Here is a 99,473-nt window from a genome sequence, read left to right on the forward strand (position 1 = left end):
ACGGTGGGTGTTGACTGTGGGCACCCATGGGGACGCCTCCTCTCCGCTTGTGTGGGGGGGGGGGGGGGGGGGCCGCCCCCCCCCCCACCACGGAGTGAGAGGGAGAAACCGGACGAAGACTCGCGGCGACGTCGCGGGTCACGCGCCCTGGGGAGTCTTCTCGGACCCGACGTCCTCGACGTCCTCGACGTCCTTGACGGTCTCGGCCGTCCCGGCGGACGCGTCGTAGGCCATGTCGCCGCCGGTGAGGTCGGCGCCGGCCTTCAGCCGGATCGCGGTGCGGGCCAGCCGCCACCCCTGGTACCGCGCCGCGTCGAGCACCGCGGGCTGGAGGTCGTCCCCGGACGGGCCGGTCACCGCGGACGCGCCGTAGGGGTTGCCGCCGGCGGCGTAGACGATCTGGTCGGTGTAGCCGGGCGGGACGATCAGCGCGCCCCAGTGGTAGAAGACGTTGGCGAGTGAGAGGAGCGTGGCCTCGCTGCCGCCGTGCCGGTTGTAGGCGGAGGTGAACGCCGTCACCGGCTTGTCGGCCAGGCCGCCCTCGTGCCACAGGCCGCCCGCCTGGTCGATGAACTGCTTGAGCTGCGCGGCGGGGGTGCCGAAGCGGGTCGGCGTTCCGAACGCCATGGCGTCCGCCCAGGCCAGGTCGTCCACCGTGGCCACCTCGACGTCCGAGGTGGCGTCGGCGTGCCGCCGCCAGTGCGGGTTCTGGTCGATGGCGGTGTCGGGGGCCAGCTCGGCGGCGCGGCGCAGCCGCACCTCGGCGCCGGCGGCGCGGGCTCCTTCGGCCAGCGCCTCGGCGAGGGCGTGCACCGCTCCGGTCGCGCTGTAGTAGACGACGGCGATCTTGACGCTCATGGGGGCTCCTCGTTGGTCACGTAGTATTGCTTAGGCGCATAACGTTAGCCGCATAATAGTTATGCCCGTAACCATCTTGTCAAGGAGACGCTCATGGACTTCGATCAGGCGGACGGCATCAACCAGGCCATCCGGCGGCTGAGCCTGCGGCACCGGGCCAGGACCGCGACGCTGCTCACCCCCCTCGGCCTGCACCCGGGCCAGGAGGCGCTCCTGCTCGAGCTCGACCGGACGGGCCCGATGATCCAGGCCAAGCTCAGCGACGCGCTCGGCGTCGAGCCCCCCAGCGTCACGCTCATGACCCGCAAGCTGGAGGCGGCCGGGCACGTCCGCCGCGCGCCGTCCCCCGACGACAAGCGCGCCAGCGTCGTCGAGCTCACCGACAGCGGCCGCGCGCTCGCCGACCAGGTCAAGGCGCTCTGGTGCGACCTGGCCGAGGAGAGCGTGGCCGGGATGCCGGCCGAGACCGTGGCCGGGCTCCCCGGCATCCTCAACACGATCACCGGCAACGTCGACGCCAGGCGCAGCACCGCCTGAGGCGGTCACCGGGACGGTGGGATCCGGGTGTCAAGCCCCTCCCGCCCGCCGTCCCGGGCGGGCCGTCCCGGGTCAGAGGCCCGAGAAGAAGGGACGGTCGGGGGCGGGCATCCACTGGTCGCACGTGGACAGGGCCCGCTGGTTCTCCCGCACGTGGGCGACGAGCCGCGGCAGCTCCGGGTGGCGGTTCGTCCGGTGCCACATGAGCGACCAGGGATAGACCGGCGTGGGATCGGTGATCGGGATGTGGACGATGTCCGGGTGGCCGGTCAGCTGCGTCTCGCTGGCGAACGTGACCAGCTCCGCCGAGGCGGCGATCCTCTCCATGATGTGGGCGGCGCCGAAGGCCGGCCCGGACGTGTCGATCCGGACGCCGAACTCCGCGCTGAGCAGGTCGTAGTAGTCGGCCCACTCGCTGTCGCGCGTGTTCCCGGGCATCCACGCCGTCAGGCCCGCGAGTTCCCTCATCGGCACGCGCCTGCGCCGGGCCAGCGGATGGCGGCGGCCGACCAGGACGGGGATCGGCTCCAGGCAGGCCGGGACGCGCTCGATCCCCGGCGGGAGCGACCCGGTGACGCGGCCGAACGCCGCGTCGATCGAACCGTCGGAGAGCGCCGTCCACCGCGGGACGGTGCTGCGGGACACGACCATGTCGACGTCGGCGTCCCCGGCGTCGTAGAAGTCGCGGACGATGTCGACCGGCGCGGCCGCGCGGGCCAGCACGTCGACGCGCAGGGCGCGGCGGCGGACGCGGAACATCGCGGTCGCCTGGTCGGCGAGCCCGATCAGCGCCCTGGCCTGCGGAAGGAACGCGGCGCCGTCCTCGGTCGGCCTGGCGCCGCCGCGGGAGCGGGTCAGCAACGGAACGCCCAGGTCCGCCTCCAGCCGGGCGATCCGCTTGGACACGGCCTGCTGGGTCATCTCCAGGTCGTCGGCGGCCCCGGTGAAGTGCCCGACGTCGACGACGGCGAGGAAGGCCCGGACGGCACCGAGGTCGAGCTCCATCCACAACTCCTGGTTGTCACCTGTAGGCGTGTTGGCGTTGGACACCCCGCAGAAGGCTCCCGTCCGATGAGCGCCACAGACTTCACGACAACCGCGAGGCGTACCAAGTGTCCCAGCCGACGCCACCCGCCGCCGCCTTCGAGCGCACTGGGTCCTTCGTTTCGTGGTCGGCGGAACGCCCGCTGTTAGGGTTCCGGCATGGTTGAGGCGCGGGGCGACGTGGTGGACCGGCAGGTCGAGCCGGTACCGGAGGACGAGGAGGCCCCGCACGGGCGCTGCAAGGTGTGCCGGCGGGCGCTGCCCACACCCGCCCGCCGCAGCGACGGCAAGGGCAAGGGCGGGCGGCGACGCCTGTACTGTCCGCCGCCCGCCACCTGCAAGGAGCAGGCCGCCGCCGAACGGGACACGCGCCTGGCCTCGGCCATCGCCGACCCGCTGGCCCTGGTCGTCGCGGTCGCCGAGGAGTCGGCGCCGGTGATGACCGAGCTGGCCGCCAGCCTGAACGGTGTCCTCGCGGCGTTGGGCGGCATCGAGCAGAACGCGCGGCAGGAGGTGCTCGCCGCCCGCGAGGACGTGGCCGAGGCCGGGCAGCGGGTCGCCGCCGCCGAGGAACAGGTCACGGAGGCCGAGGAGCGTGCCGTCCAGGCGGCGGCCCAGGTCAAGCGGGCTGAGGAGGCGCGGCGAGCCGCCGAGGACGAGACCCGGGCCGTCCGGGAGCAGGCCGCGCAGACGCAGCGGCAGGCGGCCGAGACCGTCGCGGCGCATCAGCAGGCGCGGGACGCTGCCGAGCGGACGGCGCAGCTGGCCAAGCAGGCCGAGGCCTCCCTCGCCGAACGACTCGATCAGACCGCCGCGCAGTTGACCGAGGAGCGCACGGCCCGCCACGTCCTGCAGGAGGAGCTCACCGGCTGCCGGGCCGAGCTGGCGGAATCCCGCGCCGAAGTACGCGCCGCCGTCGACAGCGTGGAGAGGATCAGCCGAGAGGCCGCCCAGCGCATCGCCGCCGCCGAGCATCAGTCCGGCCAGCTGGTCGCGGCGGCCGAGCGCGCGACGACCGCCGAGTCCGCCCGCGCCGACCGGGCCGAACAGGCCGCCGACCAGCTGCGCGGCCAGCTCACCGTCCAGCAGCAGGCCGCCGGCGAGACCCGGCAGGAGCTGCTCCAACTGCAGGCGCGCATGCAGGCCCTCATCGCCGAACGCGACACCGCCCGCGCGGACGCCGACCGTCTCCGCGAACGCGCCGTGACCGCCGAGGTCCGCGCCCAGAACCTTCAGGAGCAGCTGACCGCGCGCGAGGCCGCCCCACCGCCCCAGCCGAACTGACCCGGCCGACCACACAACTCGACCACCTGCATGCTTCGACAGCCGTCGAAGCATGCGGCTTCTAGGCTCCCGCCATGACCCCAGCGCGGAGGCCTACGACCGCTCACGGGACGAGCCTACGTTCGTGCCGTCTTCACGGACCTGGCCGGTTTCGGCTGCCGGACGCGCACCGCCCGGCCTGCTCGCCTGAGATCTCGTCCGGCTTGACCTTCACGCCAGGGTGAAGGTCGAGGGTGGGCGGCATGGGAAGTAGGAGTCACTCCCGGGCCCTCGCGGTGCTGACGCTGTGCGCGTTCACCTTCGGGACCGGGGAGATCATGATTGCCGGGCTGCTGCCGGAGATCGCCCGGTCGGTGGGCGTGTCGCTGGCCACCGCGGGCCTGCTGATGAGCGTGTTCGCCGCGACCGTGGTGGTGGGTGGTCCGCTGCTCTCGCTGATGGCGGGGCGGGTGCGGCGCAGGCGGATGCTCGTCGCGCTGATGCTGGTGTTCGTCGCGGGGAACGCGGTGGCCGCGGTGGCCTCGTCGTTCGCCCTGCTGGCGGCCGGACGGATCGCGGCGGCGCTCGCGCACGCGGCGCTGATGCCGTTGTTCTTCGGGGTGGCGGCCGACGTCGCGCCGCCGGGACGGCAGGGCTCGGCGGTGGCGCGGGTGTCGTTGGGGCTCAGTCTCGCGATGATCGCCGGGCTGCCGCTCGGCACGGCGCTCGGGCACTGGCTGGGCTGGCGGGCGACGTTCTGGGCGGTGGCGGCGCTCGCGGCGGTGGCGCTGGCCTTGGTCGCACCGATCGTCCCGGACACGGCGCCGGACGGATCCGAGGGGCGTGCGGCCGAACTGCGGGTGCTGGCCGACCGGCGCGTCCAGGCGGTCATCGCGGTGACGGCGCTGGGCGCGGCCGGAGCGTTCACCGCCTACACGTTCGTGACGCCGTTGTTGAGCGAGGTCTCCGGTTTCGGCTCCACGGCGGTGACCGTCCTGCTGCTGCTGTTCGGGGTCGGCGGGACCGTGGGCGGCCTGGCCGGAGGACGGCTCGCCGACCGGTCGGTGACCGGTTCCATCGTCGCGGGCATGGCCGCCCTGGCGGTGTCGCTGCTGGGACTCGGCCTGCTGGCCGGGCAACGGGCCGGGGCGACGGCGTTCCTGCTGCTGTTCGGCGCGGCGTACAACGCGGTGATCCCGGCGGTGAACACCCGCATGATCGAGGTGGCGTCCAGCCGGGCGCGGACGCTGGCGCTCACGTTGCAGAGCTCGGCGTTCAACCTGGGCATCGCGCTCGGCGGCTGGCTCGGCGGACGCGTCATCGACGCCGGTCCGGGCCTGCGCTGGACGCCGGTGGCGGGCGCGGTCGTGGCCGCGCTGGGTCTGGGCGTCGCGGTGGCGGGGCATCGCCGATCCGCTGCCGTCCTGCCGACCTGGGATGATGAACGCGTCGCACGACGTTGATCTCGTGGCACGACGTTGATCTCGTGTGGCGGGGAGGGAGGCGGCGGCATGCGGATCGGGGAGCTGGCGCGCGCGACGGGCACGACGACGCGGGCGCTGCGCTACTACGAGGAACAGTGCCTGCTGCGTTCGCGGCGGTCGGCGAACGGGTACCGCGAGTACGGCCCCGAGGCCGAGCGCGTGGTGGACAACATCCGGTTGCTGATGGCGTCCGGGCTGACCAGTGAGGACCTGCGGTCGCTCGGGGAGTGTCTCGGCGACGACCTGCTCGGTGAGCACGTCTGCGCCGAGTCCGGCCCGAAGGCCGAGGTCTTCGAGCAGCGACTCGCCCTGCTGCGGCGGCGCATCAACGAGCTGGCCGTGGTGCACGACCGGCTCGCCGCGCGCCTGGACGACCTGCGGCGCGACGCTCCCCGATCCGGACGGGCCGTCGCCTGAGCCCACCGGACGCAGGCGGCGGGGACGGCCCGAAGCCGCCGTCCCCGGTCCGGAGTCAGAGGCGTCCGAAGGCTCCGGTGTGGGCGGACGCCCATTGGGTGAAGGTGCGGGCAGGGCGGCCGGTGACGTCTTCGACGGTCGTGTTGACCTCGGATTCGTCCAGCGATCCCTTGACGTAGAAGTCGAAGAAGGCGTCGACGTACTCGGACGGCATGGACGCGGACATCTCGGTGTGGGCTTCGTCGTCCGGCTGCGCCTCGAAGCGCAGGTCGCGGCCGAGGGCTTCGGCCAGGATGCGGAGCCGGTCGGCGGGGAGCAGCGGCTCGGGCCCGGTCAGGCGGTGGAGGCGTTCCCGGTGGCCGTCCTCGAGGAAGGCCGCCGCAGCGACGGCTCCGATGTCGGCCGGGTCGATGTTCGCGACCGGGACGCCGGCGAACGGCGCACGGACGACGTCCCCGCTGGACAGCTGCGGGACCCACTGCAGGGTGTTCGACATGAAGGCGCTCGGGCGCAGGATCGTCCAGGCCAGTCCGCACGCGCGCACGAGGTGCTCCGACTCGGACATGTAGCGGGTGACGGCGTTCGTCAGGTCGCCCAGCCCGGCCGACGAGCCCGAGAGAAGGACCACGTGTTCGACACCGGCGGCCTTGGCCTCGGCCAGCAGTTCCGGGGTGTGGTCGTACCCCGGCAGAAGGAACAGGCCCTTCGCCTGGTCGACCGCCCGGCCGAACGTGGTGGGATCGTTCAGGTCGGCTTTCACCTGCTGGACGTCCGCCGGGAGGTCGGCGGGAGCGCGGTCGCGGACCATCGCACGGACGCCCGCGCCCGCGGCCGCCAGGGCGCGGACGACTTCGCGGCCCACATTTCCGGTCGCGCCGGTCACCAGGATCATGCTGCCCCTTCGGTTGTGTTTCGGCTCGATCAGCACTTCTACCTGGGCAAGGCTCTCTTGATCAACAGTTCTCGGCGTCCGATCCTGGAACGGTCGGGGTCGCGGCGTCGAGGACGGCGTTGAGGGCGGCGGCTCCGTCCAGCAGGGCCCTGGAGCGGGACGTGACGTCGGCGTCCCGGGCGTTCAGCGCGGACGCGACGTCCTCCAGGCGGCGGCCGCCGCGCAGGGCGGGCATGAGCTCGCGGAGCGGGCCGACGCGGTATCCGGCCGCGCGGAGCTGCTGGACGATCCGCGCGTCCCTGACCTGGGACGGGCTGTACCGCCGGGCCCCGGCGACGCGGTCGGGGACGACGAGGCCCTCCGCGTCCCAGTGCCGCAGCGTCGAGGGCCGGACGCCCAGGGCGGCGGCCAGTCCGGAGACGGTCATCGCGTCCGAGGCCCGGACGTCCGCGATCGGCTCGCCGGAGATCGCCTGGACGGCGTCCCGGGCGGCCCGCAGGGCGGTGCGTTCGGTGTCGAGGCGGGCGTGCGCGGCGTCCAGCAGCGCGAGCATGTGCGAGAGCGGAGCCCGGTGGACGGCCCGGACGATCTCCTTCGCGTCGACCGGCCCCACCGCGGCGGCGAGCGCACGGTAGGCCAGCGCCGACCGCACGTGGACCTCTCCGTGGCAGCGGTAGCCGGAGGCCGTGCGCGCCGCGGGCGGCAGGACGCCGTCGCGCTCCAGGTTGCGGATCTGCTGCACGGAGTAGCCCGCGAGCTCCGCGACGGCGCCGGTCCGCAGCGTCCATGAGTTGAGACCTGCCATGCCCCGAGCTCCCGTTTTCCAGGTCAAGCCTCCACAAGCACTTCAATGTAACGCTTGAAGGCATGACCAAGGATGAGATCATCGCCTTCGTGGACGGCCTCGACGGCGTCCTGACGCTCCGCCCGGCGCCCGGGGACGGCACGCCGGAGATCGCGTGGGGCGACGCGTTCTTCTACCACTCCCCCGACGGGACCGTCCCGACGACGACCCAGCCGTTCGCGACGATCGTGACCAAGGACTACCCGGAGGACCAGACGTCCCGCCTGAACCGTCCCGACACCTTCCGTGTGAACATCGCCGTGGGCCGGGACGAGTTCGTCCGCCGAACCGGGCACGCACCACGCGACACCGGGGACGCACCCCGCGACGCCGCGCCCGACGACGTCGATCCCGGCACGCCCGACACCCTGATCGTCCATCCCGTCTACGGCTCGCTCGGCTGGCTGGCCGTGGTGAACCCCGGGCCGAACACCGGCGCGACGGTGCTCGATCTGCTGCGCCTCGCACACGCTCTCGCCCGAAAGCGTTACGAGCGCCGCGACGCAGCGACGCGGTAGCCCATGACAAATGTCATGGACGGGTGATGGGCGAACTCACTGGGCCGGCCGGGGCCGCCGGAAGCACCATGAAGCCATGACGAACAAGGCAGCGGGAACCGCGAAAGAAATGGCGGACGGCTCGAACCACGCGGCGACATTCCGTCGGATCAAGGCCCTCGTCGGCGTTTACGCCGTCATCAGTGTCCTCACCCTCGCGGGTCTGGTCGCCTACCGGAACTCCTCCTCGGTGACGACGCCGGTGTGGGTCCGCATCAGCATCGTCGCGGCCAGCTCGCTGGTCCTGTTCGCGCTGACGCTGCGCGCCGCGCGCGGCTCGCGGGGAGCGTTCCGGCGGCTGCGGATCCTGTCGGCGGTCATGCTGGTCGCGATCGTCGTGATCGTTTCCCTGCCGGGCATGTTCCCGGTCTGGATGCGGATCGAGCAGGGCGTCTGCGGGCTGCTCCTGCTGGGCGTGGTCGTGATCTCGAGCGGCCGGGCCCTGCGGGCCGGCTTCTCCCGATGACCGGCGGGCGCGGTGAGGGACGACGGTGGTGTTAGCGTGCGGGCCATGGAAAAGGCCGTGAACGCGCCAGTGCAGGGCGGGTCGCCGGGAGGCGACCCGCTTCGCTGGGCCGGCGGCTGGCGGCGGGCGATGCTCGCCGCCGGAATGTTCGTTTACCCGTTCGTTTCGATGATCGGCGTGACGCAGTTCTCGGAAGGCGCCGCCGCGTTCGCCGGATACACGATCGCGCTCGCTTTCTGCGGCCTTTACGCGATGGCGGCCGTGGCGTTCGCGCGGCGTTTCCGCCGCCGTTTGTGGTTCCTGCTGGCGGGGATGTTCGTCCTCTTCGTGGCGCAGCTGCCGTTCGCCCGGACCCTGGGCTTCTACCTCCTCGCGGTGATCGTGTCGTTCGTGGCGCTGACGCTGCCGCGCCGCCTGCCTCCCGTCCTGGTCGCGGCGGCCGCGATGACGCTGCTGGTGCCGTGGGCGGTGCGGCCCTGGCACACCGGACCCGGCTGGCTGGAGGCGGTGATGGTGGTGTTCACGGCGCTGGTCGTGCGCGGGTACGCCGAGCTCGCGGACGCGAACGTGGCGCTGGTGGAGGCGCGTGCCGAGGTGGCCCGGCTGGCGTCCGAGGCCGAGCGGAACCGCATCGCGCGCGACCTGCACGACCTGCTCGGGCACTCGCTCACCGCGATCACGGTGAAGAGCAACCTGGCGCGGCGGCTGGCCGAGGGCGGCGCGGAACGCGCGGCCGCGGAGATCCACGAGGTGGAGCTGCTGTCCCGGCAGGCGCTCGGCGAGGTCCGCGCCGCGGTGTCGGGCTACCGCGAGGTGACGCTGCCGGGTGAGCTGGCGCGCGGCCGGGAGATGCTGCGCGCCGTCGGTGTCACCGCCGATCTGCCGTCCGCCGTGGACGTCGTGGACGCCGCGCACCGGGAGCTGTTCGGCTGGGTCGTCCGGGAAGGGCTCACCAACGTGGTGCGGCACGCGCGCGCGACCCGCTGTACGGTCACCCTGTCGGCGGCGGAGGTGGAGATCGTGGACGACGGTGCGGGCGGCGCGGCGGTCCCGGGCAACGGCCTGACCGGGCTGCGCGAACGGGTCGCGGCCGCGGGCGGCGTGGTGGAGTCCGGACCGGTGACCCCGCGCGGCTGGCGCCTGCGCGTCACGGTCGGCGCGTCCCCCGCCCCGGACACGACCCCCGCCCCGGACGTCGCGTCATGACGATCCGGCTGCTGCTCGCCGACGACCAGGCGCTGATCCGCTCGGCCCTCGCGGCGCTGCTGGATCTGGAGGACGACTTCGAGGTCGTCGCGCAGGTCGGGCGCGGGGACGAGGTCGTCGCGGCGGCGGAGTTGGAGCGTCCGGACGTGGCGCTCCTGGACGTCGAGATGCCCGGTCTGGACGGCCTCGCGGCGGCGGCGGTGCTGGCCGGACGCGTCCCGGACTGCCGGGTCGTCATCCTCACCACGTTCGGACGGGCCGGGTACCTGCGCCGGGCGATGGAGGCGGGCGCGGTCGGGTTCGTGGTGAAGGACGCCCCGGCCGAGGCGCTCGCGGACGCGATCCGCCGGGTGGTGCGGGGCGAGCGGGTGGTGGATCCGGCGCTGGCGGCCGCGACGCTCGCGGCGGGCGCGTCCCCGCTGACCGCGCGGGAGCGGGACGTGCTGAACGCGTCCCGCTCGGGCGCGAGCGTCGCCGAGATCGCGGGCAAGCTGTTCCTGTCGGAGGGAACGGTCCGCAACTACCTGTCCGCGGCGATCGCCAAGACCGGCGCCCAGAACCGCATGGAGGCCCTGCGCGTCGCCGACGACCGCGGCTGGCTCTGACCGTCCCCCGGACGGCCCTCCCCGTGCCCGACGCCTGCGGACGTGACGCCGATGACGTCCCGTCGACGTCATCGGCGTCACGGTGATCAGAGGATGACGACCAGGCCCGCGGCGAACACGAGGTAGAGGACGCCGGTCCAGGCGAGGCGGACGGGGGTCAGCTTGTGGGCGCGCATGGTCGCGAGCAGGTAGACGATCGCGACCATGGTCATCGCGCCCGACCAGATCAGGGCGGTGTCGAACTTCCACGGGGTGAACAGCAGGCCGAGCCCGGACGGGACGGTCGCCTGGATCATCATCGCGCCGGAGATGTTGGCCAGGGCGAGGCTGGTCTTGCCCTGCCGGACCCAGATCACCGCGTTCATGATCTCGGGGAGTTCGGTGGCGACCGGGGACAGCAGCAGCGCGGTGACCGCGGCGGGCAGCCCCAGCGTCGGGCCGATCGCGTCGAGCTGGTGCACGAACAGCTGGGACGCGAAGAAGATCACGGTGAGGGTGGCGAGGGTCTGCACCGCGACCGCCCAGCCCGCCGGGACCTCCCGGCGCGGCTGCAGCTTCAGCGGCTCGAGATCGATCTCGGCGACGGCGCCCGCGTCATCGTCGCCGCCGCTCATCTCGCGCCAGAAGTAGACGGCGTACACGGCGAAGAACACCACGCCGAGCCAGGGCTTGAAGGCGAAGGCGACCAGGCCCAGGCCGACCTTGAACACGAACACCGCGAGGAACCAGCGCTGGTCCTTGGCCAGGCGCGCGGCCTCGGCGGGGTCGGTGAGGACCTCCGAGGCGTCGCCCGCCGGACGTCCCGGCGCGCCGTCCGCGCCGGTGGCCGCGGTCCCCGGCGGGACCGCCGAGGCCAGCTGCGCGCGGGCGCGGGAGCGGCGCGTCCACAGCAGGGCGACGCCGGTGACGGCGTAGGCGACGGTCGCCAGGGCCAGGGGCCCGCCCATGGCGGCGCCGACGCCGATGTCCTTGGACTCGCCCTCCCCGGTGGTCACGGCGACGAGGGTCACCACCGACTCGGGGAGCGCGGTGCCGAAGGCGGCCAGGACGGTGCCGACCGCCATCTTGCCCACGTTCAGGCGGTGGCCCAGCCATTCGACGGCGTTGACGAACCACTCACACGACAGATAGATCGCCACAGCACAGGCGATCAGAAGGACGAAATGCCACACGTCCGGTACCCGCTCCTCCCGCGTCGCCGGGGGCCGAGGCCGGGGGGCCGCTCTGGGGCGTCCACGGAGACCTCGATCCCGGCCGACGACGCGTCTGGTCATCAACAAAAAGGGATCGAAGGTCTCGCCCGTCCGCCTGAGGCGGACCCGGCCACCGGGAGCGTGAGGCTCCAGTGTGTCGACGACCGGTTCGCAGGGCTACTCCCCTTCGCGGCAGCGACTCTACCGCATCGGCGGGCGCAGACCGCCGATGCGGCGTCCGGGCGGCCTCCACAAGGCCTCGGGGCGGCACCAGACCGTCCCAAAGCGGCCCGGACCGCCGCCCGCGCCCACCTCCTTGATCGGGACGTCCGCGGAGCCCCTTCCAGGCGGGCGGAAGGACGGGCGGCGGGGTTGGTGACGGAGCCGGAATCGGGACGGCAAATCCCAGTCAAACCGCATGTCCCGCGGGCTTCGGATCGGCAGGATCGGAACACGATGCGTGCGGGCCCGGTGCCGAGGCCACCGGGACTCCGCGCCGCTGCACGGCCCGGCAGGGCGCACCGCGACGCGCGGGCCCGCCGGGCCGCGGCGTGGACACGACCCAGAGGGCGATTGGACGGGGACGCGGATGACGGTGGAGACGGCGGCGGGCACTGCGGCGGGCGGCGCGGGGGGCGCGGTGACCGGGTTCCGGATCCCGGAGATCTCCCTGCCCTTCCCCGGTCCGGTGCGGCGGGCCGACGCCGACCGGTTGCGGGCCGGGGTGTGCGGGTGGGCGGAGGAGCGGGGGCTCGTCGGGCCGCGCGGGCGGGCGCGGCTGGAGTCGTCCCGGCTGCTGGACCTCGGCATCGCGCTGACGGGACGGGCGGAGGGCGAGCGGGCCGAGGTGCTGCTGGCGTGGTTCCTGTGGGTGCTGCTGCTGGACGACCGGGTGGACGACGGCCCGTGGGCGCGCGACGGGGTGCTGGTGGACTTCGCCGCGTCGGCGTTGTCGGTCCTGCGGGCCGAGGCGGACTCGGGGCGTCCGTCCGATCCGATGCTGGTGGCGCTGGCCGAGGACCTGTGGCCGCGGACGTCGGTGCTGGCGGGTCCGGCGTGGCAGGCCAGGTTCGCCGGGCACCTGTCGCGGCACCTGTCCGCACAGTGCGCGATGGTGGAGCACCGCGCGACGGAGTGGTCGATGCGGCTGCCTGCGTACGTCGGGCTGCGCCGGGACCTGTTCGGCGCGGACGTGTTCTTCGACCTGTTCGAGGCGGTGGACGGGATCGCGCCGCCGGACGACCGGGTGACGGCGGGGCTGCGCGCGGCCGCCGCCGACGTCATCTCCTGGACGAACGACCTGTTCTCGGTGGAGAAGGACCTGGCGTTCGGGGAACCCGCCAACCTGGTGTTGCTGCTGCTCAGCGAGGGAAGGGCTGGAACGCTCCAGGAGGCGGTGGACCAGGCCCGGACGCTGATCGCGGACCGCGCCGCCGACTTCCAGATCCTCCGGCGCGGGCTGCCGCGCGGCGCGCGCGACGCGGGACGCCTCGCCGACCGGCTGCGCCGCGCGATGCGGGCGTCGCTGGACTGGCATCGGTCGGTGCCACGCTACCGTCCGCGCACCGCCGCGTCCGCCGCCGCCGCGGCGGTGTCGGGTCCGGGCGCCGCGCGCGACGCGGAGGCGTTGGGGCAGGCGGGCCTGGCGCGCGGGGGCGGGTCGTCCGGCTCGGAGATCGTCGATCCGTCGCGGACGCCGCCGAGCCTGCTGTGGCCGGAGTTCGAGCGCGACCCGTACCCGCTGTACCGGCGGCTGCGCGAGGAGTTCCCGGTCGTCCGGGACGAGCCGCTCGACGCCTGGCTGATCAGCCGGTACGCCGATGTGCGGGTCGGGTTGTCGGACCCCCGGTTCACCTCCCGGAACTACGGCTGGCAGCTCGCGCCGATGTTCGGCCGGACGGTCCTGCAGATGGAGGGCCGTGAGCACGCGGCGCACCGGTCGTTCCTGACCCCGGCGTTCCGGGGGCGGGCGCTGACGTGGCTCCGAGCGGCGGTCGAGCGCACGACCAACGACCTGGTGGACGACCTGACCGCGCGCGTCCAGCGCGGCGAGCGCGCGGTGGACCTGGTCGGCGGGTTCTGCCACCGCCTGCCGATCACCGTGGTGGTGACGGCGCTCGGGCTGCCGGTGGCGGACGCGCCGCTGTTCCAGGACTGGTACCAGGCGGGCTTCTCCTACCTGAGCAACTACCGGCAGGACCCGGCGACGCTGGAGCGCGGCATGTCCGCCCGGGACGAGCTGTACGCCTACCTGGCCCCGTACGTGGCGCGGCGGCGGATCGCGCCCGGGCGGGACCTGCTGTCGGTGCTGTGCACGGCGGAGGTGGAGGGATCCCCGCTGCCGGACGACATGGTGCTGGGCTTCTGCGGGATGCTGCTGGGCGCGGGGGGCGAGAGCACCGACAAGGGGATGCGGTCGCTGCTGGCGAACCTCCTGGACCATCCGGAGCGGCTGGCCGAGCTGCGGGCCGCGCCGGACGGGCTGGCGGCTGCGTGGGTGGAGACGCTGCGCCGGGATCCGCCGGTGCAGGTGGTGCTGCGGCAGACCGAGGAGGCGGTGGACCTGCCGTCCGGGGGGCGGGTGCCGGGCGGCGCGACGGTCGCGTGCCTGGTCGGAGCGGCGGGCCGCGACCCCGAGCGGTTCCCCGACCCGGACCGGTTCGATCCGTCCCGGCTGGCCGACGATCCGGACCGGCAGTTCACGGCGGCGGCCGGGCACCTGGCGTTCGGCGCGGGCCGGCACTTCTGTCTCGGTTCGCAGCTGGCGCGCGCCGAGGCGGAGGTCGGGATCCGGGCGCTGCTGACGGCGTTCCCGCGCATGCGCTGGGCGGACGGTTTCCGTCCGCGGTACGGCGGCCTGCTCACCCGCGCCCCGGAGAAGCTGATGGTCGAACTCCGCTGACCCGAGCCCACCGACCCGGCCCGCTGCCCCGGCCCCACCGACCCGGCCCGCTGGCCCGGTTCGTCCGGGAAGCGGGACGTGAGTCGCGGGCCGTAGGCGCAGGTGGGGAGTCTTGCGCCCCGGGTGGACGGGACGTTTCGAAGTTCGGCGAAACGTCCGTGGGTGACCCTGGGCGCATGAGCTCCCCTACTGATATCCGTCCTGCGACCGGGGCGGTCGCCGGGGCCGCGCGGCGGCGGGCCGCGCTGGCCGTGGTGTGCGCCGGGATGTTCCTGGTGCTGCTGGACGTCACGATCGTCAACGTCACGCTGCCCGGGATCGGCCGGGCGCTCGGCACGGGCCTGTCCGGGATGCAGGGCGTGGTCGACGGGTACGCGGTGGCGATCGCGGGCCTGCTGCTGGGCGGCGGCGCGCTCGGCGACCGGTTCGGGCACCGGCGGATGCTGGTGGCGGGGCTGGTGCTGTTCGGTGTGGCGTCGCTGGCGTGCGGGCTGGCGTCCGGGCCGGGCGCGTTGATCGCCGCGCGGGCGTTGCAGGGCGCGGGCGCGGCGATGCTGCTGCCGGGCAGCCTGGCGGCGGTGACCCGGATGTTCCCGGACCCGGCGGAGCAGGCGCGTGCGCTGGGGATGTGGGCGGCGGTGTCGTCGACGGCGCTGCCCGCGGGTCCGCTGCTCGGCGGCGTGCTGGTGGACGGCCCCGGCTGGCGGTGGATCTTCCTGCTGAACGTGCCGATCGTCGTGGCGGGGGTCGTGGGCGTCCTGCTGCTGGTCGCCCCGGACCCGCCCTCCGCGGCGGAGCGGAAGCGGCTGGACGCGGCGGGGCTGGCGCTCGCGCCGGTGACGCTCGGCGCGCTGGTGTGGGCGGTGATCCGGCTCGGGCACGGTGATCGTTCCGGTGCGCTGCTGGTGGCGGGCTTGGCGGTCGCCGGGGCGGTGGTGCTGGTCCTGGTGGAGCGGCGTGCGGCGCGTCCGCTGTTCCCGTCCGGGCTGGTGCGGGTGCCGGCGTTCCTCGGCGCGAACGGGGCGTCGCTGGTGATGAACCTGGTCACGAACGGGACGCTTTTCGTGGTGACGTTGCAGCTCCAGCAGGTGCAGGGCCGGTCGGCGCTGACGGCCGGGGTGATGCTGCTTCCGATGGCGGTCCCGCTGGTGCTGATGGCGCCGTTGAGCGGCGCGCTCAACGCGCGGTTCGGGCCGCGGCTTCCGGTCCGGGCGGGCATCGTGGTCGCGCTGCTGGGCGCTCCGGGGCTGTTGTTCGCCGGTCCGCACGCCTCGTACGCGGTGCTGGTCCCGACGCTGCTGACGATCGGGATCGGGGACGGGCTGATCGTGGCGGCGGCGGTGTCGGCGGCGATGCGGACCGCGCCGTCCGGGCTGGCGGGGTTGGCGGGCGGGTTCAACAACACCGCGCGGCAGGTCGGGACGGCGCTCGGCGCGGCGGTGTTCGGCTCGGTCGCGGGGTCGCCGCTGCACGGGGCGGCGTTCGCGAGCGGGCTGCACGTGCTGGCCTGGGTGAGCGCGGCGCTGTGGCTGGCCGCGCTCGCCGGTACCGCCCTCATCCGCCTCTGACGGGCTCCGGCCGGCACCGGCGGGGAACGAAAACCGATTGGCCGGGATGCGAACACACCGGTACAAAGATTTCCATGTTGCGCAAGTATCCGCGGACCAGGCACCTTCAGGGGTCCCGGCTGCAGCCGGGTGACCATGACCTGTCGGCCGCGCCGTTCGACGAGGTGGCGGGCCGGTACCTGGTGGTGGAGGAGAAGCTGGACGGCGCGAACGCCGGGATCAGCTTCTCCTCTTCCGGTGAGCTGCTGTTGCAGAGCCGCGGGCACTACCTGACCGGCGGGCCGCGTGAACGCCAGTTCGCGCCGTTGAAGGCGTGGGCCGCGTCCGTCCAGCACGCGTTGTGGCCGCGGTTGCAGGACCGGTACGTGATGTACGGGGAGTGGATGTACGCCAAGCACACCGTCTTCTACGACGCGCTCCCCCACTACTTCTGCGAGTTCGACGTCCTCGACCAGCGGGACGGGACGTTCCTGTCGACCGACAAACGCCGTGAGCTGCTGGACGGGACGCCGGTCGTGTCGGTGCCGGTGCTGCGGACGGGCCCGGTGTCGGACCTGAAGGAGCTGACGGCGCTGGTCGGTCCGTCCACCTGCCGGACGCCGCACTGGCGGAAGGCCCTGCGGGACGCGGCGGCGGCGACCGGCGCGGATCCGGATCGGGTCGTCGCCGAGACCGACTCCGCCGACGAGATGGAGGGCCTCTACCTGAAGGTGGAGGAGGACGGCCGGACGGTCGGCCGCTACAAGTGGGTGCGGGCGAGTTTCCTCACGGCGATCCTGGACGCGGGGACGCACTGGCAGGACCGTCCGATCGTCGCCAACGGCCTGGAGGACCCGGAGGTGCTGTATGCCGGTATGGGCTGAGCTGTGCCCGGCGCCGCCGACCTGGACGGTGCCGTGGGACGAGATCGTCGAGGCGTTCGCGTGGGTGCGGCGGCTGGAGGGGGTGCCGCAGGACGCGGTCCACCACGCCGAGGGCGACGTCGCGACGCACACGCGGATGGCGTGCGAGGCGCTCGCCGCGTCGCAGGAGTGGCGGGCGCGTCCGGAGGACGAGCGGCAGCGGTTGTTCGCGACCGTCCTCATGCACGACATCGCCAAGCCGGACTGCACGCGGCACGAGGACGACGGGTCGATCACCGCGCACGGGCATTCGCGGCGGGGCGACCTGATGGTGCGGCGGATCCTGTGGGAGTTGGGCGCGCCGGTCGCGTGGCGCGAGCACGTGGCGGCGCTGGTGCGGCACCACCAGGTGCCGTTCTGGGCGATGGAGCGTCCCGACCTGCGGCAGATCGCGTTCCGGGTGAGCCTGTTGGCGCGCAACGACGACCTGGTGCTGCTGGCGACCGCCGACATCCTCGGCCGGATCTGCGGCGACACCGATGAGGTGCTGGAGAACATCGCGCTGTACCGGGAGTACTGCGCCGAGCAGCGCTGCCTGGACGGGCCGCGCGAGTTCCCGTCCGATCACGCGCGGTTCTGGTTCTTCCGCCGTCCGGACCGGGATCCGGACTGGGCGGCCTTCGACGACACGCGCGGCACCGTGACGATCATGTCGGGGCTGCCGGGGGTCGGGAAGGACCACTGGATCGCGGCGAACCGTCCGGGTCTGCCGGTGGTCAGCCTGGACGCGCTGCGGGCGGAGATGGGTGTTGCGCCGACCGGCGACCAGCGTCCGGTGGCGGCGGCCGCGCAGGAGCGGGCGCGCGTGCACCTGCGGGCGGGCGAGTCGTTCGTGTGGAACGCGACGAACGTGTCGAGGCAGCTGCGCGGGCAGGCGATCGGCCTGGTCGCGGACTACCGGGGACGGGTGGAGGTCGCGGCGCTGGAGGCCGCGCCGGAGGTGTTGCGCGCCCGCAACCGGGCCCGTTCCGCGCCGGTCCCGGACGCGGTGATCGACCGGCTCGTCCGGCGGTGGGAGACGCCGGACCCGACCGAGGGGCACCGCGTGGACTGGATCGCCACGGGCTGACGCCCGGGCCCTCGGCCGCCGCTTCCCGGGCCTTGGAAGCGGCGGCCGAGGGTAGGGAGCATGATCGGGAAATCCCTGTCGCGCCGCCGAAACGGCGACCATAGGATCGGCGGATGTTGAAGCCCGTTTACCCGATCCGGACCGAGCGCCTGGACCTGCGGCCGTTCCGCGACGAGGACCTCGACGCGCTGTACGCCTACCAGTCGCTTCCGGAGGTGGCCCGGTTCCTGTACTGGGAGCCGCGGACGGTGGAGGAGTCGCGGTCGTTCCTGCGGGACAAGCAGGCGGCGGACGGTTGGGACCGGGAGGGCGACTGGCTGGCGCTGGCCGTGGAGTGGCGGGAGCGCGGCGAGGTGATCGGCGAGGTCAACCTGCAGTGGAGCAGCCGCCGGGACCACAGCGGCGAGATCGGCTACATCTTCAACCCGGCCTACCACGGCAAGGGGTTCGCGACGGAGGCGGCGCGGGCGGTGCTGCGGCTGGCGTTCGAGGACGCGGGGCTGCACCGGGTGGTCGGGCGGCTGGACGCGCGCAACGACGCGTCCGCGCGGGTGCTGGAACGGCTGGGGATGCGGCGCGAGGCGCTGCTGGCGGAGAACGAGTTCGTCAAGGGCGAGTGGGCGAGCGAGCTCGTCTACGCGATGCTGCGCCGCGAGTGGGACGGGCAGGCCGCCGCCCTCCCCTGACTTCTGCCCGGCACTCGTCACCACTGTCGGCCGATGTCCACATTTGCCTGACACAAGGTGTCAGTCTTTGGGGTGAGCATGGGTTTCGCCGGTCCGCGCCGATGGGAGGACGCGGACCGAACCCTACGGATGGACGAGAAACTCACATGCGCGAAACCCCGGAAGAGCTCGAAGAGCTGCAGGCCCTCCTGGACGCCTCGCTCTCCCGTTCCAGCTCGCATCTCCGCTCGATCATCACCGCGGAGCGCACGCTGACCGCCGAGCAGCTCACCGGCATCCTGACCGGGATGTGCACCCTGGCGCTCTCGACCGTGACGGCCAAGGGAGAGCCGCGGATCTCCGGGGCGGACGGGCATTTCCTGCACGGCAAGTGGCATTTCGGGACGGCCCGTGATGCCGCCAAGGCCCGTCATCTGGCGGCCCGCCCGGCCGCCAGCGTCGCGCACATGCGCGGTGAGGACCTGGGCGTGTTCACGCACGGCACGGTGGAGATCCTCAACCCGGCGGGCGGCGAGCCCGCCGCGGACTGGCCGTCCCTGCTCGCCTACTTCAAGGACTTCTACGGCGAGGACGCCTTCGACTGGGAGAACGACGTGGTCTACTACCGGCTGCGTCCGCACTGGATGGGCGTCTTCGCCCCCGACCCGGCGAAGCTGACGGGCTAGAAGAACAGCAGGACGGCGCCCGCGGCGTGGCCGACCACGACCAGGACGAGCCCGGCGAAGAAGATGTACTTGGCGGTCGGGTGGTCGAACTGTCCCTTGGGTGTGGCGCCCTCGACGGAGCGGCGCTGGGCCTGGTCTTCCAGTTCGTCCAGGCTGGGCAGGAACGCCGGGCGTTTGAAGGCCATGCGGTCAGCCACTCCTCGCTGTGTCCCGGGGGCTCGGGCCCTCTGTCGTGGGGCCCTCGCGTCGCATGGGCCACTCCCCTGTATACCCGAGGTAGGGGAAGGCCGATGCGGCGGCCTGGCCTGAGGGATTCCCAGGCCGGAGGCGCTTGAGGGCGACTTTTCGTCCTGGCCCAGGGCGTCGGTCACGGGACAGGTGGCCCGGCGGCTACTGGGCCGCGCCGTTCGCTGACCGCTCCTGGAGCCCGTCCTTCGAGCCTGGGGCCGGCCCCTGTGCGGGGTGTTCGCGTGGGGCGGGGACGAAGGGGCGGAAGCCGCGCCCGATGAAAGCGCGGCCGATCGAGCCGAGGACGATGCCGAGGCCCCATCCGGCGAGGGCGTCGGTGGGCCAGTGGTAGCCGAGGGTGACGACGGCGACGGCCACGGCGGCGATCAGGGTGTGCACGGCGATCCACCAGCGGCGGGAGGCGTGCAGGAGCGCGGCGGCGACGGTGAGGCAGGCGGCGGAGTTGGCGGCGTGCCCGGACGGGAAGGACAGGTAGCCGTCGGTGTACAGCTGGTCGACGCCGGTGCGGGGCGGGGTGCGGGCGAAGGCGAGCTGGGCGGCGCGGATGGCGGCCTCGGTGCCGATCAGCCAGATCCCGGCGCGGACGGCCGTCCAGAGGCTGCGGCGGCGCCAGGCGGCGAGCAGCGCGGCGAGGCCGACGATCGTCCCGACCAGCCAGTATTGGCCGCCGTTGACGAGGGTCCGCCAGAACCAGTACTCGGCTCCGGTGGGGGTCGGCGGGCCGTCCTCGAACAGCCGGGTGTCGGCATGGCGGAGCAGACCGCCCGCCATCACGTCGAGTGTGGTGGCGACGGCGACGAGCATCGCCAGGAGCGGCAGCGCCAGGTTCCGCGTCGCGCGGCCCTGAAGGTGCCCGCCCCCCGATCGGAGCACCTGCATGTTCCGAGCATGCCTCATCGGCCGAGGTGGGAGGGCCTGACAGGCCGGGGCGGCACGGTTTCGGCACAACCTCCGCACATGATTCTCGTCACCGTGTGTGACGGGCGGGGCCCGGCGTGGACGTCCGCGCCGGGCCCCTGGTGGTGGTGTGCGTCACTTGTCCGGGGTCATTTGCGGGGGTATTCCAGGCCGTGTCCGAAGGGGTAGAGGGTCTGGTCGGGGCTTCCGGCGACGGGGATCGCGACGGGCAGGCGTCCCTGGGGCCGGTTCGCGCCGAACAGGGTCGCGGCGGCCGCGTGCAGGGCGTCGGCGGTGTAGGAGAAGGTGGCCAGGTAGGCGGGCGCCGTGGGGAAGGCGTTGATGTCGTAGGCGTCGCGGACGGCCAGGACCACGACGGGCTTGCCGGTGGCGATCAGCGCCTTGACCAGGTCGGCCTGGCCGGGGCCGTTGTGGCCTTTCTCGGTGGAGGTGTCCCAGGCCTTGTTGGTGACGACGACGGTGAGGTCGTGGCCTCGGGCCGCGTCGACGGCCGCGGCGATGGTCGCGGGGGTCGGGCTGAGACCGGTGTCGTGGGCGTCGGCGGTCGCGCCGTACTTGCCGATCTCGGTGGCGAGGGTCGCCGTGCTACTCGTCCCCCAGCCGGTCACGTAGACGCTGCGCGGTCCCGGAGCCAGCGGCAGGGTGGTGCCGCCGGGCTGCGGGTCGTTCTTGACCAGGGTGGTGGTGCGGTCGGTGGCGCGGCGCGCGGCCGCCAGGTGGCCGGGTGTCCCGACGACCTTCCCGACGCGGGACTCGTCGATGTAGGGGTCGGTGAACAGGCCGCGGCGCTGCTTGAGGGCGAGGACGCGGTAAACGGACCGGTCGATGCGGTCCTCGGTCAGTTCGCCGCTCCTCACCGCGTTCACGACGGCGTCGAGCTGGGTGGCGAACTGCCCGGCGGGCGGCTTGAGCAGGACGTCCACCCCGGCCTTGAGGGCGAGGACGGGCACCCGGTCGTCGCCGTACTTGTCCCGCACGCCCTGCATGTCGAGCGCGTCGGTGATCACCAGGCCCTGGTAGTGCAGCTGGTCGCGCAGGATGCCGGTGACGATCGGGTGGGACAGGGTGGCGGGGTCGCCGGAGGGGTCCAGGGCGGGCACGACCAGGTGCCCGGTCATGATCGAGTCGGCTCCGGCGGCGATCGCGGCCTTGAACGGAGGCAGGTCGATGCTCTCCCACTGGGCGCGGGTGTGCCGGATGATCGGGACGCCGGTGTGGCTGTCGGTGTCGGCGTTGCCGTGGCCGGGGAAGTGCTTGGCGGTGGCGGTGATGTTCGCCGAGCGGTAGCCGCCGAGCTGCGCGGTGACCATCTGGGAGACCAGGGCGGGGTCGGAGCCGAAGGACCGGACGCCGATCACCGGGTTGGCGGGGTTGACGTTGACGTCGGAGTCGGGCGCGTAGTCGGTGTCGACGCCGATGGCGCGCAGTTCGGCGCCGGTGATGCGGGCGAGCGCGCGGGCGTCGGCGGGGCGCCGTCCGGCGGCCAGGGCCATCGCGCCGGGCTGCTGGGTGGCGGGCGCTCCGACGCGGGCGACGATGCCGCCCTCCTGGTCGATCGCGACGGTCGCGGGGATCGCGTGCCCGGCGGCGTGCGCGGCGCGCTGGATGCCGTTGGAGAACCCGGCGAGCTGCTGGGGGCCGGTGACGTTGTTGCCGTAGTAGATGATGCCGCCGGGCTGGTCGCGGGCGATGAGCTGGGCGGCGTTGTCGAGCCCGTAGAGGGCGCGGTTGGCGGTGACGTCGGCGGGGTCGGTGGTGTCGGCGGACATGCCGTAGATCTGCACGACGAACAGCTGGGCGACCTTCTGCCGCAGCGTCATGGAGTCGAGGAGTCTCATCAGGTGCGGGTCGCGTCCCTGGGCGGGGCTCGTGCGCGCGGGGGTGGCGGCGCGGGTGGAGGCGGTGGCCGCGGCGAGCGGCGTCGCGGCGAGCAGGGCGGCGGTCAGCGCGGCCGTGATCGGCGCGGCGCGCCGGATCCGGGTGCGTGGCCGGCCTGCCGTCGCTCGGGTTCGCGAGGTTCGACGCGTGGGCGTTCTGCGCATGGACGTTCCCTTTCCGCCCCCGAGAACGATCTTGTGTGGTCGTCCGCACGCTAGCCGGGAGAGCCGCGGCGCGTCCATGGCAGAACTCGACGAGGGGAACACACGGAGCGGAAGCGCGAGGTGGGAGGCGCGCGGGCGAAGGTGCGCGGGCGAAAGTGCGGGCGGGAGGCGCTCGGCGGGCGGAGTGGTGAGGGGGCGGCCGTGGGGCGACTGTGGGGCGGCGCGTCCGGTGGTCAGCCGGGCTTCTGTTCGTGTTTGACGGAGGGGGCGGTGGTGAGGGGGTGTTCCTCGACGTCGTAGCGGCGGACGTAGGCGTTCAGGAACGCCTGGAGGCTGGCGACCAGCGGCAGGCTGAGGACGGCGCCGATGGGGCCGATGACCGCCGCGCCGCCGATGACGACGCCGAACGCGACGGCGGGGTGCATGTCCAGGGTGCGGGCGGTGATGCGCGGTTGCAGGAGGTAGTTCTCGAACTGCTGGTAGGCGATGACGAACAGCAGCGTCCACAGCGCGGTCGAGGGCGCCCTGGTGAGCGCGATCAGGACGGGGGCGGCCCCGGCGAGGTAGGTCCCGATGGTGGGGATGAACTGGGACACCGCGCCGACCCAGATCGCGAGCGTCAGCGCGTAGGGGACGCCGAGCAGGGTGAAGGCGGTGTAGTGGAACACCGCGGAGATCGCGGCGAGCAGGGCGCGGGAGTAGATGTAGCCGCCGGTCTTGTCGACGGCGATCGTCCAGGCGCGCAGCACCTGCCGCTGGCGCTGCGGGGGCAGCAGGGAGCAGACCGTCCGGCGGAACCTCGGGCCCTGCGCGGACAGGTAGAAGGTGAACAGCAGCACGCCGAGGCCCTGGAACAGGACGCCGAGCGTGGTCACGCCGATCCCCCAGACGTTCCCGGCCAGCCCCGACAGGTGCTTGGACAGTTCGCCGCCGATCGCGGGGATCTTGCTGACCAGGGTGTGCTTGGACAGCCGCGCGCCGAACGCCCGGTTGGCCCATTCGATGATCTGGTCGGCGTATCGGGGGGCGCTGTCGACCAGGGTGTTGGTCTGCTTGATGATCACCGAGCCGAGGGCGACGGCGAACCCGAGGCCGAGGACGGCCAGGATCAGGAACATCAGGCCGGTGGCGAGGCCGCGCCGCCAGCCGCGGGCGGCGAGCCAGTTCACTCCCGGTTCGATCGCGAACGCCAGGAACAGCGAGATCACCAGGAGCAGGATCAGGCCGCGCAGCCGGCCCAGCAGCCACACGCCGCCGCGGAACGCGACCACGGTCGCGGCGGCGAGGACGAACGCGCGCGGCAGCCACGGCGGCATCCGCCGCGGGTCCCGGGGTGCAGTGCCCGAGGCGTCCGAGGCGCTTGGAGCGCCTGGAGTGTCCGAGGCGCCTGGGGTTTCTGAGGTGTCGTCGTCCGGTGCGGGCGGAGGGGTGTTCGGGGTGGAGGCGTCGTCGGCGCCCTTGGCCGGTTCGGCGCTTTCGGCGGGAGTGTCGTCGTCCGCGCCGGAGGCGGGGGTCTGCGCCATGGCAGGACGCTAACGGCGGGGTGCGGGCCGTCCGCCGTGATGCCGCGCGGGCGGGACGAGCCTTTGCCCTCGTTTCGCGCAGCCCTTGCGGATGCGGGGCGTGGCCGCCGGAGTGCGGCCGCCGGGGCGGGGCCGGTCAGGTGCCGGACGAGCCGGAGGGGCGGCCGGAGGCGACGTCGCTGATGCGGTCGCCGAACGTCCGGCGGGGTTCGTCGAGGGCCTCGGCGGCGCGGCCGCCTGCGGGCAGGGCGGCGTCCCGCGGTTTGACGGCGTAGTCGCCGATGCCGTGTTCGAGCAGGTCGAAGGTGCGGGTGGCGGCGGCCTCGACGCCGTCGCGCATCTCCTCGAGGGTCTCGCCGGCGAGCTTGCGCTCGGTGATCTCGTTCACCAGGGTCCACTGCGCGGTCATGATCATCGCGGCGACGACGCGGGGGGTGATGTCGTCGGGGTCGGCGCCGGTCTCGTCGGCCAGGACGCGGGCGAGCATGTCCTGGGCGGTCTGGCCGATCTCGCGCTGGCGGGCCATGAGCGCGGTGCTGTCGCGGACGGTGCGGACCCAGACCTCGGCGCCCTCGTGGAAGCCGGTCTGGAAGGAGCCCTGGTCGAGGCCCTCGAAGAACACCCGCCGGTAGAACGCGACGACCGACTCGCCCGGACGCCGCCCGTGGAAGGCCTCGGCGACCTGAACGATGATCTCGTCCTGCCGGTCGAAGAACAGGTCCTCCTTGGTGTGGAAGTAGTTGAAGACCGTGTTCACCGACACGTCGGCCTTGCGGGCGACGTCGGCGATGGTGACGTTGTCGAAGCCGCGCATCATGAACAGCCCGGTGGCGATGTCGGCGAGCCGCCGCCGGGTCTCGCGCTTCTTGCGCTCGCGCAGGCCGAGCTGGGGTTGTGCGGTGTGCTGCGGGCCGTCCGGCGCGGTCTGGTCACCCATGGGGAGATTCTAGGCGCCCTGGTGTCGATGAAAACTTGGTGTGACTGCAAAATTGGGGTTACTCTATCGGCGTCGTGGTGACCGCCACGGCATCGGGCTTCGCTTTCGTCGGAGGTTTTCGTGATCGAGGCGCGCGGGCTCGCCCGCACCTTCACCGGTAAACGGGGCACCGTGGAGGCGGTGCGCGGGGTGGACCTGTCGGTCGCGTCCGGGGAGATCGTGGGGTTCCTCGGGCCGAACGGCGCGGGGAAGACCACCACGCTGCGGATGCTGACCACGCTGCTGGCGCCGACCGCCGGGACGGCGACGGTCGCGGGCCGCGACCTGCGGTCCGATCCGGCGGGGGTGCGGAGGCGCATCGGGTACGTGGCGCAGGGCGGCGGCACCGACCCGTCCGTCCCGGCGGCCGAGGAACTGGAGCTGCAGGCCCGGCTCTACCGGGTCCCGGGCGCGGCGGAGCGGATCGGCGAGCTCGCGCGCCGGCTCGACCTGGACGGCGAGGGGCTGCTCGCGCGCCCGTCGTCGGCGATGTCGGGCGGGCAGCGCCGGCGGCTGGACATCGCGCTCGGCCTGGTGCACCGGCCGCCGCTGGTGTTCCTGGACGAGCCGACCACGGGTCTGGATCCGCAGAGCCGCGGCAACCTGTGGGAGCACATCCGGCGGCTGCGCGACCACGACGGCACGACGGTGTTCCTGACGACGCACTACCTGGACGAGGCCGACGCGCTGTGCGACCGCATCCTCATCATCGACCAGGGCCGGATCGTCGCCGAGGGCTCCCCCGCCGAGCTGAAGCGGCGGGTCTCGGGCGATGTGGTGACGGTGGAGCTGGCCGCGTCCGGCGCGCCGCTGGATCAGGTCGCCGCCCGGGCGCGCACGGCACTGGCGGACCATCCCGCGGTGCGTGAGGCGGCGGTGCTGGACGGTTCGCTGCGGCTGACCGTCGAGGACGGCGAGCGGTCGCTGATGAGCCTGCTCCGCGCCCTGGACGAGGCGGGCGTGGAGCTGGCCGCGCTGCGGATGGCGCGGCCGACGCTGGACGACGTGTTCCTGACAGTGACCGGCCGTTCCCTGCGGGACGCGGCCTGATCCCGGAGTTCTCCGAGGAGAGGAAGAATGATGGCGACGACGACGACCGGAACGCTCACCGGTCCGGGCGATGAGGACGGCCCGGGGGGCGGCCCGGCTTCCGGGCCTCCCGACGGCGCGGTAGCGGCGACGTCCGGGCGCGCCGGGTTGGCTCGGACGGCACGGGACACCTGGCTGATCTTTCTGCGGTACGCGCGGCAGATGCTGCGGAACAAGGTCGGGGTGGCGTTCGGGTTGACGCAGCCGCTGCTGTACCTGGTGTTGTTCGGTCCGCTGCTGAGCAGGGTCGGCGGGGTGCAGGGCGCGGGTGGCGGCAACACCTGGCGGGCGTTCGTGCCGGGGATCCTGGTGCAGCTGGCGCTGTTCGGTGCGGGCTTCGTCGGGTTCGGCCTGATCGCGGACCTGCGGTCGGGTGTGGTGGAGCGGCTGCGGGTCACGCCGGTGTCGCGGCTGGCGCTGCTGCTGGGCCGGGTGCTGCGTGACACGCTGCTGCTGGTCGTCCAGGCGGTGATGCTGCTGGCGGTGAGCGTCGTCCTGGGGTTGCGGGCGCCGCTGTGGGGCATCGCGGTGGGTCTGGTGTTCGTGGCGCTGCTGGCGCTCAGTATCGCGTCGCTGTCCTATGTGCTGGCGATGGCGACCCGCGTCGAGGACGCCTTCGCGCCGCTGCTGTCGACGGTGACCCTGCCGTTGATGCTGCTGTCGGGGATCATCCTGCCGATGAGCATGGCCCCCGGCTGGCTCGACACGGTGTCCCGCTTCACGCCGTTCCGGTACGTGGTGGACGCGGCGCGGGCGGCGTTCCGCGGTGACTTCTCCTCGCCGTCGGTCCTGGAGGGTGCGGCGGTGACCGTGGCGCTGGTGGTCGTGTCGGTGACGCTCGGCACGCGCCGCTTCCTGCGGGAGAACGCCTGACGGTCCGGGTCAGGTGGTCGTGTCCGAGGAGCCGACGGGAGCCGGTGCCGGGATCGGGATCGGGGGTGGTGGGGAGGTGGCGGGGTGGACGGGGTCGGAGGTGGTGGGGGTGGTGGTGACGGAGCGTTGCGCGAGGTAGGCCCCGGTGAGCACGACGGCGCCGCCGACGAGCTGGACGGGGGTGAGGTGTTCGTCGAGGACGATCCAGGCGATGAGGGTGGCGGCGACGGCCTCGGTGTAGGAGAGGGCTCCGGCGACCTGGGCGGAGAGGCGGTGGACGGCGGCGTTGCCGGTGACGTAGGCCAGGACGGTGCTGATGCCGATGATCCAGGCGGCGAGGGTCCAGCCGGGGGCGGTGTGCCCGGCGATGGGGACGGGGCCCGCGAGGACGTGCCACGGGACCGCCCAGGGCAGGGCGAGGGGGGTGAGCAGGGCGGTGGCGACGATGCTGCCGGCGGCGTTGGTGACCAGGGGGTCGACGCCTTCTCCCATGCGGTCCAGCAGGAGGAAGTAGGCGGCCTGGCAGGCGGCGGCGCCGAGGCCGGCGGCGAGGCCGAGCGCGTCCAGGCGCAGGCCGTCCCAGACCTGGACGACCAGGACGAGGCCGATCATCGCGACGGCGACGCCGCGGGCGGCGGTGGCGCGGACGGGTGCGCGGCGGACCACTCTCATCCAGAGCAGGACGAGCACGGGCCCGCAGAACTCCAGCAGGATCGCGACGCCGACGGGCAGGCGTGAGGCGGCGACGAAGTAGAGGCCCTGGCATCCGGCGATGGCGGCGACGCCGTAGGCGACGAGCGGGGCGAGGTTGGCGCGGACGGTCGCCCACGCGCGGCGTCCGCGCACGGCGGCGGCCAGGACGGTGAGGACGAGCGCGGCCCCGGCGATCCGCACCCACACGGCCTGCAGGGGGCTGAGCCCGGCCTCGATGAGGGCCTTGCCGAACGGTCCCGATCCACCGAAACAGACCGACGAAAGGATGATCAGTGCCAGTCCGCCCGCGCGGTTGCGTCCCGCGCCGGTTCCCGGGTTCCCCAATTCGGTGTCCTCCCACCCTCGGTTTCAGGAGCATCGTGGCATAACGCTACTTACGTGTCGATGGTGATGTTCCTCCCGTTCGGTCGCCGGAGGGCTACTATTCGCGGGGTGAATGTGCAGGCATCGGGGACCGGATCGGGTGGACACGGCGGGGGCGCACAGACGGGCGCGCAGACGGGCGAGCAGCGCGATCTGTTCACCGCCGTGGAGGAGAACGTCCGGGAGCTGGTCGTCTCGCCGTGGTGGGCGTCGGCGCCGCCGCAGCAGCGCGCCGAGCAGATCGTCGCGCGAATGCTGTGGGGCGCGGGCGAGTGGTGGCTCTACGGGGCGTGGGGGCGCTGGTACCGGTGCGGCCTGGACGGCAGCTGGCATCCGTGCCCGCCGCCGTCCGACCCGGCCTCGCGGAACGCGGCGATGCCCGCGCCGCGCGGCGCGGGCAACCCGCCCGTCCCGCCGCAGCTGTTCCCGACCGGACCGGACCTGTCGGCCGGGCGGATGGTGTCGGCGGGGTTCCTCGGGCCCGTCCCCGACACCGCGGTGGTCGCGCGGATCTCGCAGGCGCTGACGACGGCCCTGGCGGTGGACCCGGCGCAGTTCCAGCAGCACGACCCGATGTTCCAGCCGGGCACGCCGTCCACGGTCGCGGCGGCGTGGGGCGCGCTGCTGTGGTGCGCGGGCGCGCCGGTCGCGCTGACCGAGCACCCGCTGATCGAGTCGTTCGTGCCGTTCCTGACCACGCCCGCCGACCGGCTGCACTGGATGATGCCGCCGGACTTCTCGACGCTGGCCGGGTACTACGCGTCCCGGCTGGTGATGGGGGACGGCGCGGGCGCGGCGCACGTCGTGCGGGTGATGTACGAGGTCGCGGCCGGCCTGACGGGCGACGAGCGGTTCCGTCCGGGCGCGGACGCGCTCGCGGCGGTCACGGCGGCGTCGCTGCGCCTGGTCCCGCAGGATCTGGCGACCGCCCGGTACGGGCAGCAGGCGGTGCTGGCCGAGTGGCGGCGGCGCTGCCCGGCCGAGCACGCGATCCCGATGATGCGCGACGCCGCGCCCGGTGAGCACCTGCGGCTGGCGCTGTACGACCTGCAGCGGACCGTGTCGGACCTGGCCGGCGACGGACTGCCCGGCATGGGCGGGATGCCCGGCGCGCCGGGCACGATGCCGGGCATGGCCGTGCCCGGCATGACGGCCGGGACGTCCGCGGCCGGGCGCCGCCACGACGCGGTGCGCCGCGCGGGCGTCGCGGTGCTGGCCGCCGACCTGCAGGCCGCGCCGAACGTGCTGCCCGCGCTGCACCGCTGGCTCGACCCCGACAGCATGCGCACGCTGCAGGCGCTGCTGACCGATCCGGGGCATCCGCTGCGGGCGCTGTGGCCGCGGGAGGGCCGCCTGCCGGACGTCCTGCGCGGTGACTCCGAGGCGCTGTCGTCGCTGCTGGTCACCACCTACAGCCTGGGCCTGACCTGGTGCCGCCTGGCGCAGGTCACCCCGCCCCCGACGGGGTTCGCGATGCCGCAGGCGATCGCGGCGGAACTGATGTCACCCGCGCTGCACACCCCGCCGTCCACCGACGAGCTGAGCGCGTGGGACATCATCAAGGCGGCGCGCGCGCATCTGGCCGCGCAGCGTGAACCGTCCCAGTCTCCCGAGGGGACGCCTGATCCCCCGGCGGGCCCGGTCGCGGGCGGCACGCCGCCGGGTCCTCCCGGCTCCGCGCCCGGATCGGTTCCGCCGGGCGCCGGACCGGATGGGGGCGCTCCCCCGCCGCCTCCGCCCGGGCCGGGTGGCGCGTCCCCTGCTTCCGCGGGCGGCGCACCGGTGAGCGATCCGAGTGGCGCGGCCTTCGGGTCGGTCGGCGTGCCTCCCGCGTCCGGAGGCCCGTCCGCCGGCCCGGGCGCCGCACCGTTCGGGTCGGCCGGGGCGTCGCCGTCGGGCGATCCGAGCGGTGCGGCGGGCGCGGCGGCTCACGGTTCGCTCGGCGCGCCTCCCCGGATTCCCCCGCCGCCGGCGCCGCTCGCCGATCCGGCCGCCGCCCCGGGTGGGGCCGCTTTCGGCTCGCCCGGCGCATCTGCCGGGGCGAGCGCCCCGGCCTACGCCGCTCCCGTCCCCCCGCCTGGGGTGGGGGCCGGTCCGGGCGTGCCCGGGCAGGGACTTCCTCAGGCGGCTCCCGTCCCGGGGGCTGCGGGTCCTGACAATGCCGGGGCTCCGGGTGCCGCTCCCCCGACCGTGTTGAGCCCGGGGGCGGCTCCCGCGACGGCGTTGAGCCCTGGTCTGGGCGTGGCTCCTGGCACGCCGGGGGCCGACCCTCAGGCGGGTGGTTGGGCTTCGCCGAGTGCGGGGCCCGCGCCCGCCGCGCCCGCCGGTGGTGCGCCCGGCGGTGGGTTTCAGCAGGGTGTGACGACGGCGGATCCGGCGTACCGGATGCCGCCCGCCGGGCCTGCGGCCCCGCCTCCGGGGCCACCGCCGGGGCCGCCGGGAGGCGGGGTTCCGGGATGGTCGGCCGACCCCGAGGCGACGCAGCTGGATCCGGGTGGCGGACGTTCCGCCACGCCGGGTCCGGGGCGCCCGTCGGGCGCGGCGACGCCGGACGCGTCGCGTCCGGCTGTGCACACAGGTGGGGCGTTCTCGGGGCCCGCGCCGTCCGGTGGCGCGTGGGCGGCGGACGCGACCACGGCGTACGCGCCGCCGCCCGCGGGTGGTTCGGCCCCGGCCACGGCGCTGTCCGCGGGCGCGGGCGGGTCGTGGGGGGTGGACGCGACGACGGCGGACGCCGGGGCGCAGGCGGTGTTGCCGCCGCCTCCGGCGCCGGTGTCGGAGCCGCCTCCCCCGGTGCCGCAGGCTCCGGCTTTGCCGCAGGGTCCGCAGATCGCCGAGGCGTACGGGATCCGGTTCCTGTGCGGGGCGGACGACATCGAGCGTGTGGTGACCGAGGTGCGGCGGCGCGGGAAGTGGGCGCGGCGGTTGCGCGGTCAGGAGGTGTCGAGCGCGTCGGCGCCGGGGCTGCTGCTGATCGGGGAGCCGTCGAGCGGGCAGCGGCGGCTGGCGCGGATGGCGGCGCGGGCGCTGGCGGAGGTCGAGGCGGGCAGCGGCGAGGTCCGCACGGTGCATGTCGAGGAGGTCGCGGCGAAGGGCCCGGAGGGGCTGGCGGAGTTGCTGGCCTCGCACGCCGGGCACGTCCTGCTGCTGGACGGCCTGGACAGGCTGGTCCTGGACGAGCCGCGCGGCCCGGGGTTCTCGGCGGCGCTGGCGCGCGCCCGGCTCGAGGGCGTGAGCGACACGGCGCTGGTCGGGACGTGCGCTCCCGCGCGGGTGGGCGAGTTGTCCGCTGCCGCGCCGGAGCTGGTGACCGACCTGCGCGCGGTGCGGCTGCCGGATCTGTCGCAGCCGCGTGAGCGGGAGGCGCTGCTGCGCCTGCTGGCGGAGGAGCGCCGGCTGCGGGTGGGCGAGGACGCCTGGACGGTGGTGCGGCGTGATCTGGCGGCGCTGCGCGGCCGGGGCCGGGTGGCCGGGGCGCGGCTGGTGGAGGCCTACCTGGACCGTGCGGCGACGAACCATCTCGCGGGGGCCGCAGCGACGCAGGCGATCAGCGGCTCGGGTGCGCTGACGCTCACGGCGTCCGACTTCGAGGGCGTCGCCGACACCCTCACCAATCCCTGACCCCGTGCCCCGGGCCGTCCGGCCCGGGGCACGCGCGGATCGCTTCCGGTCGGGCCCGTCCTTCGAGTGAAGGACGGGCCCGACTTGTGTCGCCCTCGCGTCCGGCGCACGGGTGAACCTGCCCGCTCAGGAGCCACGACGAGGTCAGCGGACGCACCGAAGCCTTGCCGGTGCCGCGTGGTCACCTGCACACCCCTGCTCGCCGTGGAAGCCGGGCCCGGTCCTTCGCGGGGGCGGACGGTTCAGAAGCCGGTCTGGTCGGGGTCGTCGAGGGTGCGGCGGAGTTCCTCGAGGCGTTCGTCCGTCCAGTCGACGGCGGGGTCGGCTTCGAGGAAGGTCATGACGATGCCGGCGATGCCGAGCGCGGGCTGTGACCATTCAGCGGCCTCGGGGGCGCCGAAGGGGTTGGCCTGGAAGCGGCGGGTGGCGATGGACGGGTTGGCGGGGGCCATGACGACCAGGCCGCGGATGGTGGCGCTGGCGAGGTTGGCGACGGTGTCGAAGCCGGCGTCCAGGTCGGGGCGCAGGCGGAGCCCGATGAGCTCGGTGACGTGCGCGTAGGTGCCGGCGACGCGCTGGATGAGGGCGCGCTCCGACGCGGTCAGCGCGTCCTGGACCTCGGTGCGCAGGTCGCCGTCGGGGAGGCTGAGGAAGGTGGCGTGCAGGGCGAGGTAGGTGCGCCACTCCGATGATCCGAGGAAGGTCTCGAACTCGCGGAGCGCGCCCTGCCGGAGGACCTCGGCGGCCAGGGCGCGGCGGTGCCCGGGTGTGCGGACCCAGTCGAGGTGGTCGAGCAGGACGCGCCGGACGGGGTCGGTCGCGGCGATGTCGCCGGCGCCGGCGGCGGGGCCGGTCCCGCGGGCGAGTTCGCGCAGCAGGTCGCTGAAGAACAGGTCCTTGTAGGGCCAGCGCCGGTAGACGGCGCTGCGGGCGACGCCCGCGTCGCGGATGACGTCCTCGAAGCTGATGTGGTCCAGGCTCACGGTCAGTCCTGCCTGGTGGACCATCGCGAGCGCGGCCTTCAGCATCCGCTGTTCGGTCTCCTCGTCGGAGAGCCGGCGGCGCCGCCGGGTCAGGCCGCTGGGGGCCGAGGCGTCCTGGGTCACTTGTCACCCTTCCGCGTTTGAAATACGATGTCTCAAGTTTCAAATTCCAAGTACCAAGTCTGTTTGAAGTCTACCTCACACCCGGCCACGGGGGCCGGGGACGGGAGAGCGGTTGTCATGACCGGTAAGAACCAGCACGGCAAGAACCAGCACGGCACGGACCAGAACAGCACCGACGGACCGAAGCGGCGCGGACGCGCCCTGCCCGTCACCGGCGCCGTGGTGCTCGGCGTGGCCTCCCTGACCACCCTCGCGGCGGGCGGGCTCGGCCTCGCCAAGGCGCGCGGCGACGGCGGCTACGTCGGCCTCGGGAACGCCGACTACCGCACGGACCACCCCGTGGTGATCAGCGACGCCTACGACTGGAGCAAGGCCAGGCCGTTCCTGTTCGGCGGCGCGAAGGAGGTCAGGATCCGCGTCGTCCCGGGGTCCGGCGGCGGGCCGGCGTTCGTCGGCCTGGCCCGTCCGGACGACCTGCGGACCTACCTGTCCGGCGCCGGCTACACGACCGGCCACAGGAGCACCGGCAAGGGCGTCACCTACACCCCGCACCCGGGCAGGCCGTCCGCCGCGCCGCCGTCCGCCGCGTCCGTCTGGACCGCGAAGGCCACCGGCACCGGCACGCTCACCCTGCGGTTCGACGCGGCGGGGCAGCAGGGCGACCGGGTCCTGGTCGCGATGAACGCCGACGGGTCGCCGAACGTCGGCGGCCGGGTGGAGACCGCCGCGACCGAGCCGTCCCTCCCCTGGATCGGCGCGGGCCTGCTCGCGGCCGGGGTCGTCCTGCTCGGCGGAACGGCCGCCGCCGTCACCGCGGCGCGCCGCCGCGGCGGAGCCCGTCCCTCCACCGGGGCGGCGTGACCCGATGGGCCGACTCCCCCTGTACCTGGCGACGGTCGCGGTCGGCCTGTTCGCCGGATTCTGCTTCTGCTACGCCGTCGCGATCACGCGGGGCCTGGCACGCCTGGACGACCAGGCGTACGTGACGGCGATGCGGAAGCTGAACGAGGCGGTGCCGAGCGTCCCGTTCCTCCTGGTGTTCGGCGGTTCGCTGGTGCTGCCGCTGGTGGCGCTCGCGTTCTCCTCGCCGCGGCATCCCACCCTGGTCACCTGGCTGATCGCCGCGGCCGCCGTGTGCAGTGTCGCCGCGTTCGCCGTCTCCGTCGCGGGGAACATCCCGCTCAACGGACGCCTCGCCGACGCCGTCACCCGCGACGCGGCGGACTTCCACCGCGCCCGGCACGCCTTCGAGCACACGTGGAACGTCCTGCACCTGCTCCGCACCCTGTCCTCCGGGCTGGCGCTCGTCCTGCTGGTCGGCGCGTGCATGACGCACCCCCGCCATCACGCCTCGACGAACACCTCGGCGCCCTCCCCCGCGTCCGTCGACGCCCCTTCTTCGGCCCCGTCCGCCTGACCCCGCGTCCCGTCCCCTGGTCAAGCGGACGAGACGCGGCCCAGCTGCCTCCCGGACGGCCTGCGCGGCTCCGCCATCACCTGCTGGCACGCGAGGTCGGTGGCGGTGCTGGCAGGGGCAGGACGCCGAGGTAGGCGCCGATGAAGGCGGTGAAGCGGAACTGCGCGCCGAAGGCGAGGCGCCGCACGTTGGAGTGCAGGCCGTCCGCGCCGACGACGAGGGCGAAGTCGCGCGGCGCGGCCCTTGGCATCGGCCCGCAGCACCCGCGGCCCCGTTCGTAGCGAGGCTCGCCGCGCACCGGCGGGACGTTCCGTCTTGAGGCGGGGCGGTGGTGTGGGTGACGCGTTGGGTGGCCGGGGCGGGACATGGGTGTCACCGGGCGGCATAGTGCCGCGTCCGGCGGTCACGATGAGTGCGTGGGAGACGACCGAGGAGTTCGCGAGGACCTTCCCCGCCACGCGGGCCGGGCGGCCGGCGCAACCGATGCGACCGGCGCTGCCGATGCGGCCGATGTCGACCGGGTCGACCGGTTGCTGCTGCTGGTGGCGGAGTTGCGGCGGGCGTCGCCGGAGGCGGTGGAGGCCGGTGACCTGGCGGGGCGGCTCGGCGTCAGCGCGCGGACCGTCCGGCGGGACATGGAGCTGCTGACGGGCGGCGGCCTGCCGGTGCGGCGGGAACGCGGCCGCGGCTACGCGCTCGCCCAGGACCCGGCCCGGGAGCCGCTCGGTGAGGCGGCGTCGCTGGTGGGTCCGGTCCGCGACACGCTCGCCGAGGCCGTCCGGACGCGGCGGGTGGCGCGGCTGGTGTACACCGACCGGCAGGGGACGCGGACCGTCCGGGACGTGGAGGCGCACGGCCTGGTGACGGCCCCCGACGCCGACTACCTGGTGGGGTGGTGCCGGTTGCGGGAGGGCCCGCGGATGTTCCGGCTGGAGCGGATCGGCGCGGCGTTCCTGTCGGGCCGGGGCGTGGGGGTGCGGGATCTGGACGCGCTGCTGGCGGCGTTGCGGGTGCCGGTTCCGCGTCCGCCGGCCGAGCCGGTCACGCGGGGTCCGCTGGGGCGGGACGCGGCGGGCGCGGCGCGGGCCCGCGCGTGGACGCTGGACCGGGTGGAGTTCGCGCGGATGCGGCTGCGGGAGGAGGTCGCGTCCGCGCGCGATCTCGAGGGAGCGGGCCGGGGCCGGGCGCGGCGCGGCAGGGACGAGGTGTCCGGCGGTGTGGTGGCGTTGCGCGGGGTGCTGGGGCATCTGGCGGAGTGGACGCGCTGGCAGGTCGCGGCGGTGCGGTCGGCGGTGACGGGTGAGCCGCCGGCGCCGGGCGGGCGTCCGCCGGACTATCCGGAGGGGTTCGCGCGGGTCGCGTCGTTCGACGTGTGGGAGTCGATGGTCCAGGACGCGATGGCGGTGCGGTCGCTGGGCGAGCTCGCGCGGGATCTGACGCAGGTCCTGGACGATCTGGCGCGCTGGGTCGCAGGCAGCGACGACGCGGTGTGGGGGCGGCAGGTGCCCGAGCCCCGCCGGTTCGGGCGTCCGGGTCCGGCGCGTCCGGTCGCGGATCTGCTGGCGGGGTGGCGTGGGCCGCTCGCGCACGTGGAGTGGCATCTGGACCGGCTGACCGGTGAGCCTCCCCCGCCGCGCGGCGGTCTGGACGCCGAGGAGGAGGTGTGGGTGGTGGACCGCTGCCCGCTGCACCCGTGACCGGCCCGGGCGGGGGGATGTGGGCCGGGCGCCGGCCGGGTGCCGTTCAGCGGTGCGTGCGGGGACCGGGCTCGCCGGGATCGAGGTTGAGGCTGAGGTCGCAGGGGTTGAGGTCGCGGGTGAACCACACGGTCTTGCCGGGTGGACGGGGCCGGGTGCCGAAGTCGGTGGCGAGGGCGGTGACCAGGAGCAGTCCCCGGCCGTCCTCGGACCAGTCCGGTCCGCGCGGCGCGGACACGGCGCGGGGCGGGGCGGGCCGGGCGGGGTCGTCGTCGGTGATCTCGCCGAGCAGGACGGGAGCGGCGGGCGCGCCGTCGAGGGTGAGGCGGAGCAGGACGGTGCCGTGGCCGTGGACGACGGCGTTGGTGATGAGTTCGTCCACGATGAGGACGATGTCGTCGATCTCGGCGGGGTCGGCGGCGATGCGGCCGAGCCGGGCCCAGTCGCGCAGCCGGCCGGTGGTGAGGGTGCGGGCGCGGGCGGCGGTGCGGGGGTCGGCGGCGAGCGTCCATGCCGCGTCCGGCGCGGGCTCGAGCGGGGCGCCCGCCGCGGCGCCGTCCGCCGTGACCGGCGCGACCGCCGTCCCCGCGACGCCTGCGATGCCCGCGACGCCTGCGATGCCCACCGTGCCTGCGCTGGCCGCGCTGGCTGTGGTGTCGGTGGTGTTCAGGGGTTCCGTCGTGGCCGCGGTGTCGGTCGCGTCCGGTGCGGGGGTGACGGGGGGTGACGGCCGGGGGCCCGGCCGTGGCGGGTCCCCGTCGGTGTCGAGGTCCCCGGTGAGGTCGTCGTCGATTCCGAGCCATCTGGTGCCCACTGCCCCGACTCCTTCGTGCTGGTGGACGCGGTCGGCGCCGTCGTGACGCGCCGGTCGTGCGGTGTTGTCCGACCTGTTCCCCGGGTGGGCCGGGGCGATGGCGGCCGGTGGCCGGTTTGTGGCCGCGGCGGGAGGTCGCCGTGGCACGGTGGATGTCGCGTTGCCGTCGCGATGGATGTCGCGGTGGGTGGCGCGGCCGACCGTGCGGGGTGGGCGTTCGCCGCGCTCTGGGAGTCCTTTCACTGTGATGGACGCGGCGGGCGGCGCGCCGGTGCACGGGCGCACGGAACCCTCACTTCGGGGTGAGGTGATCAGGGACACGCGGGGTGGACGTCGGTGGCATGGCCCGGTTGCCGTTAGAGTGGTGAACGTCGGTGTGGCTTGTGTCCCCCGGGCTCTAAATATCGCCTTCGTGGAATACCGTTCGGCTGGAGCCGCGTTGTGCATTTCGCCGTGAGGCGACCACCACACCGACCTAAACGTCACGCGACGCCGTGGCTCCGACGGGAACTCGTCGGAGCCACGGCGTTCGTCGTTTCTCGGGCCCCGCACGGGTGGGCCTGCGGGGCGCGGGGTGAGGTGGGGGTGGGCGGGTCGTTGCGCGGGGAACGGTTCCGGGGGTGCGCGCGGGGCTGCGGGCGCTCCCCCGGCGGGGGTGTCAGGAGAAGGCGGTGAGGATCGCCGCGGCGAGCGCCGAGATCACGACGAGCGCGACGATCACCAGGGCGATGATCAGCCGGGTGCGGCGGCGGGGCGTCCCGCCGTGCGCGATCAGGCGGCGGGCCAGCCGCGGGTCGTCCTCGGCCAGGCGGGTCTCGATCTCGGCGAGGATCCGCTGCTCCTCCGTCGACAGCGCCATGCTCATACCTCCGGGGGCGTTCAGGGTGCTGTGTTTGTCCCCCGTAGGACGCTGGTTTATCCCCGGTTCACGGTCACCGTTGCGGCACGGGCGGGCGGGCTTTCGCGGTGGACGCGGTCCAGGGCGGTGACGGTGTAGGTGTAGTCGTGACCGGCGCGGGCGGAGGTGTCGGTGAGGGTGAGGCGCGCGCCGGCGGGGGTGCCGGGGTCGCGGACGGTGCCGATCAGCGCGGTGGGGTCGACGGCGGCGCAGCCCGCGCCGCGCCCGTCGCGCCGGTAGATCGCGTACGCGACGGTCCGTCCGGCGTCGTCGGGTCCCGTCCCGGCGGGGGCCCAGGAGATCTGCACGCCCTTGCCGGTGGTGGCGGTGGCGGCGCGGACGTCGTGGACGGGCGCGGGTGCCTGCGGCTTGTGCCCGGCGGGCGGCGCGGCGGGCGGGATCGCGGGCCGCTGGTAGTGGTCGGCGCGGACGCGGGCGGCGAAGCCGCGCTGGTTGCGGGCGATGTCGCTGGCGGAGAAGAAGATGTCGCCGCGGACCTCGGGGTGGCGGGCGTTCAGGGTGAGGTGGCGGGACAGTTCGTCGGTCTTGCGCCAGGAGCCGGACTCCCCGACGCGGTAGCCGGCCTGGCCGATGCTGAGCTGGACGCCGGTGCCGGCGACCTGGCGGCTCCACCAGCCGACCAGGGTGCGGTAGTCGGCGGCGTGGTCGCCGATCGGCCAGTACAGCTGCGGGGTGACGTAGTCGATCCAGCGGTTGCGGATCCAGCCGCGGGTGTCGGCGTAGATGTCGTCGTAGGACTGCAGGGCGTGGGTGTCGGAGCCGCCGGGGTCGGTGGACTTGTTGCGCCAGACGCCGAACGGGCTGATCCCGAACCGGACCCACGGCTTGGCCTGGTGGATCCTCCCGGAGAGGGTCCGGACAAGGGTGTCGACGTTGCGGCGCCGCCAGTCGGCCTTGGCGACGCCGTGGCCGTGGGCGCGGTAGGTGGCGGCGTCGGGGAAGTCCCCGGACTCGGGGTAGGGGTAGAAGTAGTCGTCGAAGTGGACGGCGTCGATGTCGTACTTGTGCACGACGTCCATGACGGCGTTGGTGGCCAGGTCGCGGACCTGCGGCAGGCCCGGGTCGTACCAGAGCTGGTCGCCGTAGGCGCGGACCCAGTCGGGATGCTTGCGGGCGGGGCTGCCCGCGGCGAGCTTGGACCGGTCGGGGTCCTGCGCGACGCGGTAGGGGTTGAACCAGGCGTGGAACTCCAGGTTCCGCGCGTGCGCCTCCTTGACCATGAAGGCGAGGACGTCGTAGCCGGGGTCCTTGCCGGGGGTGCCGGTGAGGACGGCCGACCACGGCTCGTACGGGGAGCGGTAGAACGCGTCGGCGTCGGGGCGGATCTGCACGACGACGGCGTTGAGGTTCATCGCGCGGGCGGTGTCGAGCAGGCGGGTGAAGCGGGTGCGCTGCTGGGCGGCGGGTTTGGACGGGTCGGTGGGCCAGTCGGTGCCGCCGACGGTCGCGATCCACATGGCGCGCAGCTGCCGGGTGCGGGAGTCGCCGGGCGCGGAGGTCGCGGCGCATTCGGCGCGGACGGCGGCGGGGGTGTCCTTGCGGGTGCCGCCGAACGCGGACATGCATCCGGTCGCGGTGGCGAGGGCGAGGACGGCGCCGGTGATCGACGTCACCGTCCGGCGCGTCCGGGCGCTGCCCGCACGCCCGCCCGTCTCGTCCGTCCCGCCGGTCCCGCCGCTTCCGCGTCCGCCGCCCGGCCGGGGCGCGGGGCGCGGGCCGGGGTGGGCGCCGGTGGCGGGAGAGGTGGGACGGGCTGCCTGCTGTTTCCGCGATCGCGATGCCATAGCCGAGCCATTGTTACGTACTCGTTGCCGTGGTTCCGCCGGAACACGCGTGTCCGCGTGGACGAGCCCCCGGGACCCGCGGTTCGCCGCCGTTCCGCGGCCGTCACCTTCGTTTCGGGCGGTTCAGCGCAGTCCGGGCAGGAAGTGCGATTCGGATATGCGGCGGGTTCGGGCGTGTGCGGTGGTTCGGGGGGTCAGGCGTTCTCCGCGGTGAGTTCGACGGGCTGGACGATGACGTCGACCATCGCGCCGTTGCGCAGGACGGTGATCGGGAGGGGCCGTCCGATGGCTTCGGCGAACATCAGCCGCTGCAGGGACTGGGCGTGCGACACCGGCGCCCCGGCGGCGGCCAGGACCAGGTCACCGCGGCGCAGCCCGGCCTGGTCGGCGGGGCTCCCGGGGACGACCTCGGCGACCCGCAGCGCGTCCTGCCGCCCGAGGCGTTCGCGCAGCTGGACGGGGACGGGCACGGGCGCGGCGACGACGCCCAGGTAGGCGCGTCGGACGCGGCCGTCGCGCATGAGCGCGCCGATGATGCGGCGGGTGGTGGCGTTGACGGGGACGGCGAGCCCGACGCCGATCCCGGCGACGGCGGTGTTGACGCCGACGACGCGTCCGCGCCAGTCGGCGAGGGCGCCGCCGGAGTTGCCGGGGTTCAGGGCGGCGTCGGTCTGGATGACGTCCTCGACGATCCGGACGGCGCTGCCGCTGCGGGTCGGCATGGACCGTCCGAGCGCGGACACCACTCCGGCGGTGACCGATCCGGCGAGGCCGAGGGGGTTGCCGACGGCGACGACGAGCTGCCCGACGACCAGGGTGTCGCTGTCGCCGAGGGGCGCGGGCTCGGGGGCGGGCCCGTCGGCGCGGACGACGGCCAGGTCCGACAGGGGGTCGGCGCCGACGACGGTGAACGCGGTGGTGGTGCCGTCGGCGAAGGCGGCCTGCCCGCCGGTGGCGCCGCCGACGACGTGGGCGTTGGTGAGCAGGAACCCGTCGCCGGTGAACAGCACGGCCGATCCGGCGCCCTCGCGGCCCCGGTGCCGGACGCGCAGCCCGGCCACGCTGGGGGTCAGCTCGCGGGCGACGTCGGACACCACGCGTGAGTAGGCGTCCAGCGCGCCGTCGCCGTGATCGCCGTCGCCGTGATCGCCGTCGCCGTGATCGCCGTCGCCGTGATCGTCCGGCTCGCCGGCGTGGGGCTCGTTGCTGTGAGGGCCGTCGGCGTCGTGGGCGTGTGGGCCGTGGTCGTGTGGGTCGGGGAACATCGCACCTCCCGTGATTACATGCTTACACGTAAACACCGTGGAGTGAAGGGGTCTTCCCGGGCGCCCCCGGGCGCGGACCTCCTGAACGGCGGGCGGCACGGGGATCGGCGGCGACGGCGTCCGTGGCGGGGGTGGGGCTAGGGTCGTGCGCATGAGCACCCGGGTCGAGGCAGAGGCGGACGTGCTGGAGCGGGCGGCGGGGGTCGGGGGTGAGCTGGTGCTGCGCCGCGCCGGGGGGCATCACGAGATCATCAGCAACGGCGTGTTCCTCATGGACACCCGCAACGGGGAGTCGGAGCGGCTGCTGGTGTCGGCGGCCGTCGACGCCGTCGGGGAAACCGCCGGGGATGGCGGTTCGGGGCCGGTGAGCGTGCTGGTGGGCGGGCTGGGCGTGGGGTTCAGCCTGGCCGAGGCGGTGCGGCTGCCGCGGGTCGGCGCGGTGGCGGTGGTGGAGCGGGAACCGGCGGTGGTCGGGTGGCATTCGGGGCGGGACGCGCCGCTGCGGCCGTTCTCCGGGGGCGCGCTGGACGATCCGCGGGTGCGGATCGTCACGGCCGACCTGGTGGACCATCTGACGGGCGACGCGTCCCGGTACGACGTGCTGTGCCTGGACGTCGACAACGGCCCGGACTGGACGGTCACCCCCGGGAACGCCCGCCTGTACGGTCCGGACGGCCTGGACCTGCTGGAGGCGCGCCTCACCGGGCGGGGTGTGCTGGCGGTGTGGAGCGCGGGCGCGGCGCCGGCGTTCGAGGAGCTGCTGCGGGGCCGGTTCGCGCGGGTGGAGGTGCTGCCGGTGCCGGTGCCGCGCGGCGAGCCCGACGTGGTGTACCTGGCCCGGCACGCCTGACACGCGCCGGCCCCGGCCGCCCCGGCGCGGTTCGGACGCCTGGTCCCCGGCGGCGTGACGATCGGATGGGGGCGGGGGTGTCGTGGCTGGTAGGCGGGTGGTGACAAATCGGGGCGGGGTGATTCTGTAGCCCGGATGATCCCCCTGCGCCGGGTCGTTCGCTAAGTTTCGACCCAACACGCACGTTTTGTGGAGGTTGCTGTGTCCACCGCTCACGCCGCCCCGGCGTCCCGTCGGCCCGTCGCCGTCCTGTCCGACCTGCTGCCGGGCGCGCTCGCCCGCGACGCCGCACTGGTGGCCGGTGCCGCCGCGCTGGTCGGGGTCGCCGCCCAGATCTCGATCCCGCTGCCCGGCACGCCCGTGCCGGTGTCCGGGCAGACCTTCGCCGTCCTGCTGGCCGGGGCGGCGCTCGGCCGCACCCGCGCGGCGCTCGGCATGCTGCTGTACCTGGCGGCGGGCGTCGCCGGGGTCCCGTGGTTCGCCGAGGGCACCTCCGGCGCGTCCATGCCGACGCTCGGGTACGTGCTCGGGTTCGTGCTGGCCGCCGCGGTCGTGGGCCGCCTGGCCGAGCGCGGCGGGGACCGGACGCCGCTGCGGACGGTCGCGACGATGACGTTCGGCACCGGCCTGATCTACCTGGTGGGCGTCCCGTACCTGATGGCGTCGCTGCACGTGGGCCTGGGCAAGGCGCTGCACCTGGGCGTCACGCCGTTCCTGGCCGGGGACGTGCTGAAGGTGGTGCTGGCGGCGGGCCTGCTGCCGGTCGCGTGGCGGTTCGCCGGCCGCCGCGGCTGAGTCCCCGCCGCCTCGAGTTCCTGCGCCTTGAATTCCTGCGGCTGAGTTCCCGCAGGCGAGCCCCCGCGGCCGGTGTTCCCGGCCGCGGGGGCTCGCGCGTGTCCAGCGGGGGGGCCGTGGGCACTCTGTGGGCACTGCGGCACTGTGGCGAAGGCCTCGGCGCGCGGTCGCACCCCGCCGGTTTGAACGGGTTCAAAAGTCCCGTAGAGTGGCGTTCGTGAAGCTCGCCGTGCACGCACCCGGCCGCCTCGTCGTCCGCACCGTTCCGGTCGCCGATCCCGGCGACCTGCTGTCGCGGCTCCCCCACCCCACCGCCCTCGCCTGGGTCCGCGAGGGCGACGGCCTGGTCGGCTGGGGCGAGACCGCCCGCCTGGAGCTGCCCGGCGGGCACGACCGGTTCGCGGCCGCCGACGCGTGGCTGCGGGAGACGTTCGGGTCCGCCGAGGTCGAGGATCCGCTGCGGCTGCCCGGCACCGGCCCGGTCGCGTTCGGCAGTTTCGGCTTCGACCCCAAGTCCGCCGACTCGGTGCTGATCGTCCCGCGGTACGTCCTGGGCCGCCGCGACGGGCACGCGTGGGTCACCACGATCGGCGACCCCGCCGACGACGCCCTGGACGAGTCGCTGGACGCCGTGCTCGGCCTCCGGCGCGGGGACGGTGTGCCGCCGGTGCCGGCGGGCGCGTTCGCCCCGGCCGACCCGGGCCGCCTCACCTGGAGCGACGGCGCGCGCAGCGCCCCCTCCTGGGGGCAGGCGGTCGAGGCCGCCACGTCCCGGATCAAGGCCGGGCATCTCGGGAAGGTCGTCCTGGCGCGGGACCTGATCGCTCAGGCGGACCGTCCGATCGACGCCCGGGTGCTGCTGAACCGCCTCGCGGACCGCTTCCCCACCTGCTACACCTTCGCCGTCGCGGGCCTGGTCGGCGCGACGCCGGAGCTGCTGATCCGCCGCGCCGGCGACCGGGTCGACTCGCTGGTGCTGGCCGGGACGACCGCGCGCGGCACCGGTCCCGCCGACGACGACGCCCGCGCGGCCCGGCTGTTCCGCTCCCCCAAGGACCGCGAGGAGCACTCCTACGCGGTGGACATGGTCCGGGACGCGCTCGCGCCGCTGTGCACCGACCTGGACGTCCCGGCCGAGCCGGAGCTGCTGCGCCTGTCGAACGTGACGCACCTGGCGTCGCCGGTGCACGGGCGGCTCTCGGCGGACCGGACGGTCCTGGACGTGCTGGCGGCGCTGCACCCGACGCCCGCGGTCGCGGGCACGCCGACGGACCGGGCCCTGGACCTGATCCGCGAGCTGGAGGGCATGGACCGCGGCCGGTACGCGGGCCCGGTCGGCTGGGTCGACGCGCGCGGCGACGGCGAGTGGGGCATCGCGCTGCGCTGCGCGGAGCTGTCGGGGACGCGGGCGCGGCTGTTCGCGGGCTGCGGCATCGTCGCGGACTCGGACCCGGCGGCGGAGCTGGCGGAGGCGCAGAACAAGTTCCGCGCGATGCAGTACGCCCTCGAAGGCTGAACGCCCTCGAAGGCTGACACCGCCCACCCGCCCGCTACCGCGCCGCCCGCCTGTGGGTGTTTCGCCTGGACTTGTCGGGACGCGGCCCGGCGTCGTCGTGGTGTTCGGGGGCGTCGGGCGTGGTGGTCAGATCATGCGGCGTAGCGCGGTCTCCACGGCGTCGACGAGGGGGTCGCCTGCGGTCGGCGGGTGCCGGAGGAGGCCGAGTTCGACGTCGGGGAGGGCGGGCAGGGCGCCGGTGTCGTGGGCGGTCATGCCGGGGTCGAGGTTGGCGGTCATGAGCGCCGCGACGCCGAGCCCGGCCCGGACGGCGGCGAGCACGCCGACCAGGCTGTTGCTCTCGAACGCCGCCCGCCAGCGGCGGCCCGCGTGTTCCATCGCGTCCAGCACCGTGGTGCGCCAGGAGCAGGTGTTGGAGAACAGCACCAGCGGCAGCGGGTCGGCGGTCACGTCCACGCCTTCGCCGACCGCCCAGACCAGCGGGCGGCGCACCGTCCAGCGCGGCGGCCCGGGGAGGTCGGGGACCGCGTCGAGGACCAGTTGGACGCGGCCCGAGTCGTAGGCGTCCCGCATGGAGTCGGGGGAGAGGCTGAGCACCTCCAGCGTCGCGCCGGGGTGCAGGCGGGCGAGGTCGGCGAGGGCCTGCGGGAGGTGGGACGCGGCGAGGTCCTCCAGCAGGCCGACGCCGCAGTGGCCGGTGAGGGCGCGTCCGGTCTCGGAGAGCGCCTGCGCGGACAGCGACAGGATGCGTTCGGCGTACGGCAGGAGCTCCTCTCCCGCGCGGGTCGGCGACACCCCGGACGGGGACCGGTGCAGCAGCGGACGCCCGACGACGCTCTCGAGCCTGCGCAGCTGCTGGCTGAGTGCGGGCTGGGTCTGCCCGAGCGCGGTCGCGCCGCGGCTGATGCTGCCCGCCCGGACGGCGGTGACGAACGACCGCAGCAACGCGGTCTCGAGATCCCTGGCCATAAGCGTTCATTATGCCGGGTCCAACGGATTAACCACTTCCTATGGCCGGGTGGGCGATCTAGCGTCAGCGGGTGACGAGTTACAGACAGGTCCTCGCCGTGCCGGGGATGGCGCCGCTGCTGGGTGTTTCGCTGCTGGCCCGCATCGCGCTCACGGCCAACGCGACCGCGTTGACGATGTACGTCGTGCTGGGTCTGGGGATGAGCTACGCGGCGGCGGGCGGTGTCGCGGCGGCGTTGACCGCGGGCGTGGCGGTGGGCGGGCCGCTGCTCGGCCGCGTCCTGGACCGGCGGGGTCCGCGCGTGGTGCTGGCGGCCACGGCCGCGTTCCAGGTGCTGTTCTGGCTGAGCGTGCCGTTCCTGCAGTACGGGCTCCTGCTGGGAGCCTCGTTCGCGGCGGGCCTGCTGATGGTCCCGGCGCCGCTGGTGACCCGGCAGGCGATCGCCGCGATGACGGCGGCGGGCGGACGCCGGGCCGCGTTCGCGCTGGAGGCGGTGCAGGGCGAACTGTCGTACATGGTGGGCCCTCCGATCGTGATCCTCTGCGCGGCGCAGACGTCGCCCAGCGTGGTCGCCTGGGGTGTGGGCGCCGCGATCGCGGCGGGCGGGGCGGGGATCGCGCTGCTCGACCCGCCGCTGCGCGCCGACGCCGAGGAGGACGCCGGGACGGTCGTCCGCCCGCGCCGCCGGGAGTGGCTGGGGCCGCGGCTGGTCGCGGTGCTGGTGATGGCGTTCGGCGCCACGATGCTGCTCGGCGGCACCGACCTGGCGATCGTCGCGACGCTCCGGGAGGCCGGTGAGGTGTCGTGGGCGGCGGTGGTCGTGGCCGTGTACGGCGTGGCGTCCATCGCCGGCGGCCTGGTGTACGGGGCGCTCCCCCCGGGCGCTGCCCTCCCCACTGCTGCTCGGGCTGCTCGGTCTCGCGACCGTTCCCGCCGCGCTGGCCCACGACTGGCCCTGGTTGTGCGTGGCCGGCGCGGGTGCGGCGCTGCTCGCTGCGCCGACCCTGTCGTCGCTGACCGACGCGGTGAGCCGGCTGGCTCCGGCGAGCGTGCGGGGAGAGGCGACCGGGCTGCACTCCTCGGCGTACAGCTCGGGTTTCGCGGTCGGGGGCCCCATCGTCGGGGCGGTGATCGACGCGTCCGTGCCGGGAAGCGGCTTCGTGGTCGCCGGGCTGACCGGTCTTGCGGCCGCGGCGGCCGGTGGCCTGCTGTCGGGTGGTCTGCTGCCGCGGCGCGCGCCGGCCGGGACGCGGTCCGAGTCGAGCGCCGTCGGCGGCGCGGAGGCCCCGGAGGTTCTCGCGGTCCCTGCTGTCGCTGAGGCGGCCGCGGAGCCGTCGGGTGCCTGTGCCGGGCCCGGCGTCTGACGGATCCGCCCCTGATCGTCCTGGTCGTTCGTCCTGGTCGTCGGTGCCGTGCACCCCGGCGGGTGGTGGTGGGGGCGGCGCGTAGGGTGGGCGGATGGTCTGGAGTCTGCTGGGCGCTCTCGCCGCCGCGTGCTGTTTCGGCGTCGCCACCGTGCTGGAGGCCGTCGCGGCGCGGAGCACGACGCCCAGTGAAGGCGTGGATCCGCGGCTGCTGGTGCGGCTGGCGGCGAACCTGCCGTTCATGGCGGGCATCGGCCTGGACCTGCTGGGGTTCCTGCTGGAGCTCGCGGCGCTGCGGTCGCTGCCGCTGTTCGTGGTGCAGGCGATCGTCGCGGCGGCGCTCGCGGTCACGGCCGTGGTGGCGGGCCCGGTGCTGAAGGTGCGGCTGCGCGCCGCGGAGTGGGCGGCGGTGCTGGCGGTGTGCGCCGGGCTGGCGCTGCTCGGGTCGTCGGCGGGACGGGAGGGGCCCTCTCACATCGGGATGGGGTTCCACTGGACGCTGCTGGGATGCGCGCTGGCGCTGCTTTTGGTCGGCGCGGCGGCGGGGCGCCTGCGCGGGACGGCGCGGTCGGTGGCGCTCGGCCTGGTCGCGGGCCTGGGGTTCGGGCTGGTGGCGCTCGCGGCGCGGGTCCTGACGAGCCTGAACCCGCTGGACCTGCTCACCGATCCCGCCTCGTACGCGCTGGCGGCGGCGGGCGTGGCGGCGCTGCTGTTCTACGCGACGGCGCTGCAGCGGGGGTCGGTGACGAGCACGACGGCGGCGATGGTGGTCGCCGAGACCGTCGTTCCGGCGGCGGTCGGGGTCGTCCTGCTGGGTGACCACACGCGGCCGGGGCTGGGTCCGGTGGCGGCGGTGGGGTTCGTGCTGGCGGTCGCGGCGACGCTCGTCCTGGCCCGGTTCGGCGAGCCCCACGTCCCCGAACCGGACGCCACGTCGGACGCCGCGTCCTCCCCCGGAACCGACGCCGATTCCGCCGCCGGTTCGGGTTCCGGCTCCGGAGCCGGTTCTGGTTCGGGGCCGACGGGTGGCGGGGACCGGTCGAAGTCGGCGCGTCCGGCGGGTTAGGCGGGTTAGGTGGCCGGCTCGGCGCGGGGCACGCCCGGGGGCTGGCAGGTGTCGCACCAGAACAGGTTCCGTCCGGCCATGACCTCGGTGCGGACCTCGGTGCCGCACAGCAGGCACGGCTGTCCGGCGCGCCGGTACACATAGACCTCGCCGCCGTGGTCGTCCACGCGGGGCGGGCGGCCCATGGCCTCGGGGGTGTGTTCGGGGCGGACGGTGTCGATGCGCCCGTCGCGGACGCCGTCGGCCATGAGGAGCCGCAGGTCGGCCCAGATCGCGTCCCAGTGGGCGCGGGGCAGGTCACGGCCGGGCAGGCGGGGGTGGACGCCCTGCCGGAACAGCACCTCGGCGCGGTAGATGTTGCCGGGGCCGGCGATGACGGCCTGGTCCATGAGCAGCTGCCCGATGGGGACGCGGCTGGCGTGGATGCGGCGCCAGGCGCGGCCGGGGTCGGCGTCGGGGCGCAGCGGGTCGGGGCCGAGGCGGTCGCGGAGCCGGTCCACGGCGCCGGGTTCGAGGATCTCGCAGGCGTTCGGGCCGCGCAGGTCGGCGTAGCCGGCGTCGCCGGTGAGGCGGAGCCGGACGGCGCCCCAGGGGGCGGGCGCGGGCCCGTCACCGAAGGTGAACTTGCCGTAGATCCCGAGGTGGACGTGGACGGTGAGGTCCCCGGCGAAGCCCAGCAGCAGGTGCTTGCCGTAGGCGTCCGCGGTGTCGAGGGCGCGTCCGTCGATGAGGCGCGCGCCGTCGGCGAACCGTCCCTGGGGGCTGGCGGCGGCGACGGCGCGGCCGCCGAACACGCGCTGGTGTTCGGCGGCGAGGCGGTGGATGGTGTGTCCTTCAGGCATGTCCCCGCAAGGATACGGGCGCTGCCGGGGCCCCGGCCCCTGAGACCGCCCCAGCCCGGCCCGGCCGTCAGGGGCGCAGGGGCGCTCCGACGTCGTTCATGTGGGCGAGCGCCTCCCGGTAGGAGGCGTAGGCGCCGGTCTCGGTGTAGGGCAGGCCGACGCGGGCGCAGTGCTCGCGGACCAGCGGCTGGACGCGCCGCAGGTGGGGGCGGGCGACGCTGGGGAACAGGTGGTGCTCGATCTGGTAGTTCAGGCCGCCGAGCAGGTAGTCGGCGACGGGTCCGCCGCGCACGTTGCGGGAGGTGAGGACCTGCCGCCGCAGGTGGTCCCAGCGGTCGCCGGGTCCGGGCATCGCCATGCCCTTGTGGTTGTGCGCGAACGCCGACCCCAGGTGCAGCCCGAACAGGCCCTGGTGGACGGCCAGGAACACCAGCGCCTTGCCCGGCGACAGCAGCGTGAACGCCAGCCCGAGGTAGGCGACCAGGTGCGCGGCGAGCAGCAGCCCCTCGGTGAGCTGCTGGCCGCGCGTCTTCCCCCGCAGGTACAGGACGCTGTTGACCTGCAGGTTCAGGCCTTCCAGGAGCAGCAGCGGGAAGAACAGCCACGCCTGGTGCGCGATCACCCACGCGGCCGGGCCGCGCCGCCGCGCCGCCTGCTCCCGCGTCCACGCCAGGACGCCCTCGCCGACGTCGGGGTCCTTCCCGACGTGGTTGGGGTTGGCGTGGTGCCGGTTGTGCTTGTCGTTCCACCAGCCGTAGCCGAGGCCGAGCCCCAGGTTCCCCAGCAGCAGCCCCAGCATCCGGTTGGCGCGAGGGGACGCGGCGATCTGCCGGTGCCCCGCGTCGTGCCCGAGGAACGCCCGCCGGGTCGAGACCAGCGCGAGCGGAACCGCGAGCAGCACCGCCCACCAGGACGTCCCCCACCACGCGACCGCGCCCCACAGCGCGGCCGTCGCGGCCAGGTTCAGCGCCACCGCCCGCGTGTAGTAGCCGCGGCGGCGTTCCAGCAGGCCCGCCTCCCGGACGCGCCGGGCGAGCGGCCCGAAGTCGCTGGCGACCCGCCCGGCCGGGCGCGCCCCCCGCTCCCCGCCCCGCTCCCCGCCGGGGTCCGGGGCGGCCCGGCCGAGGTCCTCGGTGCGCGCGCCCAGGGCCGGTTCGGTCATCGTCACGACGTACTCCTCACCACGGAGATCCATTACCTGGGACGCTACGAACCCGCAGGTCGGGAGGTCTCCACCCTCAAGAGCCAACCGCGTGCTCCCCCGCGGGTCGCATCCGGCGCCCGTCCCCTCACCCCACGGACCGACCGGCGTCCCGCTGGCATCAACCCTGCCGCCGCGGGCCGCCCGGCACAGGAGAGCTGCCTCCCGGACTGAGGGGGGTGCTGGGCCCCGGGGGCGTGCTCGTGCCAACCCCACCCCAAGAAGCCGTCAATGCCGCCCTATAGGGTGACAAGTCATGAGCGAGCGCACGCGGTGGATCCGGCTGGAAGGGGCGGTCAACGCCCGGGACCTGGGCGGCCTGCCCACCACCGACGGGCGCGCCACCCGCAGAGGACGCGTCCTGCGCGCCGACAACCTGCAGGAACTCACCGTCACCGACGTCCGCGTCCTGCTGGACGACTACGACCTGAAGAACATCATCGACCTGCGCAGCGACGCCGAGGTCCGGCTCGAGGGCCCCGGCCCGCTCACCCGGATCCCCTCGGTCACCCTGCACCACCTGTCGCTGTTCACCGAGAACACCCCCACCACGGGCACCCGCGCCGCACCCGGCCGCCCCGCGACGCGCCCCGCCGCCGAGATCGACATGGACAAGGTCCTGCCATGGCAGACCCGCGGCCCCGAAGGCGAGGACGCCGACCGCCCGGTCACCTTCTACCGCGGCTACCTGCGCGACCGCGCCGACTCGATCGTCGCGGCCCTGCGCGTCATGGCCCGCACCGACGGCTCCGCGCTCGTCCACTGCGCCGCCGGCAAGGACCGCACCGGCGTCGTCTGCGCCCTCGCCCTCGAAATCGCCGGCGTCACCCGCGAGGCGATCGTCGCCGACTACGCCCAGACCGGCGAACGCATCGACGCCATCCTCACCCGACTGCGGTCCAGCGACACCTACGCCGCCGACATCGACTCACACCCCGCCGACAGCCACCACCCGCACGCCACGATCATGCAGGGGTTCCTCACCCGCGTCGACCAGGAGTACGGCGGCACCGCCACCTGGCTCCGCGGCCACGGCTGGACCCCCGAGGACACCGAAGCCCTCCGCTCCCGCCTCCTCGACTGACCCCCGCGGCCCAGCGGGCGAAGGATCAGGCGAACAGGTCGCGGACGGCGGCGTGCGCCGCCTGACGCATCTCACCGTGCAGGACGGCGTTCGCCTCACGATCGGTACGGGCCTCCACCACCCGCAGCCCCTCACCCGCGATCACCTTCGGCAGATCCTCCGCCGCCTCCAACCGCCGGTACGGCACGCCGTGCGCCCGCGTCAGACCCTCCAGATCCACATCCTGCGGAGTGCCGAAGACCCGCTCGAACGGATCCCGCAACGCCGCCTGCGGCAACAGCGAGAAAATCCCGCCGCCCCGGTTGTTCACCACCACGATCGCCAGATCCGGACGCCGCTCCCGCGGCCCCAGCACCAACCCATTCTGATCGTGCAGGAACGCCAGATCACCCAGCAGCGCATACGACCGCCCCGAATGCGCCAACGCCGCACCCATCGCCGTCGACACCAGCCCGTCGATACCCGACGCGCCCCGGCTCGCCACGATCCGGATCCCCCGCCGCGGACGCATCACCTGATCCAGATCCCGGATCGGCATCGACGCCGCACTGAACAACATCGACCCACCCGGCAGCGACGCCGCCAGATCCCGCGCCAACCGCGGCTCGGTCACCCCCGGCGCCTCGTCCAGCACCCGGTCCACCGCCGCCGCCGCGACCAGATCCGCCGTCCGCCACGACTTCAGCCACGCGTCGTCACCCGACACCACCGGGATCTCCACGTCCTGCGCCACCTGCGTCGCCGACCGCACCGGATCCGGCCACCGCGACAGATCAGGCGACAGCACGATGTGCTCCTCCGCCCGCCGCAGCAACGCCAGCAGCGGACGCGACAACCCCGGCTTCCCCAGCGTCACCACCACCTCCGGACGATGCCGCTCCACGAACTCCGGCACCCCCAGCAGGAAATGATGCGACGTCAACGCGTGATCGCCGTACCGGGCGTTCCCGTTCGGCTCCGACAACACCGGCCAGCCCGCCATCGACGCCGCCGCCACGTAACGCTTCACGTTCGTCGCGCCGTCCCCGACGACCAGCACACCCCGCCGCGTCGGCGGCACATGCAACACCGACCCCGGCGTCGCCGCCCGCACCTTCGTCCACGCCCCGGACGCGTCACCGTCCAACGGCTCACACCACGACTCGTCCCCATCCGGGATCAACGGCTCCCGGAACGCCACGTTCAAGTGCACCGGACCCGGAATCGGCGCCAACGCGAGCCCCCACGCCCGCGACACCAGCGACCGCCAGTACGCCACCATCCCCGGACGATTCTCCGGAACACCCACCTCGGTCGACCACCGCGCGGCCGTCCCGTACAACTTCACCTGGTCGATCGTCTGGTTCGCACCCGTGTCACGCAGCTCCGGCGGACGATCCGCCGTCAACACGACCAGCGGCACCCCCGACTCGTGCGCCTCGATCACCGCCGGATGGAAGTTCGCCGCCGCCGTCCCCGACGTGCACACCAACGCCACCGGACGACCCGACCGCTTCGCCAGCCCCAACCCCAGGAACGACGCCGACCGCTCATCGATCCGCACATGCAGCCGGACGCGGCCCTCCACCTCCGCCGCATACAACGCCAACGCCAACGGCGCCGACCGCGACCCCGGAGCCAGCACCACGTCGGTCATCCCGCACCGCAGCAACTCATCGACCAGAACCGTCGCCAGCGCGGTGGCCGGATTCATCGCACATCCCCTTCTCGCGCCACATCCACCACGTCCCCAGCCGCACCCGATGCCGCACCGGACGCCGAAGGAAGCGAACTCAGATAACCCGACGCGCCGTCCCCGGCCGCCGCCAGAACCTTCTCCGCCTCACCCAGGCGCTCCCGCCAGGCCGCCGCCACCTCCAGGTCGGCCTCCACCGCCGCCAGCGCCGCCTCGCCCACACCCGGACGACGCACCGCGATCTCCCCGCCCACCGGCGCCAGCGGATCGTCCACCACATCACCGGTCAACAACGACAACGTCCCCAACCCGCACGCGAACGGCAACTCCGGCAACGCCGCCGCCAACGCGACACCCGCCGCCAACCCCACCGACGTCTCCACCGCCGACGACACCACCACCGGCAACCCCGTCGCCTCCGCCACCCGCAACGCCGCACGCACCCCGCCCAGCGGCTGCACCTTCAACACCGCCACATCCGCGGCGCCCGCGGCCTTCACCTTCAACGGATCCTCGGCCCGGCGAATCGACTCGTCCGCCGCGACCGGAACATCCACCCGCAACCGCACCGCCGCCAACTCCTCCAGCGACATGCACGGCTGCTCCACGTACTCCAGATCGAACCGGTCCAGCGCACGCACCATCCGCACCGCGTGCTCCACGTCCCAGCCGCCGTTCACATCCACCCGGACACGGCCCTCCGGACCCAGCGCGTCACGCACCGCCTCGACCCGCGCCATGTCGTCCGCGTCGCCCTGACCCCGCTCGGCGACCTTCACCTTCGCCGTCCGGCACCCCGACGCCCGCACCATCTCGAACGCCCGCTCCGGACCCACCGCCGGAACCGTCACGTTCACCGGCACCCGGTCACGCACCGGCGCCGGCCACCCCTCGAACGCCGACTCCCGCGCCGCGGCCAGCCAGCGCGCCGCCTCCTCCGGACCGTACTCCGCGAACGGGGAGAACTCCCCCCACCCCGCCGGCCCCCGCAACAGCACACCCTCACGCCGCGTCACCCCGCGGAACCGCGTGCTCATCGCAATGGAGAAGACCCGCACCCGCTGACCCCCCGCCGTCGAACCAGACCCATCGAGACCGGCCCGGGACCGGTCAACGACCGGCCACAGGCCGACGCGCCGGGCCGCACCCGGACCACCGTCCAGGCCGCGCCCCGACCGTCGCACAGAACAGAACAATTAGTAGTACCACGGGTAACGCGACCAATCAGGGTCACGCTTCTCCAGGAACGCGTCCCGCCCCTCGGCCGCCTCATCGGTCCCGTACGCCAGCCGCGTCGCCTCACCCGCGAACACCTGCTGACCCACCATCCCGTCGTCCACCGCGTTGAACGCGAACTTCAGCATCCGCTGCGCCGTCGGCGACTTCCCGTTGATCTTCGCGCCCCACTCCAGCGCCACCTTCTCCAGGTCCGCGTGCGGAACGACCGCGTTCACCATCCCCATCCGGTGCGCGTCCTCCGCCGAATAGGTGTCCCCCAGGAAGAAGATCTCCCGCGCGAACTTCTGCCCCACCTGCCGCGCCAGATACGCCGACCCGTACCCGCCGTCGAAACTCGCCACATCCGCGTCCGTCTGCTTGAACCGCGCGTGCTCCCGGCTCGCCAGGGTCAGGTCCGCCACCACGTGCAGGCTGTGCCCGCCACCGGCCGCCCAACCCGGCACCACGCAGATCACGACCTTCCCCATGAACCGGATCAGCCGCTGCACCTCCAGAATGTGCAACCGCCCGGCCCGCGCAGGATCGATCGTCGCCGACGTCTCCCCCTCCGCGTACCTGTAACCGTCCTTGCCCCGGATCCGCTGGTCACCACCCGAACAGAACGCCCACCCGCCGTCCCTCGGCGACGGCCCGTTCCCCGTCAGCAGCACACACCCGACATCCGACGACATCCGCGCATGATCAAGAGCCCGGTACAGCTCGTCCACCGTGTGCGGACGGAACGCGTTCCGCACCTCCGGACGGTTGAACGCGATCCGCACCGTCCCCTGATCCACCGCCCGGTGATAGGTGATGTCGGTGAACCCGAACCCCTCCACTTCCTTCCACGCCGACGCGTCGAACAGCTCCGAAACCATGGGCCCCTCTTCACTCGAATCCGATGACGATCACCAACCCCGGCGCGGACGACCGGCCCGGCCGGGACGGCCGCAAGCGCCCCCGCGGCAGGCGATCCCCCCATTCAACCGCCCCGCCGATGTGAACGCGTTCAACAGGGTCGCCTAAACTGAGCCCGCCATGGAAGATCGCCGCCTGCACGCCCTCCTCCTCCCGCCCGGCCCCCGCCTCCTCCAGGCCCTCCAAGCGGCCCTCGACGGCACCGGCCCCGCGATCTGCCCCCTGGACCCCGCCACCCCCACCCCCGCACTCCACGCCACCCTCGACGCCCTCGCACCCCACGCCGTCGAAACCCCCGAAGGCACCACCCCCCACCACCCCCGCCACGGCGGCCCCCCACCCACCCCCGTCGCCCCCGACACCGCCGTCCTCATCGCCACCTCCGGCTCCACCGGCACTCCCAAATTCGTCGAACTCTCCACCCACGCCCTCCGCGCCTCCGCCAACGCCACCCGCCAACGCATCGGCGCCACCACCACCGACCAGTGGCTCTGCTGCCTCCCCACCAGCCACATCGCCGGCATCCAGGTCCTCGTCCGCGCCCTCCTCGCCGGCACCACCCCCCACATCCACCCCCGCTTCGACCCCACCCGCATCGCCACCACCCCCGCCACCCTCATCTCCCTCGTCCCCACCCAACTCCGCCGCCTCATGGACGCCGGAACCGACCTCACCCGCTACCGCGCCATCCTCCTCGGCGGCGCCGCCGCACCCCACGACCTCCTCGAAAAGGCCCGCGCCGACGGCGCCACCGTCCACACCACCTACGGCATGAGCGAAACCTGCGGCGGCTGCGCCTACGACGGCCTCCCCCTCGACGGCGTCACCCTCGACCTCGCCCCCGACGGACGCGTCCGCATCGCCGGACCCGTCCTGTTCACCGGCTACCGCCTCAACCCCGCCCTCACCGCCCAGACCCGCGACGGCCACTGGCACCTCACCCAGGACCTCGGCACCCTCGACGACGGACGCCTCCGCATCCGCGGCCGCGTCGACGACATCATCAACACCGGCGGCGAGAAGGTCGTCGCCGGCGACGTCGCCGCACGCCTCACCCACCACCCCCGCGTCGCCGACGCCGTCGTCGTCGGACGCCCCGACCCCGAATGGGGCGAACACGTCACCGCCGTCATCGTCCCCGACGGCCCCGCCCCCACCCTCGACGACCTCCGCGCCTGGGTCCGCGAGACCATGCCCGCCCACGCCGCCCCCCGCGAACTCGACGTCCGCACCGCCCTCCCCCTCCTCCCCTCCGGAAAACCCGACCGCGCCGCCCTCCGCAACCCCGCCTCCTGAGGCCACCTCCCCCCGCCCCACCCGACCACGCGCCCCACCCGGCGCTTGCCGTCAACCCCACCGGGTAAACACTCCGATGCCGTCCGTGACCGCCCGCCCGGACGCGCGAGGAGGAACCATGACCCGGAACGCGGACCACGACCCCGGCCACCCCGCAGCCCCGGCCGACCCCGCGAAGACCACCGGCACGCCACCCGGCGCCACCACCCAGAGCACTCCCACCACGGGAAACGACGCCCCAGACACCCCCGGCGCCCCCGGCGCCCGAGACAAGAGCGGCGAGAGCACCCTCACCGTCGTCCTCGCCCTCGCCGCCAACCTCGGCATCGCCATCGCCAAGATCATCGCCGCGGTCATGACCGGCTCCGCCTCCATGGCCGCCGAAGCCGCCCACTCGGTCGCCGACACCTTCAACGAGATCCTCCTCATCGTCGGCCTGCGCCGCTCCGAACGCCCCGCCGACCGCGCCCACCCCCTCGGCTACGGCAAGGAGCGCTACATCTGGACCCTCCTCGTCGCCGTCGCGATCTTCGGCATGGGCGGCCTGTTCGCCTTCCACCAGGGCTACGAGACCCTCGTCGGCCACCCCCAGGAGGCCGACCCGCTCGCCGGCTACATCGTCCTCGGCGTCTCCCTCGTCCTCGAATCGATCTCCTGGCGGCAGGCCTACGGCCAGGTCCGCGCCGACGCCCGCGCCGAACGCCGCCCCGTGATCGACCACATCCGCGGCACCGACGACCCCACCTCCGTCAGCGTCCTGCTGGAGGACTCCGCCGCCCTCGCCGGCCTGGTCATCGCCTTCGCCGGCCTCGGCCTGCACCAGCTCACCGGCAGCGCCCTCTGGGACGGCCTCGGATCCATCCTCATCGGCGTCCTGCTCACCGCCGTCGCGCTGATCCTCGGCCGCATCAACCTCAACCTGCTGGTCGGCAACCAGGCCGACCCCCGCGTCGTCCAGGACGTCCGCGACCGGCTCGCCGCCGCCCCCGAGGTCGAATGGGTCGTCGACATCGTCACCCTCACCTTCGGCGCCGACCAGATCCTGGTCTGCGCCCGCCTGGACTTCCGGGACGACCTGGGCGCCGCCGACGTCGAACGCGCCTGCGTCCGCATGTCCCACGAGCTCCGCCGCGCCCACGAGAAGATCGACGAGGTCTTCCTCGAGCCCGTCCCCCGGGACGACCCGGAGCTCCGCAGGCGCGTCATCGGCCGCTACGGCACCCCTCTCCCGCAGGATTCGGCGGCCGATCCCCCGGCCACCTCGTAGATGTGATTTTCCAGACGTTCACGGGTGCGCTCTTCCCGCCGCCGGTCTTTACGCAGTAAGGTCGCGTCGTAGGGCCTTCCACCTGCGGTGATACAGCACTGCGGCGAAGTCCCCACGGGCCCGAACGGCGCCGCGGCGACACGCCGACGGGAACAACCACCCCCTCTCACGACGTTCCGTCTAATGCGCGCGTCACCAGAGGGCGAGCACCAGGGAGCAAGCCTCCGCGCCGCACAACCACGGAAGGGAGGGGGGTGTCCACATGCCGCGGACCGCCGCCGAGACCCCGCTCACGGAGTCGCCGGGCCCTGCCCTCGACGACCTCCTCGAGCGCGGCCGTGCCCAGGGCCGCCTCTCGCTCGACGAGGTGCGCCGGGCGTTCGAGGCCGCCGGGATCAGCCCCGGCCAGGGCCGGTCGATCCTGAGGGAGCTGTCCGAGGCGGGGATCAGCCTCGCGAGCGAGGACGACACCGCCGCCAAGAAGACCGCACGGGGCACCCGAACGGCGAAGACACCCACCACGACCGGCAGCGCCGGGAAGGTCACCAAGACCACCCGCGGCGCCAAGGCCGCCGAGAAGGCCGCCGACACCGCCGACATCACCGAGCTCATGAACACCGCCGACGCCGCCGAGGGCGACGAGGCCCCCGCCAAGCCGGCCCGCCGCACCACGCGCAAGACCGCCGCCGAGACCAAGGCCAAGCCCACCGCGGCCAAGAAGGCCCCGGCGAAGAAGCGCGCCACCACCGCCAAGACCGCGGTGAAGGCCGCCCCGGAGCCCGACTCCCCCGCCGACAAGGACGAGGACGACTCCGACGACGGCGCCTTCGTGCTGACCGAGGTCGAGGCCGCCGAGCCCAACGTCGCCGACCTGGACGACCAGTCCACCACCATGGGCGACTCGGTCCACACCTACCTCAAGGCGATCGGACGGCGTCAGCTGCTCACCGCCGAGCAGGAGGTCGACCTCGCCAAGCGCATCGAGGCAGGCCTGTACGCCGAGCACCTGCTCGAGGACGACGATCTGCCCGACAAGTACCGCATCGAGCTGGAGTGGGTCGCCGGCGACGGCCGCCGCGCCAAGTCCCACATGCTCGAGGCGAACCTGCGCCTGGTCGTGTCGGTCGCCAAGAAGTACTCCGACCGCGGACTGTCGCTGCTGGACGTCGTCCAGGAGGGCAACCTCGGCCTCATCCGCGCCGTGGAGAAGTTCGACTACTCCAAGGGCTACAAGTTCTCCACCTACGCCATGTGGTGGATCCGGCAGGCCATCCAGCGCGGCTTCGCCGACTCGGCCCGCACCATCCGGCTGCCCGTGCACGTGCTGGAGATGCTGAGCAAGCTCAGCCGCGTCGAGCGCGACATGCACCAGCGGCTCGGCCGCGAACCCACCCCGGAGGAGCTGGCCCTCGAGCTCGACAAGAGCCCCGAGCAGGTCCGCGAGCTGCTGCGCACCAGCCGCCAGCCGATCAGCCTCGACTCCACCATCGGCGAGGACGGCGAGACCCGCATCGGCGACCTCATCGAGGACACCGACAGCCCCGAGGCGTCCGAGCTGGTCGACCGCCAGCTCATGGCCGACCAGCTGCGCCGCACCCTGGACATCCTGAACCCCCGCGAAGCCAAGATCATGGCGATGCGGTTCGGGCTGTACGACGGGACGCCCCGCACCCTGGACGAGATCGGCAAGGCCCTCGGCCTGACCCGCGAGCGGATCCGGCAGCTGGAGAAGGAGTCGCTGTCCAAGCTGCGGCACCCCAGCAACGCCCAGCCGCTCCTGGACTTCGCCGTCTGACCGACCGCGCCACCCGACCAGACGACCGTCCGGGCCGGCCCTGGTGAACAGGCCCCCGTGATCCACCGGATCACGGGGGCCTGTCCACGTCCGTACCTTCCGGCCTCACGTTCGGCGACCGCCCTCCCCAATGGGCGCCGAAATCGAGGGGCGGGCGGGCCGGTGCCGCCGTATCGTCGTATTTCGTGATCGAAGAACAGCTGCGGAGGTGCGGGTTCGCACCGCGTCCCGACCCCCCGGCGGCTCCGCTGCCCTTGCTCGTCATGGGGATGGCGGCCTCGTGCGCACGGGACAAGGGCGATCACCGCGTGGACTCGGCGACGGTCCCGCTCGATGCCCCCGACCGCGTGACACGGCTGAACCGCAGCTGGTACGACCTGGCGTCCACGCACGGCCTGTTCAACGCCGACCGCGAGTTCCTCGTGTACGGCCGCGGCGGCCACAACGACAAGCCCTCACGGGTACGGCTGCTGGACGACTGGGACGTGATGGGCGAGCGCGGAGTCGGGCTCTTCACCTACGCCCCCGGTCACCCGGCACTGGCCATGGCGTCGCTGGACGGCCGTGTCGCACTGACCGCCACGACCTGGGGCGACAGCACGGCGTCCTCGCTCGTCCTCATCGACCCCGCCCAGGCGCCGACCATCCAGCAGTGCATGTCCAAAATCGCCGCGGAGCCCTCGGCCAATGAGTACCGGCGTGCCGGGCTGCGCGCCTGGCGGGCCCACCTCCAGGCGCGGGGACTGCCCGTGCCCGCGTCCCTGACGCCGCTCTCCGACGCCGCACGCAAGGCGTTCCCCATCGCCGAAGACCGCGGCTATTCGGAGACGTAGGCACACCGCCCGGACGAACCCGCCCGCGACCGCGGAAGTCCGGGACCTGCTCCGAGGAGCCCGGGACCTACTCGGAGCGGCGGAACTCGATGATCGCGACGCCCATCAGCGCCAGCCCGATCAGCAGCACCAGCAGGATCTCCAGGCCGACCGGCACCCGCCAGCCCCACCACGTCACCCCCGGATCGAACGTCCGGCGCAGCTCCGGCGTCAGCGACAGACGCGAGAACACCGCCTGGCGCAGCGGATCCACCGCGTACGTCAGCGGGTTGAACCGGGTCAGGACGGTCAGCCACACCGGCAGCCCCGCCAGCGGATACAGCGCCCCGGACAGGAACATCATCGGCATCATGGCCATCTGCATCAGCCCGAAGAACGACTGCATGCTCTTGATCCGCGCGGCCATCATCACCCCGAACCCGGTCAGCGCGAACGCCCCCAGGAACATCAGCCCGAGCAGCTCCAGCAGCAGCACCGGGTCGTAGGGGACGCCCGCCAGCCCGGCCAGCGCCAGGATCACCGCGCCCTGCAGCGTCGCGACCATCGCCCCGCCGATGCACTTGCCGACCACGATCGACGACCGGCTCACCGGCGCGACCAGCATCTCCCGCAGGAACCCGAACTCCCGGTCCCACACGATCGACCCGGCCGAGAACATCGCGGTGAACATCACCGTCATCGCGCACACGCCCGGGAAGATGAACGTCTTCAGGTCCACGTGCGACCCGGCCGGACCCCCGCCGCGTCCCGCCGCCATCAGGTTCGACAGGCCCGTGCCCATCACCAGCAGCCACAGCACCGGCTGCACCAGCCCGGACACCATTCGCATCCGGTCCCGCCCGTACCGGATCAGCTCCCGGTGCAGGACGATCTTCACCGCGCGCAGGTCGTGCACGATGCTGCGCTCGGGCACCGCCACCCGCACCACCGGACCCGCGCCCACACGCCCGGCCCGCGCCTCGTCCCGCTCGGTCGTCGTCACCGGCTCCGCCTCCCTCACCGCGAGCGCCCGCGCATCGCCATGCGCATCCAGTCCTTCGACGAGCCCTCCGCGTCCCGGATGGTCGTCCCGGTGAACGACATGAACACATCGTCCAGCGACGGCCGCGACACGCTCACCGACCTGATCGGCATCCCCAGCTCCGCGAACAACCGCGGCACGAACTCCTCACCCGACGCCACCGCGAACGTCACCGCCCCCTCGGCCATCGCCGCCGCCAGCCCGAACCGCTCCGCCAGCGCCGCGATCGCCGCCTCGTCGTCGTCGGTGGTGATCTGCACCCGGTCCTTGCCGACGCCCGCCTTCAGCGCCTGCGGCGTGTCCAGCGCCACGATCCGCCCCGAATCCATGATCGCGATCCGGTCGCAGTACTCCGCCTCGTCCATGTAGTGCGTCGTCATGAAGATCGTGATCCGCTCGGCCGCCCGCAGGTCCCGGATGTACTCCCAGATCGACGACCGGGTCTGCGGGTCCAGGCCCACCGTCGGCTCGTCCAGGAACAGCACCCGCGGCGAGTGCAGCAGACCCCGCGCGATCTCCAGCCGCCGCTTCATCCCGCCCGAGTACGTCTGCACCCGGTCGCCGCGCTTGTCCCACAGCCCGACCATCTCCAGCACCTGCCGCATCCGGTCCGGCAGCACCGACCGCGGCACCCCGTACAGCTCGGCGTGGAACCGCAGGTTCTGCTCACCGCTCAGGTAGCCGTCCAGCGTCGGATCCTGGAACACCAGGCCGATGTTGCGGCGCACCTCGTCCCGGTCCCGCACCACGTCGAACCCGGCGACCCGCGCCGTCCCCTCCGTCGGGCGCAGCAGCGTGCAGAGCATGTTGATCGTGGTGGACTTGCCCGCGCCGTTCGGCCCCAGGAAGCCGAAGATCTCCCCCGGCCGGACGGCGAACTCGATCCCCCGCACCGCCTCGACCGCGCCGAACCGGCGGACCAGCCCGGCCACCTCGACGGCGGGCGCCCCGTCCTCCGGCATACAGCCTCCTCACAGGTCGGCCGCGCCAGAGGGCCCGGCGCCACCGCCGAACCCTACGCGCCCGCCCTCGGCACTCCCTTCCACTGTTGCACATCACCGCAAACAACTTTCCCCCGGAATACCGGACGGATCCGGCCCCGGACGGATCAGGCGAGCCCCGCACCCGGCGCGCGCGGATCGCACGCCAGCCGATACCCCCGCTTCACCACCGTCTCCACGATCCCCGCCCGTCCCAGCCCCCGCCGCAACCGCGCCACCGCCATCTCCACGGCGTGCTCATCGGCCTGCGGACGCGCCCCACGCCCCCATACCGGCCCGCCCGCCGCCGATCCGCCCGGCAGCGGACGCCCCGGCAGCACACCGCACAGCTCCGCCCGCGACACCACATGCCCTGGACGCCGCGCCAGCGCCCGCAACACCGCCATCGGTGCCGGAGCGATCGGACGCAGCTGACCGTCCAGCACCACGGCATGCCCGCGCAGCTCCAGCAGACCCCCCGGAACCCGCAGTCGCCGCGCCCGACGACGCAGCAGATCCGCCGCCAGCGCCCGCATCAGGGCCCCGGGCCGCGCCGGCTCCGGCTGCACCGTCGGCACTCCCCGCCCGGTCAGCTCACGCGCCGTCACCGGATCCACGCATGCCGCCACCACCCCCTCCCGCAAGGCCTCCAGCAGCGGCTCCTCCAGCCCGTCCGCCGCCGCTACCGCCAGCGTCGCCGCCACCGCCGGGGCGCTCGTGAACGTGATCGCGTCCACTGTTCCCGCCACCGCCTGCCCCACCAGCCGCCGCAACGGCGTCACGTCCTCCACCCGCGCCCACCGGTGCGTTGGAACCCCGGTCACCCCCGCGCCCGTCGGCGGCAGCCCCACGCCGTCGTCCAGCGGCCGGGTCGCCGGAGCGTGCACCACCCGCGCACCCCATCGCTCCAGCAGCACCGCCAGCTCCTCGTGCCGATCCGCCGTGGTCACCCCCACCGCGAACCCCGCCAGTGGAGCGGACTCACCGTTCACAGGGCACCGCCACCGGCCCCGACCTTGACAAAGTAAGGTTCGTCCAGCAGGCGTGGGGCGGGTCCAGGTCGTCGATCGTCCGGTAGGCGAGCAGGACCCGCGCCTCTCGGTCACCGTTCATGAGCCGATCTTCGGCAGGGGCCGTTTCGCGGCTGCGTCTCCTTTGTCACCGCCGTGTTAAAACCACCTCATCGCGCCGTGCCCGCCGAGGGATAGGCGCCCCTGCCCCTCCTGACGGTCCTGACGGGCGCATGTCAAGCGTTGTCGATCGTGGTCAAGGCGCTTTCGGCAGCGCCCCCGCGACGCGCCGAACGGATCAACGGCGGCACGGGCCGTCCACCGGTGCCGCGCCGCGACCGCACCGGCACGCGCGGTGCGCGCCCGTCTACGCTCGGACCATGCCCGATCTCGCCTACATCGCCTCGCTCCCCCGCACCCGCGGCGCCGCCGCGGCCCTCCTGGTCGACGACCTCGGACGGATCGTCCTGGTGAAACCCACCTACAAGGAGGGCTGGTACCTGCCCGGCGGCGTCATCGAGGAGGGCGAGTCACCGCTGGCCGCCTGCGAACGCGAGTGCCGCGAGGAGCTGGGCCTCACACCCCGCCTCACCGGCCTGATCTGCGTCGACTGGGGCCCGCCCCGCGACGGCGTGGACGCCGTCAACATCTTCGTCTTCGCGGGCCGGATCTCCGACGCCGAGATCGCCGGGATCACGCTCCCACCGGACGAGCTGTCCGACCACGTCCTGGTCGCGCCGGAGAAGGTGGACGAGCTGGCCCCCGCCCACATCGCCCGCCGCATGGGCCCCGCGCTGCGCGGCATGGCCGAGAACCGCGCCGTCTATCTCGAGGACGGCCGCGACCCCGGCCTCCCCGGCCAGGCCTCCTGACCGGGAACGCGCCCTCCGGCTAGACGCCCGCGGGGACGTTGTCGCGGGCCTGGGCGCCCAGTCTCGGCTCGGCGGAGCGGGCGCAGTGCGCCGAGCAGTACCACTTCTGGTCGATGGCCACCCCATGGCCGACGACCCGGCACCCGCACTTCTCACAGATCGGCGCCATCCGGGTGATCGCGCACTCGAACGAGTCGAAGACGTGGACCGCCCCCTGCGCGTGCACCTCGAAGCTCATGGCGTAGTCGTTGCCGCAGACCTCGCACGTGGCCATGCCGTTCGTCCCCCCGTGTCCCCCGCCGCCGACCAGGGATCTACCCAGGTCAGCGGCCGGTGATGCACCCACGCCATTGCCGAATCGGCCGGTCGTGGGTGATGACGACGATGGTGGCCCCCTCGGCGTTGAGATCCTGGATCAGCGCGAAGATCGCGGCGCTGTTGCGGCTGTCGAGATTGCCGGTGGGCTCGTCCGCCAGCACGATGGCCGGGCGGCCGACCAGGGCGCGGGCGATCGCCACCCGCTGGCGCTCGCCGCCCGACAACCTGGACGGGATGTGCCCGGCGCGGGTGCGCCAGGCCGACACGCTCGAGGGCGTCGGCGGCGGCCCGGCGGCGCAGCGACCGCGTAGAGCAGGCCGTCCGCGACGTTCTCCAGCGCCGTGGTGTGGTCGGCGAGGAAGAACTGCTGGAACACGAAGCCGATCGTGCCCGCCCGCAGCCGGGACAGGTCCCTGTCGCGCGGGGCCGGTCCGGGCGTCGGCGCCGACGGTGGTCGCGGTGGGGTCGTGGGCGGTCATGAGGTGGGTACCACGACCTTCTGACCGGGCACGATGCCCTTGCCTGTGATCTGCACGGTCCCGGCCGTGCCGTCGAAGAGCCCGAGCGTCACCGGCATCAGGTGGTGCGAACCGTCCGCGCCCACCACCTCGATGCCGTGGCCGCCGCCGAGCAGGGCGAGCAGCGCGTTGACCGGAACCATCAGCGCGCCGCTGACGCTCTCGGTGGTGATCGACACCCCGACGGGGGCCTGGTCGAGGTCGCCCGTGGCCTTGGAGTCGCCGGGCGTGACGGTGACGGAGACGGTGGACCGGCCGCCCGGGGCCTTCCTGACGACGGTGCCGACCGACGACACCGAGTCCTTGACGCTCGAGCCGTTGGGCAGCGTGATCATGACCTTCTGGCCCTCCTTCAGCTTGTCCTGCAGGGACGCGTCGACGTCGACGCCGACCTGCCGCCGGGTGGAGCTCGCGGTGAGAATCGCGGCGCCCGGCTGGGCCCGGCCGCCCAGCTTGACCTGGAGGGCGGTGATCCTGATCTCGGCGGCGCCGACGAACACCGCGTCGCCCTTGGCGAGCGTGCCGGTCCGCTTGACGCCGAGGTCGTCCTGGAGGCTCCTGACGGCCGCGGCGGTCGCCGCCGTGTAGGTGTCCGAGCCGGCGGAGAGCCCGCCGTCGACGTCGTACCCGGAGGTGGCCAGGGCGGCGTTGAGCTCTTGGACGTCCAGGCCGGTCATGTCCCGCTTCAGGTCGCGGTACATGGGGGTCCTCCGGCCCTTGAGGAACATGACCGGCCTGCCGTCGACCCGGTAGAGCATCTGGCCCTGCCGGACGCCCTGGCCGAGCCTGGGCAGCCCGGTGATGACGCCGGACGCCTGGTTGACGGCCTGGTAGCTGCCCGCGTAGGCGAGGGTTCCGCTCACCGAGGTGCGGGCGGTCAGCGTTCCCCGGGTCACGGTCGCCATGCCGGTGGTGACGGAGGCCGGAGCCCCGGCCGTGCCGCCGCCGTGTCCGGCCGTGGCGGTGCAGTACCCGGCGCCGCTCGCGGTGATCATGACCACCGGGACGGTCAGAACGATCCGCCGGCGCCGCGCTCGGCGTCTACACCCTCCGGGCTCCGGACGGCGACACCAACGCGCTGGCGTACGGCACGCCCGTCCCCCGCCCGGACGGCTCGCCGCGCTCCACCCCGGGTCCGGGCGACAGCGGCAGCAGCGTGAGCGACGGGGCCAAGGGCCCGGCCCAGGCCGCCGGCATCGCACGGCAGGCCGAGGAGGCGGCCCGCGCGCAGCGCGCCCGAGTCCTCCACTCGCTGCTCGTGCAGTCCGGCACCGCGCTCGGCATCACGACGGTGATCTCACTCGGGGTCGGCTGGGTCGTGGCCGGGAGCGTGCTGCGCAGGCTCCAGCGGGTCACCGCGGCGGCCCGCACCATCTCGGCCGGCAACCTGCACGAACGGCTCGCGCTGGACGGCCCGCAGGACGAGCTGAAGGAACTCGGCGACACCTTCGACGCGCTGCTCGCCCGGCTGGAGGGAACGTTCCTGGCGCAGCGCCGGTTCATCGCGCACGTCTCGCACGAGCTGCGCACCCCCATGACGCGGCAGCGGACCCTCGCGCAGGTCGCACTCGCCGACCCGGGGGCCACGGTGGAGTCGCTGCGCGCCGCGCACGAGCGGGTGCTGGCGGCTGGTGCTCAGCAGGAGCAGCTCGTCCTGGCGCTACTGACACTGGCACGCGGGCAGGCCGGGATCAGCCGCCGCGAACCGTTCGACCTGGCCGGACTCGTCCGGGACGCGGCGCTGAACCGGTCGGACGAAGCGCGGCGACTCGATGTGACCGTCCAGACGGATCTCGCCCCCACTCAGGTCGCGGGCGACGCGCGGCTCGCCGAACGCATGGGCACCGACCTGCTGGACAACGCGCTCCGCCACAACACCTCCGGTGGGCTGGTGGAGATCACGGCGGCCGTCCGGGACGGGGCCGCGATGCTGACCGTCGCCAACACCGGACGGGTGATCCCGGAGGCCGCCGTCGAGCAGCTCTTCGAGCCGTTCGAGCGGCTCGGCGCCGGGCACACCGGCGGCACCGAGGGGCTCGGCCTGGGCCTGTCGATCGTCCAGGCCATCGCCGACGCGCACGACGCCGACGTCCTGGCCCTGCCGCGGCCCGGCGGCGGACTGATCGTCACCGTGACGTTCCCGCCGCCCGGCCTGCCCGTCACGCACGAAGGAACCGGGCTCCACGCCCCCGCCCCCGCCTGACCCGGACGCGCGGACCGCGTTTCGAGATCACTTGCGGGATCGCCCAGGCGGCGTGGCATGCTGTCGGGCGTCGCCGAAGGAAGGGTCTGGCAGGTCGTGTACATCCCCCCGTCCGCGCGTGCGCTCGATGCCGACGAGCTTGAACTCGTCGAGCTGGCGCGCCGGACCATCGACGCCCAGTCCGACTCCGGCACTGGAGGAGAAGGGATCCACACGGTGGGCGCAGCGGTCATGGCCGCCGACTACCGGATGTTCCCGGGCGTGAACCTCTACCACTTCACCGGCGGACCCTGCGCCGAACTCGTGGCCCTGGCGGCGGCGCGCACGCAAGGCGCACGCCAGATGCGCTGCATCGTCGCGGTCGGCGACGGCGGGCGCGGTGTCCTCGGCCCGTGCGGCCGCGACCGGCAGGTCTTCGTCGACTACTACCCCACCATGCGCGTCATCGTGCCCACGCCCGAGGGACTCCGGTCCGTGCTCGCCGCCGACCTGATGCCGCTGGCCCAGCAGTGGACCCCCGACGCGGGCATGGTCGACCTCGACCAGTCGCTCTACCAGGACCCCGACACGACGGGGCCCCAGATCATCCGGTTCAACCCCCGGTACCTCGAGGCCGTGCGCGCCGGCGCCAAGACGAAGACGACCCGCTTCCGGGATCCGGCTCGGCTCGGACCCGCGCGGCTGGTGTTCGAAAGCGACCCCCAGGTCGTCATCCCGGCGGAGGTGACCGAGATCAGGCACTGCCTGGTCGCCGATCTCACCGACCAGGACGCCCGCGCCGAGGCGATGACCGTGGCGGCGGACCTCCGGCAGGCGCTGAAGGGCCACTACCCGGACCTGACGGCGACCGACGAAGTCGACGTCATCACCTTCCACCTCAACAACTGAATCGGTGGCGGCACGACCGAAATCATGAACGAGATAGCCGCCAAACACCTCGGCCTATAACCCTGACCTGCACGGTCCATTCACGTGTGGCATCAACAGTGACTGTCGCGGCTAGGTCGTTGCAGCCCGGCCCGACCGCTTGGCAGCGCGGCAGGCGTCCTGCTTAGCAGGTGACGATACGGCCGCTACGACTCCCGCTGGCCGGCAGACCGTGAGGCTGCCGCCGGTCGGTCCTCAACGGTGACGGTTCCCAGATCGTGGCGGAGCGGGTGAGGTCGCCGGGGAGGATCGTGCGGTCTCCGTAGGCGGTGAGGCGAATGTGTAGGCCGCGGGGGCCTTGAGTGTTGTGGGGGACGCCGATGGTGCGCCGGTGGGGCCGCCGCCGACGCGGCGACCGGGAAGAGTTCGCTGCTCAGGAGGGCGTCCACGCCCAGGTCGCCGTCCTCTTCGGACTCCACCAGACGCGCGCGGACGGCCGGGCCGTCCGGGTGGTGCCCGCGGAGCCACCGGCCCAGCAGGCGGGCGCGCACCAGGAGGTCCAGGCGCTCGTCCCAGTCATCGCCGAGAAGCCCTTCGTCGTCCCCGTCGCACTGCCCGGGATGACCGAGGAACCTCCCGGTCCGATGCACCACCAACGCGCGTCCCTCCTCCTCGTCGACCGTGCGCACCGAGGAGTCTTCCGCACAGGTGTTCGAAGATCTACCGGAACGCCGGTTCCGTCAGCCCTGAGGCCTCCCGCCGTCCTCGGACGGGAGCAGGCGCCCAGTGAGGAAGGCGAGGATCTCGTCCCTGGCCTTCACGGTGGGGTGCCCTTCCTCGTCGACGAAGTGGGCGGTGACGACGCTGTGCGGCGTCCGGACCCTGTCGCGGAAGAACGGCGGCGGGTCGGTGTTCGCGTCGTCCCCGGACAGGACGCGCCCGTCGAACGCGTCGCCGAGGAGCGCCCGGTAGGCGGCGAAGCGCCGCCCCTCGCACCACTTGTCGTTGTCGAAGCGGTACGCAAGGACGGTGATGCCGTCGCGGTCGACGCGCTCGCGGAGCGCGCGGGCGTCCTCGTCGCCGATCTCGAGTCCGGCGGGGTCGTCCAGCGGCAGGGACGGGTGGTTGACGACCGGCGCGATGACCGCTGGCTCGAGGGCCATGGTCAGCGCGAAGTTCCCGGTGAAGCACAGGCCGATCGCGCCGACGCCGGGGCCCCCGCACTCGGCGTGCGCCAGGCGCGCGAGGCCGCGCAGCCAGGACGCGACGGGGCTGGTGCCGCCTCCGGCGAACGCGCGGAACTCGGCGCTCACGCAGGCGCGGCGGACGACCTCCACGCCACCCTCGAATGTGGGGTAGGCGCCGTCCCTGCCGAAGAGGGACGGGACGTAGACGGTGAGCCCCGCGTCCCGGACCCACCGCGCCAGTCGCAGGACGTCGGGGCTGATGCCGGGCATCTCCGGCATGACGACGACGGCCGGCCCGGAGCCCGCGACGTAGACCGTCTTCTCCACTCCGTCCACGTCCACGCGGCGGTGGGAGAAGTCGGTGATCGGGTCGTCGCGGCGTTCGCTGACTGTGCTCATGCCGCCAGCGTGGCCCGGACGACCCGGGCGGGGCGACGGTCCGTATCGCCATGTATCGGGGTAATCTCGCCACCGGGTGTCGGGGTGAGGAGCCGGATGTGAGCGCGCTGCGGGTCGGTGTCCTGGCGTTTCCGGGCTGCTTCGCGTCCGAGGTGTTCGGCGTCCCCGACCTGCTGACGATGGCCGCGCACGTCGCGGGCCCGGACCACGCCGGGTTCGAGGTGTCGGTCGTCTCGCCGCGCCGCCGGGTCGCCGCGTCGGGCGGCGTGACGCTGGGGGTCGTCCCGCCGCGCGAGGTCGACGTCCTGGTCGTCCCCGGGCTCGAGCTCGTCGTGCCCGGCGTGCGGCTGGACGAGCGGCTCGCGTCCCTCACCGCCGAGCTGGAGGTGATCCGCGCGCAGGCCGCCGCGGGCAACGCCGTGGTCTCGATCTGCGTCGGCGCATTCCTGCTCGCGGAGGCCGGGCTGCTCGACGGCCGCCGGGCCACCACCGCGTGGCTGTTCGCCGACGAGCTGGCACGCCGCTGCCCCGGCGCGGACGTCCGTCCCGACCGGCTCGTCGTCACCGACCGGGGGGTGACGACGACGGCGGCCTTCAGCGCCATGTACGACTTCGCGCTCGGGCTGATCCGGCGGCACAGCGGCGCGGGCGTGGCCCGCGCGACCGCGCGCATGGCGCTGCTGGACGACGCGCGCTCGTCCCAGACCCCCTACGTCGACGCCCGGCTCCTGCCCCAGCCGGGGAACGACTTCTCCCGCAGGGTCATGCGGGAGCTCGACCAGAACCTCGCCGCCCGCTACGACCTGGCCGCGCTGGCGGGGGCGTTCAACGTCAGCTCCCGGACGCTGCTGCGCCGCTTCGCCGAGGAGACCGGCCAGAGCCCCCTCACCTACCTGCAGGCCTCGCGCGTCCGCCGCGCCCGCCACCTCCTGGAGACCACGGACCGGACCGTCGCGGGCATCGCCGCCACGGTCGGCTACGGTGACTCCGGGACGTTCGCCGCGCTGTTCGCCCGGCACACCGGGCAGCGCCCCAGGGACTACCGCGCGACGTTCCGGCGGCGCGCCACCTGAGCACCCGCCCGCCTCCACGTGATCATCGTGGGTGATGATGTTGTCGACGGCGAGGCACGGAAGGCGTCCGGAAGGGAACGGGCCATGGAGGCGTCGCGGCGGTCGGTTTCCCAGAGCCCGAGCCCGTCCTCCGGCTCCGTCCACTTGGCCGTGCGGTACTCGGAGTTCTGGACGCCCCCGGTGGGCTTGACCCGCAGGTACGCGGTGCCCCTGAAGCGCTCGAATTCGAGCAGCCGGACGGGCCCGCGCCACCGCAGCAGCGGCCCCGGCCCGCGCATGACCGTCGGGCCCCGAGCTCCGCCTCCAGGGCCGCGCGCACCTCGTGAAAGACCCCGTCGACGGCGAGTAGTGGTGCCACGGAAGGTCCTTCCCGAGGGCACAGCAATATGGATCGCCGTTGACCGGGGCGGGCGCCCTCCGCAGGCTGCGAGCGCTGAGGTGCGATGGCGACCCGCGGTTACCCGGTGGTGAGCACGCCTGGCGGGAAGAGCCGGGTGAGCGTGTCGGCGTGGGCGGGAACGGCGTCGTGTTCGCTGCTGACCTTGTGCGGCGCAACACATGCTGCGGCGGGCGGCATCGTTGAGAGGCAGCGTGCCGTATCGCCTCGGTCGGCTCGTTCGGAAGACGCGGGTTCCAGAGGACTCCGGTCCGCCGGTGGGTGATGGTCTCGGAAAACCCGCCCAGTTCTGGCGCCACACAGACGGGGCCACCGGGGCGCGCCCACAGCGCAACCTCGAGCAGCACGTTGGCCAGGCTTCGCCGCGCGGCTGGCGAGTGCCACCTTCCCCGACGGCCGGCTCCCCGCATCGTCGGGCGGCGCCGGGTCGAGCGGGAACCCGGCGGAAGCCGACGCGATCCTCGACTGCTGCGGCAACCTGCCGCTGGCAATCCGAATCGCCGGCGCCAAGCTCACCGGCCGTCCGGGCTGGTCCCCTCGGGTACTGCGGGAACGGATCGAGGATGAGTCCCGGCGGCTGGCCGAGCTGAGGATCGGGGATTTCAGCGTGCCGGCCAGCGTCGAACTGAGCTTGCATGCTCCTGGCAGGGGTGATCCTGCATTGGCGGCGGGACCACCGAGACCATGAACGAGATGGCCGCTGAGGCCCTGACCGCTCCCTACCTGGTCACCTCGCGGGAGTCGTAACCCTGCAGGTGCGGCGGTCGTCCGGGGGACGGGATGAACTCGCCGATGTTCCAGGTGATGATCCGGCGCGGATGGACGCGGAGCGTTTCCCCGGCGAACGCATCGATCAGCGGCGGGTCGAGCGTCACGATCTCGGCCCGCCCGCGAATCTCGATGCCCCGCCCGGTCTGACCGAGGGGATTGGGCGTTTCGGACTGGTCGTCCACGACAAGTGAAACGCGCGGGTCGGCCTGGACGTTGCGGAACTTCTGGCTCGTGGCCAGCGCCGGGCCACCGATGTCGATGGTCCCGGACGTCTCGTCCAGCCAGAGGGCCACGGGGTGGACCTGTGGTGCTCCGTCCGGCCCGATCGTCGCCAGGCGCCCCAGTGGGTGCCCGGCCAGGTACGCGTACTCCGCATCAGTGAAGACCATGCCTCGAGCATGCAACCTCAACCGCACTTCAGGTCTAGCCCGTGGCGGGCAGTGGACGGTCGTGGCGGGGGCGATACCTCGCCCCCGCCACGAGCCCTCGCCTGGTGCGAGACCTGAGGGCGCTCCGGGGGGCTTCAGGGCGCGACGGGCGGCTCTGTGCGGAAGGCGTCGTGCAGCAGGCCGACGAACTCCCCCGCGTCCGGCAGGGCCACCTCGCCCAGGCGGTTCACCTCGATGCCCGGCGTCCAGGAGTTCATGACCACCGCCCCCGACAGCCCCGCCACATCGTCCGGTGTCACCTCCCGGACGGCCTGCGGGACGCCGAGCGCCTCGAGCCGGCGGCGGACGACGCCCATCATCGTCCCGACCAGCATCGGCGCGTCGGGCCAGATCACGGACGAGCCGTCCCAGAACGCCAGGTTCCAGATCGTCCCCTCGCTGAAGCGGCCCCGGCGGTCCACGAACGCGGCGTCGTCGAAGCCCGCCGCGACGGCCCTGCGCAGCTGGTAGGTCTTCGCAATCTCACCGACGTGCTTGATCGCGGGCAGGTCCCGCTCATGCTCGACCACGGCCAGCGCCAGCGGGCCGTGCGGGCCCTCAGCGGCCGGACCGGTCCGGACCAGCACCTCCAGCCCGCCGCCCTCGGCCGCGAACTCACCGGACGGCGAGAACACGGTCGCCGTCAGCGACAGGTCGTCCGGCCCGGCCCCGACGGCGGCGCGCAGCAGCTCCCGGACCCGCTCGTCCGGGACGGCCCGCCCGAACAGTTCCAGCGACGCCGTCCGGAGCCGGTCCAGGTGGAGGTCGAGGCCGCGGATCAGCCCCCCGCGCACCTGCGTCGCGGTGAAGTGCGCGTACCCCGAGAAGGCCAGCGGCGCCAGCTCCGCCGCGGTCGCGGGACGCCCGCCGAGGTGGGCGACGAATTCGGTGGTGGCAGTGTTCATCAGTACGTCACTCCAGCTCGTTCAGGTCGGACGACACCCACCCTGCCCGCCCGCGCGCCGACCACCCAGCCCTCCACCGTGCCTACGTCCGGCAGTGGCAGGATCACCGCCCGGTCGGCCACACGGATAATGGACGGCATGGAGAACCCGTCCGGCGGCGAGCTCGGCGCCTTCCTGCGCAGCCGCCGCGCCCGCCTGACGCCTCAGGACGTCGCCCTGCCCGACACGGGACGGCACCGGCGCGTCCCCGGCCTGCGCCGCGAGGAACTCGCCCAGCTCGCGGGCGTCTCGGTCGCCTACCTCACCCGCCTGGAACAGGGCCACGGCCCCAACGTGTCGGCCGAGGTCCTGAACTCGCTCGCCCGCGCCCTGCGCCTCAACGAGAACGAGCACGCCCACCTGCGCCGGCTCGCCCGGAACCGCCGGAACGCCGGGGCCGTGCCGTCCCGGCAGCAGGTGCGCGAACCGCTGCGGCAACTGCTCGCCGCCATGGACGCCGTCCCCGCCTACGTCACCGGACGCTTCCTGGACCTGCTCGCCTGGAACCCGATGGCGACGGCCCTCTTCGGCGACTGGGAACTCCTCGCACCGGACGACCGGAACCTCGCCCGCCTGGTCTTCCTCAGCGACGACCACCGGAAGCTGTTCACCGGCTGGGACGCCCTCGCCACGGACACGGTCGGGGCGCTGAGGCTCGACGCGGGCTGCTTCCCCGACCATCCGCGCCTGTCCGCACTGGTCGAGGAGCTGTCCGCCGAGAGCGCGGAGTTCCGCGCCCTGTGGGCCCGGCACGACGTCAAGGAGAACGGCCACGGCACCCGGCGTCTTCACCATCCCGTGGCGGGCGAGCTTCTCCTGGCGTTCGAGTCCTTCCGCCTCGCGGACGACCCCGACCAGTGCCTCACGACCTTCCACGCCCCGCCGGACGCCCCCGACCCCGACGCCCTGCGACGACTCGCACTCCAGACCGCCGCCCGCTGACACCCCGGCACGGCCCGTGACACCGCACGCCTGCTAGAGGGACGAGGCCGCCCGCGACGACTCCGAGGACGGCGCGCCGTCCGGGGACCGGCGGGGCTGACGCGCCCGGCGCCGCGGCTGGGGGCACGCCGCCGACGGCTCCGGCCAGCCCGGACTCCGGCCCGAAGCGCACAGCACCGCCTCCCACGCGTCCCCGCGCTCCGCCTCCGGGACGGACGACAGCGGCAGATGCGGCACGCCCCAGTGCCACGCCGACACCAGAAGCTCCGGATCCTCCGGGCGATAGTCCGCGCCGATCGCGCGCGCCAGATCCCACGCGTGCAGGTGCCATTCCACGCACGCCGCGCCCGCATGGTCGCCGACGGTGTACTTGGTGCCCCGGTAGACCAGGTGCGTGCGGTCCCACATGTCCGGCATCAGGTCGGCGTAGGCGCCCGCCGACACCGTGAACGAGGTGATCCGGCCCTCGCCGCGCTCCGGCGGCAGCACCGCGAGCTCGGCCGCGTTCTGCCGCGCCTGCTGCCGGATCAGGACCGCGGACGCCGCGTCCTGCGCGAACAGCTTCGCCAGGCGGCTGTCCGGCGCGTCCTGCAGGTACTCCAGGTAGCTCTCGGCCACGCACCGCAGGTGCCCGGCCAGGTCCATCACCTGCCACTCGGCGCAGGGGGTCGGAGCCGTCCAGTCGTGCACCCTCGCCGCCAGGTCGCGGATCGCCCGCACCCCGTCCTGATAGCGCTCCAGGACCCGTTCCCGGTCCGGCGGCGTGCGCTCCACCTGCATTCCCCCCGCGTTCGTGAAAGCCCCCCGTGGCTCCGGCGGCCGCCCTCGTCCGCCCCGGTCCGGTCTCTTCTCCCGTCCCGGGCGGAACCCCCGGCGCGCTCCCCGAGAGGGGAGGATTTCAAAGTTCACTCTCCGGTGCCACTCCGCGTCGCTGTGTTGTCGGCTTAGGGCGCGTCAAATGCTCACCTCGACACGCCCCACCGCCCCACCGCGCGACCTCGAAGGACACGTCCGGGCCGGACGCACCGCCCGGCCCGGGATGCCCGCAAGGGAGGACGGGCCTCAGACCACGGCGACGCCCCGGCCGCCGCGGAAGCTCAGCCGGTGGGTCTCACGGGCCGTGCGGAGCCGGTCGGCCTCCTCGGTCCACGGACGGACCGTCCAGCGCGCGCGGGCCTTGCGCTCGGCGATCTCGGCGGCGCGGTGGGCGGTCGCGTCCTGCCCCTCCGAGACGTAGACCTTCGGGCCCATCTCGACCCGCTCGGCGGCCAGGGCGGCCTCCAGTGCGACGGTCAGGGCCTGGTCGAACGCCACGTCCAGCGCCTTCATCTCGCCTGCCGGGCGGCCCTCGGCCTGCGCGGTCCGCAGCGCGGTCTCGGCGGCCGTGGCGTCCGCGAGGCGGTCCTGGTAGGTGCCGGCCAGCCGCCGGTCCTCCTCCATCCGCGCGGCGACGTCCTTGCTGATCCCGCGACCCAGCGGCATGTGGTGCTCCTCGAACCTCGTGCTCATTGCTCAAGCGTCCTTGCGCCGATCTCCGTGACCGGCCAAGGGTCAGCGTACGCTCGGGACACGCCGGTTGTGACTCCGGACACCGGGTTCGGCACCTTTACGCAGTAAGGTGATCTCCGTCATCGCCCGTCCCCGCGGAGCAGGAGGCACCGTCATGGTCCGGCAGCCGAGCATCAACGCGCAGCACCGCCCGCCCCTCACCACCGACCGGATCATCGAGTCCGCGCTGCACATCGTGGACGGCCAGGGCCTGGCCCGGCTCACCATGCGCCGCCTCGGCGACGCGCTGGAGGTCGAGGCCATGGCGATCTACCACCACCTCCCCCGCGGCAAGGAGCAGCTGCTCGACCACCTGGTCGCGCACGTCGGCGCGATGCCCGCCGCCGCGCCCGGCGACCTGGGATGGAGGGAGGGCCTCATGGTCTGGGCACGCGCCTACCGCGCCCGGCTGCTCGACCACGCGGGCGTCCTGCCGCTCCTGGTCACCCACCGCAACCCGGCCGCGCTCGCGGACACGCTCGGCTCGCTACGCGAACACCTGCGGCTCGGCGGCGTCGCCGAACAACCCGCCGCCGTCGCCGCCCACAGCCTCCTCGGCTTCGTCATCGGGCACGTCGCGCTCGAGGTCCGCGACACCCGCGGCGACGTCCGCGCCGAACCCGGCGAGCCGCCCGTGGACTGGGAGGCCCGCTTCGCCGCCGGGCTCGCACTCGTCCTCACCGGGGTCAACCCGGGCTGACGGCCCGCACCCGACGGTCGTCGGCGCGGCCGTCAGTCGTCGGCGCGGGCCATCAGTCGTCGACGACGAGCATCCCCAGCGTGCGCGGCCCGTGCGGCGGCCCGTGCGGCGGCCCGCCCGGGGACGACGCGGACGGCGGGCCGCTGATCCACGTCTGCGGCAGGGCCGGATCCAGCCGGCGCACCGCCTCCGGAACGGCGCCCACGACCTGGTCGGCGTGCACGACGCACAGATGCCGGTCCGGGACGAGCGTCAGGGCCCGGCGCCCCTGCGCGCGGCCGCCGTCGAGCACGACCGTCCCGGTCTGGGCGACCGCGACCGCGCAGCCGGTGACGACGCCGTCCACGCCCGCCAGCGCCGGGACGTCGAGCACGGGCGAGTCCGCCAGCGCGCGCACGCCGTCCAGCTCGGCCAGCCACCCGAACGGCAGGTCGGACGGCACGACGATCCGCCTGGCCTCCCACCCCCACAGCACGGCCGCGACCGCCGTGGCCAGCTCGTCCGCGCCGACGTGCCGGACGGCCACCCCGAGCGCCGCGACCCGCTCGGTGAACAACGCCACCACGTCCGCCCTCGTCGCGGCCTCCGGCCCGGTCAACCGGGTCAGATACCCGCGCGGCACCGGAACGGGCGTCCGGCGCGGCGCGCCGAGCGCCCCCCGCACCCGCCGCAGGACCCCGTCCCGCGCCGTCCTCCGTGCCGGTTCCTCGTCCGGCCCGGCCGCCCGGCGCGGCGCCTCATCCCGCGCGGTCACCCCTTCCTCCGCCGGGCCGCCTCATGGCGCCGCCACCAGGACCGGAAACTCTCCGCGGGCGGGGCGGCCAGGTCGCGCGCCTCGGTCCAGCGGCCGAGCAGGCCGGGCAGGCGCCGGATCCGCCCGCCCCGCGCCACCAGCCGCGCCCACCGCGAGCCGCGTCCGACCGCCGCCTCGAACCGGCGCGCGTCGGCCATCGTCCAGGCGAGGCCGCGCATCACCGCCAGCTCCGGCGTCGGGACTGACCGGTTCCGGCGCGCGTCCACGACCTCGCCGCGCAGATGAACCAGCAGCCCCGGAATGTCGATCTTCACCGGGCAGACCTCCGCGCACGCCCCGCACAGCGTGGACGCGAACGGCAGCGAAGCCGTCCGCGCACGATCGACACCGCGCGCCAGTGGCGTCCAGACCGCGCCGATCGGCCCGGACGGGCCCGTTCCGCCCGGGTCGTAGGGCCGGTCCCCCACCCGCTCGTACACCGGGCACACGGCCGAGCAGGCGCCGCAGCCGATGCAGCGCAGCGCCTCCCTCCCGACCTCGTCGCCGAGGATCCGGGTGCGGCCGTTGTCGACCAGCACGACGTGCACCTCGCTCGGGCCGTCCCCCGGGACCACGCCCGTCCAGGCCGACACCTGCGGGCTGAGCCGGTCCCCGCCCGCCGTGCGCGGGAGGAGCTGCAGCAGGACCTCCATGTCGGCCCAGCTCGGGACGGCCCGGTCCATCCCCGCGACACAGACCAGCGTCTCCGGCAGCGTCAGGCACGCGCGGGCCGCGCCGTCCGCCTCGAGCAGCACCACGGTCCCGCTGTCAGCGACCAGGAAGTCGGCCCCGGTGACGGCGACGCGCGCGGCGCGCACCCGGTCGCGGCCCTCCGGGCCCGCGGCGTCGCGCACGGTGATCCCCCGCTCCGCGAGGGCGCCCGCGAGCCGGACCTCCCGCAGGACGGGCCCGTCCGCGACCGCGACCTCGCCGCCGCCGTCCTCGGCGAGCGAGGCGACGATCCGGCGCGCGGCGGACGCGTTCCGCGCCCAGTGCACCGTGCCGCCCGCGTCCGTGACGGCCCGCTCGAACGCCTCCAGGTGGGTGCCGAGGTCGAGCAGCGCCCGGTCGCGGATCGCCGCCCCCGCCGTCCGTAGCTCCTCCCAGTCGGACGGCTCGCCGGTCGCCGCGGCCAGCCGGTCCCGCGCGGTCCCGACGGACTCGGCTAGGTCATGCCGCGCCCCGGCGTCCGCCAGCGCCTCGCGCGCGGCCTCCGCGAACCTCGGCAGGACGGGTTTCCCGTCCTGCCCGCGCCTCCGGGCCGTGCTCCCCTGCTGCCCGCCCACGAGCCTCAGCAGCGTCCCGAGCCCGAACCCGCCGGACACATCCGAACCTCGTTCGGGAGGGGCGGGATGGTCGGGGGCCTCCGCTTCGCCCTCCCCCTCGCGGAGGCTCATGCGTCCTCCCCCGTGGACGCCAGGATCTCGGCGAGGTGCGCCACCCGGACACCCGCCCGCAGCCGGGACAGCGCGCCGCCAATGTGCGCGAGGCAGGCGTTGTCCAGCGCGCACAGCACGTCGGCGCCCGTGTCCCGGACGTGCCGGACCTTGTCGGCGACCATCGCGACCGACACGTCCGCGTTCTTCACCGCGAACGCGCCGCCGAACCCGCAGCACTCCCCCGCCGCGGGCAGTTCGACCAGCTCCAGCCCCTTCACCGCGCGCAGCAGCCGCGTCGGGCGGTCGCCCACGCCCAGCGCGCGCGACGCGTGACAGGTCGGCTGGTAGGCCACACGGTGCGGAAACGCCGCGCCGACGTCGGTCACGCCCAGGACGTCCACCAGGAACTCGGTCAGCTCGTACACCTCGAGCCCGGCGGCGTCGCGCTCCAGCTCCGGGTCGCGGGCGGCCCGCGCCATGCTCCGATAGGACGACCGGACCGCCGCCGCGCACGACGCCGACGGCGTCACGACCGTCCCCGCCCCGGCGAACACCCCGGTGAACCGCCGCGCGAGCCCGGCCGCCTCCCGCCGGTAGCCGGTCGTCCAGTGCAGCTGCCCGCAGCAGGTCTGCCCCGCCGGGAACACCACCTCGTGCCCGAGCCGCTCCAGCAGGGACGTGACCGCGCGGCCCGTCCCGGGGAACATCGCGTCGTCGACGCAGGCGACGAACAGCGCAACGCGCATCCGGGCCTCACCTCCCCTGGGTCGGGCCCATCCCAGGGGGCAATCGTAGGGCTCGGTCCCCCGGCCGCCGGGGGGAAACGATCGCATCCCGAGCCGGACACGCGGCCGGTCCCGGACACCTGTCCGGACGAATCGGGAGGAACTTTACGCATCGGACGGAGATTCGTGCTCTTGCCGAGACGGATTCGCGGGCAGTCTGATCACCTGCACCTGAGGGTGAGGCCGATCACACTCCGGCGGTACCGAGGTACCACCGGACAATCGTCCCTTCGGGCTATGGCCGCCCAGGGCCGAACCGATCCACACTCGGATGCGTCAGACAGAAGAGCACCACCCATCGAGCACCTGAGACCGGAGGCACGCCGATGTGCCCACACCAACCGCACTGTCCCACCTCTGACGGGCCGGACCGCGACGCCGCACGAACCGTGGCCAACCACCCCGAACAGGGCTGGAGCCTGCTGTGCAACGGCGTCGTGATCTTCGAGGACACCGGTGAACTGCTGCCCGACGGGAAGATCGTCGCCCCGCACCGCCCCACCGACCTCGGTGTCGGAGCGGTCGCCTGACCAGTCTCGTACGGGGGACTAGTCCGAACGGGTGATCTTCCTCGGGGGCGTCAGCCACCCAACGGGCGCTCCGGGTGATCCCCGGAGGCACCAGGAGAGAAAGAAGCAAGGGCCCCGGCCAAGACGCCGGGGCTCAGTCATGTCCGGGACCGCCTCACCCCCGGGGTCTGGGTAGCCCTGGACGGGTCAGGCCGGCCCCCTGAGGCCCGGAGCCCTGGACGGGGCCGATCAGCCCGCCGCGCGCGCCCAGCGGCGCAGCCAGGGCTCCACGGCCTCACCCACGGCCGCCGGGTTCTTGTTCAGGTCGTGCCGCTCCCCCGGCAGGACGACCACCTCGGCGGCGTCCGCCGCGTCCGGGACACCGAACGGGTCACGGTCGCCGTTCACGACCACCACGTCCACGCCCGCGCCGCGCAGCTCGTCCGCGCGCGACTTCTCCGGCCTCCCCGGCGGATGCAGCGGGAACGCCAGCGCCACCACGCCCGTCGCGCCCGCCTCCCGGGCCGTCCGGCACGCCACCCGCGCGCCGTTGCTCCGCCCGCCCTGCACGAGCGGGACGTCCCCGAACCGGTCGCGCACGAGCTTGACGATCTCCAGCCACGCCTCGTCCTGCCGCGCCGCCGATCCGGGCGCCCGGCGCCCGGCCTTCCGGAACGGCTGCAGCACCCGCGCGACCGCCCCGCCGAGCCCCAGCGCGACCTCCCGGACGGCCAGCAGGTCCGGCGCGTCCACCCCGCCGTTCGAACCGTGCGTCAGCACCAGCAGGAACGCCGCCCCCTCCGCCGCACGCGGCTCGTCCACCGTCACCTCGGCGGCCCCGTGCGCCGTCATGATCTCCATGTCGCTCACCGTAGCGGCCCGCGCACCCGGCCTCGTCCCCGCCCTCCGTCCGCCACAATGTGGATCATGGAGATGACGACAGACGAGTGGCGCGCGTTCGTCCTTTCGGGGACGCGCACCGGCAAGATCGGCGTGATCCGCAAGGACGGATCCCCCCACGTGACCCCCATCTGGTTCCTCCTGGACGGGGACGACCTGCTGTTCAACACCGCCGAGAAGGGCATCAAGGCGCACGCGCTCAAGCGCGACCCCCGCGTGTCGATCGCGGTCGACGACCAGGTCGCGCCCTACTCGTTCGTCGTGATCAGCGGCGTGGCCGCGCTCGACACCGACCAGGACGAGATGCTGCGCTGGGCCACCGCGATCGGCGCCCGCTACATGGGCGAGGACCGCGCCGAGGAATACGGCAAGCGCAACGCCGTCCCCGGCGAGTGCCTGGTCCGCGTCCGCATCACCAACATCGTGGCCCAACGAGACATCGCCGCCTAGCCCCCGCCGCCGGACGCCGCGCGTCAGCCCTCACACGTCGGACGACGCCTGCCAGGCACCAGGCTCAGGCGTCGGACATCAGGCACTGAGGCGCCGGACACCAAGCGCTGAGCACCGGCGCCGGATGTCAGGCGTCGGGCCAGCCGGGTGGGAGGACGGCGGTGGGGCCCATCGCGAGGCGTAGACGCTCGGCGAAGCTCTCGTGCAGGAGCGGGCCCCAGGCGTAGTCCGACGGCACGCGGACGGCGCCGCCGATCACCTCGTGCGACTCGCCGGGGCGGCGGTCGGCGGGCTCGGCCGCGTACCGGACGGCCAGCAGCGCGTACATGTGGTCCAGCGCGCCGAACGCCTCTCCCGCCAGGGCGGGCAGCGTGCCCTCGGCGACGGACTGCTCGAGGAGCGGCTCCCACCACAGCTCGGCCGGGTCGTCACCGTCGTCCGCGCCGAACTCGCGCCGCAGCCGGGCGCGGACCTGCGCCGAGACCGCCGGGTCGGTCAGGCCGCGCCGCCACGCCTCGCGGGCCTCGCCGTCCCGGCCGCGCAGCGGCAGCGTGCGGGCCAGCAGCTCCGTGGCGAGCGATCCGACCTCCGGGTCGGCGGGCTCGCCGTCCGCGCCCAGCGCCGCGCCGAACGCGCCGATGGCCTGGTCGAGGCAGGCGATGCCGAGCGCCACGGCGAGCCGCGAGTGCGCGTGCGGCGCGGCCTCCCGGTCGACGAGCTTCAGCCCGGCGGTCAGCACCCGCTGCGCGCGGGCCGGCTCGCCGCGTTCCAGCAGCCGCTGGGCGAGGTCGTGCGCGGCGAGTGGCCCGTACTCGGCGTCGCCGGTGGCGACCGCGTCCTCCCAGTGCCCGCGGGCGCGGTCGAAGTCGCCCGCGTCGTCGGCGAGCCGTGCCAGGGCCAGGTGTGCGGGCGGCAGGTAGGCGGGGTTGGCGAAGTCGACCACGATCCGCCAGACGGGTTCGGCCTCGTCGTGCTCCCCCGCGCGCTCGTGGGTGAGCGCAAGGTGGTAGGCGGCGCGCGCGCCGTACTCGGGGTCGCCGGTGGCGATCGCGGCACGATCGGCCTCGCGCGCGCCCGCGATGTCGCCCGAGTCGTCCAGGACGACCGCGAGGCCGAGCGCGGCCCGAGCCCGGTGCGGGGTGTCGCCGAGTGCGAGCACCTCCCCGAACAAGGTCGCCGCGCGGTCGGACTCGCCGTCCTCGGCGAGCCGCCGCGCCCGTTCGCACATCTCCGCCGCCTGGTCGGCCTCGGCTCCCCCCGGCCCGCCGTCCCGCGGGTCGGCTGACTCGGCTGACGCGGCCTCAGCCGACCGTCGCGGCGCGGCCTGTCCGGGCGTGTCGTTCATGATCGTCTACTGCCCTCTGGGGGTCGGGGTTCGGCGGTGCCGAGCCTAGCGATCCGGCCGCCTCCGCGTCCCGCCCCGACACACCCGGACTTGATCATGCCTCCGGCGTGTCGCCGGGCCACGCCCTTTACGTTGTAGATCACAAACGGGGACGGGAAAGGGCCCGTTCCCGGGACGTCCCGGGAACGGGCCCTCACCCTGCTCTCGCCCTGCCTGCCCTCGCCCTGCCCTCAGGCGAGGACGGCTCAGTCCTCGAACGCCTCCGGCGGCGGGCAGGAGCAGATCAGGTTGCGGTCGCCGTACGCCTGGTCGATGCGGCGGACCGGCGGCCAGTACTTGCCCTCGCGCAGGGACGGCAGCGGGTACGCGGCCGTCTCACGCGTGTAGGCGTGCTTCCAGTCCTCGGCCAGCAGGCTGTCCGCGGTGTGCGGGGCGTTCCGCAGCGGGTTGTCCTCACGGTCGAAGGTCTCGTCGGCGACGGCCTCGATCTCCCGGCGGATCTCCACCATGGCGTCCACGAACCGGTCGAGCTCGGCGAGGTCCTCGCTCTCGGTCGGCTCGATCATCAGCGTCCCGGCGACCGGGAACGACAGCGTCGGGGCGTGGAAGCCGTAGTCGATCAGCCGCTTGGCGACGTCCTCGGCGGTGACCCCGGTCTCCTTGGTGATCTTGCGGAGGTCGGCGATGCACTCGTGCGCCACCAGGCCGTCCCGGCCGGTGTAGAGGATCGGGAAGTGCGGGGACAGCTTCGCCGCCAGGTAGTTGGCGGCGATGATCGCGCCCTCGGTCGCCGAGCGCAGGCCGTCCGCGCCCATCATGGCGATGTAGGTCCACGAGATCGGCAGGATGCCCGCCGAGCCCCACGGCGCCGCCGAGATCGGGCCGACGCCGGTGTCCTGCGGGCCGGCCTCGGCGCGCAGCGGGTGGGACGGCAGGAACGGCGCCAGGTGCTCGCGGACGCCGACCGGGCCCACGCCCGGGCCGCCGCCGCCGTGCGGGATGCAGAAGGTCTTGTGCAGGTTCAGGTGCGACACGTCCGAGCCGAACTCGCCCGGACGGGCGAGGCCGACCAGCGCGTTGAGGTTCGCGCCGTCCACGTAGACCTGGCCGCCCGCGTCGTGCACGGACTTGCAGACCTCGGTGATGGACTCCTCGAACACGCCGTGCGTGGACGGGTAGGTCACCATGATCGCGGCCAGCGCGTCGCCGTGCTTGGCGAGCTTGGCGTGCAGGTCGTCCACGTCGATGTTGCCGCCGTCGTCACACTTGACGACCACGACCCGCATCCCGGCCATCACCGCGGACGCGGCGTTGGTGCCGTGCGCGGACGACGGGATCAGGCAGACGTTGCGGTGCTCCTCGCCACGCGAGGCGTGGTAACCGCGGATCGCCAGCAGCCCGGCCAGCTCGCCCTGCGAACCGGCGTTCGGCTGCACCGACACCTTGGCGTAGCCGGTGATCTCGGCGAGCCAGCCCTCCAGCTCGCCGATCAGCTCGACGTACCCGGCGGCCTGGTCGACCGGCGCGAACGGGTGGATGTTCGCGAACTCCGGCCAGGTGATCGGCTCCATCTCGGTCGTCGCGTTCAGCTTCATCGTGCAGGAGCCGAGCGGGATCATGGACCGGTCGAGCGCGATGTCCTTGTCCTGGAGGCGGCGCAGGTAGCGCAGCATCGCGGTCTCGGAGCGGTGCGCGTGGAACACCGGGTGGGTCAGGTACGGGCTCTCCCGGCGCAGGGAGTCGAGCGCGTCCCCGGCCGGGGTCTCGGCGACGCCCTCCACGCCGAACGCCCGCCACACGGCCGCGACGTGCTCGCCGGTGGTGGTCTCGTCGCAGGCGATCCCGACGTGGTCGGCGTCCGCGAGGCGCAGGTTCACACCCAGTTCGCGGGCGGCCGCGACGACCTCGGCGGCGCGGCCCGGGACGCGGGCGAGGACGGTGTCGAAGAAGTGCTCGTGGACGACCTCGACGCCGCCCTCGCGCAGTCCGGCGGCCAGCGTGACCGCCTGGCCGTGCGCGTGCTGCGCGATCGCGGCCAGGCCCTCCGGGCCGTGGTAGACCGCGTACATGCTCGCCATCACCGCGAGGAGCACCTGCGCGGTGCAGATGTTGCTGGTGGCCTTCTCCCGCCGGATGTGCTGCTCGCGGGTCTGGAGCGCCAGCCGGTAGGCGGGCTTGCCGTCGATGTCGACCGAGACGCCGACCAGGCGGCCCGGCATCTGCCGCTGGATGCCCTCGCGGACGGCCATGTAGCCGGCGTGCGGACCGCCGAAGCCGAAAGGCACGCCGAACCGCTGCGCCGAGCCGACCACGATGTCCGCGCCACTGTCCCCCGGGGACCGCAGCAGCGTCAGCGCGAGCAGGTCGGCGGCCACCACGGCCTGCATGTCCCGCGCGTGCGCCGCGTCCACCAGCGGCGTCAGGTCGCGGGCGGCGCCGGACGCGCCCGGGTACTGCACCAGCACGCCGAAGAAGTCGCCCTCCGGCAGCCCGGCGGACAGGTCGGCGGTGACGACCTCGATGCCCAGCGGGACGGCCCGGGTGCGGATCACCTCGATCGTCTGCGGCAGCGCGTCGGCGTCCACCAGGAACGCGCCGGGCTCCTTGCGCCTGCCCACGCGGTGGGCCAGGGCCATCGCCTCGGCGGCGGCGGTCCCCTCGTCCAGCATGGAGGCGTTCGCCACCGGCAGGCCGGTCAGGTCGCCGACCACGGTCTGGAAGTTCAGCAGCGCCTCGAGGCGGCCCTGCGAGATCTCCGGCTGGTACGGCGTGTAGGCGGTGTACCAGCCCGGGTTCTCCAGCACGTTCCGCAGGATCACGCCCGGCGTGTGGGTGCCGTGGTACCCCAACCCGATCATGGAGGTGAGCACGGCGTTCTTCTCGGCGAGCTCACGCAGCCGGGCCAGCGCGGCCGGCTCGGACAGCGCGGGCGGCAGCGCCAGCGGACGGTGCGTGCGGATGGCCTCCGGGACCGCCGCGTCGATCAGGGCCTCGGCGCCGGAATAGCCGATGGCCGCCAGCATCCGGGACCGCTCGTCGCCGGACGGGCCGATGTGCCGGTCGGCGAAGGCCGTCCGCGGGGTCTGTGGCGAGGCCACGGGTGCGAAGAACTGGGCGGTCATTGGGGAGAGCCTCCTGGGCTGCGAAAGCGGTCGCTCAGGGCGTCCCCGGCCCGGCCGGCCGGTGACGGTCTCCCCCTCTGTCGTGGCACCTGAGAGCTTCCCCCGCGCACGCGCGGAATTTCCCCTTCGGTGAGACGGCCCGTCCCCGTTTCCGGGCGCGCTCGCCTGCTTTCCAGAGGTGCCTCGTCTGCGCGGTCCTTTTGCCTGAGAGGTTCCGGGGAGGTTTGCCCCTTCGGCGTTCCACACTGGCGGCGTGGAATCTCTCCCGCGCAGGGTCAGCGGCGTTTCCTGTGGGAAAAACTCTATCCAATACAGAGCACGATCGAACGCGGCGGACCCCCTCTCCGCGACGTGACCGGAACCCCGGCGGCCCACCGGGCGTTCCCTCAACGGGGGACCGGCCGGGTCGGCGTGGCGGACCTGGGCCTCCCCCGCCGCGTCCGCCGGAGAAAGTACGATATTCGCAGCTCACGGTCGGGAGGACCCACAACCGCGGGGGCGGGGACGACGACGGAACGGCGGTATGGCGTGACGCGGACCCAGGACGGCGCGGCGCGGACCGAACATGATTCGGACCGGACCGGGCCCGATCCCGGCGTCCCCGAGGACGGGACGGACCCGCGCGAGAACGCGCCGGACCCAGGCGAGGAAGCGTCGGACAGGGCCGTGGACGAGGCGAACCCGGGCGGCGACAAGGCGAACCCGGGCGAGGAGGCGGGGCCGGCTCGGGTCGAGGAGCCGCCCTCGCCGCAGCGCATCCGCCGCTCCGGCGACGCGATCCGGTTCGCCACCGCGCTGGCCGGCCTCGGCGCCGTCATGCTGCTGGTGACGATCGCCCAGCAGACCACGCACGGCCTCCAGACCGACATCGTCGAGGGCACCGCGCACGCGCCCCGCTGGCTGCTGTCGCTGGCCACGCTGGCGTCCAGCTTCGGGGTGCTCGCCGTCCCCACCGCCTTCGCGGTCGAACGCCTGTTCAACCGGGACGGCGTCCGGGTGGCGATCGCGGTGCTGGCCGCGATGATCACCTTCGGGCTGACCGTGGCGATGAACGACTGGGTCGTCCCGGCCGCCCCGAACGGCCTGCTGGACGCCCTGATCTGGGGCAGTTCCGGCACCGCCGTCGTGCACACCGACATCGCGCCGGTGATCGCGTTCGTCGCCGCCGTCGGGATGGCGGGCCGCACCCGCTGGCAGATCGCCGCCTGGACCATGATCGGCCTGGCCGCGCTCACCGGGCTGACCGCGTCCTACGCCTCGGTCTCGGCGCTCGCCGCCACCTACTTCCTCGGCGAGGCGATCGGCCACGGAACGCTGTACGCGGTCGGCACGCCGAACCCGCGCCCGACCGGCGCCGCGGTCGTCGCGGCGCTGGAGCGGCTCGGCCTGCGCCCGGTCGCGGCGCGGCAGGTCGCCACGTCCGCCGACGAGCCGCGCCGGTACGCCGTCGCGGTCGCCCCCGGCCCGGACGGCGTGCCGCACGACGGCGCGGGCCGTCCACTCCCCCGGGGCCGCTGGCAGCTCCAGGTGAACGTGCTGGACCGCGACCAGCAGACGGCCGGGCTGGTGTATCGCCTGTGGCGGCTGGCGCGCCTGCGCGCCGGCACGAACCGCCGTCCGCTGCGATCCCTGCGCCGGGCGCTGGAGCAGGAGTCCCTGATGGCCTACGCGGCGTCCGCGGCGGACGTCCGCACCCCGCGTCTGACCGGCACCTGCGAGGTCGGCACCGAGGCCGCCCTGCTCGCCTACGAGCACGTCCCGGGACGGCGGCTGGACGAGCTGGACGACGCCGAGATCGACGACGCCCTCCTCACCGGCATCTGGCACCAGTTCGCCCGCCTCCAGGCCGCGCGCCTGGCCCACCGCCGCCTGGAGGGCCACGCCATCCTGGTGAGCGGCCCGGCTCGTCCCGCCTCCCCCGCCCAGGCCGACGCCCCGGCCCCGGACGAGACGGGCCCGGACGAGCCCGCCCCGGACGAGGCGGCGTCCGGTGGGGGCCTGGTCCACCTGGTCGACCTCGGCGTCGGCGAGGTCGCCGCGGGCGATCTCGTGCTGCGCCTGGACCGGGCCCAGCTCCTCACCACCCTGGCGCTGCGCGTCGGCGCCGAACGCGCCGTCGCGACGGCCGCCCCGGTGCTGGGCGAGGGCGCGCTCGCCGCGGCCGTCCCGCTGCTGCAGCGGGTCGCGCTGACCCGGGCGACCCGCACCGCGGTCCGGCACGACCGGCGCCTGCTGACGCGGATCCGCGAGCAGATCCTCGAGCTGGAGCCCGAGGCCGAGACCGAGCCCGTCCGGCTGGAGCGCTTCCGGTCCCGGACGATCGTGAGCATCGTCGCCCTCACCTTCGCCGCCTACATCGTCATCCCGCAGTTGACCAGCGTGCAGTTGGACACGATCGGCGACCGGGCGAACTGGTGGTGGGTCGCGCTCGGCGCCGCCGGAGCCGCCGTCACCTACCTCGCGGCGGCGCTCATGCTCATCGGGTTCGTGCCGGAGCGGCTGCCCCTGTGGCGGACGATCCTCGTCCAGGTGGCCGCGTCCTTCGTCAAGCTCGTCGCGCCCGTCGCCGTCACGGGCGTCGCGCTCAACACCCGCTACCTGCAGAAGTCCGGGATCCGGTCCGGACCGGCCGTCGCCAGCGTCGGGGCGTCCCAGCTCCTGGGGATGGTGGTCCACATCCTCCTGCTGGTGGTGTTCGGGTTCATCACCGGGTCCACGCAGACCGCGACCCACGACCTCGCGCCGTCCCGGACGATCATGATCGTGCTGCTGATGCTCGCGATCCCGGTGGCGGTGGCGCTCGCCATCCCGCGCGTCCGGCGGCTGGTGACCGCGCGGCTCCGGTCGATGTTCTCCGGGGTGCTGCCGCGGCTGGTGGACGTCCTGCAGTCGCCCCGCAAGCTCGCCACGAGCCTCGGCGGCACGCTGCTGATCACGGCCGCCTTCGTGGTCTGCCTGGACGCCTCGATCCGCGCGTTCGGCGGCCACCTGCCCTGGACGGCCGTGGTCGTGGTGTTCCTGACCGGGAACGCCCTGGGATCGGCCGCGCCGACGCCCGGTGGCCTGGGCGCGGTCGAGGGCGCGCTCACGCTGGCGCTGACGATCTCCGGGCTGCCCGCGGAGATCGCCACCTCGGCCGTGCTGCTGTTCCGGCTGCTGACCTTCTGGCTGCCGGTCGCCCCCGGCTGGGCGGCGTTCGCCTACCTCCAGCGCAAGGAGGCCATCTGACGGGGCGCGGGATTCCGGCGTTCACGCCGGGAGGCGGGCCGGAGGATCGGGGCCGGAGGGGCCGGAGAGATCAGGTCGTCAGGTCGGGAGGACGTGCCGGGCGTCGAACCGGGAGATCAGCCGGTGCGGCGGGTGCGGCGGCGGTAGGCGAGCTCGTCGTGCGGGTGGGAGTCGTCATCGTCGCCGACGTCGGCGCGCTCGGCCGGCAGGTCGGCGAGGCTGCCCTCGACCTCCTGCCAGACCCGGCCGAGCGCGATGCCGAACACGCCCTGCCCGCCCTGGAGCAGGTCGACGACCTCGTCGGCCGAGGTGCACTCGTAGACGCTCACGCCGTCGCTCATCAGGGTGATCTGGGCGAGGTCCTCGACGCCGCGGTCGCGTAGATGGTTCGTCGCCGTCCGGATCTGCTGCAGGGAGACCCCGGTGTCCAGCAGCCGCTTGACCACCTTCAGCACCAGGATGTCGCGGAACCCGTACAGCCGCTGGCTGCCCGAGCCCTGCGCGGCCCGGACGCTCGGGGTGACCAGTCCGGTGCGCGCCCAGTAGTCGAGCTGACGGTAGGTGATCCCGGCGGCGGCGCACGCCGTGGGGCCCCGGTAGCCGACGTCCTCCGGCGGCGCCGAGACCCGGGTGTCGAAGAGCAGACCCTGCTCTCCGGCGCGCTGGGACGCCATGCGCCTGTCGGGGGTCGCCTTGCCCTCGCCGCTGCTCACCGCCACGCGGACCTCCGGCTTCTATCAGCCCGCGCTGTTTCGTCAAGGGGGTTTGACGAATGACACCACGGGTGTTCCACCAGCACGGTAGGTGCCGGTCAGGGTGTGGTCAACGTTCGTCGTCGGCGCGTCGCCTACCCGGATGAACCGGCTTCACGTGGGCAAACTGCGCACCTCCGCTGTCACCAGACTCCTACCCACGTCCGCCCGGTGCGGAAACGGGAAGCGGGGACCGGTGCAAGAACACTCGGGTGGTGGCATGACCTTGCAGGTCACCCCGGCACCCGGCGCTTTCGCGCCGCCGGGGCGTGCCGGACCGCCGACCCGGGCGCGAACCTCGAGCCTACTGGACGGAACCCGGCGATGCGGGTGAACCGGACGCACAAGCCGGACCCGCGTCCGGACGGTCAGCCCGCGCGGCCGAAGTCCTCTGGGGTGATCGTGTCGAGGAACTCGCGGAACTTCTCCACCTCGTCCTCCTGCTCGTCGGGGATCGCGACGCCCGCCTCCTCGAGGATGTCCTCGGCGGCGAAGATCGTCGCGCCGGTGCGGAGCGCCAGCGCGATCGAGTCCGACGGGCGGGCGCTGACCTCGACCCCGTTGGAGAAGATCAGGTCGGCGAAGAAGATCCCGTCGCGCAGCGCGGTGATGTTCACGGTCCTCAGCTGCACGCTCAGCGCGTCCAGGACGTCCCGGAAGAGATCATGGGTGAGCGGCCGCGCGGGCAGCACCCCCTGCTGGGCGAAGGCGATCGCGGTCGCTTCGACCGCCCCGATCCAGATGGGCAGGTAGCGGTCGCCGTCCGTCTCCTTCAACAGGACGATCGGCTGATTGGAGGGCATCTCGACCCGGACGCCGACGACCTCCATCTGCTTCACAGCGGCTCCCTGCTGGTCCTCGCGGCCTCGGTCTGGTCTCGTCCGGACCGGCTGCCCGCCGACCCCTGTAGCCAACGTACACCCGGCCCGCCTCCGGGTGGCCGGGCGACGGGCGGGCAAATCGCGCCGACCGGGGCCCGCCGCCCCTTCCGGGCGGCGGAACGGCCGGGCGCGTCGGGGCTCACGGGCCCAGGCTCTCCCGCAGTCCGGCCGACACCAGAGCGGCGTGCAGCCGGACCGACAGCTCGGCGACCTCGCGGGCCGTCCGGGCCGCCTCCTCGTGCGCGCCGGGGCTGCGTCGCCGCAGCTGGGGCGCCACGAGCTGTTCGATCAGCCCGACCTGGCGGTCGGCGGCGGCCTTCACCGCGCGCAGGTTCCGGGCCTCGAACCCGAAGCCGCCGAGCGCGGCCACGACGCGGGCCACGGTCAGCGCGTCGCCGTCGTAGTGGGCCCCGGACCGGCGGACGAGCCCGTACTCCTCGAGCTGGGCCAGCAGCGCCTCGGTGATCGACGCGCCGTCGATCAGCTGGCGGCGGGTGAGCCGGACCTCGGCGGCGGGCTCGGCCCCCGCGTCGGCCGCGACCAGGGTGCGTGGACGGCGTGCCGCGTCGGCGCCGCCCCGCCCGTCGGCACCTCGTCCGTCGGCGCTTTTTCCGTTGGCGCCTCGTCCGTCGAGGCCGCGTTCGCCCGTGGCCCGCCCTTCGGCGGCGGGGCCGGCCTCGCCCGCGCGGTCACCCGGCGTGCGCGGCTCGGGGGCCGCCGGACGGCGGGAGCCGAGCGGCATCGGCGTCTCGCCCCGGTCCAGCGCCTCCAGGTGCTGCCTGATCACCCGCAGGGGCAGGTAGTGGTCCCGCTGGGCCGTCAGCACGAACCGCAGCCGCGCCACCTCGGCCTCACCGAACTTGCGGTAGCCCGACGGGCTGCGCTGCGGTTCGACCAGCCCCTCCGCCTCCAGGAAGCGGATCTTGGAGATCGTGATGTCCGGAAAATCAGCCCGGAGCAGCCCGAGGACGTCCCCGATCGTCATCAGGGCCCGGGCGGCCTGCGCGCTCATCACTCTCCTCTTCGTCGCCGCGTCCGGCCTGGTGTCGCCCGTTCCCGCGCCGTGCGCCGCCCGCCGCGGGCGGGGCACCGGCTCCCGGCGCGGGCGGGCGGCCCGCGCCGGACGGTTCAGCCGTGCTGCGGGTTGGTCAGGAACACCAGTCGGAACTTGCCGATCTGCACCTCGTCGCCGCCGGACAGACCGGCTTGGTCGATCCGCTGCCGGTTGACGTAGGTGCCGTTCAGGCTGCCCACGTCCCGCACGGCGAACCCGGCGCCCTGCCGGGCGAACTCGGCGTGCTGGCGGGACACGGTGATGTCGTCGAGGAAGATGTCGCTCTCCGGGTGGCGGCCGGCGGAGGTGCGGTCCTTGTCGAGCAGGAAGCGGCTGCCGGCGTTCGGACCGCGCTCGACCACCAGCAGCGCGGTGCCGGGCGGCAGCGCGTCGACGGAGACCTGGGACGCGGCGGGCGGCCCCGGTTCGCCTGCTTCGATGTCGAGAGCCTCGAACCCGGCGATGGAGATCGTCGAGGTCGACTCGCCGGGAGACTCCCGGGGAGGCGGAGGCTGCTGGCCACTCCGAGTCAACGGAGTGCCGCAGTTCGAGCAGAAGCGGGCATCATCCGGGTTGGCGTGACCGCACTGCGTGCAGTAGACGCTCGGCATCGATCGGCTCGGCCTCCTACCTCCGGCGCGGCGTCCACGGCCCCCGTAAAGCTGCCGCCCGCGCCACGCGCATCCTTCGTCCAACCCACGCCGGGTCACCGTCCCGACCCGGGTGCTCGTGCTCCCGGCACGACACTCGCCATCGCGACGGTTGCCGCAACTTACGCGGGTGAGGCCCGGGGGGTCAACCGGAACGGTCGGCCGGCCGCCCCCACGCTACCTTCGACAATGATCGCAGGTCTACGCCGCCGCGCGGACGGCCCCGACCCGTCCGCCCGTCACCTCTCGATGACCGGCGCCCGACCAGATCCGCCCCGCGGGGACGTGCGCGCAGGACGACATGGCCCGCGCTCGCGGTCCGATCCCCCGTGATCCCCTACCCCGACCGTACCGCGCTGACGGTCATTCGCGCACGCGGGGTGACCGTCACCTCGGCTCCGAGACCACGCAGCGTGCGCACGACGCCGCCCGGAATGCCGAGCGCGGTGGCCATGGTGTGCGGGTCGCCGATGGCGAGGATGCGGTAGGGAGGCGGCAGGAACCTGCCGTCGGCGAGGACGCCCTCGGGGCCGTCCGCGAAGTAGGTGTCGACGCCCGCGCGGACGTCCCCGATCTGGACGACCTCGGCCCCGGCGTCGCGCAGTTCCTCCAGGGCGTCCAGCAGGTTGGCGGCGCGGACGGCGCGGCGCGGGTCGGTCACCGTGATCTCCACGCCGGGGCCCTGGGCCGGGACGGTCCCGGCGAGCAGCCCGTAGTCGTCGGCGCGGCGGCGGGCCTCCTCCAGGGCCGTCTGGCCGCGTGCGTCGCGCTCCAGGCCGGCCTTGGTGTTCTCCAGGTCGCGCAGGTCGCCGCGCAGCCGCTCGGAGCGCTGGGTGAGGTCGGACAGGATCCCGACCAGTTCGTCCTGGCGGGCGGTGGCGAACTTGGTGTCGTGGCTGTTGGCCTGCACCTGCGTCACGATGGCGAACCCGAACACCAGGCTGAGCAGGCCGCCCGCCAGCTGGCCGCGGGTCAGCCGGGGCCGCAGCATGTCGCTGAGCTGCGACAGGGGCTTTCGGGACGTTGCGGACGGGACCTCACCCTTCCCGGCTTCTCCGGGGGCCTGAGGCCCGTCCTCGGCCTTCTCCGATTCCGTCCCGGGCCGGGGTTCGGCCTTCTCCGGCTTCGCGGGGGGCCCGGACCCGGGCCCGGGGGGCTCGTCGGCGCCGGTCATGCGCCGAAGAGCTTCCGGCGGATGGCGGCGGCGTTGGAGAAGATCCGGACGCCGAGGACGACCACCACGCCCGTGGACAGCTGGGAGCCGACGCCGAGCTGGTCTCCGAGGAAGACGATCAGCGCCGCGAGGATGGCGTTGCCGACGAAGGAGACGACGAAGGTCTTCTCGTCGAACACGCCCTCCAGGCGGGCGCGGACGCCGCCGAACATCGCGTCCAGGGCCGCGACGATGGCGATCGGCAGGTAGGGCTGGAGCCACAGCGGCACGCCCGGATGGAAGACCAGTCCGAGCACCACCCCCGCGATCAGCCCGATCAGCGCGATCACCGCACCACCCTCACCCTTCACTCCTTCTCACCCGCCGGACGGGCGTAGCGCGGCGCGGACGGAGCGGCGGCGGCCAGCCTGGCCCTGCCCTCGGTCCGCAGTCCGTAGCGGAGGCCGTAGCGGTCCCGCAGGGCCGTGAGGCGCTGGTCGGCGGCCGAGCCGGTGAACCCGGCGCGCAGCCGCCCGGCGTTGCCGAGCGCGATGACCTCGTACGGGCCGGTCAGCGGGCGGTAGTCCACGAGGACGGCCTCGCCCGCCGTGCGGATCGCCGTGGTGGGGGTCAGCCTCAGCCCATTGATCGTGACGGCGCCGGCTCCGGCCGCCCAGAGCCCGTTGACCAGGATCTGAAGGTCCTGATCATAGACCCGGCCGTCGTCGTCGGAGGCATCGTCGCCGCGGTCCCTGGGGGCGTCGTCCAGGGTGACGACCAGGGCCGGCCCGGAGGCGGGACGCGCCGCGGCGGCGGTCTCGGCGGCGGCGAGATCGCGGTCGGCGCGGCGTCCGGCGGCGCTCTGGGCGAGCGCGGCGGCGCGCAGCCGGGAGGTCTCGCCTCGCAGGGTGTTCAGGCGGCGGGCCAGGTCGTCGGTCTCGCCGGTGCGGCTGTGGATCTCGTCCACGAGCCGGGCGCGCTGCCGGGCCGCGACGGGCTCGCCGCGCCGGACCTGCGCGCCCGCGACGGCGAGCATGAGGCCCACGAGCAGGAGCGCGAGCGTGGCCAGTGCGCGTGGGCGGCCGGCCGTCGGGGCGTCCCCGGCGGCGCGGCGGCGGGCGGCCGCCTCGGCGTACCCGGGGTCGGCGACCCTGCCCTCGAGGAGGTCGGTGAGCAGGGACATGGACGCGTCGGGGCGCCGCCACCGTCCCGGTGGTCCGCCCGAGTCCCGCTCGTCCCGCTCGCTCACGGGCCCATCATGGCAAGGACCGCCAAATCGGAGCCCCGGCGCTCGATGGGCGCCCCCTGCGGGGCGTCCCGGTCAGGGAGAGGCGATGGCCGCGCGGGAGCGGTCCAGGCCCAGCATGACGGCCATGCTCGCGAGCACCGAGCCCATCACGTACCGCTGGACGCGCTGCCAGGCGGGACGGCGGGTGAGGAACGACGACACCGCGCTCGCGCACAGCACCCAGATCCCGTTCACGGTGAGCGCGACGGCGATCTGGACGAGCGCGAGGACCAGGCTCTGCGCCCACACGTGCCCGCGCGACGGATCGGTGAACTGCGGCAGCAGCGACACGTACAGGATCGCGATCTTCGGGTTGAGCAGGTTGGTGACCAGGCCCATGGCGAACAGCCGGCGCGGCGGGTCGGCGGGCAGCTCGCGCGGGGTGAACGGGGTCGTCCCACCTGGCCGGACGGCCTGCCAGGCCAGCCACAGCAGGTAGCCGACCCCGCCCAGCTTGATGGCCGTGTAGAGGACCGGGACGACCGCGAACACGGCGGTGAGCCCGGCGGTCGCGGCTGCGGCGTAGACGGCGAACCCTGCGGCCACGCCACCCAGCGAGACGTACCCGGCGCGGCGCCCCTGGGTGATCGTCCGGGAGACCAGGTACATCATGTTCGGGCCGGGCAGCAGCACCAGGCCGAACGCCACGACGGCGACGCCCGCGACGGCGGTCAGGGAGACCATCGCACCTCGTTTCACTTGAGCGGGTTCCCCTGGAACGGGGAACCGCGCCCACCTTAGGAAGCGCCGCGATCTCGGTGCAATACTGCGGTTTGTACTCGGTGCAATGTGGGGTGGGATGGACGATTTCCGGCGGGTGGCGGACGTGGTCGCGGCGGACATCGCGGCAGGCCGGCTGCGGCCCGGCGACCGGCTGCCGCCGCAGCGCCGGTTCGCCCGCGAGCACGGCGTCGCCGCGTCCACGGCGGCCCGCGCGTACCGGGAGCTGGCGTCGCGCGGGCTGGTCGTCGGCGAGGTCGGGCGGGGCACGTTCGTGCGGTCCGGGCCGCCGGGGGGTGGACCGCCCGCACTGCTCGAGCCGTCCGGGGCGCCGGTGGATCTGGAGCTGACCTATCCGGAGGCGGACGGCCAGCCGGAGCGGCTGGCGGCGGGGCTCGCGCGGCTGCGTCGTCCGGACGTGCTGGCGGCCGCGCTGCGTCCGGTCGGGCCGTCGGGGACGGCGGCGGCGCGCCGGGAGGCCGCCGCGCTGCTGGGGGTCGCCGATCCCGAGGGGGTGCTGTTCGCCGCGAACGGCCGCCAGGCCGTCGCCGGAGCGGTCGCGGCGCTGGTCCCGCCGGGCGGGCGGCTCGGCGTCGAACCGCTCACGTATCCCGTGGTCAGGGGCCTGCTCGCCCGGATCGGCGTGGTGGCCGTCCCGATCGCGGCGGACGACCGCGGCCCGCGACCGGACGCGCTCGTCGAGGCGCACCGCCGGGCGCCGCTCAGCGCCGTGTACCTGCAGCCGACCCTGCACAACCCGACCGGGCTGACCGTCCCGCCGGAGCGGAGGTGCGCGCTCGCGGGGACGCTGTCGGCCCTCGGCGTCCCCTTGGTCGAGGACCGGATCTGGTCGTTCCTCGCCGACGAGCCGCCGATGGCGGGGCTTCTGCCGGACCTGGCGATCGTTGTGGACGGCCTGTCCAAGCGGGTCTCCCCCGGCCTCACGGCCGGGTTCCTGGCCGTCCCTCCGGGCCTACGCGGGCGCGTCGCGGACGCACTGCGCGCAGGGGCGTGGCTGCCCACCGGATACGCCCTGGAGGCCGCCACGGGCTGGCTGGCGGACGGCACGGTCGCAGCCCTCGGCGAGGCCAAGCGCCGGGACGCGGCGGACCGTCGGGCCATCGCGCTGGACCGGCTCGAGGGCTTCACCGTCTCGGCCGCGCCGCGGGCGTTCTTCTGCTGGTGGGAGCTGCCGGGCCCGTGGCGCGCCGAGGCGTTCGCGGGCGCGGCGGCCCGCCTCGGCATCACGGTCACGCCGGGCGCGGTGTTCGCCACCGCGCCCGACGCGACACCCGCGGCCGTCCGGGTGGGGCTGGCAGCGCCCACGCACGGCGAACTCGCGCGCGCCCTGGACGTCCTCGCCGATCTCGCCCGGCACGGTCCCGACGCCGCCCCGGCCGAACCGGCCGGACCGGCCTGAGCCTGCCCCGGACGGTTCCGGCCGAGCCCGTTCCCGGACGTCCCGCCTGAGCCTGCCCCGGAGGTCCGGCCTGGGCCTGGCCCGGACGGCCGGGCCGGTCTCGTTCAAGCGCGGGTCCGCGGCCCGGCGGTGCTCCGGGGCCGCCGGGTTCAGAGGCCTGTCAGGTTCCGGCGCGTTCGACGACCGCGGCCCACTCCTCCAGGAGTTCCTGGGCGGCGTCGGCGTCCGGACCCTCGGCCCACAGGTGCGTGACGGCCTCGGACGGGTCGGGCAGCACCAGGACCCAGCGGCCGTCGTCCTCCACGACCCGGACGCCGTCGGTGGTGTCGATCGTGCGGCCGTCCGCGGCCTCCACGACCGTCCGCATGACGCTGCCCTTGGCCGCCCACGGCGTCGGCACCGGGCGGCGCAGCAGGTGCGCCTCGGGGATGCGGCGGTCGATCTGGGACAGCGTCATCCGGGTCCGCGCGACCAGGCCGACGAGCCGGACGAACGCCGCGATCCCGTCCACCGTCGTGGAGAACTCGGGCATCAGGAACCCGCCGCGGCCGTCCGCGGCGAAGATCGCGTCGGGGTCGGCGGCGGCGCGGGTCAGCACGTCCTGCGAGGTGGACACCCACCGCACCCCGACGCCGTGGAACCGGCAGACCTGCTCGGCCACCCGGGTGGTGGTGACCGGCAGCGCGACATGGCCGGTTCGGCGCTCGGCCGCGACCAGGTCCAGCATCACCAGCAGGGCCCGGTCGTCGCTGATCAGCTCGCCGTTCTCGTCCACCAGCGAGATCCGCTCGCCGACCGGGTCGAACCGGACGCCGAACGCGGCCCGCGACGACGACACCAGCTCGCCGAGCCGCTGCAGGTCGCGCATCCGCTCGGCGACCGTCTCGGTCGGGTTCGCCTCGTCCAGCTTGGCGTTGCGGGTCAGCACGTCCACGCCGACCTTGCCGAGCAGCGTCGGCAGCACCAGCGACGCGGTGCCGCCCGCGCAGTCCAGGACGAGCTTCAGCCCGGCCTCGCGGACGCCGGTCCCGTCGAGCAGGCGCAGCAGGTCGCGGGTGTAGGTCTCCACGACGCGGGCCGGGTAGCTCAGTTCGGCGATCTCGCCGGGGAACGCGCGCCGGAACTCCTGGCGGCCGTACACGCGGTCCAGCTTGCGCTGCGCGGCCTGGGAGAGGTCCGCGCCGTCCTCGTCCAGGAACAGGATGTCCACGCCCTGCGGGTCGCCCGCCGTGGTGCGGATGTAGATGCCGCCGCGGCAGTCCTCGCGGGCGGTCTCGAAGCGCGCCATCGGCAGCGCGCACGCCTCCAGGTCCTGGACGTCGATCGCGGACGCCGTGAGGGCGCTGATCACCGCGCGTTTCAGGGTGCGGGCGGCGCGCGAGGCGTCCCGGCCGGTGACGACCGTGGTGCCCTTCTTCAGCGTGGTCGCGTACGCGCTGGCCAGCCGGACGGCCAGCTCCGGCGTGATCTCGACGTTGATCAGCCCGGACACGCCGCGCGGCCCGAACAGGTTGCGCTGCCCCCGCGACTCCCAGATGACGCTGGTGTTGACGACCGCGCCGGCCTCGACGGTCTTGAACGGGTAGACCTTGACCCCGCTGGACAGGTACGCCTCGGCCTCGATGACGCACTCGTCCCCGATGACCGCGCCCTCCTCGACCCGGGCGCCCGCCATGATGTCGGTGTTCTTGCCGATCACGCAGCCGCGCAGGTGCGCCGCCGGCCCGACGAACACGTTGTCGTTGACGACGGCCCGGTGCAGGAACGCGCCCTCCTTCACCACCACGTTGCTGCCGAGGACGGTGAACTCGCGCAGCTCGACCCCGGCCTCGACCTTGGCGTAGTCGCCGATGTACAGCGGGCCCTTCAGGACGGCCTCGGCGTCCACCTCCGCGCCCTCGGCGACGAACACGCCCGGCGACACCTCGAACCCGTCGACGGGCAGGTCGACCAGGCCGGACAGCATGTCGGCCTGGGCCTTGAGGTAGCTCTCGTGGGTGCCGACGTCCTCCCAGTAGCAGTCGGCGACGTACCCGAGGAGCGGGGCGCCCTCGGCGAGCAGCCGGGGGAACACGTCCCCGGACCAGTCGACCGACTCGCCCGCCGCGACGTGGTCCAGCACCTCCGGCTCCATGACGTAGATGCCGGTGTTGACCGTGTCGGAGAACACCTGGCCCCAGGTCGGCTTCTCCAGGAAGCGCCGGACGCGGCCGCGCTCGTCCACGATGATGATCCCGAACTCCAGCGGGTTCGGCACCCGCTTGAGGCCGATCGTGACCAGCGCCCCGTTCTCCTCGTGGAACCGCACCATGTCGGTGAGGTCGATGTCGGTGAGCGCGTCCCCGGAGATCACCAGGAACCGGTCGTCGCGCAGCGCCTCCTCGGCGTTCTTCACGCTGCCCGCGGTGCCGAGCGGCACCTCCTCGGTGGCGTAGCTCAGGCGCATGCCGAGCTCCTCGCCGTCCCCGAAGTAGTTGCGGATCAGCGCGGCGAGGAACTGCACCGTGACCACGGTCTCGTCGAATCCGTGCCGTTTCAGCAGGCGCAGCACGTGCTCCATGATGGGCCGGTTGACCAGCGGGAGCAGGGGCTTGGGCTGGTTGGCGGTCATCGGACGCAGCCGCGTCCCCTCGCCGCCCGCCATCACGACGGCCTTCATCGTTCTCCTCCGGGGGGTAGAACCGACGGCATCCGGGGCCGGATGTCAACGGGAGGTCTCGGCTCCCTTCTGGTCGCCGGACGCGTCGCGGTCCGGGGCGGGGAGGGGAGGCGCCGCCGGGGGCTCGTCCGAGCCGGACGGGCCGGCGGGGTCGTCCCGGCCGGACGCGTCGTCGTGGTCGGACGGGGCGGCGCGCATGAGCTGGACGGTCTGGGCCCAGTACAGGACGGCCGCCCACCAGTAGAGGCCGACGCCCCAGATCGCGAAGGCCCAGCCGCCGACCCGGGCGGTGGTGGCCCACCAGCCGTGGTGGTCGCCGACCAGCAGCAGCGGGAAGGCGTACAGCAGGCTCATCGTGGCCGCCTTGCCCACGAAGTGGACCGGCAGCGTCCCCGAGTAGCCGAGCCGCCGCATGATCGGGACGATCGGGGTGATGGCGACCTCACGGGCGAGCAGGATCGCCAGGAGCCACACCGGGATCACGTCGCGGACGGTCAGCCCGACGAGCGTGGCGAGGATGTAGAGCCGGTCGGCGGCCGGGTCGAGCACCGTGCCGAGCTTGCTGGTCTGGTTCAGCGCCCGCGCGAGCTTGCCGTCCAGCCAGTCGGAGAGGCCCGCGAACACCAGGACGCCGAGCGCCCACCAGTCGTGGCCTGTCAGCACCAGCCACAGGAACAAGGGCACACCGAGCAACCGAGCGAAGCTCAGAAGGTTGGGCACCGTCCAGATCCGGCCGGTCACCGGTCCCGTCCCGGTCTCAGCATCCACCGCCGTGCTCGCCTCCCTGTCCCCAATGATCCTGACCCTATCGGTAAGGATGCGAAAGCCCCCGCGGGCGTCCGGCCGTCGGAGACCGGGTGACCGGGGTGGGAACAAAGGCGGGCGGCGGGGCCCGCGGGACGGGCGGGGCGGGACGGCCGGCGGCCCGTTCTTTCGCGTTCCCCCCGGCCGCCGGCCGTGCGGAAGAGGGGGGGGGGGGGGAGCGGTGG

General features: G+C 74.0%; 92 protein-coding genes, 1 pseudogene and 2 riboswitches. Of the genes and pseudogenes, 41 read left to right on the plus strand and 52 right to left on the minus strand.

The genetic code is table 11. The features are described from left to right. Window positions 1-138: 138 nt before the first annotated feature. Window positions 139-858 (minus strand): NAD(P)H:quinone oxidoreductase, encoded by a 720-nt coding sequence (gene wrbA, locus AB0L06_RS06810; RefSeq protein ID WP_500229954.1) that lies wholly within the window; start codon window positions 856-858, stop codon window positions 139-141. Window positions 859-951: 93 nt separating this feature from the next. Here wrbA and AB0L06_RS06815 point away from each other — a divergent pair, with 93 nt between their 5' ends. Next, window positions 952-1,395 carry a MarR family winged helix-turn-helix transcriptional regulator gene (locus AB0L06_RS06815; protein ID WP_500229955.1) on the plus strand — a complete coding sequence of 148 codons (444 nt, stop codon included), beginning with the start codon at window positions 952-954 and terminating at the stop codon, window positions 1,393-1,395. 72 nt (window positions 1,396-1,467) lie between these two features. Here AB0L06_RS06815 and AB0L06_RS06820 read toward each other — a convergent pair whose 3' ends face one another. Beyond that, window positions 1,468-2,445: a LysR family transcriptional regulator gene (locus tag AB0L06_RS06820; protein WP_500229956.1), complete on the minus strand. Its 978-nt coding sequence runs from the start codon at window positions 2,443-2,445 to the stop codon at window positions 1,468-1,470. Window positions 2,446-2,598: 153 nt separating this feature from the next. Between AB0L06_RS06820 and AB0L06_RS06825 the strand changes: the two genes are divergently transcribed. The 3 genes from AB0L06_RS06825 (at window position 2,599) to AB0L06_RS06835 (ending at window position 5,603) form a co-directional block, all read left to right on the plus strand. Beyond that, complete coding sequence (locus AB0L06_RS06825; RefSeq protein WP_500229957.1) at window positions 2,599-3,723, plus strand: hypothetical protein; 1,125 nt, start codon at window positions 2,599-2,601, stop codon at window positions 3,721-3,723. A gap of 242 nt (window positions 3,724-3,965) precedes the next feature. Further along, a complete protein-coding gene (locus AB0L06_RS06830) occupies window positions 3,966-5,165 on the plus strand; it encodes an MFS transporter (protein WP_500229958.1) in 1,200 nt (399 codons plus the stop codon). A gap of 48 nt (window positions 5,166-5,213) precedes the next feature. Continuing rightward, entirely contained in the window at window positions 5,214-5,603 is a 390-nt protein-coding gene (locus tag AB0L06_RS06835) for a MerR family transcriptional regulator (protein ID WP_500229959.1), read from the plus strand. A 55-nt stretch (window positions 5,604-5,658) separates the two neighbouring features. Here the strand turns inward: AB0L06_RS06835 and AB0L06_RS06840 are convergent, their stop codons facing one another. Then, window positions 5,659-6,495 carry an NAD(P)H-binding protein gene (locus AB0L06_RS06840; RefSeq protein ID WP_500229960.1) on the minus strand — a complete coding sequence of 279 codons (837 nt, stop codon included), beginning with the start codon at window positions 6,493-6,495 and terminating at the stop codon, window positions 5,659-5,661. 61 nt (window positions 6,496-6,556) lie between these two features. After that, entirely contained in the window at window positions 6,557-7,300 is a 744-nt protein-coding gene (locus tag AB0L06_RS06845) for a MerR family transcriptional regulator (protein WP_500229961.1), read from the minus strand. A 62-nt stretch (window positions 7,301-7,362) separates the two neighbouring features. On the opposite strand from AB0L06_RS06845, the gene AB0L06_RS06850 reads away from it, so the two are divergent. From AB0L06_RS06850 to AB0L06_RS06865, 4 genes are all read left to right on the plus strand, one after another. Continuing rightward, a complete protein-coding gene (locus tag AB0L06_RS06850; RefSeq protein ID WP_500229962.1) occupies window positions 7,363-7,857 on the plus strand; it encodes a DUF6194 family protein in 495 nt (164 codons plus the stop codon). A gap of 76 nt (window positions 7,858-7,933) precedes the next feature. Beyond that, a complete protein-coding gene (locus AB0L06_RS06855) occupies window positions 7,934-8,362 on the plus strand; it encodes a hypothetical protein (RefSeq protein ID WP_500229963.1) in 429 nt (142 codons plus the stop codon). Window positions 8,363-8,407: 45 nt separating this feature from the next. Beyond that, window positions 8,408-9,568 (plus strand): sensor histidine kinase, encoded by a 1,161-nt coding sequence (locus tag AB0L06_RS06860; RefSeq protein WP_500229964.1) that lies wholly within the window; start codon window positions 8,408-8,410, stop codon window positions 9,566-9,568. Continuing rightward, on the plus strand, window positions 9,565-10,173 hold the full coding sequence (locus AB0L06_RS06865; protein WP_500229965.1) for a response regulator transcription factor: 609 nt from the start codon (window positions 9,565-9,567) through the stop codon (window positions 10,171-10,173). The genes AB0L06_RS06860 and AB0L06_RS06865 overlap by 4 nt, the downstream gene beginning before the upstream one ends. A gap of 86 nt (window positions 10,174-10,259) precedes the next feature. Here the strand turns inward: AB0L06_RS06865 and AB0L06_RS06870 are convergent, their stop codons facing one another. Continuing rightward, a complete protein-coding gene (locus AB0L06_RS06870; protein ID WP_500229966.1) occupies window positions 10,260-11,447 on the minus strand; it encodes a sodium:calcium antiporter in 1,188 nt (395 codons plus the stop codon). Between the two features lie 508 nt (window positions 11,448-11,955). Here AB0L06_RS06870 and AB0L06_RS06875 point away from each other — a divergent pair. The 6 genes from AB0L06_RS06875 (at window position 11,956) to AB0L06_RS06900 (ending at window position 19,158) form a co-directional block, all read left to right on the plus strand. Further along, entirely contained in the window at window positions 11,956-14,268 is a 2,313-nt protein-coding gene (locus AB0L06_RS06875) for a cytochrome P450 (RefSeq protein ID WP_500229967.1), read from the plus strand. A gap of 176 nt (window positions 14,269-14,444) precedes the next feature. Next, window positions 14,445-15,836, plus strand: a complete 1,392-nt coding sequence (locus AB0L06_RS06880) for an MFS transporter (protein ID WP_500229968.1) — start codon at window positions 14,445-14,447, stop codon at window positions 15,834-15,836. Between the two features lie 74 nt (window positions 15,837-15,910). Then, window positions 15,911-16,699 carry an RNA ligase family protein gene (locus tag AB0L06_RS06885; protein WP_500229969.1) on the plus strand — a complete coding sequence of 263 codons (789 nt, stop codon included), beginning with the start codon at window positions 15,911-15,913 and terminating at the stop codon, window positions 16,697-16,699. Continuing rightward, window positions 16,683-17,807, plus strand: coding sequence for an AAA family ATPase (locus AB0L06_RS06890; RefSeq protein ID WP_500229970.1), 1,125 nt, complete (start codon window positions 16,683-16,685; stop codon window positions 17,805-17,807). The genes AB0L06_RS06885 and AB0L06_RS06890 overlap by 17 nt, the downstream gene beginning before the upstream one ends. A gap of 113 nt (window positions 17,808-17,920) precedes the next feature. After that, window positions 17,921-18,493, plus strand: coding sequence for a GNAT family N-acetyltransferase (locus AB0L06_RS06895; protein WP_500229971.1), 573 nt, complete (start codon window positions 17,921-17,923; stop codon window positions 18,491-18,493). A gap of 146 nt (window positions 18,494-18,639) precedes the next feature. Then, entirely contained in the window at window positions 18,640-19,158 is a 519-nt protein-coding gene (locus AB0L06_RS06900; protein ID WP_500229972.1) for a pyridoxamine 5'-phosphate oxidase family protein, read from the plus strand. Here AB0L06_RS06900 and AB0L06_RS06905 read toward each other — a convergent pair. The 5 genes from AB0L06_RS06905 to AB0L06_RS06925 form a co-directional block, all read right to left on the minus strand. Then, on the minus strand, window positions 19,155-19,343 hold the full coding sequence (locus tag AB0L06_RS06905; RefSeq protein ID WP_500229973.1) for a hypothetical protein: 189 nt from the start codon (window positions 19,341-19,343) through the stop codon (window positions 19,155-19,157). The two genes, AB0L06_RS06900 and AB0L06_RS06905, sit on opposite strands and share 4 nt — an antisense overlap. A gap of 205 nt (window positions 19,344-19,548) precedes the next feature. Next, on the minus strand, window positions 19,549-20,286 hold the full coding sequence (locus tag AB0L06_RS06910) for a phosphatase PAP2 family protein (protein ID WP_500229974.1): 738 nt from the start codon (window positions 20,284-20,286) through the stop codon (window positions 19,549-19,551). A gap of 167 nt (window positions 20,287-20,453) precedes the next feature. Beyond that, a complete protein-coding gene (locus tag AB0L06_RS06915; protein ID WP_500229975.1) occupies window positions 20,454-22,367 on the minus strand; it encodes a glycoside hydrolase family 3 protein in 1,914 nt (637 codons plus the stop codon). A gap of 233 nt (window positions 22,368-22,600) precedes the next feature. Continuing rightward, window positions 22,601-23,890, minus strand: a complete 1,290-nt coding sequence (locus AB0L06_RS06920) for an AI-2E family transporter (RefSeq protein ID WP_500229976.1) — start codon at window positions 23,888-23,890, stop codon at window positions 22,601-22,603. 136 nt (window positions 23,891-24,026) lie between these two features. Beyond that, window positions 24,027-24,827, minus strand: coding sequence for a TetR/AcrR family transcriptional regulator (locus AB0L06_RS06925; protein WP_500229977.1), 801 nt, complete (start codon window positions 24,825-24,827; stop codon window positions 24,027-24,029). A gap of 120 nt (window positions 24,828-24,947) precedes the next feature. Here AB0L06_RS06925 and AB0L06_RS06930 point away from each other — a divergent pair, with 120 nt between their 5' ends. Beyond that, complete coding sequence (locus tag AB0L06_RS06930; protein ID WP_500229978.1) at window positions 24,948-25,916, plus strand: ATP-binding cassette domain-containing protein; 969 nt, start codon at window positions 24,948-24,950, stop codon at window positions 25,914-25,916. Window positions 25,917-25,943: 27 nt separating this feature from the next. Next, the gene (locus AB0L06_RS06935; RefSeq protein ID WP_500229979.1) at window positions 25,944-26,828 is read left to right on the plus strand and encodes an ABC transporter permease; all 885 of its coding nucleotides are present in this window, start codon (window positions 25,944-25,946) and stop codon (window positions 26,826-26,828) included. A gap of 9 nt (window positions 26,829-26,837) precedes the next feature. Here AB0L06_RS06935 and AB0L06_RS06940 read toward each other — a convergent pair whose 3' ends face one another. Further along, on the minus strand, window positions 26,838-27,866 hold the full coding sequence (locus tag AB0L06_RS06940; protein ID WP_500229980.1) for an EamA family transporter: 1,029 nt from the start codon (window positions 27,864-27,866) through the stop codon (window positions 26,838-26,840). A 108-nt stretch (window positions 27,867-27,974) separates the two neighbouring features. On the opposite strand from AB0L06_RS06940, the gene AB0L06_RS06945 reads away from it, so the two are divergent. After that, window positions 27,975-31,526 carry a hypothetical protein gene (locus AB0L06_RS06945; RefSeq protein ID WP_500229981.1) on the plus strand — a complete coding sequence of 1,184 codons (3,552 nt, stop codon included), beginning with the start codon at window positions 27,975-27,977 and terminating at the stop codon, window positions 31,524-31,526. A 242-nt stretch (window positions 31,527-31,768) separates the two neighbouring features. Here AB0L06_RS06945 and AB0L06_RS06950 read toward each other — a convergent pair whose 3' ends face one another. Further along, a complete protein-coding gene (locus AB0L06_RS06950; protein WP_500229982.1) occupies window positions 31,769-32,632 on the minus strand; it encodes a TetR/AcrR family transcriptional regulator in 864 nt (287 codons plus the stop codon). 117 nt (window positions 32,633-32,749) lie between these two features. On the opposite strand from AB0L06_RS06950, the gene AB0L06_RS06955 reads away from it, so the two are divergent. Together AB0L06_RS06955 and AB0L06_RS06960 are read left to right on the plus strand one after the other, a co-directional pair. Next, window positions 32,750-33,493, plus strand: a complete 744-nt coding sequence (locus tag AB0L06_RS06955; RefSeq protein ID WP_500229983.1) for a hypothetical protein — start codon at window positions 32,750-32,752, stop codon at window positions 33,491-33,493. A 4-nt stretch (window positions 33,494-33,497) separates the two neighbouring features. Further along, window positions 33,498-34,049: an anthrone oxygenase family protein gene (locus AB0L06_RS06960; RefSeq protein ID WP_500229984.1), complete on the plus strand. Its 552-nt coding sequence runs from the start codon at window positions 33,498-33,500 to the stop codon at window positions 34,047-34,049. Between the two features lie 76 nt (window positions 34,050-34,125). Here the strand turns inward: AB0L06_RS06960 and AB0L06_RS06965 are convergent, their stop codons facing one another. Continuing rightward, the gene (locus AB0L06_RS06965) at window positions 34,126-34,299 is read right to left on the minus strand and encodes a hypothetical protein (protein ID WP_500230390.1); all 174 of its coding nucleotides are present in this window, start codon (window positions 34,297-34,299) and stop codon (window positions 34,126-34,128) included. Between the two features lie 166 nt (window positions 34,300-34,465). Between AB0L06_RS06965 and AB0L06_RS06970 the strand changes: the two genes are divergently transcribed. Next, on the plus strand, window positions 34,466-35,746 hold the full coding sequence (locus AB0L06_RS06970; protein WP_500229985.1) for a helix-turn-helix transcriptional regulator: 1,281 nt from the start codon (window positions 34,466-34,468) through the stop codon (window positions 35,744-35,746). A gap of 46 nt (window positions 35,747-35,792) precedes the next feature. On the opposite strand, the gene AB0L06_RS06975 is transcribed toward AB0L06_RS06970, so the two are convergent. The 4 genes from AB0L06_RS06975 to AB0L06_RS06990 form a co-directional block, all read right to left on the minus strand. Then, the gene (locus AB0L06_RS06975; RefSeq protein ID WP_500229986.1) at window positions 35,793-36,560 is read right to left on the minus strand and encodes an ATP-binding protein; all 768 of its coding nucleotides are present in this window, start codon (window positions 36,558-36,560) and stop codon (window positions 35,793-35,795) included. A gap of 658 nt (window positions 36,561-37,218) precedes the next feature. Next, window positions 37,219-37,419: a DUF3040 domain-containing protein gene (locus AB0L06_RS06980; RefSeq protein ID WP_500229987.1), complete on the minus strand. Its 201-nt coding sequence runs from the start codon at window positions 37,417-37,419 to the stop codon at window positions 37,219-37,221. Between the two features lie 56 nt (window positions 37,420-37,475). Then, window positions 37,476-39,263: a glycoside hydrolase family 10-like protein gene (locus AB0L06_RS06985; protein ID WP_500229988.1), complete on the minus strand. Its 1,788-nt coding sequence runs from the start codon at window positions 39,261-39,263 to the stop codon at window positions 37,476-37,478. Between the two features lie 194 nt (window positions 39,264-39,457). Continuing rightward, entirely contained in the window at window positions 39,458-40,528 is a 1,071-nt protein-coding gene (locus AB0L06_RS06990) for a S1C family serine protease (RefSeq protein WP_500229989.1), read from the minus strand. 151 nt (window positions 40,529-40,679) lie between these two features. Between AB0L06_RS06990 and AB0L06_RS06995 the strand changes: the two genes are divergently transcribed. The 3 genes from AB0L06_RS06995 (at window position 40,680) to AB0L06_RS07005 (ending at window position 43,689) form a co-directional block, all read left to right on the plus strand. Further along, window positions 40,680-41,378 carry a spermidine synthase family protein gene (locus AB0L06_RS06995; RefSeq protein ID WP_500229990.1) on the plus strand — a complete coding sequence of 233 codons (699 nt, stop codon included), beginning with the start codon at window positions 40,680-40,682 and terminating at the stop codon, window positions 41,376-41,378. Window positions 41,379-41,579: 201 nt separating this feature from the next. Next, entirely contained in the window at window positions 41,580-42,173 is a 594-nt protein-coding gene (locus tag AB0L06_RS07000; RefSeq protein WP_500229991.1) for a biotin transporter BioY, read from the plus strand. Between the two features lie 217 nt (window positions 42,174-42,390). Continuing rightward, a complete protein-coding gene (locus AB0L06_RS07005; RefSeq protein ID WP_500229992.1) occupies window positions 42,391-43,689 on the plus strand; it encodes an isochorismate synthase in 1,299 nt (432 codons plus the stop codon). A 126-nt stretch (window positions 43,690-43,815) separates the two neighbouring features. Here the strand turns inward: AB0L06_RS07005 and AB0L06_RS07010 are convergent, their stop codons facing one another. Further along, window positions 43,816-44,658: a LysR family transcriptional regulator gene (locus tag AB0L06_RS07010; RefSeq protein WP_500229993.1), complete on the minus strand. Its 843-nt coding sequence runs from the start codon at window positions 44,656-44,658 to the stop codon at window positions 43,816-43,818. Between the two features lie 176 nt (window positions 44,659-44,834). On the opposite strand from AB0L06_RS07010, the pseudogene AB0L06_RS07015 reads away from it, so the two are divergent. The 3 genes and pseudogenes from AB0L06_RS07015 to AB0L06_RS07025 form a co-directional block, all read left to right on the plus strand. After that, window positions 44,835-45,473 (plus strand): annotated as a pseudogene (locus AB0L06_RS07015) (MFS transporter); the annotation flags it as partial. Continuing rightward, entirely contained in the window at window positions 45,454-46,023 is a 570-nt protein-coding gene (locus AB0L06_RS07020; RefSeq protein WP_500230383.1) for an MFS transporter, read from the plus strand. The pseudogene AB0L06_RS07015 and the gene AB0L06_RS07020, both read left to right, overlap by 20 nt. Before the next feature lie 94 nt (window positions 46,024-46,117). After that, complete coding sequence (locus AB0L06_RS07025; protein ID WP_500229994.1) at window positions 46,118-47,089, plus strand: DMT family protein; 972 nt, start codon at window positions 46,118-46,120, stop codon at window positions 47,087-47,089. 5 nt (window positions 47,090-47,094) lie between these two features. Here the strand turns inward: AB0L06_RS07025 and AB0L06_RS07030 are convergent, their stop codons facing one another. Continuing rightward, window positions 47,095-47,931, minus strand: coding sequence for an Fpg/Nei family DNA glycosylase (locus tag AB0L06_RS07030; protein WP_500229995.1), 837 nt, complete (start codon window positions 47,929-47,931; stop codon window positions 47,095-47,097). 67 nt (window positions 47,932-47,998) lie between these two features. After that, entirely contained in the window at window positions 47,999-49,126 is a 1,128-nt protein-coding gene (locus tag AB0L06_RS07035) for a fatty acid desaturase family protein (RefSeq protein WP_500229996.1), read from the minus strand. Between the two features lie 262 nt (window positions 49,127-49,388). On the opposite strand from AB0L06_RS07035, the gene AB0L06_RS07040 reads away from it, so the two are divergent. Next, entirely contained in the window at window positions 49,389-50,216 is an 828-nt protein-coding gene (locus AB0L06_RS07040; RefSeq protein ID WP_500229997.1) for a tyrosine-protein phosphatase, read from the plus strand. A gap of 25 nt (window positions 50,217-50,241) precedes the next feature. Here AB0L06_RS07040 and menD read toward each other — a convergent pair whose 3' ends face one another. The 3 genes from menD to AB0L06_RS07055 form a co-directional block, all read right to left on the minus strand. Further along, window positions 50,242-51,909 (minus strand): 2-succinyl-5-enolpyruvyl-6-hydroxy-3-cyclohexene-1-carboxylic-acid synthase, encoded by a 1,668-nt coding sequence (menD, locus tag AB0L06_RS07045; protein WP_500229998.1) that lies wholly within the window; start codon window positions 51,907-51,909, stop codon window positions 50,242-50,244. Continuing rightward, window positions 51,906-52,949 carry an o-succinylbenzoate synthase gene (locus AB0L06_RS07050; protein ID WP_500229999.1) on the minus strand — a complete coding sequence of 348 codons (1,044 nt, stop codon included), beginning with the start codon at window positions 52,947-52,949 and terminating at the stop codon, window positions 51,906-51,908. The genes menD and AB0L06_RS07050 overlap by 4 nt, the downstream gene beginning before the upstream one ends. Window positions 52,950-53,087: 138 nt before the next feature. Next, window positions 53,088-53,987: a 1,4-dihydroxy-2-naphthoyl-CoA synthase gene (locus AB0L06_RS07055; protein WP_500230000.1), complete on the minus strand. Its 900-nt coding sequence runs from the start codon at window positions 53,985-53,987 to the stop codon at window positions 53,088-53,090. Between the two features lie 160 nt (window positions 53,988-54,147). On the opposite strand from AB0L06_RS07055, the gene AB0L06_RS07060 reads away from it, so the two are divergent. The 4 genes from AB0L06_RS07060 to AB0L06_RS07075 all read left to right on the plus strand — a co-directional run bounded on the left by AB0L06_RS07060 (window position 54,148) and on the right by AB0L06_RS07075 (window position 59,218). After that, on the plus strand, window positions 54,148-55,323 hold the full coding sequence (locus tag AB0L06_RS07060) for an AMP-binding protein (RefSeq protein WP_500230001.1): 1,176 nt from the start codon (window positions 54,148-54,150) through the stop codon (window positions 55,321-55,323). Window positions 55,324-55,441: 118 nt separating this feature from the next. Beyond that, a complete protein-coding gene (locus AB0L06_RS07065; RefSeq protein WP_500230002.1) occupies window positions 55,442-56,590 on the plus strand; it encodes a cation diffusion facilitator family transporter in 1,149 nt (382 codons plus the stop codon). Between the two features lie 262 nt (window positions 56,591-56,852). After that, a complete protein-coding gene (locus AB0L06_RS07070) occupies window positions 56,853-58,385 on the plus strand; it encodes an RNA polymerase sigma factor (protein ID WP_500230003.1) in 1,533 nt (510 codons plus the stop codon). A 185-nt stretch (window positions 58,386-58,570) separates the two neighbouring features. Beyond that, window positions 58,571-59,218 (plus strand): hypothetical protein, encoded by a 648-nt coding sequence (locus tag AB0L06_RS07075; protein WP_500230004.1) that lies wholly within the window; start codon window positions 58,571-58,573, stop codon window positions 59,216-59,218. 67 nt (window positions 59,219-59,285) lie between these two features. Here the strand turns inward: AB0L06_RS07075 and AB0L06_RS07080 are convergent, their stop codons facing one another. The 4 genes from AB0L06_RS07080 to AB0L06_RS07095 form a co-directional block, all read right to left on the minus strand. Beyond that, entirely contained in the window at window positions 59,286-60,200 is a 915-nt protein-coding gene (locus AB0L06_RS07080) for an ABC transporter permease (protein ID WP_500230005.1), read from the minus strand. Window positions 60,201-60,214: 14 nt separating this feature from the next. Continuing rightward, window positions 60,215-61,201 carry an ATP-binding cassette domain-containing protein gene (locus tag AB0L06_RS07085; protein ID WP_500230006.1) on the minus strand — a complete coding sequence of 329 codons (987 nt, stop codon included), beginning with the start codon at window positions 61,199-61,201 and terminating at the stop codon, window positions 60,215-60,217. A 146-nt stretch (window positions 61,202-61,347) separates the two neighbouring features. Beyond that, a complete protein-coding gene (locus AB0L06_RS07090) occupies window positions 61,348-62,169 on the minus strand; it encodes a uroporphyrinogen-III synthase (protein WP_500230007.1) in 822 nt (273 codons plus the stop codon). A 31-nt stretch (window positions 62,170-62,200) separates the two neighbouring features. After that, window positions 62,201-62,332 (minus strand): hypothetical protein, encoded by a 132-nt coding sequence (locus AB0L06_RS07095; RefSeq protein ID WP_500230008.1) that lies wholly within the window; start codon window positions 62,330-62,332, stop codon window positions 62,201-62,203. A 277-nt stretch (window positions 62,333-62,609) separates the two neighbouring features. On the opposite strand from AB0L06_RS07095, the gene AB0L06_RS07100 reads away from it, so the two are divergent. Further along, window positions 62,610-63,101 carry an NUDIX domain-containing protein gene (locus tag AB0L06_RS07100; protein WP_500230009.1) on the plus strand — a complete coding sequence of 164 codons (492 nt, stop codon included), beginning with the start codon at window positions 62,610-62,612 and terminating at the stop codon, window positions 63,099-63,101. 19 nt (window positions 63,102-63,120) lie between these two features. On the opposite strand, the gene AB0L06_RS07105 is transcribed toward AB0L06_RS07100, so the two are convergent. The 3 genes from AB0L06_RS07105 to AB0L06_RS07115 all read right to left on the minus strand — a co-directional run bounded on the left by AB0L06_RS07105 (window position 63,121) and on the right by AB0L06_RS07115 (window position 64,932). Then, window positions 63,121-63,375 (minus strand): metallothionein, encoded by a 255-nt coding sequence (locus AB0L06_RS07105; RefSeq protein WP_500230010.1) that lies wholly within the window; start codon window positions 63,373-63,375, stop codon window positions 63,121-63,123. A 49-nt stretch (window positions 63,376-63,424) separates the two neighbouring features. Continuing rightward, window positions 63,425-63,685: an ATP-binding cassette domain-containing protein gene (locus tag AB0L06_RS07110; RefSeq protein ID WP_500230011.1), complete on the minus strand. Its 261-nt coding sequence runs from the start codon at window positions 63,683-63,685 to the stop codon at window positions 63,425-63,427. A gap of 209 nt (window positions 63,686-63,894) precedes the next feature. Next, a complete protein-coding gene (locus AB0L06_RS07115; RefSeq protein WP_500230012.1) occupies window positions 63,895-64,932 on the minus strand; it encodes an efflux RND transporter periplasmic adaptor subunit in 1,038 nt (345 codons plus the stop codon). A 161-nt stretch (window positions 64,933-65,093) separates the two neighbouring features. On the opposite strand from AB0L06_RS07115, the gene AB0L06_RS07120 reads away from it, so the two are divergent. Together AB0L06_RS07120 and AB0L06_RS07125 are read left to right on the plus strand one after the other, a co-directional pair. After that, window positions 65,094-66,140, plus strand: a complete 1,047-nt coding sequence (locus AB0L06_RS07120; protein ID WP_500230013.1) for a HAMP domain-containing sensor histidine kinase — start codon at window positions 65,094-65,096, stop codon at window positions 66,138-66,140. Window positions 66,141-66,197: 57 nt separating this feature from the next. Beyond that, entirely contained in the window at window positions 66,198-67,028 is an 831-nt protein-coding gene (locus AB0L06_RS07125) for a hypothetical protein (protein WP_500230014.1), read from the plus strand. A gap of 719 nt (window positions 67,029-67,747) precedes the next feature. Here the strand turns inward: AB0L06_RS07125 and AB0L06_RS07130 are convergent. Beyond that, entirely contained in the window at window positions 67,748-68,593 is an 846-nt protein-coding gene (locus AB0L06_RS07130; RefSeq protein WP_500230015.1) for a dienelactone hydrolase family protein, read from the minus strand. 98 nt (window positions 68,594-68,691) lie between these two features. On the opposite strand from AB0L06_RS07130, the gene AB0L06_RS07135 reads away from it, so the two are divergent. Beyond that, window positions 68,692-69,666 carry a GlxA family transcriptional regulator gene (locus tag AB0L06_RS07135; RefSeq protein WP_500230016.1) on the plus strand — a complete coding sequence of 325 codons (975 nt, stop codon included), beginning with the start codon at window positions 68,692-68,694 and terminating at the stop codon, window positions 69,664-69,666. Here the strand turns inward: AB0L06_RS07135 and AB0L06_RS07140 are convergent. From AB0L06_RS07140 to AB0L06_RS07150, 3 genes are all read right to left on the minus strand, one after another. Beyond that, window positions 69,633-69,944, minus strand: a complete 312-nt coding sequence (locus AB0L06_RS07140) for a hypothetical protein (protein WP_500230017.1) — start codon at window positions 69,942-69,944, stop codon at window positions 69,633-69,635. The genes AB0L06_RS07135 and AB0L06_RS07140 overlap by 34 nt on opposite strands. Window positions 69,945-70,782: 838 nt before the next feature. Beyond that, on the minus strand, window positions 70,783-71,223 hold the full coding sequence (locus AB0L06_RS07145) for a PPOX class F420-dependent oxidoreductase (RefSeq protein ID WP_500230018.1): 441 nt from the start codon (window positions 71,221-71,223) through the stop codon (window positions 70,783-70,785). A gap of 134 nt (window positions 71,224-71,357) precedes the next feature. Next, entirely contained in the window at window positions 71,358-72,167 is an 810-nt protein-coding gene (locus AB0L06_RS07150) for an aminotransferase class IV family protein (protein ID WP_500230019.1), read from the minus strand. Window positions 72,168-72,305: 138 nt separating this feature from the next. Here AB0L06_RS07150 and AB0L06_RS07155 point away from each other — a divergent pair, with 138 nt between their 5' ends. Next, window positions 72,306-73,148 (plus strand): helix-turn-helix domain-containing protein, encoded by an 843-nt coding sequence (locus tag AB0L06_RS07155; RefSeq protein WP_500230020.1) that lies wholly within the window; start codon window positions 72,306-72,308, stop codon window positions 73,146-73,148. Window positions 73,149-73,181: 33 nt separating this feature from the next. Here AB0L06_RS07155 and AB0L06_RS07160 read toward each other — a convergent pair whose 3' ends face one another. Together AB0L06_RS07160 and AB0L06_RS07165 are read right to left on the minus strand one after the other, a co-directional pair. After that, window positions 73,182-73,922 carry a maleylpyruvate isomerase N-terminal domain-containing protein gene (locus AB0L06_RS07160; RefSeq protein ID WP_500230021.1) on the minus strand — a complete coding sequence of 247 codons (741 nt, stop codon included), beginning with the start codon at window positions 73,920-73,922 and terminating at the stop codon, window positions 73,182-73,184. A gap of 288 nt (window positions 73,923-74,210) precedes the next feature. Next, window positions 74,211-74,657 (minus strand): plectin, encoded by a 447-nt coding sequence (locus AB0L06_RS07165; RefSeq protein WP_500230022.1) that lies wholly within the window; start codon window positions 74,655-74,657, stop codon window positions 74,211-74,213. 154 nt (window positions 74,658-74,811) lie between these two features. Between AB0L06_RS07165 and AB0L06_RS07170 the strand changes: the two genes are divergently transcribed. After that, window positions 74,812-75,396 (plus strand): TetR/AcrR family transcriptional regulator, encoded by a 585-nt coding sequence (locus tag AB0L06_RS07170; RefSeq protein WP_500230023.1) that lies wholly within the window; start codon window positions 74,812-74,814, stop codon window positions 75,394-75,396. A gap of 52 nt (window positions 75,397-75,448) precedes the next feature. Here AB0L06_RS07170 and AB0L06_RS07175 read toward each other — a convergent pair whose 3' ends face one another. From AB0L06_RS07175 to AB0L06_RS07185, 3 genes are read right to left on the minus strand one after another with little or no spacing between them, the layout of a single operon-like run. After that, a complete protein-coding gene (locus tag AB0L06_RS07175) occupies window positions 75,449-76,150 on the minus strand; it encodes a LutC/YkgG family protein (RefSeq protein WP_500230024.1) in 702 nt (233 codons plus the stop codon). Then, entirely contained in the window at window positions 76,147-77,586 is a 1,440-nt protein-coding gene (locus tag AB0L06_RS07180) for an LUD domain-containing protein (RefSeq protein ID WP_500230025.1), read from the minus strand. Before AB0L06_RS07180 ends, AB0L06_RS07175 begins: the two co-directional genes overlap by 4 nt. Further along, complete coding sequence (locus tag AB0L06_RS07185) at window positions 77,583-78,314, minus strand: (Fe-S)-binding protein (RefSeq protein ID WP_500230026.1); 732 nt, start codon at window positions 78,312-78,314, stop codon at window positions 77,583-77,585. The genes AB0L06_RS07180 and AB0L06_RS07185 overlap by 4 nt, the downstream gene beginning before the upstream one ends. Window positions 78,315-78,679: 365 nt before the next feature. Here AB0L06_RS07185 and AB0L06_RS07190 point away from each other — a divergent pair, with 365 nt between their 5' ends. Beyond that, entirely contained in the window at window positions 78,680-78,883 is a 204-nt protein-coding gene (locus tag AB0L06_RS07190) for a DUF5999 family protein (protein ID WP_500230027.1), read from the plus strand. 228 nt (window positions 78,884-79,111) lie between these two features. Here AB0L06_RS07190 and AB0L06_RS07195 read toward each other — a convergent pair whose 3' ends face one another. Then, on the minus strand, window positions 79,112-79,723 hold the full coding sequence (locus AB0L06_RS07195; RefSeq protein ID WP_500230028.1) for an alpha/beta hydrolase family protein: 612 nt from the start codon (window positions 79,721-79,723) through the stop codon (window positions 79,112-79,114). Window positions 79,724-79,789: 66 nt separating this feature from the next. Between AB0L06_RS07195 and AB0L06_RS07200 the strand changes: the two genes are divergently transcribed. Continuing rightward, on the plus strand, window positions 79,790-80,212 hold the full coding sequence (locus tag AB0L06_RS07200; protein ID WP_500230029.1) for a PPOX class F420-dependent oxidoreductase: 423 nt from the start codon (window positions 79,790-79,792) through the stop codon (window positions 80,210-80,212). Window positions 80,213-80,339: 127 nt separating this feature from the next. Here the strand turns inward: AB0L06_RS07200 and AB0L06_RS07205 are convergent, their stop codons facing one another. Both AB0L06_RS07205 and gcvP read right to left on the minus strand, forming a co-directional pair. Further along, window positions 80,340-81,557, minus strand: a complete 1,218-nt coding sequence (locus AB0L06_RS07205) for a tetratricopeptide repeat protein (RefSeq protein WP_500230030.1) — start codon at window positions 81,555-81,557, stop codon at window positions 80,340-80,342. A 245-nt stretch (window positions 81,558-81,802) separates the two neighbouring features. Next, window positions 81,803-84,679 (minus strand): aminomethyl-transferring glycine dehydrogenase, encoded by a 2,877-nt coding sequence (gcvP, locus tag AB0L06_RS07210; protein WP_500230031.1) that lies wholly within the window; start codon window positions 84,677-84,679, stop codon window positions 81,803-81,805. A gap of 67 nt (window positions 84,680-84,746) precedes the next feature. Beyond that, a riboswitch (glycine riboswitch) is annotated at window positions 84,747-84,861 on the minus strand. Further along, window positions 84,862-84,957: riboswitch (glycine riboswitch) on the minus strand. It lies immediately after the preceding riboswitch. Window positions 84,958-85,207: 250 nt separating this feature from the next. Between gcvP and AB0L06_RS07215 the strand changes: the two genes are divergently transcribed. After that, complete coding sequence (locus AB0L06_RS07215) at window positions 85,208-87,907, plus strand: flippase-like domain-containing protein (RefSeq protein ID WP_500230032.1); 2,700 nt, start codon at window positions 85,208-85,210, stop codon at window positions 87,905-87,907. A 116-nt stretch (window positions 87,908-88,023) separates the two neighbouring features. On the opposite strand, the gene AB0L06_RS07220 is transcribed toward AB0L06_RS07215, so the two are convergent. The 8 genes from AB0L06_RS07220 to AB0L06_RS07255 all read right to left on the minus strand — a co-directional run bounded on the left by AB0L06_RS07220 (window position 88,024) and on the right by AB0L06_RS07255 (window position 94,369). Further along, complete coding sequence (locus AB0L06_RS07220; protein ID WP_500230033.1) at window positions 88,024-88,626, minus strand: MerR family transcriptional regulator; 603 nt, start codon at window positions 88,624-88,626, stop codon at window positions 88,024-88,026. Window positions 88,627-89,027: 401 nt separating this feature from the next. Beyond that, window positions 89,028-89,498, minus strand: coding sequence for a bifunctional nuclease family protein (locus tag AB0L06_RS07225; RefSeq protein ID WP_122199963.1), 471 nt, complete (start codon window positions 89,496-89,498; stop codon window positions 89,028-89,030). 181 nt (window positions 89,499-89,679) lie between these two features. After that, window positions 89,680-90,552: a transcriptional regulator FtsR gene (gene ftsR, locus AB0L06_RS07230; protein ID WP_500230034.1), complete on the minus strand. Its 873-nt coding sequence runs from the start codon at window positions 90,550-90,552 to the stop codon at window positions 89,680-89,682. Between the two features lie 116 nt (window positions 90,553-90,668). After that, on the minus strand, window positions 90,669-91,205 hold the full coding sequence (locus AB0L06_RS07235; protein WP_500230035.1) for an FHA domain-containing protein: 537 nt from the start codon (window positions 91,203-91,205) through the stop codon (window positions 90,669-90,671). 376 nt (window positions 91,206-91,581) lie between these two features. Beyond that, window positions 91,582-92,418, minus strand: coding sequence for a DUF881 domain-containing protein (locus AB0L06_RS07240; protein ID WP_500230036.1), 837 nt, complete (start codon window positions 92,416-92,418; stop codon window positions 91,582-91,584). Next, complete coding sequence (locus tag AB0L06_RS07245) at window positions 92,415-92,747, minus strand: small basic family protein (RefSeq protein ID WP_500230037.1); 333 nt, start codon at window positions 92,745-92,747, stop codon at window positions 92,415-92,417. Before AB0L06_RS07245 ends, AB0L06_RS07240 begins: the two co-directional genes overlap by 4 nt. A 17-nt stretch (window positions 92,748-92,764) precedes the next feature. After that, window positions 92,765-93,646 (minus strand): DUF881 domain-containing protein, encoded by an 882-nt coding sequence (locus tag AB0L06_RS07250; RefSeq protein ID WP_500230038.1) that lies wholly within the window; start codon window positions 93,644-93,646, stop codon window positions 92,765-92,767. Between the two features lie 72 nt (window positions 93,647-93,718). After that, the gene (locus AB0L06_RS07255) at window positions 93,719-94,369 is read right to left on the minus strand and encodes a LysE family translocator (protein WP_500230039.1); all 651 of its coding nucleotides are present in this window, start codon (window positions 94,367-94,369) and stop codon (window positions 93,719-93,721) included. Window positions 94,370-94,484: 115 nt separating this feature from the next. Here AB0L06_RS07255 and AB0L06_RS07260 point away from each other — a divergent pair, with 115 nt between their 5' ends. Continuing rightward, the gene (locus AB0L06_RS07260) at window positions 94,485-95,825 is read left to right on the plus strand and encodes an aminotransferase-like domain-containing protein (protein WP_500230040.1); all 1,341 of its coding nucleotides are present in this window, start codon (window positions 94,485-94,487) and stop codon (window positions 95,823-95,825) included. A 160-nt stretch (window positions 95,826-95,985) separates the two neighbouring features. Here AB0L06_RS07260 and AB0L06_RS07265 read toward each other — a convergent pair whose 3' ends face one another. Next, the gene (locus AB0L06_RS07265; RefSeq protein ID WP_500230041.1) at window positions 95,986-98,484 is read right to left on the minus strand and encodes a sugar phosphate nucleotidyltransferase; all 2,499 of its coding nucleotides are present in this window, start codon (window positions 98,482-98,484) and stop codon (window positions 95,986-95,988) included. Window positions 98,485-98,529: 45 nt separating this feature from the next. After that, the gene (gene clsA / locus AB0L06_RS07270) at window positions 98,530-99,252 is read right to left on the minus strand and encodes a cardiolipin synthase ClsA (RefSeq protein WP_500230042.1); all 723 of its coding nucleotides are present in this window, start codon (window positions 99,250-99,252) and stop codon (window positions 98,530-98,532) included. Between the last annotated feature and the right edge of the window lie 221 nt (window positions 99,253-99,473).

This window comes from Spirillospora sp. NPDC052269, assembly GCF_040679435.1.
In the GTDB taxonomy this organism is placed as follows: Bacteria; Actinomycetota; Actinomycetes; order Streptosporangiales; family Streptosporangiaceae; genus Spirillospora.

Coding starts and splice junctions, on each gene's coding strand:
- wrbA (WP_500229954.1), bottom strand. CDS start 858: ATGAGCGTCAAGATCGCCGTCGTCTACTACAGCGCGACCGGAGCGGTG.
- AB0L06_RS06815 (WP_500229955.1), top strand. CDS start 952: ATGGACTTCGATCAGGCGGACGGCATCAACCAGGCCATCCGGCGGCTG.
- AB0L06_RS06825 (WP_500229957.1), top strand. CDS start 2,599: ATGGTTGAGGCGCGGGGCGACGTGGTGGACCGGCAGGTCGAGCCGGTA.
- AB0L06_RS06830 (WP_500229958.1), top strand. CDS start 3,966: ATGGGAAGTAGGAGTCACTCCCGGGCCCTCGCGGTGCTGACGCTGTGC.
- AB0L06_RS06835 (WP_500229959.1), top strand. CDS start 5,214: ATGCGGATCGGGGAGCTGGCGCGCGCGACGGGCACGACGACGCGGGCG.
- AB0L06_RS06840 (WP_500229960.1), bottom strand. CDS start 6,495: ATGATCCTGGTGACCGGCGCGACCGGAAATGTGGGCCGCGAAGTCGTC.
- AB0L06_RS06845 (WP_500229961.1), bottom strand. CDS start 7,300: ATGGCAGGTCTCAACTCATGGACGCTGCGGACCGGCGCCGTCGCGGAG.
- AB0L06_RS06850 (WP_500229962.1), top strand. CDS start 7,363: ATGACCAAGGATGAGATCATCGCCTTCGTGGACGGCCTCGACGGCGTC.
- AB0L06_RS06855 (WP_500229963.1), top strand. CDS start 7,934: ATGACGAACAAGGCAGCGGGAACCGCGAAAGAAATGGCGGACGGCTCG.
- AB0L06_RS06860 (WP_500229964.1), top strand. CDS start 8,408: ATGGAAAAGGCCGTGAACGCGCCAGTGCAGGGCGGGTCGCCGGGAGGC.
- AB0L06_RS06865 (WP_500229965.1), top strand. CDS start 9,565: ATGACGATCCGGCTGCTGCTCGCCGACGACCAGGCGCTGATCCGCTCG.
- AB0L06_RS06870 (WP_500229966.1), bottom strand. CDS start 11,447: ATGACCAGACGCGTCGTCGGCCGGGATCGAGGTCTCCGTGGACGCCCC.
- AB0L06_RS06875 (WP_500229967.1), top strand. CDS start 11,956: ATGACGGTGGAGACGGCGGCGGGCACTGCGGCGGGCGGCGCGGGGGGC.
- AB0L06_RS06880 (WP_500229968.1), top strand. CDS start 14,445: ATGAGCTCCCCTACTGATATCCGTCCTGCGACCGGGGCGGTCGCCGGG.
- AB0L06_RS06885 (WP_500229969.1), top strand. CDS start 15,911: ATGTTGCGCAAGTATCCGCGGACCAGGCACCTTCAGGGGTCCCGGCTG.
- AB0L06_RS06890 (WP_500229970.1), top strand. CDS start 16,683: ATGCCGGTATGGGCTGAGCTGTGCCCGGCGCCGCCGACCTGGACGGTG.
- AB0L06_RS06895 (WP_500229971.1), top strand. CDS start 17,921: ATGTTGAAGCCCGTTTACCCGATCCGGACCGAGCGCCTGGACCTGCGG.
- AB0L06_RS06900 (WP_500229972.1), top strand. CDS start 18,640: ATGCGCGAAACCCCGGAAGAGCTCGAAGAGCTGCAGGCCCTCCTGGAC.
- AB0L06_RS06905 (WP_500229973.1), bottom strand. CDS start 19,343: ATGGCCTTCAAACGCCCGGCGTTCCTGCCCAGCCTGGACGAACTGGAA.
- AB0L06_RS06910 (WP_500229974.1), bottom strand. CDS start 20,286: ATGCAGGTGCTCCGATCGGGGGGCGGGCACCTTCAGGGCCGCGCGACG.
- AB0L06_RS06915 (WP_500229975.1), bottom strand. CDS start 22,367: ATGCGCAGAACGCCCACGCGTCGAACCTCGCGAACCCGAGCGACGGCA.
- AB0L06_RS06920 (WP_500229976.1), bottom strand. CDS start 23,890: ATGGCGCAGACCCCCGCCTCCGGCGCGGACGACGACACTCCCGCCGAA.
- AB0L06_RS06925 (WP_500229977.1), bottom strand. CDS start 24,827: ATGGGTGACCAGACCGCGCCGGACGGCCCGCAGCACACCGCACAACCC.
- AB0L06_RS06935 (WP_500229979.1), top strand. CDS start 25,944: ATGATGGCGACGACGACGACCGGAACGCTCACCGGTCCGGGCGATGAG.
- AB0L06_RS06955 (WP_500229983.1), top strand. CDS start 32,750: ATGACCGGTAAGAACCAGCACGGCAAGAACCAGCACGGCACGGACCAG.
- AB0L06_RS06960 (WP_500229984.1), top strand. CDS start 33,498: ATGGGCCGACTCCCCCTGTACCTGGCGACGGTCGCGGTCGGCCTGTTC.
- AB0L06_RS06965 (WP_500230390.1), bottom strand. CDS start 34,299: ATGCCAAGGGCCGCGCCGCGCGACTTCGCCCTCGTCGTCGGCGCGGAC.
- AB0L06_RS06980 (WP_500229987.1), bottom strand. CDS start 37,419: ATGGCGCTGTCGACGGAGGAGCAGCGGATCCTCGCCGAGATCGAGACC.
- AB0L06_RS06985 (WP_500229988.1), bottom strand. CDS start 39,263: ATGGCATCGCGATCGCGGAAACAGCAGGCAGCCCGTCCCACCTCTCCC.
- AB0L06_RS06990 (WP_500229989.1), bottom strand. CDS start 40,528: ATGTTCCCCGACCCACACGACCACGGCCCACACGCCCACGACGCCGAC.
- AB0L06_RS06995 (WP_500229990.1), top strand. CDS start 40,680: ATGAGCACCCGGGTCGAGGCAGAGGCGGACGTGCTGGAGCGGGCGGCG.
- AB0L06_RS07010 (WP_500229993.1), bottom strand. CDS start 44,658: ATGGCCAGGGATCTCGAGACCGCGTTGCTGCGGTCGTTCGTCACCGCC.
- AB0L06_RS07025 (WP_500229994.1), top strand. CDS start 46,118: ATGGTCTGGAGTCTGCTGGGCGCTCTCGCCGCCGCGTGCTGTTTCGGC.
- AB0L06_RS07030 (WP_500229995.1), bottom strand. CDS start 47,931: ATGCCTGAAGGACACACCATCCACCGCCTCGCCGCCGAACACCAGCGC.
- AB0L06_RS07035 (WP_500229996.1), bottom strand. CDS start 49,126: ATGGATCTCCGTGGTGAGGAGTACGTCGTGACGATGACCGAACCGGCC.
- AB0L06_RS07040 (WP_500229997.1), top strand. CDS start 49,389: ATGAGCGAGCGCACGCGGTGGATCCGGCTGGAAGGGGCGGTCAACGCC.
- menD (WP_500229998.1), bottom strand. CDS start 51,909: ATGAATCCGGCCACCGCGCTGGCGACGGTTCTGGTCGATGAGTTGCTG.
- AB0L06_RS07055 (WP_500230000.1), bottom strand. CDS start 53,987: ATGGTTTCGGAGCTGTTCGACGCGTCGGCGTGGAAGGAAGTGGAGGGG.
- AB0L06_RS07060 (WP_500230001.1), top strand. CDS start 54,148: ATGGAAGATCGCCGCCTGCACGCCCTCCTCCTCCCGCCCGGCCCCCGC.
- AB0L06_RS07065 (WP_500230002.1), top strand. CDS start 55,442: ATGACCCGGAACGCGGACCACGACCCCGGCCACCCCGCAGCCCCGGCC.
- AB0L06_RS07070 (WP_500230003.1), top strand. CDS start 56,853: ATGCCGCGGACCGCCGCCGAGACCCCGCTCACGGAGTCGCCGGGCCCT.
- AB0L06_RS07085 (WP_500230006.1), bottom strand. CDS start 61,201: ATGCCGGAGGACGGGGCGCCCGCCGTCGAGGTGGCCGGGCTGGTCCGC.
- AB0L06_RS07095 (WP_500230008.1), bottom strand. CDS start 62,332: ATGAACGGTGACCGAGAGGCGCGGGTCCTGCTCGCCTACCGGACGATC.
- AB0L06_RS07100 (WP_500230009.1), top strand. CDS start 62,610: ATGCCCGATCTCGCCTACATCGCCTCGCTCCCCCGCACCCGCGGCGCC.
- AB0L06_RS07105 (WP_500230010.1), bottom strand. CDS start 63,375: ATGGCCACGTGCGAGGTCTGCGGCAACGACTACGCCATGAGCTTCGAG.
- AB0L06_RS07115 (WP_500230012.1), bottom strand. CDS start 64,932: ATGATCACCGCGAGCGGCGCCGGGTACTGCACCGCCACGGCCGGACAC.
- AB0L06_RS07125 (WP_500230014.1), top strand. CDS start 66,198: ATGCTGTCGGGCGTCGCCGAAGGAAGGGTCTGGCAGGTCGTGTACATC.
- AB0L06_RS07130 (WP_500230015.1), bottom strand. CDS start 68,593: ATGAGCACAGTCAGCGAACGCCGCGACGACCCGATCACCGACTTCTCC.
- AB0L06_RS07140 (WP_500230017.1), bottom strand. CDS start 69,944: ATGCGCGGGCCGGGGCCGCTGCTGCGGTGGCGCGGGCCCGTCCGGCTG.
- AB0L06_RS07145 (WP_500230018.1), bottom strand. CDS start 71,223: ATGGTCTTCACTGATGCGGAGTACGCGTACCTGGCCGGGCACCCACTG.
- AB0L06_RS07150 (WP_500230019.1), bottom strand. CDS start 72,167: ATGAACACTGCCACCACCGAATTCGTCGCCCACCTCGGCGGGCGTCCC.
- AB0L06_RS07155 (WP_500230020.1), top strand. CDS start 72,306: ATGGAGAACCCGTCCGGCGGCGAGCTCGGCGCCTTCCTGCGCAGCCGC.
- AB0L06_RS07165 (WP_500230022.1), bottom strand. CDS start 74,657: ATGAGCACGAGGTTCGAGGAGCACCACATGCCGCTGGGTCGCGGGATC.
- AB0L06_RS07170 (WP_500230023.1), top strand. CDS start 74,812: ATGGTCCGGCAGCCGAGCATCAACGCGCAGCACCGCCCGCCCCTCACC.
- AB0L06_RS07180 (WP_500230025.1), bottom strand. CDS start 77,586: ATGAGCCTCCGCGAGGGGGAGGGCGAAGCGGAGGCCCCCGACCATCCC.
- AB0L06_RS07185 (WP_500230026.1), bottom strand. CDS start 78,314: ATGCGCGTTGCGCTGTTCGTCGCCTGCGTCGACGACGCGATGTTCCCC.
- AB0L06_RS07190 (WP_500230027.1), top strand. CDS start 78,680: ATGTGCCCACACCAACCGCACTGTCCCACCTCTGACGGGCCGGACCGC.
- AB0L06_RS07195 (WP_500230028.1), bottom strand. CDS start 79,723: ATGGAGATCATGACGGCGCACGGGGCCGCCGAGGTGACGGTGGACGAG.
- AB0L06_RS07200 (WP_500230029.1), top strand. CDS start 79,790: ATGGAGATGACGACAGACGAGTGGCGCGCGTTCGTCCTTTCGGGGACG.
- AB0L06_RS07205 (WP_500230030.1), bottom strand. CDS start 81,557: ATGAACGACACGCCCGGACAGGCCGCGCCGCGACGGTCGGCTGAGGCC.
- gcvP (WP_500230031.1), bottom strand. CDS start 84,679: ATGACCGCCCAGTTCTTCGCACCCGTGGCCTCGCCACAGACCCCGCGG.
- ftsR (WP_500230034.1), bottom strand. CDS start 90,552: ATGAGCGCGCAGGCCGCCCGGGCCCTGATGACGATCGGGGACGTCCTC.
- AB0L06_RS07235 (WP_500230035.1), bottom strand. CDS start 91,205: ATGCCGAGCGTCTACTGCACGCAGTGCGGTCACGCCAACCCGGATGAT.
- AB0L06_RS07240 (WP_500230036.1), bottom strand. CDS start 92,418: ATGACCGGCGCCGACGAGCCCCCCGGGCCCGGGTCCGGGCCCCCCGCG.
- AB0L06_RS07255 (WP_500230039.1), bottom strand. CDS start 94,369: ATGGTCTCCCTGACCGCCGTCGCGGGCGTCGCCGTCGTGGCGTTCGGC.
- AB0L06_RS07260 (WP_500230040.1), top strand. CDS start 94,485: ATGGACGATTTCCGGCGGGTGGCGGACGTGGTCGCGGCGGACATCGCG.
- AB0L06_RS07265 (WP_500230041.1), bottom strand. CDS start 98,484: ATGAAGGCCGTCGTGATGGCGGGCGGCGAGGGGACGCGGCTGCGTCCG.